The following is a 115,343-nucleotide window of genomic DNA, read 5'->3' as shown; positions in this document are numbered from 1 at the left end:
GGCCTCGACCACCGTGACGTCCAGGCCGAGACCGGACGCGGTGGCGGCGACCTCGGCGCCGATGAAGCCGCCGCCGATCACCACCAGCCGTCCGCCGAGGGCCAGTTCGTCGCGCAGGGCGCGGGCGTCGTCCAGGGTGCGCAGGGTGTGCACCCCGGCGAGGCCCGTACTGCCGGGCAGGGTGCGCGGGGCGGCGCCGGTGGCGATCACGACGCCGTCGGCGCGGACGCTCCGGCCGTCGGAGAGGTGAACCGTGCCACCGGGAAGGGGCGTTGTGTCGAGGTGTGTCGCGCGGACGCCGAGCAGCCACTCCGCCCGCAGGTCCTCGCCGTCCGTCTCCAGCGCGAGTTCCGCCTCACCGAGGGTGCCGGACAGGAACTCCTTGGACAACGGCGGCCGGTCGTAGGGGCGATGGGCCTCCTCGCCGATGACGACGAGCCGTCCGTCGTAGCCCTGCCCGCGCAGCGCGCGTGCCGCGGACAGGCCCGCCAGGGAGGCCCCCACGACGGCGACCGTCCTCACGCGGGGCCTCCGGCGAGCCGGCTCGCGACGCAGGGCGGCAGACGGGGCGCTTCCGCGGAGAGCCGTACATGGATCACGCCGTCCGCGACGACGACCTCGTGCGTGCGGACCGGGTGCTTGGCCGGCGGGGCGTCCACGGCACCGGTGCGCAGGTCGAACTTCGAGGCGTGCAGCGGGCATTCGACCTCGCAGCCCTCCAGCCAGCCGTCGGCGAGCGAGGCGTCCTGATGGGTGCAGGTGTCGTCGATGGCGTACAGCTCGCCGTCATCGGTATGGAACACCGAGACCGGCGGATCGATGTCGAGCCGGAGAGCCTCGCCTCGCGGGAGATCCGCAAGACGGCACGCGGGAATCATCATGACACCTCGGTGCGTATAACGAAACGGATTGCGATAAGCGCAACGTCAGTCTGAGAGTTGCCCTGAACCCTTGTCAAGGAGTTCACAGGCCACGCCCGACCGGAGGAATCAGTTGCGCTTCACGCAATCCGGAGCGTCATGAGAAACATGCCGAGGGAGCCGTGACGGCCGCCGCGGGTCAGTAGCGCTGGGCCTTGGCGACCTCGGCGGTCAGCGGGGGCTCCGGGGGCTTGCGGCTGATGGCGAGCGGGGTGGCCCGGGCGCCGGGCGCGAGGTCCTCCGCGCCGACGAACCGCGTCTCGACGACCTTGCCGTCGGCGTCGCGGAAGTCGACCTGGACGGCATAGGAGGCCGTCTCGTCCGTGCGGTTGGTGATGTTCACGACGACCGCGAGCAGACCGCTCGTCTCGGCGCGCGGCTTTCCGGTGAGGGAGACGTCGGCGGTGGCGTTGCCCTTGCCGTCGACGTCCTTGAGTTCCTGTTCGGCGGCCCGGTTGGCGCGGGCCACCTCCGCGGAGACGGACGCCTCGAACTCCGAGGCCCGTGCCGAGGCGGAGGCGGCCGCGGAGGAGGCGGCCGCGCGGGCGGACTCCTTGACGGACGCGCCGAGCGAGGAGAGGGCGGAGGGCACCGGGCCGCTGAAGGAGGCGGTGTCGGGGGCCGAGGGGGTGACCGAGGCGTCGCCGTCACCGTTGTCGTCGCTGCACGAGACCAGCGCGGTCGCGCCCACGACGGTCATGACCACGCCGACGACGGCGGACGCGGCGCGGGTGCGCAGCAGCTTCGACTTCGCCTCGGACACGCCGTCGCTCATGGGACCGGACCCTTCGTGGAGTTTTCCGTGACATTTCATACCTTTTACCCAGCTCGCTCCATCGTGCCCCGCACGCTTCCCTGGGGCCACCCAGCACGGCGCGGAAGAGTGGTCCCCATCGGCTTGAACCGCTCGGGTCCCACAGACGTACGGAGTACCGGGAGAGTCCGTGCCCGGCACCCGCCGGCCGCGGCTGCGCCCGATCCGACACCACACGTTCGAGGAGTACCGATGACCACTTCGCGCCTCAGCGACGGGCTGACGACGCGCCAGCCCCTCGTGCTGGGTCTGTTCCGCATCGTGCTTGGCCTGCTCTTCACCAGCGAGGGCGCTGCCACGGTCTTCGGGGTGCTGGACCGCAAGGCCAGTCCGGTGGGCGACTGGCCGTTCTGGTACGCCGGGGTCATCGAGCTGGTGTGCGGCGCCCTGGTCCTGCTGGGCCTCGGGACGCGCGGCGCGGCCTTCCTCAGCTCGGGGATCATGGCGTTCGCCTACTTCACCGAGCACCAGAAGGACGGCCTGTTCCCCCTCCAGAACGGCGGTCTCGCCCCCGTCCTGTTCTGCTGGGGCTTCCTGCTCCTGGTGTTCTACGGCCCCGGCGCGCTCGCCCTGTCGAGCCTGTTCCGCCGGGAGAGCGGCGCCCGGTCCGGGGCGCCCGAGACGGCCTGACGCGCCGGCACGCGTCCGGCCCGCCGCCCCCGGTGTACGCGGGGAACGGCGGGCCGGCGCGGTGCGGGACCTAGCTGTCGAAGTCGACGGTGAGGGTCTCGGAGACCGGGAAGGTCTGGCAGGTCAGGACGTAGCCCGCGTCGACCTCGGCGGGTTCGAGGGCGTAGTTGCGGCGCATGTCGGCCTCGCCGTCGACGACCAGGGCGCGGCAGGTGCCGCAGACGCCGCCCTTGCAGGCGAACGGCAGGTCGGGGCGGGTCTTCTGGGCGCCGTCGAGGATGGTCGCGGCCCGGGACAGCGGGCTGGTGGTGGAGCGTCCGTCGAGGGTGAGGGTGACCTGGCTGACCGGGCCCTCGGCGACGGCGTCCTCGTGGCGGACCTCGCGCACCGGTTCGTCGTCGGCGAAGAACAGCTCGCGGTGGACGCGGTCCGCGGGGACCCCGAGACCGGTCAGGACGCGCTGCGCGTCGCGGACCATGCCGTGCGGGCCGCACAGCCACCAGTGGTCGGCCTCGGTCACGTCGACCAGGCCCTCCACGAGGGCGGCGAGCCGGTCGCCGTCGAGCCGCCCGCTGAGCACCTCGGCCTCGCGGGGCTCGCGGGACAGGACATGGGCGAGCTGGAAGCGGGTGGGGTGCAGGTCCTTGAGATCGGCGAGGTCGTCGGCGAACATCACCGAGTCGGTGCGCCGGTTGCCGTAGAAGAGGGTGACGCGGGAGCGGTCGTCGGCGGCGAGGACGGACTCGGCGATGGACAGCATCGGGGTGATGCCGGAGCCGGCCGCGACCAGCACGTGGTGCCCGGGCGCGGTGAGGTCGGGGGTGAAGGCGCCGGTGGGCGCCATGACCTCGATGACGTCACCGGGGCCGACCTCGTGGACCAGCCAGGAGGAGAACAGCCCGCCGGGCACCTCGCGCACCCCGATCCGGGGGCGGGCGCCAGCCGGTGCGCAGATGGAGTACGAGCGCCGTTCGTCACGGCCGTCCACCTCGCGGCGCAGGGTGAGGGACTGGCCGGGGGCGAAGGCGAACTCGCCGGCCAGCTCGTCCGACACGTCGAAGGCCACGGCCACCGCGTCGTCGCACAGCCGCTGGACGTCGGCCACGCGCAGCGGGTGGAAGGCGGGCCGACGGCGGACCGCCCGGGCCGGGGCGGGGGCGGGGCTCAGCAGCTCTGCCATCAGATCTCCTTGACGTACTCGAACGGCTCGCGGCAGGCGAGGCAGCGCCACAGCGCCTTGCAGGAGGTGGCGCCGAACCGGGAGGTCTCCTCGGTGTCCTGCGAGCCGCAGCGCGGACAGGCCACCACGCGGCGCACCGGCGACAGCACCAGCGGCACCGGGCCGGGCGCGGGGCGCGGGGCGGGTCCCGGCGGGGCGATTCCGTGCTCGGCGAGCTTGCGGCGGCCTGCGGGGGTGATCCAGTCGGTGGTCCACGGCGGGTCGAGGACCGTACGGACCTCCACGCGCGGGTAGCCGGCCGCGGTCAGCCGGGCGGCGACCGCGGCGCGCATCTCGGCCATCGCCGGGCAGCCGGAGTAGGTGGGGGTCAGGCTCGCCACGACGGTGCCGTCCGCGCCGACCTCGACCGAGCGCAGGACGCCCAGGTCGGCGAGGGTGAGCATGGGCAGTTCGGGGTCCGGGACGCGCTCGGCGACGTCCCGGGCGCGCCGGACGTCCGGCAGGGTCGTCACCATGTCGCCCCCGGGTGGGCACGGGCCACGGACTGGAGTTCGGCCAGCAGCGGCGCGAGGTGCTCGGTGTGGTCGCCGTCGCGGCCGGATCCGGCGAGCGGCTGCACGGCGGGCAGGGCGAGACCGGTCGCCTCCCCCACCTGGTCCAGGACGGCGAGGACCTCGCCGCGCACGTCGTGGGCCGTGAACAGCTCGGGCAGGTACGGGGCGACGTCCCGCAGGGCGGCCCGCATCCGGCGGTGCGACTCCTCGGTGCCGTCGCCCAGCCGCACCGCCCATTCGGCGGCCCACTGCCGGTGGTACGTCAGCTCCTTGACGCCCTTGACGGCGATCGCGGCGAGCACCGGGTCCGCGGTGCCCGTGAGCCGCTGGAGGTGCGCGAGCCGCCAACTGGAAAGCACCAGCAGCCGTACGACGCTGAACGCGAAGTCGCCGTTGGGCAGTTCGGCCAGCCGGACGTTGCGGAAGGCGGGCGCGTCGCGGTCGTAGGCGTAGGCGTCCTCGTCGCGACCGGTGCCGTCGGCGTGGCCGGTGCGCGCGTACAGCAGACGGGCCTGGCCGAGCAGGTCGAGGCCGATGTTGGCGAGGGCGACCTCCTCCTCCAGCTCGGGGGCGCGGGTGGTCCACTCGGCCAGCCGCTGCGCCGAGACGAGCGCGTCGTCGCCGAGGGCGAGGCAGAGCGCGGCGAGTTCCGCCCGGTCCACGCCCGCCGGGACATCGGTGTCCACGCCGTGCAGCGGGTCCTCGAAGCCGGTGCCGAAGGCCCAGCGGGCGTCGCCGTCGTCGTGTCCCTCGGCGAGGGACAGATAGACGTGGTCCTCACTCATGCCCTGCTCCTGCTCATGCCCTGTGCTCCTGGATGTGTCCTAGATGTGCGGGACGTCGTCGGGGATGTCGTAGAAGGTGGGGTGGCGGTACACCTTGTCGGCGCTGGGGGCGAAGAAGGGGTCCTTCTCGTCGCGGGTGGAGGCCGCGATGTGCTCCGAGCGCACGACCCAGATGCTCACCCCCTCGTTGCGCCGGGTGTACAGGTCCCGGGCGTGGGTGAGGGCCATCCGGTCGTCGGCGGCGTGCAGGGAGCCGACGTGCACGTGGTTGAGGCCGCGCTTGCCGCGGACGAACACCTCGTACAGCGGCCAGTTCGCCCTGGTCTCGCGCTGTCCGGGCTCCCGCTGTCCGGTCGTCCCCTGCTGCCCGGTCTCCTGCGTGTCGCTCATACCGCCGCTCCCTGCTGTGCGCGTGCCGTCTGCTTCGCCGCGTGGGCCGCGGCCGCCTCCCGGACCCAGGCGCCCTCCTCGTGGGCGGTGCGGCGGCGCTCGACGCGCTGCGCGTTGCACGGTCCGTCGCCCTTGATGACCCGCATCAGCTCGTCCCAGTCGGGGGTGCCGAAGTCGTGCCGGCCGCGTTCCTCGTTCCACCGCAGGTCGGGGTCGGGGAGGGTGACGCCGAGCTTCTCCGCCTGCGGCACGGTCATGTCGACGAAGCGCTGGCGCAGTTCGTCGTTGCTGTGGCGCTTGATCTTCCAGGCCATGGAGGCCGCGGAGTTGGGGGAGTTCTCGTCGGGCGGTCCGAACATCATCAGGGACGGCCACCACCAGCGGTTCACCGAGTCCTGCACCATCTGCCGCTGGGCGTCGGTGCCGGACATCATGGTGCGCAGCAGTTCGTAGCCCTGCCGCTGGTGGAAGGACTCCTCCTTGCAGATGCGCACCATGGCCCGCGCGTAGGGGCCGTAGGAGCTGCGGCACAGGGGGACCTGGTTGCAGATGGCCGCGCCGTCCACGAACCAGCCGATCACGCCGACGTCGGCGAAGGTCGGCGTCGGGTAGTTGAAGATCGACGAGTACTTCTGGCGGCCCTCGATCAGCCGCTCGGTGAGGTCGGCGCGGTCGGCGCCGAGGGTCTCGGCGGCGGAGTACAGGTAGAGCCCGTGACCGGCCTCGTCCTGGACCTTCGCGAACAGGATCGCCTTGCGGCGCAGCGACGGCGCGCGCGTGATCCACTCGCCCTCCGGCTGCATGCCGATGATCTCCGAGTGCGCGTGCTGGGCGATCTGCCGGATCAGCGTCCTGCGGTAGCCGTCCGGCATCCAGTCGCGCGGCTCGATGCGCTGGTCGCGCGCGATGGTGGCCTCGAAGTACTCCTCGTACTCCTCGGGCGCCGCGAGGACGGGCGGTCCGTCGTTCATGCCATCTCCCCTACGTCCCCTACCGACCATTCGTTCGGTTCATCATACGACGCCGCCCCCGGGTCCACACAAGGGGTGAGCTTCAGGTCCGGGTGTACGTCAGCTCCGGGTCTACGTCAGCTCCGGGTGTCCGTCAGCTCCAGGTGTAGAAGCCGCGGCCCGTCTTGCGGCCCAGTTCACCGCGGGCGACCTTCTCGCGCAGCAGCCGGGGCGGGGCGAAGCGGTCGCCGAGGGTGGCGTGGAGGTGTTCGGCGATGGCGAGCCGGACGTCGAGGCCGACCAGGTCGGTCAGGCGCAGCGGGCCCATCGGGTGCTTGTAGCCGAGCCGCATCGCGTCGTCGATGGCCTCGGGTTCCGCGACGCCCTCCTCGACCATGCGGATCGCCTCCAGACCGAGGGCGAGACCGAGGCGGCTGCTGGCGAAGCCGGGCGAGTCCTTCACCACGACGTCCTGCTTGCCGAGGCTCCGCGTCCAGTCGAGGGCGGCCCGCCGGGTGCGGTCGTCGGTGTCCGGCGCGAGGACGATCTCGATCAGCTCGGAGGCGGGCACCGGGTTGAAGAAGTGCATGCCGAGGAAGCGTCCCGGCCGGGTGAGCGCGGCGGCCAGCTCGGTGACGGAGAGGGAGCTGGTGTTGCTGGCCAGGACGGTCGTCGCGCTCACGGCGCGCTCGGCGGCGGCCAGGACCGTGGCCTTGAGGGCGGCGTCCTCGGGGACGGCCTCCACGACCAGGTCGGCGTCCGCGGGCAGGTCCTCGACGGTCCGGGCCGTGCGGACGCGGGCGAGGACCCGGTCGGCGGGCTCGGTCAGCCGGTCGCGCGCGGCGGCCCGCTCCAGACCGGCGGCGACCCGGTCCAGGGCGGCGGCGGCCGCCTCGGCGCCGCTCTCGACGACGGTGACCGAGGAGCCGGCGGCGGCGAAGGACTGCGCGATACCGGCGCCCATCCGGCCGCCGCCGATCACACCGACGACCGCGGGGGCCGTGCTCAGGTCTGTGGTCATGTCCGACGTCCCTTCCGTGCTCACACCCGCTCCACCAGCATCGCGACGCCCTGGCCGACACCCACGCACAGGGTGGCGAGGCCCCGGCGGGCGTCCTCGCGCTCCAGCCGGCCCAGCAGGGTGAGCAGGATGCGGGCGCCGGAGCAGCCGAGCGGGTGGCCGAGGGCGATGGCGCCGCCGTCGGCGTTGACCTTGTCCTCGTCCAGCTTGAGACGGCGGATCACGGCGAGGGCCTGCACGGCGAACGCCTCGTTCAGCTCGACCGCGTCGAGGTCGCCGGTGCCCCATCCGGCGCGGGCGAGGGCCTTCTCGGTGGCGGGCACCGGGCCGAGGCCCATCACGTTCGGCTGGACACCGGCCGAGGCGGAGGTGACGATCCGGGCGCGCGGGGTGAGCCCGTGGCGCTCGACGGCCGCCGCGCTCGCCACCACGAGGGCGGCCGCGCCGTCGGACAGCGGTGAGGCGGAGCCCGCCGTCACGACGCCGTCCGCTCGGAAGACCGTACGCAGCGTGCCGAGCTTCTCCAGGGTCGTCGAAGCGCGCGGCCCCTCGTCGCGGGTGACCTCGCCGTCCTTCACCGGGACCGGCACGATCTCCCGGTCGAAGTGCCCGGCCTCCTGGGCCGCGAGGGCCCGCCGGTGGCTGCGCAGGGCGAAGGCGTCGGAGTCGGCGCGGGTGATGCCGTCGAGCGCGGCGACCTCCTCGGCGGTCTCGCCCATCGACAGGGTCGTGCGCACCGCCTCGGGTCCGGCACCGGCGGGCACGGCCCGGTCGGCGGCGGCGAAGCGGGGGTTGGTGAAGCGCCAGCCCAGGGAGGTGTCGTGCACCTCGCCCGGCTTGGCCCACGGGGTGCCGGGCTTGGCCATCACCCAGGGCGCGCGGGTCATGGACTCCACTCCCCCGGCGACGACCAGGTCCGCCTCGCCGGAGCGGATCGCCTGCGCGGCGGAGGCGACGGCGGTCAGACCCGAGGCGCAGAGCCGGTTGACGGTGTAGCCGGGCACGGTGTGCGGGAGCCCGGCCAGCAGTACGGCCATCCGCGCCACGTCCCGGTTGTCCTCACCGGCCTGGTTGGCGGCGCCGAGGATCACCTCGTCCACGGCCTCCGGCGGGATCCCGGCGCGGCGCACGGCCTCGCCGACCACGAGGGCGGCCAGGTCGTCGGGGCGTACGGAGGCCAGAGCGCCGCCGTAGCGGCCCTGCGGGGTGCGGGCGCCGTCGATCAGATAGACCTCGTCGGGCATGTGCAGGCTCCTCTGCGGTGACCGGGCGGGCGCTCCTCGCGCCACGCGTCCACCTCTTGACAGGCGAGGTTCGTCGCTGGGTAAGTTGACCCTGCCGCACGCTAACCGAATGTTCGGTCGGTACACAAGGTGGTGGGAATGGCGACACGAGCCACGGGAACGGCAGCCGGACCGGGCCCCGTCACGACGATGTTCGCCGCGGACGAGGCGTCCCGGCGGCTCGGCATCGAACTGCTCGACCACGGCGACGGAACGGCCGTGGTCCGGATGACCGTGACGGACGCGATGGTCAACGGGCACGGGATCGCCCACGGCGGCTATCTGTTCCTCCTCGCCGACACCGCCTTCGCGTGCGCGTGCAACGGTCACGGCCCCGTGACCGTCGCCGCCGGCGCCGACATCGTGTTCGTCGCCTCCGCCCACGAGGGCGACGTCCTCACGGCCACCGCCGTGGAACGCACCCGGTTCGGCCGCAGCGGCGTCTACGACGTGAGCGTCCTGCGCGGCGACACGGTGATCGCGGAGTTCCGCGGCCGCAGTCGCAGCCTCAGGAGTACGACCCCCAAGGAGCCGCAGCCATGACCAGCGAGCCGGAGACCCCCGCGCAGACCCCCGCCCGCCGGGGCGAGCCCCTGCCCGAGGGGCTGGCCGACGACGCCGAGCGCCTGTCGCGCGCGGACCTGCGCGACCTCCAGCTTCGCCGGCTGCGCGCGACCCTGCGGCACGCCTACGACAACGTCGAGCTGTACCGCAAGAAGTTCGACGCGGCCGGTGTCACCCCCGAGGACTGCCGCGCGCTGGAGGATCTGGCCCGGTTCCCCTTCACCACCAAGGCCGATCTGCGCGACACCTACCCCTTCGGGATGTTCGCGGTCCCGATGGACCAGGTCCGCCGGGTGCACGCCTCCAGCGGCACCACGGGCCGCCCGACCGTGGTCGGCTACACCGAGAACGACCTGTCGATGTGGGCGGACGTGGTCGCCCGCTCGATCCGCGCCGCCGGCGGCCGGCCCGGCCACAAGGTGCACATCTCCTACGGCTACGGCCTGTTCACCGGCGGCCTCGGCGCGCACTACGGCGCCGAACGCGCCGGGTGCACGGTGATCCCCGCCTCGGGCGGCATGACCGCGCGCCAGGTGCAGATCATCCAGGACTTCCGGCCCGAGATCATCATGGTCACCCCCTCCTACATGCTCACCCTGCTGGACGAGTTCGAGCGGCAGGGCGTCGACCCGCGCTCCACCTCCCTGAGGGTGGGCATCTTCGGCGCGGAGCCGTGGACGGAGGCGATGCGCCGGGAGATCGAGGAGCGCATGGACATCCACGCCGTCGACATATACGGCCTGTCGGAGGTGATCGGTCCCGGGGTGGCCCAGGAGTGCGTGGAGACCAAGGACGGCCTGCACGTGTGGGAGGACCACTTCTACCCGGAGGTCGTCGACCCCTTCACGGACGACGTCCTGCCCGAGGGCCAGGAGGGCGAGCTGGTCTTCACCTCCCTCACCAAGGAGGCGCTGCCGATCATCCGCTACCGCACCCGGGATCTGACCCGGCTGCTGCCCGGCACCGCGCGGCCCGCGTTCCGCCGGATCGAGAAGATCACCGGCCGCTGCGACGACATGATCATCCTGCGCGGGGTGAACGTCTTCCCCAGCCAGATCGAGGAGATCGTGCTGCGCACGCCCGGGGTGGCCCCGCACTTCCAGATCGAGCTGACCCGGCGCGAGCGGATGGACCACATGACGGTCCGTGTCGAGTCCCGCCCGGACACGCCCGCCGACGGCCGTGACGCCGCCGCGCGCGCCATCGCCAAGGGTGTCAAGGACGGTGTGGGCGTGAGCGTCGAGGTCACGATCGTCGAACCGGACACCCTGGAGCGCTCCCTGGGCAAGCTGCGCCGGGTGAAGGACCGACGCGAGACGTGATCCCTCGGGCGTGGATCACATGGGTGAGACGGGTGTGAGGCTGCCGTTACGATCGACGGGGAGGGGCCGTCCGCGTTCACCTCCGGTGACCCCACGTTCGGAGCCCCTCAGATGAACCCCCTGGCCGACAGCGCCTTCGCCCTTCCCGACCGGCTCGCCGCGAAGGCCGACCCGGCGCTGATCGCCGACGACGAGCGGCATTTCGCGGCGATCGCGCGGTGCATGGAGCAGTCGATCGCCGAGGTGTCCGAGCGTCTCGACGCCGAGCGCCGAGCGCCCGGCGGTACGGGGCGGCAGGCGATGGACCGGGACACCGAGATCCACCGGCTCACCACCCGGCTGCGCGCGCTGCGCCGCTTCGGCCTCGACCTGTGTCTCGGCCGGATGGTCGGGGAGGACGGCGCCGAGCCCGTCTACGTCGGCCGGCTGGGCCTCACCGACAGCACGGGCCGCCGGCTGCTGCTGGACTGGCGTTCCCCCGCGGCCGCGCCGTTCTTCGGCGCCACCCACGCCGACCCGATGGCGCTGACGAGCCGCCGCCGGTACCGCTGGACGCGGGGCCGGATCAGCGACTACTGGGACGAGGTGTTCACCTCGGACGGGTTCGCCGGGCATGCCGCGCTGGACGACCAGTCCGCGTTCATCGCGAGCCTGGGCGCCGACCGGTCGCCGCGGATGCGGGACGTGCTCGGCACGATCCAGGCCGACCAGGACGCCGTCATCCGCGCGGGGTCGCGCGGTGCGCTGGTGGTCGACGGCGGTCCTGGCACCGGCAAGACGGTCGTCGCCCTGCACCGCTCCGCCTATCTGCTGTACTCCGATCCCCGGCTCGGGCACCGCAGGGGCGGCGTGCTGTTCGTGGGCCCGCACCGGCCGTACCTGGCGTACGTCGCCGACGTCCTGCCGAGTCTGGGCGAGGAGGGCGTGCAGACCTGCACCCTTCGGGACCTGGTCGCCGAGGGCGCCACGGCGACGGTCGAGAGCGATCCGGAGGTGGCCCGTCTGAAGGCGTCCGCGCGGCTGGTGCGGGCGATCGAGACGGGCGTGAGGTTCTACGAGGAGCCGCCCGCCAAGGGCATGACGGTCGCCACCCACTGGTCGGACATCTGGCTGAGCCCCGAGGACTGGGCCACCGCCTTCGAGGCGGCCGAGCCCGGCACCCCGCACAACGAGGCCCGGGAGCAGGTCTGGCAGGAGCTGCTCACCCTCCTGATCGACAAGCACGACGGCGACGCCGCGCCGGAACTGCTGCGCAGGTCCCTGGTGGGCAACCGGGAGCTGCGCGCCGCCTTCAACCGCGCCTGGCCGCTGCTGGAGGCGGCCGACCTGGTCGGGGACCTCTGGTCGGTGCCCGCCTATCTGCGGCTGTGCGCGCCCTGGCTCGACGCGGACGAGGTGCGCCGGCTCCAGCGCGCGGACGCCCACGCCTGGACGGTGTCCGACCTGCCGTTCCTGGACGCGGCACGGCAGCGGCTCGGCGACCCGGAGGAGGCGCTGCGCAAGCGCCGTGACGCCGCCGCGCTGGCCGCGGAACGCGCCCGTATGTCCCGGGTGATCGACAGCCTGCTCGCGGCCGACGACGACGGTGAGGGCGCGGTGACCATGCTGCACGGCCAGGATCTCCAGGACAGCCTGGTCGACGAGGGCGCGCTGACGGTTCCCGAACCGGACCTGCTCGCCGGGCCGTTCGCGCATGTCGTCGTGGACGAGGCCCAGGAACTGACCGACGCGGAGTGGCAGATGCTGCTGCTGCGCTGCCCGTCCCGGAGCTTCACGATCGTCGGGGACCGGGCGCAGGCCCGGCACGGCTTCACCGAGTCGTGGCGGGAGCGGCTGGCGCGGGTCGGCCTCGACCGGATCGAGCTGGCGTCGCTGAGCGTCAACTACCGTACGCCGGAGGAGATCATGGCGGAGGCCGAGCCGGTGATCCGGGCCGTGCTGCCGGACGCCAACGTGCCGGTGTCGGTGCGCAGCGGCGGGGTGCCCGTCCTGCACGGGCCCGCCGCGGATCTGGACGCGGTGCTCGACGGCTGGCTGGCCGAGCACGCGGAGGGCACCGTCTGTGTGATCGGTGCCCCCGCGTTCCGGCCGAGGGACCGGGTCCGCTCCCTGACTCCCGAACTCTGCAAGGGACTCGAGTTCGATCTGGTCGTCCTCGTCGACCCGCAGGACTTCGGCACGGGCGTCGAGGGAGCGGTCGACCACTACGTCGCCATGACCCGGGCGACGCGGCAGCTCGTGGTCCTCACGAGTGGAACTCCCTGATTCTCAGGGGTAGTTCACCAGGTTGGCGACGTTGGTGGCCGAGTTGGAGGGGCCGCCGCGGTCGTTGATGACATGGCGGATGGTGCCGGTGCCGCCGAGGGACACGGTCACCATGTTCTGGAAGCGGACGTTGGGGTTGTTCGGCACCTCGAAGGCGTGCTCGGCGGTGACCGACGGGTTGACGTTGAAGTAGCAGTAGCTGCCGAGTCCGTACGCCTGGTGGCTGGTGACGGAGTCGGCGACCTTGTAGGCGGCGTAGCCCTGGGTGGAGCCGTTCATCCAGGCGGCCTGGTTGGGCGGGTCGTAGGGCATCTCGTTCTGGTAGAAGTACGTCCGCCCGCCGTTGCCGTTCCAGATCGTCTGGTGCTTCTGGTAGTGCTCGACGAACAGGCCGTACATGGTGACCTGGTCGCCGTTGACGACGAGGCCGGTGTCGGCGGTGTTGCTGTTCCAGCCGATGCCGCTGCCGTGGTCGCCGCGCCAGATCCACATGTGGTCGCCGATGACGTGGTCGCTGTTGACGACGAGGCTGGTGGTGGCCCTGCCGACGGCCGCCCCGCCGACCCGGAAGTAGACGTCGTGCAGGGAGGTGGGGTTCGCGGCGTGGCTGGCGGCGGAGCCGGCCGGGCCGATCTCCACCAGCGTCTGGGAGTTGGTGGTCCCGGCGTCGAAGAGGACACCGGCGATCTTCACACCGTCGACGTCGGCGACGGTCATGGCGGTGACGCCGTTGTCGGGGATGAAGGTGGCCAGCCCGAGACCGAGGACGACGGTGTCGGGGCGGGTCACCCGCAGGGTCTGGTTGAGGTGGTACACACCCGGGGTGACCAGGAGGTTCTTGCCTTCGGCGAGCGCCGCGTTGATCTGTGCGGCGGTCGCGCCCGGCTTGACGACGAAGAACTGGTCGATGCCGAGCGAGGTGCCGGGGGCGGTTCCGTTCGCCCAGGTGGTGGCGGTGGAGTTGGTGCGCAGCGCGGGCACGAACACCCGGTAGGCGCCCGCGTTGTCGACGTAGAGGAAGGGCTTCTCGCGGACCGTGGGGGTCTGGTTGACGGTGGTGTAGGGCGGGTTGGGGAAGGTGTTGCCCGGTACGCCCTGGCTGCCGACGAAGACCATGTTCCAGTTGGAGCCGGTCCAACTGCCGAGCTGGGAGTTGCGGGTGAGCCACTGCTGCTGGGTGCCGGAACGCACCTGGCCGTCGATCTTGCTGTCGGCCATGAAGCCGCCGCTGGACCAGCCGCCGTCGCTCAGCTCCAGGTTGCCGCGGACGTGCATGCGCCGGTAGCCGGACGCCTGGGAGACGGCCCAGCGGTCGGTGCCGCCGGTCGGGTTGACGGACAGGTTCTCGGCGCCGCGCCAGAAGTTCTGGGTGGCGTTCTGCGGCGGGAACCAGTCGGCCTCCACGTGGACGGCGCCGTTGATGGTGACCGAGTCGGGCGACTGGCCGAGGCCGAGGACCTGGGTGTAGAAGCCGACGTTGACGTCGTTGCTGTAGGTGCCGGGCTTGAACAGGACGGCGTAGCGCTGGGAGCCGAACTGGTTGGTCTCCTGCTGCTGGAAGATCTGGTTCAGCCGGCTCTGGATCGTCGTGGACGGCATCGACGGGTCGAAGACGACCACGTTGGGGCCGAGGTCGACGTCCCCGGGCGCGGTGTTCACGGGTGTCACCTGGAATCGTTGGGCGGCCGTGCCGTTGCAGGTGTACTGCACGAGCTGGACGCTGTCGGCGGTGGAGGCGGAGGGCACGTCGAGGCATTTGCCGCTGTGCCGGTTGACGAACCGGTAGGCGCCTCCTCCCTCGTCGACGGGCTGCCACTGCTGGTTGTTGCCGCCGCCGTACGTCCACAGGTGCACGGCGGCGTTGTCGGCGGTGGACACATTGCTCACGTCCACGACCTGCTGGGCGTCGTTGCGGTTGCCGATGCGTACGTATCCGTCGCTGGTGGGGGTGAAACTCCACTGCTGGGCGGTGGAGTTGTTGCAGGTGTACTGCTGCACGGCGGTGCCGTTCACGGTCGCCGCCGCCCGGGCGTCCAGGCATTTGCCGCTGCCGGCGTTGACCACCGTCGACCAGCTCGTGGGCAGCGCCGCGGCGGCCTGGCCCGGCTGGACGACGGTGAGCAGCGAGGCGGCCGTCGCGGCGGCTGCGAGCAGACCCGCGGTTCGGGGTGGTGCGAATCGAAGCACGTCTTCTCCAGGAGAGCGGGCGGGTCAGCCGGTGTAGGCGGCGAGGACGCGGGTGAAGTCCCAGGGCTGCTGGGCGACTCCGGAGCAACTGTCGGCGCCGCCGCCGGTGCAGGGCCGGTCGCGGTTGACCGACCAGAAGGTCAGCCGGGCGAGGTGGCGCTGCTGGGCGTAGGCGAGGATCGTGCGGAAGTCGGCGACGGTCACCGTCTCGTTGTTGTCGGTGATGCCGTTCATCGAGGAGATGCCGGTGCGCCGGTACGCCTGGTCGTCCGAGTAGCCGTAGGCGTTCTTGACGGCGGTCTTGAGCCCCTCGGCGGCGCGGACGGTGAGCTGGCCCATGTTCTGGCCGGCGCCGCCGAAGTTGAACGGCATGATCGTCCAACTGTCCACGGTGAGCCCGGAGGCCGCGGCCCTGCCGATCAGGCTGCTGTCCGGCCCGTTCTGGCCGGTGCCGAAGGTGATGTACACCTTGATGCCGGGGTTGTTGGCCTTGACGGTCTTCAGCGCGTCGACCGTGCGCTGCTGCACGGCCGGGCTGTCGTACGCCGCCGCCTCGATGTCGATGTCGATCGCCTTGAGGCCGTAGGCGTTGATGACCTTCTGGTAGGCGGCGGCCAGTTCGCCCGCGCTGCCGCAGGAGCTCTCCAGCTTGTTGCCGCTCCAGCCGCCGAAGGACGGGATGACGTCACCGCCGGCCGCCCGGACGGTCGCGATGGTCTGCTGGTCGACGCCACCGGTGAGCGGGCGGCCGCCGTCCCACTGGGGGTTGCAGTAGCCGTTGCTGAGGACGAAGGCGAGCGTGAACCACTTGACGCCGGTCGCGTTCATCACGGTGGTGGGGTTGGGCGGGCTGCCCCAGCCGTTGTAGAGGTAGGGCGCCACGGCCATGGCTCCGGGTGCGGGCGGCGGGGTGTCGCCGACGGGTGCCGTCCACTTCTGGTTGGCGGCGCCCGTGCAGGTCCAGATCTGGAGGCGGGTGCCGTTCGCGGAGTTGTTGCCGGTGACGTCGAGGCACTTGTTCGCCTGCGGGTTGACGATGTCGCGGGCGGCGGGCAGGGCCCACTGCTGGGCGGCGGTGCCGTTGCAGTCGTAGAGCTGCACGACCGTGCCGTTGGCCGTGCCGCCGGACGCCACGTCAAGGCACTTGCCGAGGGCGCGGATCGTGCCGTCTGCGCCAACGGTCCACTGCTGGGCCGCGCTGCCGTTGCAGTCGTAGAGCTGGACGGCGGTGCCGTTGGCGCTGCTGCCGCCGGCCACGTCGACGCACTTGCCCGCGAGGCCGGTGATGCTGCCGGTGGCGGCCGCCGCGGCGCCGCTCGCGGGGGTGCCGGTCAGGCCGGTGAGGAGGGCGGCGACGGCCGCCGTGCCGAGGAGTCCGCGGACCGCGCGGGTGCGCGCGAGGCCGCGGATCAACGGGTCACCGTCCACTTCTGGTTGGCCGCGCCGGTGCAGGTCCAGATCTGGAGACGGGTGCCGTTCGCGGAGTTGTTGCCCGCCACGTCCAGGCACTTGTTCGCCTGCGGGTTGACGATGTCCCGGGCGGCGGGCACGGCCCACTGCTGGGCGGCGGTGCCGTTGCAGTCGTAGAGCTGCACGGGGGTGCCGTCCGCGGTGCCGCCGGAGGCGACGTCGAGGCACTTGCCGAGCGCGCGGATCGTGCCGTCGGCGCCCACGGTCCAGCGCTGGGCGGCGGTGCCGTTGCAGTCGTAGAGCTGGACGGGGGTGCCGTTGGCGCTGTTGGCGCCCGCCACGTCGACGCACTTGCCCGCGAGGCCGGTGATCGGACCGCCGCCGCCGGGCTGGCCGGTGTCGGTGGTGACACGGACGTAGTCGACCAGGAGCTGCTGCGGGAAGGCCGTGCTGCCGTCGGGGTCGCCGGGCCAGTAGCCGCCGACCGCGAGGTTGAGGATGAGGAAGAACGGCTTGTCGAAGACCCACTGGCGGCCGCCGAGGTCGGCGGGGGTGCGGCGCTGGTAGACGGTGCCGTCCACGGACCAGGTGATCGCGTTCGGGCTCCAGTCGACGGCGAAGGTGTGGAAGGCGTCGGCGAACGCCTGGCCGCCGGGCAGGGTGTACCCGGCGCCGATGCCGCCGGAGCCGGAGTAGCCGGGGCCGTGCAGGGTGCCGTGGACGGTGGACGGTTCGAAGCCCACGTTCTCCATGACGTCGATCTCGCCCGAGTTGGGCCAGCCGACCTGGCCGATGTCGTTGCCGAGCATCCAGAACGCGGGCCACATGCCCTGTCCGCGCGGGACCTTCATCCGGGCCTCGACCCGGCCGTAGGTGGTGGTGAACCGGCCGGAGGTGTTCAGCCGGGCGGAGGTGTACTCGCACCGTCCGTACCAGCACTGGTAGTTGCCCGGGTTCTCGCGGCGGGCGGTGATGACCAGATGGCCCTGGCCGTCGAGGGCGGCGTTGCGGTTTCCGGCCGTGTAGTACTGCCGCTCGTGGTTGTTGACGTTGTCGCCGGTCTCGATCAGCCACTTGCCGCCGTCCACGGCGGCGCCGGCGGGTCCGTCGAACTCGTCGGAGAAGGTGACGGCGGCGGCCGCGGCCTGTGCCTGTGCCTGGGTGACGGTGACCGCGGTGGGGGTCTTCGCCGACGAGGACGCGTCCGGAGAGGCGCCCTGGGCGAGGCCGGTGGACAGCGAGGCGAAGGCGAGCAGCGAGGCGAGCGACAGGAGCAGGCGCCGGGAGGTGCGCGGGGAGTCCATGACTCTCCCTTCATGAAGCAGCACGGCTCGACATTGCAGGTGCATGACAGAGCCGGGCGCGGCGGAGCCCGATCCGAGACCGCGCCAGGTGGGTGGGGGGTGAGGAACAGCCCCTGGGGAGGGCTTAGTTCACTATGTGATTTAAGAAGTGAGCAATGGACGTGTCAAGGGTTTGGTACAGACCTGTACGACCGTGTGGGCCCCCGCACCCGGCTGCGGGACCCACACGGTCCTCGTTCCGGATCCCGTTCAGCGGGGCGCCGGCCGCGACCTCGGCGACGGCGGCGGCGACATCGGCGGCCGCGATCGGCTGGAGGGGCGTGCGCGGCAGCCGTACGGTGTCGCCGTCCGCGGTCCAGGACAGGACCGCGTCCACGAACTCCATGAACTGGGTGGCCAGCACGACCGAGTACGGCAGAGGGCCGGCCCTGAGCAGGTCCTCCTGGAGCACCTTGGCCCGGTAGTAGTCCAGTTCGGGCACCTGGTCCACACCGACGAGGTTGACGACCGTCTCCGCACCGGCGAGCGCCTCGTCCAGTCCGGCCCCCGTGAGCAGGTCCACGCCGGTCGTGGGCGCCGCCGCGCTCACGTCATGCCCCTGCTCCAGGCTGAGGCCCGTGAAGATGTCGGGTGGGGTCGAGTGGGCGCTGCGCTGCTGCGTCGTGCTCACCTCGGTGCGCGAGCCGGTCCCGGCGGCCCGGCCGGCCGCGCTGCACGACATCTCCCCCACCTACCTGGCCAAGCAGCTCCAGGCCCTCTCGCGGGCCGGGCTGATCCGTTCGGTGCAGGGCAAGTCCGGGGGCTACGCGCTCACCCGGGCGCCCGAGCAGATCACCGTGCTGGACGTCGTGGACGCCGTGGACGGCCCCGGGTCCGCCTTCGTCTGCACGGAGATCCGGCAGCGGGGCCCGTTGGCCACCCCGGCCGAGGCGTGCACGACCCCCTGCCCCATCGCGCGGGCCATGGCCGGCGCGATGGGGCAGGGGGTCGGCGCCTGGCTGCGCGGCTGAGCGTCCGCCCCGTTCAGATCCGGAACGGCGGCCGGGCGGCGAAGGCGTTGTCCAGGTACAGGTTCCCCATCTGCCGGGCGCGCTGGCGCATCGCAGAGGTGACGGGCGTACCGGCCGCGAAGTACCACCACAGGTAGAGCGTCTCGTACATCCAGGCGCCCTCGTAGTTCCAGTCCGAGTCCGCGCCGGGCTGACCGGCGCTGAAGACCGACCCCGCCGGGAACTTGTCGTTGTGGTCCTTGCCGCCGATGTGCCGGGCCTCGTGCATGAAGGTGGACGCCCGTTCCGGCACCGCCTGGCCGTACCACATGTCCAGATACAGCTCGACGAGCGTGCCGGTCGCCGCGGCCACCGCCGTGCCGTCGCCGCATCTGGCGCGCAGGTCACGGATGTTCTCCCGGACGTAGCGGCGCCCCCAGTTCAACGCGGTCGCCTCGTAGGCGTCGTTCTCCCAGTCCTCCGCGGAATACGTCAGCAGCCACAGCGAGTTGAAGGTCCGGCCCAGGGGCAGGCTGATGTTCCCCGGGTCCTCCCAGCCGAACCCGTCGTCCCAGTACGCCTTGTTGCCGGCGAACCCGTACGTGGTCCAGAAGTAGTCGACATGGGGCTGGCTGGAGTTCCACAGCGGGCCGTAGAAGGCGTCACCGGAGCCGTTCAGATCCGGGACGGTGGCGGAACAGGTGGCCATGACACTCTCCTGACGGCGTGTCACGGAGGCGGCGGCCGCACATCGGCACCCGCCCCCGGGTAACGGATGTGGTCCACGCGCGTGACCTGCGGAACGTCCCGCACGTCGTAACGGCGGACCTCCAGCAGGTCGGCGTCCTCGGACCGGATCAGCCCGGGCAGGTCGACCGGGGCGGCGAGTTCGCGCAGCGCGAGCACACAGGCCGCCCGGACACCGCGCCGGTCGTCGTCGACATGGCGTACGAGCGTGTCGAGCGCGCCCGTCGAGCCGTCCGCCGCGAGGCGCGCCAGTCCCTCCACGGCGGTGGTCCTGATGACGGTCTCCTGGCCGACCGTGGAGTACCGGTGCGCGCCCTCCGGATACCGCTCCGGCGGGACGGGCGTCGCCACGACCGCCGCGAGGGCGTCGGCGGTACCGGCCAGCCGAAGGTCCGTCAGCACCTGCACCAGCGCCCACCGGTCGAGATACGCCTCCTCGGGCAGCTCCTCCCACCCGCTCCGCGCCAACCGGTCGACATCCTCGGCCGGATACCCGCGTACGACGTCCAGCGCGCGCTGATACTCCGCCTCCGCGGACTCCCCCACCGCACCGGTGGCCCGCAACGCCCCGAGGAACGCCGCGCCCAGCTCACCGAACGCACCCGCGAACCCGAACTCCCGGATCCCGAGCGGGGAGAAGACGTCCTGATCCGGCCCGTCGGGGCCCGGCTGCTGTCCCACACGCGGGATGTCGTCACCGCGGCCGTCGCTGCTCATGAAGGGGGTTCCCGCCGATCACACGACGCCGCCCCGCCCCGACGCCGAATCCGAAGGCTCTCCCTCCCCATGCTCCCCGCCCACCCAGGGGCCCGCAACCGGCGGGGCGGAGGCCGGGGCCGGCCGGGCAACCGGTCGGCACACGGCGGGCGATGAGCATACGGACGTGTCAACTTCCCCCGGACAAGGCGTGGTTGCGAGCCCGGCAGCGCGCCTCAGCGGCGGGTGCGGAAGCGGCTCAGGAAGGTGCGGGCCTGGGCTCGGCGGTGGGGGTCCGAGGCGGCTCGGCGGGCCTGGGCGATGGCGCGGCGGCCCTGCGGGGTCCTGGCGAAGTCCTTGATACGGCGGATGAGGCTGCTCATCGTGGTCCCTCCCTGGTGTCGGGGCGTTCCCGATGCCGTTCACCTACCCAGCGCGGGAACGGACAGGCACCCGGCCCGCCGCCGGGCTGCGGGGCGTACGGGGGCGGTCGACAATGGGAGGAACGCCTCGAGAGGACACCTGCTCATGCGCGCTGAGTCTTCGCGGGCCGAGCGGGCGCAGATCGTGCACCGGTCGCTCCGGGTGACCCTGGCGGCCGCCGCGGGCTTCTACACCTTCCTGTACGGCCTCGACGAACCGCTGCTCGCGCTGTACTCCCTGTTCGCGCCGATCGCCCTCGGCCTGCTGTCGTCCGTCCCGGGTTCGGGGCGGCAGCGGGCCGCGGTGATGTTGAAAGCGCTGCCCGTGGGTCTGGTGCTGGTGACGCTCGGGACCGTGCTGGCGGTGGAGACCTGGGCGGCGGTCCTCGGGATGCTCGTCGTCGGATTCGTCCTCGCCTACGCGGCCGTCGCCGGACCGCGGCCCGCGGGGGCGGCGCCCGGACTCCAGCTCTTCTACATCCTGGCCTGCTTCCCGCCCTACGAACCGGACACCCTGGGCCTGCGTCTGGCCGGGCTCACCACGGGCGTGCTGCTGCTGGCGCTGTGCGAGGTGTTCCTGCTGCCGCAGCCGCCGGGTGAGACGTACCGGCACAGTCTCGCGCGGGCCGTGGCGACCGCCGGTGACGTCCTCGCCGGCCGGACCGTCCTGACGCCCGGGGCCCTGCGCGCGGAGGGCGCGCGGCTGCGGCTGTCGAACGTGCCGCCCGCGGAACGCCCCGCCGGCCCGCGCCGCGCCGACCGCGCGCTCTCCCAGGCGGGCACCGCCGCCCGCCGGCTCCTCGAACAGCTCGCCCATCTCACCGAGACCGGACAACTCCGCGACCTCCTCAGGGCCGCCGACCGAACCGACTCCCCGGCCCGCTGGCTGCTGCCGCGGGTCGCCGGCCGGTGCGGCGAGTGCGCCGAAGGACTGCGGACGGGACAGGCCGTTCCCGGACCGCGCGGCCTGGACGAGGCGATCGGCGCGTTCCAGGACATGCGCGTACGGCAGACCGCGGACCCGGCGGCGGACGAGGTCCCGGTCCCGGTGCTGCGCCGCCAGGCCGGGCTGCTGGCCGCCGCCGAATCGGTGCGCGTCCTGGAGATCTCCGTACGCATCGCCCTCGACGGCCGGCGCACCCCGCCGATCGAGCCGCGCGAGCTGTTCTGGTACACCGAGGCGAGCGCGCCCCGGCTGTGGCTGCGCCGTCTCGTCGGCAACATGACGCCGCGCTCCGTGCAGTTCCACAACGCCGTCCGGATCGCCCTGGCGCTCGGCGCGGCCCGTCTGGTCGCCGGGGCGCTCGACCTGACCCACGGGTTCTGGGTGCTGCTCGCGGTGCTCACCCTGAGCCGGACCACCGTCGGCGAGACCTGGACGGCGATCCGCGCGGCCATGGCCGGGAACCTCGTGGGCGCCGTCGCGGCGGGCGCCCTGCTGATCACCGTCGGACAGCGCACCGACACCGACGCCGTGCTCCTCGCCCCGGGCATGCTGATCGCCTTCGCGCTCGGACCGCTGCTCGGGATCGCCTGGGCGCAAGGACTGTTCACGCTGGTGGTGGCCACCGCGTTCGCCCAGATCGCCCCGGCCTCCTGGCAGCTCGCCGAGGCCCGGATCGTGGACGTGGTGACGGGCAGCGCCATCGGCCTGCTGTGCGGGCTGCTCGCCTGGCCGGCCGGGGCGCGCCGGGAGGTACGGCGGACCATGGCGGGGCTGCTGCGGGCGTGCGGTCCGCTGATCGAGGGCACCGCCACCACGCTGACGGCCGTCCCGCCCGGGTCCGCGCCGCCCGCCCAGACCCTGCCCGCTCTGCACCGGCTGCGCCTCGCCGAGTCCGCCTACGCCCAGTTCCGCAGCGAACCGGCGCCCGAGGGATCGTCCGGCGCCGACTGGCACGCGCTGCTCATCGCGGCCCACCAGATCCTGCTGGGGGCGCAGTGGCTCCCCCGGTTCGACCTGCCCGGCCGCGCGCTGCCGCCGGACGCGGCGGAGTGGGCCAGGGCCGATGCGCGGACGGTGGCGGGGCGGACGTACCGGCTGGCGGAGCTGTGCGTCGAGGGCGACCGGGGCGGGAGTGCCGTGGCAGGAGAGGAGAGCCCTGCAGGCGGAGGCGCGAGTGCCATGGCAGGAGAGGAGAGCCCTGCGGGCGGGGGCGCGAGTGCCGGGAGCCCTGCCCCGGAGCGCCCCGGCCTGTCCCGGCCCCCGCCTCCCCTCCCCCTCCCCACCCTCGTCGACCTCGACTCATGGCTGACCAGCCTCACCCGTCAGCTCTCCCGCGCCGAGGCGGACCTCCGCACGGAACCGCGGGCGCGCTCCGGGCGACCGATCAGTTTCCGGCGGCCGGCCGGTCCTTGAGAGAGGAAGCCCACCAGGGTCCGCACCCCCTCCCCGGAGGCGATCATGTTCGGCACGACCAAGGCGTTCAGCAGTTTCTCGGTGGACGACCTCGACACGGCCAGGAAGTTCTACGGCGAGACGCTGGGCGTCGGCCTGTCCGAGGAGAACGGCATCCTCACCCTGCACCTCGCCGGTGGGCGGGACGTCCTCGTCTATCCCAAGCCCGACCACACCCCGGCGACCTACACGACCCTCAACTTCCTCGTCGACGACATCGAGGCGGCCGTCGGCGAACTGAGCGGAAGGGGTGTGCGTTTCGAGCGGTACGACCACCTCGCCACCGACGACCAGGGGATCCACCGCGACGAGGGCCCGCTGATCGCGTGGTTCACCGACCCCGCGGGCAACGTGCTGTCGGTCATCGAGGAGCCGGGCGGCGACGGTTCCTGACCCGCTGCAAAGGACAGCCCGTCACAGCGGCTGCGCGACCTTCGGCTCCGTGACCGTGTGCCCGCGCAGCACCCCGGCCATGGCCGCGGCGACGACACAGAAGGCCGCCGGCAGGAGGAAGGTGAGGTTGAGCGGGACCAGGTGGGTGAGCCAGCCGATCAGGGCGGGCCCCGCGAGCATGCCGAGGTAGCCGAGGCCGGCGACCCGGGAGACGTTGGCGCCCGCGGCCGCCGGGTCGGCGTGACCCGCCGCGCTGAACAACTGCGGGACGCAGCCCGCCAGCCCGGCGCCGAACAGGGCCCAGCCGACCAGCGCGAGCCAGATCCACGGGGACAGGGCGACCGCGGTCATGCCGACGGCGGCCGTCGCGGAGCCGTGGCGCAGGATCGCGACGGGGCCGAAGCGGGCGGCGATCCGGTCGGCGAGGAGCCGTCCGACGGTCATGGCGGCGGCGAAGGTGCCGTAGGCGAAGGCGGAGACGCTGTCCGAGGCGCCGAGGACGGTCTTCAGGTGCAGCACGCTCCAGTCGTTCGCCGCGCCCTCGCAGAGCGTGACCAGCAGGGCGAGCACGGCCAGGATCCAGATACGGGCGGGTGTCCTGGCGGGGCGCCCGGACGCCTGCTGCGGGGCGTCGGCCGGCCGGTCCTCGGCGGGGAGCAGGCTCGGGGCGACGCCGAGGGCGATCAGCACCGCGAGCGCCCCGGCCGTGCCCAGGGTCGCCGCGGGCCCCCAGCCCAGCCCGGCCGTGGCGGCGCCGGCGAGGGCGGCGAGCACCCCGCCGACGGAGAACGTGGCGTGGAACGCGGACATCACGGGACGTCCGTACGCCTTCTCGACCTGTACCGCGTGGGCGTTCATGCTGACGTCCAGGCAGCCGTTGCCGAACCCGAAGGCGAACAGGGCCACCGCGAGCGCCCACGGGTCGGCCGCGAGGCCGGGCAGCACCAGGGTCGCGGCGCACAGCACGGCGGAGACGGGCACGACCCTGCGGGTGCCGAGGCGGTCGGCGAGCGGTCCCGCCACCTGCATACCGGCGAACGCGCCCAGCCCCAGCAGGACGAGGAAGCCGCCGAGCACGGCGTGCCCGATGCCGGCCCGCTCCTCGATGGGCGGGATCTGCACGACCCACATCCCCAGCAGGGTCCCGTTGAGGACGAAGTAGGTGAAGGTCGCGGCGCGGGCCGCGCGCAGTGATCGTTCCGGTCTCATGGGGACAACATATCGAACATGTATCGTGTTCAGAAGTCGCTGTTTCTCACACACTAATTGTTCGATCGCGGGTGGTGTTGAATCACGCCATGGGTAACGCAGACCGTCTGAGCCGGATCAGGGAGGCCGTGCGCGCGACGGGCAGCGCCACGGTCGGCGAGCTGGCCGCCCTCACCGGCGCCTCGGAGATGACCATTCGCCGCGATCTGGACGCCCTCGCCGCCCAGGGGGTGCTCGAACGCGTCCGCGGCGGTGCCCGCAGCACGGTCCTGCGCGGCGAGGAACCCCCTTTCGCGCTGCGCGCGCACGACGGCGTCGAGAGCAAGGCCCTGATCGCGGCGGAGGCCGCGGGTCTGATCGCCGACGGGGAGACGGTGGTCCTGGACAGCGGCACCACCTGTCTGGAGGTCGCCAAGGTGCTGCGCGGCCGCCGGGTGACGGTGATGCCGTTGTCGCTCCAGGCGGTGCACCTGCTCGGCGAGAACCCTGGGCGGACCACGCTCCTGGTGCCGGGCGGCAGGCCCCGGCCGGGGGAAGGCGCCCTCACCGGGCCCCTCACCCTCGCCTCGCTGGCGGCCCTGCGCTTCGACACCGCCGTCATCGGCTGCTGCGGCCTCGCGGCGGACCAGGGGCTGACGGCGTACGACCTCGACGACGCCGTGGTCAAACAGGCGGCCATCGGCTCGGCCCGGCGGGTCGTCGCGGTGGCGGACGGCAGCAAACTCGCCCACACCGCCCATGCGTTCGTCGCTCCCGTGTCGGCGCTGCACACCCTGGTCACCGACGCGTCCGCCCCGCGCGCGGAACTCGCCGCGATCGAGGCGGCGCGGGTGTCGGTCCTGACGGCGGGACCGGCACCCGGCTGACCGGGCGACGGCACCGGGGGGTCAGCGGTGCGCGAGGTCGGCCGCGATCTCCCGGGCCGCCCGCGCCCCCGACGCCAGGGCGCCCTGCACGGATCCGGTCGCCCGGTGGTCACCGCAGACGTACCGCCCGCCGCCCAGCCGGGTCCGCCTGCTCAGCGGCATGCCCGCCGGCATCGCGGGCAGCGCCTGTTCCACCGTGCGCGCGGTGAGGCGGTCCCAGTCGGCGGTGTCGGTCTCGTAGCAGTCGGCGAGCGCCTCGCGCACCGCCCGTTCCCGCCCGGGGGTGTCTCCGCCCAGCACGGAGGTGGCGACCAGCGCGTGGCCCCGGGGTGCGTGGTGCGGGTGCAGTTCGGTCAGGACGCAGGTGTTCAGGAAGCGGCGGCGGGTGTCCGTCACCAGGGTCGGCTCCCGCAGCGGGGAGCGCGGGGCCACGTGGTGGTAGGTGGTGACCGTCCGGTACGGGGGCAGGGCGAGGCCCGGGAGCAGCCGGGCGGTCGTCGCCGGTCCGGCCGCGACGGCCACGGCCCGCGCCGTGACGGTCCGCTCCCCCTCGACGGTCACGCCGTCGCCGGTGAGGGCGGTGACCGGTTCCTCCAGGGCGACCGTGCCGGGCGGCAGCGCGGCGGCCAGCAGCTCGGGCACCGCGCCGATGCCGTCCGCCGGCAGGCAGATCGTGCCGCGGGCCATGCTCCGCCACACCAGGTGGAAGAAGCGGGCGGAGGTCTCCAGGTCCTCCTCCAGGAACACAGCGGACAGGAAGGGCCGGAAGAACCGCTCGACGAAACCGTCCGTGAACCCCGCCGCGCGCAGCGCCCGCCGTGTCCCGGTGTCCCGCCGCCGGGCCGTCAGCGCGGCCGGTGCCAGGGCGTCCCAGGTGGTCAGCGCGGCCAGTGCGGCCAGGTCACGCGGCCCGGCGAGCCCCTCGGCCACCCCGCGCAGCGCGGCCCCGGGGGCGCGGGTGGGGTCGGCGAACCGCAGCCGCCGGTTCCCGGTGTGCACGAGGAAGCCGGGGGTGAAGGCCCGCAGCCGCAGGTTCCGCAGGCGCAGCCGACGCCGTACCTGCGGATAGGCGGTGTTGAAGACCTGGAACCCCCGGTCCACCACGCACCCGTCGACCCGGTCGGTGCGCATCCGGCCGCCGACCCGGTCCCCGGCCTCCAGCACGCGCACGCTCAGCCCGTCCGCGAGCAGGTCGTGCGCGCAGGCCAGGCCCGCGAGCCCGGCGCCGACGACCACGACGTCCCACTCCGTACGGCCGCGGCGCCCGCCGTTCGCTCCGCTCTGTGCCATGTCCCGTGCCTCCCGCGCGGCGTGCTTGCCTCGTACCTTCTCTTCCGGTCTTCGGCCTCCGGCGGATGCGCGGGAGGCCGCGATCAGGTGGTGAGGGGGACGACGCCCAGGGGCTCGCCGGTGGGCTGCGGTGATCCGCCGGCGGGTTCGACCGTGATGCCCACCGCGGCGGCGCCGGCCGGGGAGCCCTCCATGACCCGGCCGTCGACCTCCCCGGTGCCCGGCATCAGGCCGGCCGGGACCAGCTCGCCGGACTCGGCGGCGTACCAGAGTTCGTAGACCTTGCCGCCGGTGAGGGCGGGCAGGCCCTGGGCGGTGAAGACGGCGCGCTCCTCGGAACGGGAGACGACGACGGCCGCGGTGACCCCCTCGGACAGCTCCGCGGTGTGGAGCGTGGCGTCGGGGGCGGTGAGGACGGCGGCGTACGCGGCGCGCGCCGTGTCGGCCCGTTGCTCGGCCCGGTCGGCGCGGGCGCGCGCGTCGTCGGCCTCGCCGTGCTGCCAGACGGCGATCCCGCCGAGGGCGACGGCCAGGGCGGCGCACGCGGCGAGGACCGGCCGCAGGATCCGCCCGGTCCGGGGGCCGGGGAGGCCGCGGACCAGGTCCTGACGGGTGCCGGCGACGGTGCGCAGGGTGCGCTCGCGGGCGTCGGGCGGCATGGGGACGCTCTCGCGCGCGCCCAGGAGCGCGGCGGTCTCCCTGAGGTCCGCGACCTCCCGGCGGCAGGCGTCGCAGGCCGCGAGATGGTTCTCGAAGGCGGCCTCCTCGGCACGGGAGAGGGCGTGCAGGACATACGCCCCGACGGCCGCGTGAGGCTCCTGTCCGGTCGTCATGGGCCGTCCTCCAGGCAGGCCCGCAACTGCCGGAGCCCGGCGCGCATCCGGGACTTCACGGTGCCCTCCGGGGTGGACAGCGCGTCGGCGACCTCGACGTACGTCAGCCCCCGGTAGTAGGCGAGCACCAGCGGCACCCGCTGCTGGCGGGCCAGCTCGGCGAGGCAGCGGTAGAGGCGGCGCTGTTCGTCACGGTCCTGGACGGCCTCGGCGACCTCGTCGAACTCCCGGTCCGCCTCCAGCACCCCGCTGCGCTGCTCCCGGTCGGCGCTCGCCTGGGCGGAACGGACGCGGTCCACGGCCCGGCGGTGGGCGAGGGTGAGGACCCATGCCTTCGCCGTGCCCCGGTCCGGGTCGTAGCGGCCCGCGGTGCGCCAGACCTCGACCATGACGTCCTGGGTCACCTCCTCCGCCTGGGCCGCGTCCCGCAGGATCCGGCAGGCCAGTCCCATGACGGTCCCGGACAGCGCGTCGTAGATCCCGGAGAACGCGTCCTGGTCCCCGCCGGCCACGCGGGCCAGCAGGTCCTCCACGCGTGCGCTGCGCTCGGGGCTGTGCGGCACGCCGTGCTCCCCTCGTGCCTCGTGCCGCGCTCCACCGGCCCGGCCGCGGCTCCCCCTGTCCGAACTTCGATCGTGGCACCGCCGGACGGGCCCCGCACGACGGCCACGAGGGCACACGCGGGACGGGAGGTGCGCACGGCGGGTCCCGGGGTCCGGCGCCCGCAGGTGACACCGCCCGCCAGGCCCTGCACCACGGCCACGAAGGCACACGCGGGACGGGGGCTGCACACTGCGGGTCCCGGGATCCGGCACCCGCAGATGACACCGCCCGCCAGGCCCTGCACCACGGCCACGAGAGCACACGCGGGACGCGGGGTGCCCACGGCCCGTCCCGGGGTCCGGGACCCACAGGTGACACCGCCCGCCGGACCCTGCACCACGGCCACGCCGGCACGCATGCGACGGGGGCGGCCCACCGCCGGCCCCGACCTCCGGAGCCCCCGCACGGCACCTCCCAGCAGGCCCCGCACCACGGCCGCGACGGCACGCGCGCAACGGGGGCGGCCCACCGCCGGTGCCGGGTTCCGGAGTCCCCGCGCGGCACCGCCCGCCGACCGCTGCACGACAGCCGCGACGGCAGGCGCACAGCGGTGGCTGCTCACCGACGGTCCCAAGGGCCCGGGTCCGCTCATGGCACCACCCGGCAGGCCCTGCACCACGGCCGCGACGAGGCGCGCGCGACAACGGCTCCTCACCGCCGGACCCGGCCTCCGGAGTCCCCGCACGGCACCTCCCAGCGGGCCCCGCACCACGGCCGCACCAGCGCGCGCGGTGCTGACCGGCGGTCCGGGGTCCCGGGGTCCGCGCGTGGCACCGCCTGGCAGGCCCCGCACGTCGGCCGCCCCAGCGCGTGCAGTGGTCACGGTCGGTCCCGGGGGCCAGGGTCCGCGCCGGAGCCGGGTTCGCGGCCGGGGCCCTTGTCCTGGGCCGCGTCGAGGAGGACGTGGACGGTCTTGCCGCCGAGGGCCGGGACCAGCCTGATGCGGCCGCCGAGGCCGCGGATGACGTCCATGCCGAGGCCGCCGCGCTCGTCCCCGCGTGCGTCGTGGAGATCGGGGAGATCCTCGCTGTGGTCGGCGACGGCGATGTCCAGCAGGCCGTCCTCCAGCGTGAGCGTCAGCAGGCAGGGGTCCTGGGTGTGCCGCACCGCGTTGGTGACCAGCTCGGACACGACGAGGACCGCGTCCGCCACACGGTCGTCCGGCACCCGGTCGCCGTGCCCGGGATCGACCGGTTCGGTCTCCGTCAGCCAGTCCTCGCTGGCGTGCCGGGCGATGGACGGGGCCTGCCGGGTGTGCGGCAGCTCGACGGCGTACTGGGCGGTACGGGGTGACGTGGTGGTGGACATGAGCGCTCCCTGGAACAGCTCGTCCGGGACGGCTTCGTTTCACCGGGGATTCGTGGCCGCGGCGGCCGTGGATGCCGTTTTCCGGCGTTTTCTCACCTTTTCTTCATCTTGCCTCATCCGCGCCGTGCCCGGCTCCGAATCCCTCGCGTCCGATGCAGCCGAACTCTTCGAGGGAGATGGGTGCGATGACCGCATCCCTGCGAGCGCGCCGCCTGGTGGCGGGCGCCGCGGCGACGGGACTGCTGGGCGGTGGAGCGGCGCTGGGTCTGTCCGGCACGGCCACCGCGGCTCCGGCACCCGCGTCGACCGTCACCAGTGTGGCGACGGTCGGTCACCACCACGACAAGTGCGAGTGGAAGAAGGGCCACTGGGAGAAGGAGTGGGTCAAGGGCCACTGGGAGAAGAAGCGGGTCGTCCACAAGACCTGGCACAAGGGTCACCACGACAAGCACGGCAACTGGCACAAGGGCCACTGGGAGTACAAGGTCACCTACAAGTGGGTCTACGTGCCCGCCCATTGGGAGAAGGTGTGGGTCAAGGGTCACTGGGACTGCAAGCACCGCTGACCGCGAACGGACGGCACCCGGGTGTGGCGCACCCGGGTGCCGTCCCGTGTCGCCTACGTGCAGGGCTCCTACGCGTAGGTCCCTCACGCGTAGGTCTCGAACTCCGCGACCTTCGGCGTGCCCGAGGAGCCCGTGATCTCGAACGTGATCTTGCCGAGCGTGGTGCGCGGGAAGGTGATCGTCCCGGCACCGCCGCCCGAGGCGAGGACGGTCCCGGTGTCGGCGTTCAGCACCCGCCAGGACCCGATGACACCGACGGATCCCGACGCCTCACGAATGACGATCGAGGAGACGGCGGTGGCGGAACCCCACTTGACCGAGACGGAGCCCGTGGCGCCGGCCGGCGACCAGTACGTGGTCAGGTCGCCGTCACGGACGTTGCCGTAACTGGTGCCGCCGGCCTTGCTGGAGCCGTCCGCGCCGGCACCGAGGCTGAGGTTGGTGCCGGTGGGCAGGGTCGGCGTCGCGGTGGGGGTGGCCGTCGGACTGGCCGGGGCGGTCGGGGCCGCGGTGGGCGACTGGGCCGCGCAGTTGCCGTCCGACACCTGAAGTCCCTTGCCCGCGCCCGCCGTTCGGCTCACCACGTCCGGTACGCACGCGGCCGCGTCGAGCGTGTAGGCGTACGGGATCGCGACCGTGGTGTTGGACTGCGGGTCCGGGCCCGCCGGGTTGTTCTCGGTGCCCCGGGCGGACCAGGTCACGTTGTCGAAGACGTTCCCGGCGACCTGCCAGTAGCCCGCCTGGTCGGTGTAGAACGTGCCGAGGACGTCCTTCGACTCCTCGAAGTAGTTGTTGTCGACGCGGGCCTTGGCGCCGGCCCGGGAGTTGATGCCGGACTCGTTCAGACGCACGTAGTGGTTGTTGTACATATGGGCGGTGCCGCCGCGCAGCAGCGGGGTGCGGGAGTCGATGTTCTCGTAGCGGTTGTGGTGGAAGGTGACGTACCCGTTGGAGAGGTCGCTCTCGCTGGAGCCGATGAGCCCGCCCCGGCCGGAGTTGCGCAGGACGCTGTAGGAGAGCGTGACGTAGCGGGTGTCGGCCTTCATGTCGAACAGGCCGTCGTAGCCTTCCGATTCGCCGCCGGACGCCTCCAGGGTGACATGGTCGACCCAGACGTTGTGGACACCGCTTTCCATGCCGATGGCGTCGCCGCCGTTGGAGGTGGGCGAGCCGGACTTCTTCACGTTCCGGACCGTCACGTTGCGGATGACGATGTTGCTCGCCTCGCGGATGTGGATGCCGAGCTGGTCGAAGACGGCCCCGCCGCCCACGCCGATGATCGTGACGTTGCTGATCTGCTTGAGTTCGACGACCCCGGCGGCGGTGTTGCAGCTACTGCCCGACACCTTCGCCGTGTTGGCGTGGTTCACGGTCCCCTCGACCTCGATGGTGAGCGGGGTGTCGGCGGCGGCGCGGGAGCAGAGTGCCTGGTGGATCGCGGTTCCGGTGGTGGCCCGCACGGTCTGCCCGCCCGCTCCGCCGGTGGTGCCGCCGTTCTGGGTCGCATAGCCGGTGGCGGTGCCGGTGGCCGCCGACGCGGCGGGTCCCGACAGCGTCATCCCGACCGCGGTCGCGAGCGCCAGGGCCCCCGACGCGGCGCACAGGCGCAGCGCGAGTCGTGCTCTCATCGTCGTCTCCTCGTCCGTCGTCCGTCGTTCGTCCGTGAACCGTGGGTCCGGGAAGTGCCCCCTCCGCCGGGGCGGAGGGGCGGTGCGAAGGACGGCCGCCGCGGCGACCCGATCCCCCGGGGCGATGTGTGCGCCACAGTGAGGGAAAGCGCTTTCTCCCCGAGAAGATAGGGTCACCGCGAGGGACTGACAAGAGTCTGACCAAGAGTCAGTGCACGGGTGTTCAGGCCGTGGAGGCCAGGGCCACCGCCGGACGGCGGGCGTGGAGCGCGGCGGAGAAGGTGTCCGTGACCCCGGCCAGGGCCTCGGCGGCGGCCGGCGCCACCGTCGCCGTACCGTCCGCGCCGAGCGTGACGTCCTTGTCGACGGTGAACCAGCCCGGCACGATGTGCGCGGCCCCCATCGAGGTGAGCACCGGACGCAGCGCGTAGTCGATGGCCAGGACATGGGCCGTGCTCCCGCCGGTGGCCAGCGGCAGGACGGTCTTGCCGGTCAGGGCGTACTGCGGGAGCAGGTCGAGCAGCGCCTTCAGCAGCCCCGAGTAGGCGGCCTTGTAGACGGGCGTGCCGATGACGATCCCGTCGGCCCGCTCGAACAGGGCCGCCGCCCGGACGATCGCCGGGTGGGCGAAGTCGGCGCCGAGCAGGGCGTCGGCGGGAAGGGTGCGGACGTCCAGCGTGGTCACCTCGTGCCCCTGGAGCCGGAGGCGGTCGTCGAGGTGGCGCAGCAGGCCGGTGGTGCGGGAGGTGGCGGAAGGGCTTCCGGACACGGACAGGACGGCGGGCATGGGCGGGACCTTCCGGTTGCGGATACGGACGCGGAGCGCGGGCGGGGGCGTGGGACGCGGGGCGCCTGCCGCGCGGGGACGACGGGGTGTCAGACGGCCGGTCGGCCGGTACGGGCGCTCACCACGCGCTCGACTCCACCGCGACCAGGGGCCGCAGTTCATTGCGCAGGGTCTCCAGGAACGTGACGACCTCCGCCGCGACCGACCGGTGCTGGAGGTCGTTGAGGACGTCGTGGTGGGCGCCGCGGACCACCGAGAGCCGGGCCTTGGGCAGCGCCTTGGCGAGCCGGGCGAGCGCGGGGTGGTCGGCGAGCGGATCGGCGTCCCCGGCCAGGAGCAGCACGGGTACGGCGATGTCCCCGCCGTAGGCGGCGTCGAGCAGCGCCCCGGGCACGGGTTCGCCGAGGGAGCCGCGGCGGACCTGCTCGTCCCCGGTGAGCGTGCCGCGGTGCGCGGGGCAGGAGGTGCGGGCGTCGAGTTCGTCGTCCCAACCGCCGCCGGTGAAGGCGGTGTCGGGGCCGGGCAGGCCCGCGAGGACGACGGCGTGCGGCCGCCCGGCGGGGAGGAACCGCTCCTCACGGGCGAGCAGCGCGGCGACGGCCGCGGCACCGGAGTCCGCGCCGACCAGGACGACGGGTTCGGCGACGCCCTCCGCACCGGCGGCGCCCGCCACCGCGTCCGCCACGAGCGCGGCGAACCGGGTCAGGGCGCCCTCCGGATCCGCGGCGTCCGGCCGCGGGGCGTCGACCACCCGCACCCGGTAGGCGTCGGCGGCGAGCCGCCGGCCGAACCGCCCGTAGGTCGCCCGGGTCTCCCCCCGCCCCGGCACCACGACGACCGTGCCCCGGACGAGCAGGCCCTCGGGGCCGTGGTGGTCGGTGTACTCGGTCATCTCATACTCCAGCGGAAGACGGGGCGGGTGCGGGCACGGGTTCATGTGCCGGCTCATGGGTGGTGGGGGCCGTGCCGGGGCCGCCGCCGTGGCCGAGCAGGTGGTCGAGTACGGCCGTGGCGCCGGACTCGGGCAGGCGGGTGCCGCGCCAGGCGACGTGCTGGTCGGGGCGGAGGACGACGTAGGGGCTGCCGTACAGGGCGCGGGCGGCCGGGTCGGTGAGGTGGACGACCGTGAACGGCAGGCCGCGGGCGGCGGCCTCGGCGACGAGCGCGTGCTCGACGGTGCGGTCCTCGGTGAGGACGAGCAGGCCGAAGGAGTGGCCGAGCCGGTCGTACAGGGTGCCGCCGCCGGGGTCCACGGGGCCGTCGGGGGCGCGGTGGCCGGGGCGTGGGTCGTCCTCGTACACGTCGGCGCGCCAGGGCCGTTCGGTCTCCCGCTGGCCGGGCTCGTACCAGATGACGGAGGACGCGTCGTAGCGCTCGTCGAAGGCGACGCCCTCGCCGCCGGAGTGGTCGCGGCGCAGCCGGTCGCCGATCTCGGCGCGCCGCCGGGTGGCGTCGGGGCCGAGGTCGGCGTCGTCGGGGATGCCGCCCGCGCGGATCTCGGCGAGGGTGTCCTGGGCGCGCCGTGAGCGGTCCAGGGCGTGGGCGGCGACGCGCCGGTTGTGGGGGCGGCGTTCCTCGTTGTAGGAGTCGAGCAGGGCGGCCGGGGCCTGGCCCGCGAGGACGGCGGCCAGTTTCCAGCCCAGGTTGACGACGTCGCCGATGCCCTCGCCGAGGTTGCCGCCGGGGGTGCGGACGTGGGCGGCGTCGCCGGCCAGGAGGATCCGGCCGCGGCGGAAGGTCCGGGCGATGCGGGTGGCGTGGTAGAAGGTCGTCGCGGAGACCAGTTCGAGGTCGAGGTCGAATCCGAAGGCGGCCCGTCCGACGTCGAGGAGTTCCTTCTCGTCGGGTTCGTGGTCGAGCGGGTAGGGACCGGCGTAGACGCGCCATTCGCGGGTGCTGACGGCGGCGAGGAAGCCGGACGCCCGCTGGTTGACGACGATGTTGGTGGCGCTGGGGGCGGCGCCCACGCGGGCGGAGATGTCGCCGGTGCGCACGATCAGCCGCAGCCGCTTCTCGGTCGCGTACTCGCCCTCGCGGCCGATGCCGGCCAGCCGGCGGGTGGTGCTGCCGCCGCCGTCGGTGCCCAGGACGTAGGCGGCGCGGACGGTACGGACGGTGCCGGTGGTGACGTCGGTGACCTCGGCGTCGACGCCGTCGGCGTCCTCGTGCAGGGCGGTGAGTTCCTGGCCGCCGTGGACGCCGGTGCCGAGTTCGGCGAGGCGCTCCAGGAAGACCTGCTGGAACACGGTCTGCGGGCGGCGCAGTGCCTCGTCGAGGCTGTGCCGGGTGCCGGTGGGCCGGGCGGTGAACGACGGTGCGGGGGTGGGGAGGAGTTCATGGCCGGCCAGGGAGGTGACCAGCCGGATGCCGCGGTGCCATTCCGGTGGGTAGGTCCAGGCGTCGCGGACCCGCTGGAGGAGCTGCCAGCGGCGCAGGTGTTCGACGACGCGCGGGGTGTGGCCCATCGCGCCGGCGCGGACGAGCGTGGCGGTGCGGGCCCGGTCGATCACGGCGGTGCGTACGCCGCGGAGGGTGAGTTCCACGGCGGCGGCGAGGCCGACCGGCCCGGCGCCGACGATCAGGACGTCGACGGCGGCCGGGGGCGGCCCGTAGGGGAAGCGGACGGTGTGGACGTCGCGGCCGCCCGTCGGGGAGAGCGCCGGGGCGGGCGTCGGTGCGGGTGCTGGAGCGGGTGCGGTCATTGGGGCGGCCCTCAGTCGTCCACGAGCTGCGGCTCGCGGGTGTGGCGGTTGGCGGGCACGGGCAGTCCGAGGTTGCCGCGCAGGGTGTCGGAGGCGTACTCGGTGCGGAACAGGCCGCGCTTCTGGAGGATCGGTACGACGCCGTCCACGAAGTACTCCAGTTCCTCCTCGGTGCGGAAGGCCAGGTTGATGCCGTCGAGGGTGTCCGCGCGGAACCAGCGCTCGATGGTGTCGGCGACGGTGTCCGGCGCGCCGACGAACGGGGACTGCCGGAACTGGTTGACGGCCTCGGCGACTTGACGCAGCGTCATGTTCTCCTTGCGGGCCCGCTCGATGAGCTGCGCGGCGCCGGTGCGGCCGCCCTTCTCGGCGAGGTGGGCGACGTCGGGGAAGGGGGCGTCGAGGTCGTGGACACTGAAGTCGTAGGCGCCGAAGGAGCGGCCGAGGAGGGCGAGGTTGCGGTCGAAGTCGTTGTCCTCGTCGAAGATCTCGCGTTCCCGCAGCCGGGCCTTCTCGTCGGTGGAGGCGACGACGGGGCCGCCGTGGATGAAGATCTTGATGTGCTCGGGGTCGCGGCCGTAGGCGGCGGTGCGGCGCTTGATGTCGGCGTAGTACTCCTGGGCCTGTTCCAGGGTGCCGCCGGGTGCGTAGATGCCCTCGGCGACCTGGGCGGCGAGGTCGCGGCCCTCCTCGGAGACGCCGGCCTGGAAGATGACCGGCTGGCCCTGCGGGGAGCGGGAGAGGTTCAGCGGGCCCGCCACCTTGAAGTGCTCGCCCACGTGGTCGAGGGCGTGCAGCTTGGCCGGGTCGAGGAAGACGCCGCGCGCGACGTCGGCGGGGAAGGCGTCGTCCTCGTAGGAGTCCCACAGGCCGCGGGCGACCTGGACGAACTCCAGGGCGCGGCCGTAGCGGGTGGTGTAGTCGAGGTGTTCGTCGAGCCCGAAGTTCTTCGAGGTGCCGGTGTCGAAGCTGGTCACGACGTTCCAGCCGGCCCGGCCGCCGCTGATGTGGTCGAGCGAGGCGAAGCGGCGGGCGAGGTTGAAGGGCGAGTTGTAGGTCGAACTGGCGGTGCCCACCAGGCCGATGTGCCGGGTGTGGGTGGCCACGGCGGAGAGGAGCGTGAGGGGTTCGAGGCGGTTGAGGTAGTGCGCCGGGTAGGTGGCGTTGATGAACTGGCTGTCGACGATGAACAGGGCGTCGAACAGGGCGTGTTCGGCGGCCTGGGCGAGGCGGATGTAGTAGTCGATGTCGATGCTGGAGTTCTTCGCGACCCGGGGGTCCTTCCACAGACCGTGCTGGCCGGGGCCGCCGACGCCGTAGGGGTGGAGGGCGAGGTGGAGGGTGCGGGGCATGGGTGGTCCTATTCTGTCGTGGCGGGGGGGGTGTGTTGGGCGGGTCAGACGTGCAACAGGGCTCGTAGGGCGTCGCGTTCGGCACGGTCGGAGCGGGTGCCGTGCAGGGTGGGCGCGGAGCTGAGAAGCAGCCGGGTGTAGGGGTGTCGCGGGCGGTTGACGACGTCGGCGGTGGCGCCGTCCTCGACCAGCTCGCCCTGGTAGAGGACGGCGATGCGGTCGGCGATCCCGGCGACGGATCCGAGGTCGTGGGAGATGAAGACCAGGGCCACGCCGTCGGCGCGGAGTTCCTTGAGGATCTCCAGGATCTGGACGCGGTTGGCGGAGTCGAGGGCGCTGACGGGTTCGTCGAGGATGACCAGCCGGGGCTCGGTGACCAGGGCGCGGGCGACGGCGACACGCTGCCGCTGACCGCCGGAGAGTTCACCGGGCAGCCGTTCGAGGAGATCCTCGGTGAGACGGACCCGGGGCAGGAACGCCCGGGCCCGCTCGACCGCCTCGGCATGCGGCACGCCCTGGACGAGCAGGGGTTCGGTGAGCGACTCGACGACGGTGAGATCGGGGTCGAGACTGCGCAGCGGGTCCTGGAAGACGTACTGGAGGACACCCTTGCGGCGCAGCGCCCGCCACTGACGCCTTCGATAGCCGGTGACGTCATGCCCGCCGACGACGACGGACCCGGCCGACACCCCCACCAGACCGAGCGCGGCACGCGCGAGCGTGGACTTGCCGGACCCGGTCTCACCGATGATGCCTACGGTCTCCCCGGGCGCGACGCTGAGGGTGACCCCGCGGAGCGCGGCGCGGCGGCCGTAGTGCACGTCCAGGCCGGTGATTTCCAGTACGGGTGCGGCCGGCGTGGGTGCGGGTGGCGTGGGTGCGGCCGGCGCGGGTGCGGGTGGCGTGGTCACGCCTCCTCCTTGGGGGTGCGGAACTTTTCCAGGCCGTACTGCTCGTGTTCGGCGATCAGGAGGCGGGTGTAGGGGTGGCGCGGGGCGTGGAGGACGGAGCGGGTCGGGCCCTGTTCGACGACCTCGCCCTGGCGCATGACGAGGACCTCGTCGCAAAGCTGGGCGACGACGGCGAGGTCGTGCGAGACGACGACCAGCGCGAGGCCGGTGCGTTCACGGAGGTCGTCGAGGAGGTCGAGGATCTCGGCCTGGACGGTGACGTCGAGCGCGGTGGTGGCCTCGTCGGCGATCAGGATCTGCGGGTCGGCGGCCACGGCGGCGGCGATCAGGACGCGTTGAAGCATGCCGCCGGAGAGTTCGAACGGGTACTGGCCGTAGACGAGTTCGGGTTCGCGCAGATGGACCGCGCGCAGCAGGTCGAGGGCGCGCTGCCGGGCGGGGCGCCGCCCCAGTCCCTTCTTCACGCGGACGACCTCGGCGATCTGCGGGCCGACGCGCAGGGAGGGGTTGAGGTAGGAGGCGGGGTCCTGGAAGACGGCGCTGATGGTGGCGCCGCGCAGCTCGGTCCACTGCCGGGGGGTGAGCGTGTCGATCGGGGTGCCGCCGATCTCGACCGTGCCGGCGCTCACCTCGAAGTGGGGCGGCAGGATGCCCAGGGTGGCGCGGCAGGTGAGGGTCTTGCCGCTGCCGGACTCGCCGACGATGCCGACCGCGCGGCCCGGGGTGAGGTCGAAGCTGACGCCGTGCACGATCTCGCGGCCGCCGGCCCGGTCGGTGATCCGGACGTCGCGTACGGACAGGACGGGGGAGGCCGGGGGCGCGGGCTCCGGAGCGGCTGTGGGCAGCGCGGTCGGGGCCGGGGCTGTTTTCGAGGTCAGGGGGGTCACGCGGCACCTCCGGAGGGGGCGGGGCCTGCCTGGTCGCGGCGCCGGGCGCGGGCCTTGCGGTCGTTGACGAGGGCACGGCCCGCCTCGCCGGAGACGTCGCGGATGGCGTCGGCCAGCAGGTTGGCCGCCCACACCGTGGCCATGATCAGCAGGGCGGGGACGAGCGGGGCCCAGGGGCGGTGGCTGAGGTAGCCGAGGTCGGAGGCGAGGAGTCCGCCCCAGGTGGGGGCGGGGGGTTGGACGCCGATCCCGAGGAAGGTGAGGCTGGAGACGATGACGAAGCCGACGCCGACGGTCTGGGCGAACGCGACGGCGACCGGCGGCAGGACCTTGCCCCAGACGTGGCGGCGGACGATCCAGCCGACGGAGGCGCCGGAGACGAGCGCCGCCTCGACGTACGGGGAGCGGGCGACGGCCAGGGTGGCGGCGCGGGCCACCCGGTAGAACAGCGGTGAGACCAGGACGCCGGTGACCAGCATGGCCTGGGTGAGGCCGTTGCCGAGCAGGGCGATGACGGCGACCGCGAACAGCAGGAACGGCAGGGCGACCAGGGTGTCCGTCAGCCGGAGCGTGATCCATTCGAAGACCCGGCCGAGGTGGACGGAGAGGATGCCGGGGACCGCTCCGACGAGCAGCGCGGTGAGGGCGACCTCCAGCGAGCCGAGGACGCTGACGCGGGAGCCGTCGAGGAGGCGGCTGAGGACGTCACGGCCGAGGTAGTCGGTGCCGAGCCAGTGGGCGCCGGAGAGCGGGGCGAGGGTGGTGTCGCTGGTGGCGAGGGGGTCCTGCGGGGCGAGCAGCGGGCCGAGGAGGGCGAGCAGGGCGATGACGGCGAGGACCGCCACCGCGATCCGCCCGGAGGTGAGGGAGAGGACGCGGCGCACCATGGTTCACACTCCCCGTCGGGCGGCCGGCATGACGCGGGCCAGCACCAGGTTGACGATCAGGTTGAAGGAGACGACCAGCACGATCGAGACGACCAGGACGCCTTGGACGGCGGGGACGTCACCGGCCTGGGCGGCGTCGTTGGCGAACCGTCCGAAGCCCTGGAGGCCGAAGATCCACTCGGTGACGACGGAGGCGCCGACCAGCGCGGGGAACTTCAGTCCGAGGGTGGCGAGGGCGGGGCCGAGGCCGTTGCGCAGCACGTGCCGGAAGAAGATCCGGCGCGGTCCGAGCCCCCGGACGACGGCGCCGGTCACATAGTTCTCGCGGTAGGCGGCGACGAGGCTGGAGCGGAGCTGGCGGGCGACGTCGGCGACGACGTCGAAGCTGAGCGCCACCGCCGGGAGGGTGATGTGGGCGAGCCAGGGGCCGAACCCCTGCTCGGCGGGGACGTATCCGGCCGACGGGAAGAGGCCGAGGCCGACGGCGAACACGGCGACCAGCACGATACCGACCACGAACGCCGGCATCACCGAGATGACGGTGACGAAGCCGGTGATCGCGCGGTCGACCCAGGTGGTGCGGCGCAGGGCGGCGACGGTGCCGAGGACGAAGCCGACGACGACGCCGATGACCAGGGCGAAGGTCGCCACCGACAGGCTGACGCCGAGGCCCAGGCCGATGAGGGTGGAGATGTCGGCGCCGTTGGTCCAGCTCGTGCCGAGCTGTCCGTGCAGGACGCCGGAGAACCAGTCGCCGTACTGGACCAGGAAGGGCCGGTCGAGGCCCCATTCGGCCTCGATCCTGGCGATGGCCTCGGGGGTGGCGTCCTCGCCGAGCTGGATCCTGGCCGGGCTGAGTCCGCTGAGGGAGCGCAGTGCGAACGTCACGAACGTGGCGACCAGAAAGACCGGTATGAAGATCGCAACGGATCGGGCCAGGGTCGCCAGGACGCGGAGCGAGGTGCGCCGCGTCCTGGCCGCCACGACCCCGCGACGTCGGACAGGCGGGGCCTGTGCCTCGGTCGTCGTCATGGGTTGCCCCTTGTCTGTAGTGGAAGGGCCTGTGGTGGGAGGGCCTGTCGTGGGAGCCGGGCGGGTGTCAGTTGCCGCCGGAGATGGTCACTCCGGTCCAGTCGATGTGCGCGGGGTTCTTCGGCAGGTCGGAGATGTTCTTGCTCTTGGCGATGAGGTTGGGCGAGGAGTAGGTGAAGACGAGCGCCTTGCTCTCCAGGCCGGCCCGGGTCGCGGACCGCAGGACCTCGGTGTAGTCCGGGGCGTCGAGCGGGGTCTGACGGACCTTGGCGACGGCGGCCTCGAAACCGGCGGGCTCGTAGGGGGAGCTGAGGTTCAGCGGGCCGTTGGGGCCGAAGTGGGCGGTGAGGGTCTGCACCGCGGAGTCCCGGCCGGTGGTGCCGTAGAGGGAGAAGGTGAGGTTCTTGGCGAAGAACGGCGTCGCCCAGTTCTTGTCGATCTTGATGGTGACGGTGATGCCGACCTTGGCGAGCTGCGACTGCACGATCTCGGCCTGCGGATCCTCCGCGGGGATGACCAGGTCGAGCTTGATGTCGCCGGACTCGTGTCCGGCCTCGGCGAGCAGCTTCTTGGCCTTCTCGGGGTCGTAGGCGTAGGTGTCGGCCGACTTGGGGTCGTAGGCCACGTACCCCTTGGGGAAGGGCTGGTCGGTGGCCTCGCCGTAGCCGAACGTCAGCTTGTCCACGAACTCCTGACGGTTGATCGCGTGGCGTACGGCGTCCACCACCCGGTCGTCGTCGAAGGGCGCCTTGTTGATGTTCAGGCTGAGGTTGGAGGCGTTGAACCCGGGCTGGACGAAGACGTCGAGGCCGGCCTTCTTGGCGGCGTCGGCCTGGCTGGGGTCGATGTCGGCGAAGTTGTAGACGCCGGTCTGGAGTCCGGAGACGACGGTGGAGGCGTCGGGGGCGGAGGTGAGTTCGACGTTGTCGATGTGGATGTTGTCCGCGTCCCAGTAGTCCGGGTTCTTCTTGAGGACCGCCTTGGTGCCCGGCACGAGCTGGGTGACGACGAACGGGCCCGCGCCGACCGGGTTGCGGTCCAGTTCGGTGGGCGACTTCGCCGCCTTGGGGCTGGCGATCTGGAGCACGCGCTGACCGAGGAGCTGGGGTATCTGGTAGTCGACCTGGGTCAGGCTGATCACCGCGTCCAGGCCGTCGGCCGTCACGGACTTGATGGACGTCAGGTCGCCGAAGAGCGCGGAGTTCTTCTGCTTCTGGGCGCGTTCCACGGCCGCCTTGACGGCCTGCGCGTCGACGGGCTCGCCGTCGCTGAACTTCAGGCCGGAGCGGAGGTGGAAGGTGATCTGGTCGCCCTTGTCGTTGTACTCCCAGCTCTCGGCCAGGTCGGGCACGGCGTTGCCCTTCTCGTCGGTGCGGGTCAACGAGGCGTACACCAGGGCGAGTTCACGGAACTGGGCACCGCTGCCGGAGACGACCGGGTCCCAGTGGGAGGGGAAGTAGGACGACGTCCACTTCAGGGTGGAGCCGCCGGCGGAGGCCGAGGCCCCGTCGCCGCAGGCGCTCAGCGCGGCGACCAGCACGGTGGCGAGGCCGGCGCTCAGGGCCGCGGTGCGCAGCCGGCGGGCGCGAGCGGGTCGGACGGTCGGTGCGGCGGGACGGGGCGTGAGGCGTGCGGACATCTCGTTCTCTCTTCGAGGGCTCCGACCCGTGCGGGGCTCGCGGGATCGGCGGCGGGGACGGTCCGTCCGCACGGCGCGCACCGCCGTCCGGCCGCCGCGGGCAGGCCGGGCACGCACACGGGGGTGCGGCGCGGCCCGGTCAGGGCGCGGGACGTCGGAGGGCGCGACGGGAGAGGGACCGTGAAGCGGCGGTGGAACGCGGGGAACGCGTCGGACGGGGCGCGAGCGGCGGGCGCGGCGGGAAGCCTGCGGGCCGGTGCCGGCCGAGGGGCCGGGCGCCCGGAGAGCCGGGGCGGCGGTCGGTCAGCGACAGAGGGCGCTACAGGTGCGCCGCAGATCCACGTAGCGGCACACCACGCCGGGGTGCGTCGTGAGCATGCTGCACATCCTGCGGGCAGCCGTCACCGGCTGTCAATGGACACCAAAAGGTGTCTCATTCGGTGGGACGGCGACTAACGCCAGGTCAGAGCCGGGTCAGGGCGCGGACGGTGGCCGCGAGGGGGCGGCGGGGTGCACCGCGGCCTCCGCCGGGTGCAGCCACAACGGGCCGTTCCCGGTGGGGATCCGCGGGGTGCCGGCCGGGGGCCACGGCCCGTCGGCCAGCAGCCGGGCCTCCGCCTCGGTCAGGGTCCGGTGGCGGGCCAGCGCCTCGGCCGGGGCGAGCGGCGCGGGTGTCACGAGGAGGCCCGGGCACAGGGCGTCGACGGCGGCGGCGTACTCCTCGTACGTCCGCCAGCCGGGCACCGCGCGGTACGCGCCCGGTACCCGCACCAGCAGGGTCGGCAGGGCGTAGCGGTGGCCGTCGTCGGTCTCCTTGGCGGTGCCGGCGTGCGGGGAGCCGCTCTGCGCAGCCAGCACCTCGCGCACCGGCCGCCGCGCCTCGGCCCGGTCGGCGCGCACCCGCTCCCGTACGGCGGGTGACGCGGCGTCGGCCGCCAGCCGTGGCAGGTCCAGGCCGGGCACGCCCCGTACCGCGGCGAGGGCCCGTTCGGGGGTGTCGGCGGGGTCGCCCAGCACGAACACCGTCTCGCGCAGCCGGCGCAGCACCCGGTCGGCCACCTGCGCGCCCTGGTGTTCGGCGGCCTTGGCGACCAGCGAGGCGGGCCAGGAGCTCGCGGCGACCCGGTCCAGCCGGGCCGCGCGCGGCGCCCCGGTGTGCGCGGTGATCTCCTCGACGTACCGGGCGTACCAGGCGGTCTCGGCGGCGGGGTCGGGCGCGGGGTCGTCGTCCTCGTCGAAGAGGATGCAGAACACCCGACGCCATCGCGCCCGTCCGTCCAAGGCCGCCCGCAACCGCCGGAACACGGGCTCCGAACCCCAGGCCCAGGGGCACAACGGGTCGGTGTACTCGACGACTTCGGGCAGCCCGCCGGCCGATGACAGGGCGCCTCGCGGGGCCGTCACGCGGCTCCCTGGCCGGCCAGGGGCTCGATGTCCGCCGGGAGGAGGGAGGCGAGGGTCACTCCGCCGAGGACCGCCGCCGCGTCCGCCTCGACGCGGCGCCAGATGCCCGGGAGGCCGGTCGCGGGGCCCGGGTAGGCGAGGGTGTCCAGCGGTTCGCCGCGCAGGGTGATCAGGTCGCCGTCAACCGCGCGGGCGACATCGAGGAGGGTGATCTCGCCGGCGGGCCGGCCGAGCCAGTACCCGCCCTCGCAGCCGCGCCGGCTGCGGACGAGTCCGGCCCTGCGCAGTTCGCCCACCACGGACTTCAGAAACCGGAACGGAATCTGCTGGGCGGAGGCGATGGCCTCGCAACTGAGCGGGCGGGAGGGTTCGCGGGCGAGCTCCAGAAGGGCCCGCGCGGCGTAGTCCGCCTTCGCGGAGATATGCATGCCCACATCATGCCTGACGGGCGGCCCGGCCGAGGGGTCTCCATGGGTTCTCCCCCAACGTTGCGGGAACATTGCCGCAGGTGAACCGTAATGGACACCTCTTGACATCCTTTTCAGGGGCGACCTAGCGTCCGGGCTCATGAGCGAGCCGTTGACTGCCCCCGGTGAAGGCTTCCACCCCCATCTGCACGACGTGTCCGGGCCGTCGGCGACCCCCCTGCGCGCCCGGCTGCACCACGTCCGCGCCGACGCCCTGGACGGCGACACCGCCCAGACCGGCGGCATGCGCCGGTTCGCCGCCGTCAGCGGACGGACCGTCGGGTCCGAGAAGCTGTGGATGGGCCAGACCCATGTCGCGCCCGCCACCTCGTCCTCCGACCACCACCACGGCGAGTCGGAGACGGCGATCTACATCGTCAGCGGACACCCGGAGTTCGTGTTCCTCGACGACTCCGGCGAGCGCCCGGAGGAGATACGGCTGCGCACCTCCCCCGGCGACTACATCTTCGTCCCGCCGTTCGTCCCGCACCGCGAGGAGAACCCCGACCCGGCCGAGGAGGCCGTCGTGGTCATCGCCCGCAGCACCCAGGAGGCGATCGTGGTCAACCTGCCCGGGCTGTACGCGCTGCCGGCCGAAGAGGCCTGACGGCGGCCCGGTCAGCGGGCGAGCAGTTCCAGCGTGTCGATGACACGGTTGGAGAAGCCCCACTCGTTGTCGTACCAGGCGACCACCTTGACGTGGCGGCCGTCGACGCGGGTCAGCTCCGAGTCGAAGATCGAGGAGGCGGGGTTGCCGGTGATGTCGGACGACACGAGCGCGTCCTCGGAGTACTCCAGGACACCGGCGAGGGGGCCCTCGGCCGCGGTGCGGTAGGCCGCCAGCACGTCCTCGCGGGTCACGTCACGGGCGACGGTCGTGTTCAGCTCGACGATGGAGCCGACCGGCACGGGCACCCGGATCGAGTCGCCGGACAGCTTGCCGTCGAGGTTGGGCAGCACCAGGCCGATCGCCTTGGCGGCGCCGGTCGTGGTCGGCACGATGTTGACGCCGGCGGCGCGGGCGCGGCGCGGGTCGCGGTGCGGGCCGTCCTGGAGGTTCTGCTCCTGGGTGTAGGCGTGCACGGTCGTCATGAAGCCGTGCTCGATGCCGGCGAGGTCGTCGAGGACCTTGGCCAGCGGGGCGAGCGCGTTGGTCGTGCAGGACGCGTTCGAGACGATCGTGTGCAGCTCGGCGTCGTAGGCGTCGGTGTTCACGCCGTACGCGAGGGTGACGTCCGCACCGTCGGAGGGCGCGCTGACGAGCACCTTCTTCGCACCCGCGTCGAGGTGGGCGCGGGCGGCCTTGGCGGAGGTGAAGCGGCCGGTCGCCTCCAGCACCAGGTCGACGCCCAGCTCGGCCCAGGGAAGCTGCGCGGGCTCCCGCTCGGCGAGCACCTTGATCCGGTGGCCGTCGACGACCAGGGCGCCGTCCTCGACGGTGACCGGGCGGCCCAGCCGGCCGGACGTGGAGTCGAAGGCGAGGAGGCGCGCGAGGGCGGCGGGCTCGGTCAGGTCGTTGACGGCGACGACCTCGAGGGTCGTGTCGCGCTCCAGGAGCGCGCGCAGCACGTTGCGTCCGATGCGGCCGAATCCGTTGATGGCGATGCGAGTCATGAATGGTGTCCCTTCCGTTCGCCACCAAGCCTCGCGCGCCGCGCCCGTCCGTGGCCGAGGCGTGAGCGCCATGGTTCGCAAGGATCTCGCCAGGCCGCGCTGCTAGGCACCTTGGGTGAAGGTGCGCCGGTACTCGCTCGGGGTGGTCCCGAGGATCTGCTGGAAGTGCAGCCGCAGATTGGCGCCCGTGCCGAGGCCGACGTCGCCCGCGATCTGCTCCACGCCGCGTTCGGAGCGTTCGAGCAGCTCACGGGCGCGGTCGATGCGGGCGCGCATCACCCACTGCATCGGGGTGTAGCCGGTGTCCTCCACGAACCGGCGGGAGAAGGTGCGCGGGGAGACCGCGGCGTGCCGGGCGAGGGTCTCCAGGGTGAGGGGTTCGTCCAGCCGGTGCAGGGCCCATTCGCGGGTGGCGGCGAACCGTTCGCCGAGCGGTTCGGGCACGCTGCGCGGCACGTACTGGGCCTGCCCGCCGCTGCGGTAGGGGGCGGCGACCAGCCGCCGGGCCGCGTGGTTGGAGGCGGCCACGCCGAGGTCGCCGCGCAGGATGTGCAGACAGAGGTCGATCCCGGAGGCGGCGCCGGCCGAGGTCAGGACGCTGCCCTCGTCCACGAACAGGACGTTCTCGTCGACCTGGACCAGCGGGTGCCGGGCCGCCAGGGCGCGGGCGTAGTGCCAGTGCGTGGTGGCGCGCCGCCCGTCCAGCAGCCCGGTGGCGGCGAGCGCGAAGGCGCCCGTGGAGATGGCGGCGAGCCGGGCGCCCCGGGTGTGCGCGGCGAGCAGCGCGTCGACGACCGGGCGCGGCGGGTCCTCGCGGTCCGGGAAGCGGTAGCCGGGGATGAAGACGACATCGGCCCAGCTCAGCGCGTCCAGCCCGTGCGCCACGTGGTACGAGAGTCCGTCGCCGCCGGTGACCAGGCCGGGCGCGGCGCCGCACACCCGGACCTCGTACGGCATGCTCGCGCGGGTCGTGAACACCTGCGCCGGGATGCCGACGTCGAGGGGTTTCGCGCCTTCCAGCACCAGGACGGCGACGCGCCGCAGCCGGGCGGAGGGAGAAGGGGGCGGGGTCGAGGTCGGCGGCACGGCGACCAGGTTACGGCGGGGCGGGGCGGTCAGCCCGGGGCGCCGCTCGGGTGGCCGTTCTGGGGCCTGGCCATGAGGACCGCGACGTCGTCCTGCGCGGCGTGCGGCAGCATGCGGGCGATGACGCCGTCGCAGAGGGCCGCGAGCGAGGTCTCGGGGGTGCGCAGGGCCTGGGCGAGCTGTCGCAGCCCCTGGTCGAGGTCCCGGTCGCGGGCCTCGATGAGCCCGTCGGTGTAGAGGACCATCAGGCTGCCCGGCGGCAGATGGACCTCCTCGGTGCGGAACTCGTGGCCGCCGGTGCCCAGCGGGGTGCCGGGCGGGCCGTCGAGGAAGACGACCGCGCCGGACGGGGTCAGGACGGCGGGCGGCGGATGCCCGGCCCGGGCGATCCGGCAGGCGCCGGTGGCGGGGTCGAACACGGCGTAGACGCAGGTCGCCATCTCGTCCTCGCCCATGTCGGCCACGACGGCGTCCAGGGAGGCGAGCAGATGGGCGGGGTGCACCTCGTGCCGGGCGAGGGTGCGCACGGCCGCGCGGAGCTGGCCCATGACGGCGGCGGCGTGGATGCCGTGGCCCATGACGTCGCCGATGACGAGTCCGGTGCGGCCGTCGGGCAGCGCGATGACGTCGTACCAGTCGCCGCCGACGTCGTGGGCGCTGGCGGGCAGGTAGCGGCCGGTGAGTTCGAGGCCGGGGACGGTGGGCAGGGCACTGTTGGTCAGACTGCGCTGGAGGGTGAAGGCGGCGGTGCGCTGCCGGGTGTACATCAGGGCGTTGTCGATGTTCAGGGCGGCGCGGGCCGCGAGTTCGTCGATGAGGACGCAGTCCTGCTCGTCGAAGGCTTCCCGGCTGCGCAGCCGGGTCACGAAGACCGCGCCGAGCACCCTGCCGCGGGCGACGAGCGGGATCAGCCGGGCCGAGCCGAGCGTCATCAGGTAGGCGCGGAGCTGGTCGGCGCGGGGGTCGGTGACCAGGGCGGGGACGTCGGAGCGGTACAGGTTGACGGGCCGTCCGCCGGCGATGACCCGCTCGAAGAAGGAGCCGGGCGGGATGTGGGAGGTCATGCCCGGCTGGAGTTTCGCCGTGGGGGCGGCGGGGTCGGGGAAGAGGGCGGCCATCCGGCGCAGCACGCCGCGGGTGGAGGGCGAGGGCTCGTCGGGGTCCATGACCTCTTCGAGCAGTTGGACGTCGGCGGAGTCGGCGAGCTGGGGCACCAGCATCGCCACGATCTCCTCGGAGGTCTGCCGCAGGTCCAGGGTGGTGCCGATGCGGGTGCCGGCCTCGGCGAGCAGGGCGAAGCGGCGCCGGGCGCGTTCGGCCTCGGCCTCGGCCCGCTGGCTCTCGGTGATGTCGATGAGGGAGGCGATCAGGCCGAGGGTGCGGCCGGCGCCGTCGACCAGCGGGGCGTAGGAGCAGGACCAGGTGCGGTCGCGGTGCGGGTCGGAGGCGGTGCGGCCGGTGCGGCGGACGTCGACGACGGCGATGCCCCGGTCGAGCACCTCGCGCATGGTGGCCTCCAGGGCCGTGGCGTTGACGCCGGGCACGACCTCGGTGAGCCGTCTGCCGACGTGGGCGGCGGCGGAGACGCCGTTCATCCGGGCGAGCGCGTCGTTGACCCGCAGGAAGCGCAGATCGGTGCCGAGCGTGGCCAGGCCGATGGGTGACTGGCTGAAGAGGCTCTCCAGGGCCGCCAGGGAGTCCCGCATCCGCAGCACCTGGGAGGTCTCCACGGCGACCAGCAGGGCGCCGGGCCGTCCCCGGGCGTCGGAGGCGGGGACGATCCACATCTCCATGGTGACCTGGTGGCCCTCGCGGTGCCGCACGGAGAGGGTGCCGACGACGGTCTCCCCGGCGTGGACGCGGCGGGTGAGCTGGTCGGCGAGTTCCCGGCGGCCCTCGGGGACCAGCAGGGTGGCGGCGGGCCGGTCGAGGACGTCCTCCGGACGGTGCCCGAGGAGGTCCTGGGCGGCGAGCGACCATTCGACGACGCGTCCGTCCGCGTCCTCCCGCCAGAGCGCGATCGGCAGCAGCTCGCGCAGCACGCCCGCGTAACCGACGGCCGCCAGGGGCTGCTTCGGTTCGTGGTGCGCCGTCCGGTGAGCATTCAACGTACGACCTAACCGCCGGATGATTTCATACGAAAACACCATATACGGCGCGCGGACGCGGGGAGACGCCTCGCGCCGTCGCCACCCGCGGGAGAACGGCCGCCGTGTGCGGGAAGGCGGTCGCCGACCGCCCGCCTTCCCGCACCGACGTAGGACCCGCTTGCCCCCGCGCTCCCCGTTCAGTCCTGCCGCGTGAACACCCGCGCCCGTGGACCCGTATGCCTTCGTGACGGACCAGGGAAAGGCGCGGTGACCACGTGACGCTTCACTCCTCCTCCGGCCGCCCGGGCCATCGCGGGCGCCAGGGCCGGACGCCGTTCATCGCCGCCGTCGCGGCCGGGGTGCTCGGTGTGACGATCGCGGCGCAGGCGGCGATGGCCACGGACGCGCGGTCGACGGCCGGTACGGTGGCGGTCGCGGAGACCCGGCTGACCGGGACACAGCAGGTCAGCGGCGTCTTCGACGGCGGGCAGGCCCGTTTCACGGGGGCGGGCGCGCTGGACGGGCCGGACCGGGCGCCGCTGTTCGAACTCGCCGACGGCGCCGTCCTGAAGAACGTGATCATCGGCGCCCCGGCGGCTGACGGCGTCCACTGTCTGGGCAGTTGCACCCTGGAGAACGTGTTCTGGGAGGACGCCGGGGACGACGCGGCGACCTTCCTCGGCGCGTCCGAGGCCGCCACGTACGTCGTGCGGGGCGGCGGCGCCCCCGAGGCGGCGGACCGGGTGTTCCGGGTGCGGGGCGCGGGCACGCTGACCGTCCGGGACTTCGAGGTGTCGGGGAGTCGATAGAGCGACAAGGCCGCAGAACGACAGAGCCGCGTCGGCGCCCGCTCAGCGCACGATGTCCGCGAGCCGTGGCACCACGCGCGTGAGCCGCAGCACGCCCCACAGGATCAGCAGCGCCCCCGCCGCCTGGGGCAGCAGCCACCAGCCGGTGCGGATGGTCTCCTCGAACAGCACGACGCCGAGCAGCAGGCTGACCGCCGCGTCGCCGATGGTCAGCGCGGGCTGGGAGGCGACCAGGGGGCCGGCCTGGAGCGCGTTCTCCAGCAGGAGCAGCGCGGCGATGCCGGTGAGGGCGAAGCCGTAGGTCTGCCAGGCGGTGAGGAAGGCGGGCAGTCCGCCGTCGGTGAGGTGCCCGGTGGCGGACTTCATGAGGGCGGCGGTCAGGGCGTTGCCGATCGCGGCGCCGGCCGCGAGCACGGCGGCGCGCAGCAGGGGTGAGGTGGAGGAGCGGGTCAGGGCGACGGCCGCCGCCATCGCTCCGAGCGTGCACGCGAGGACGGGGATCCAGCGGTCCATGGCGGCCTGGTCCCGGGTGCCCGCGGGGGCGGCCGCCGCGAGCAGCAGGGCCAGTCCGGCCACCACGGTCGCGATCGCCCACCAGGCGGCGGCCGGCAGGCGGCGCCCCATCAGGGGGACGGCGAGCAGCAGCGCGAAGGGCAGTTCCAGGATGAACAGGGGCTGCACGAACGCCATCGGCCCGTTGACCAGGGCCAGCGCCTGGAACACGGCGGCGCCCGTCACTCCGGCGATCCCGATGGCCCAGGCGGGCCGCCGCACCAGGTCCCGGAGCAGCCGGAGGCCGCCGCCCCGGGGCACGGTGGCGGCGGCCTTGCGCTGGAAGGCCGTGCCCAGCGCGTTGCTGAAGGCTCCCAGGACGGCGAAGAGCAGGGCGAGCGCGATCATGCGTCCACCATGCCCGCCCGGGGCCGTGGGCTCAGCCCGACACCCCCCGGACCCGCCGCGAGCGCACCAGCAGGTAGAGGAAGTACGGGGTGCCGATGACGGCCGTCATCAGTCCCGCGCCCAGTTGGGCGGGGGCGATCACGGTCCGGCCGACGATGTCCGCGGCGCAGACGAGCACCGCGCCGAGCAGCACCGCGACCGGGACGACCCGGACGTGCCGGCGGCCGACGAGGGCACGGGCGGCGTGCGGGGCGACGAGTCCGACGAAGCCGATGGTGCCCGCGGCGGAGACGGCGGTGGCGCTCAGCAGCACGCTCACCACCAGGAAGCCGAGGCGGGCCGGGGGCAGCCGCAGGCCGAGCAGGCCGGGGGTGTCGTCGTCGAGGGAGACGAGGTCGAGTTCGGTGCGGCGCAGCACGGCCACCGCCAGGCCGAGGGCCAGGGCGCCGGCGACGGGCAGGGCGTCGGGCAGGGTCCGTCCGTAGGTGGAGCCGGACAGCCAGGTGAGCGCCTTGGTCGCGTTGAACGGGTCGGTGAGGACGATGAAGAGGCTGATGAGCGCGGTCGTGGCGGCGGACACGCCGACGCCGACCAGCACCAGCCGGTTCTGTCCGTAGCCGCCCCGGGCGGCGAGTCCGAACACGAGGACGGCGGTGACGGCCGCGCCCGCGAACGCGGCGCCCGCGATGGTCCAGGAGCCGGCGGAGTCGACGGTCGTGACGAGCAGGACCGCGCCGAGCGCGGCGCCGCCGGACACGCCGAGGATCCCGGGCTCGGCGAGCGGGTTGCGGGTGACGGCCTGGACGAGGGTGCCGGACAGGGCCAGGGCCGCGCCGGCGAGCAGGGCGGCGAGGACACGGGGCACCCGGGTGTCGAGGACGAAGGAGACGGACTGCACGGCCCGGCCCTGCGCCCAGTTGACGACGTCGCCGAAGAGCAGTTTGGTGTCGCCGAGCAGTACTCCGGCGACGATCGCCCCGATCAGCGCGGCGACGAGGATCGCCACGGTGAGGAGGAATCCGGCGCGGCTCGGGATGCGCAGCCGTTCCGGCGCGGTCGCGGCGGCGGTGTCGCGGACCCGCAGGGCCATGCCGACGAGGAACACCGCGCCGAGGATGCTGGTGACGACGCCGGTGGGCACGGCGACGGCGGTGTCGGCGGGGACGGTCGCGCGCAGCACGACGTCGGCGCCGAGGACGAGTCCGGCGCCGGTCAGTCCGGCCAGTGGCAGGAAGGCGCGGACGCGGACGAAGGGCCGGATCCGGCGGGCGAGCGGGCGGACCAGGGCGGGTGCGCACAGGCCGACGAAGCCGACGGGTCCGGCGAGGGTGACGGCCGCCGCCGAGAGCAGCGAGGCGAGCACGACGACGGTGATCCGGGTGCGCCGGACGGGGACGCCGAGTCCGCGGGCGGCCTCGTCGCCGAGGGCGAGGGCGTCCACGCGGCGGGCGACGAGGAGCAGTCCGGCCACTCCGGCGAGGGCCACCGGCGCCATCTGCGCGATGCCGTCGAAGCCGTTCTGGCTGATGCTGCCCTGGTTCCACTGGTAGAGGCCGTGGGTCTGCTCGGGGAACAGCAGGAGCAGTCCCTCGGTGACGGAGGACAGTCCGAGGGTCAGGGCGCTGCCCGCGAGGACGAGCCGGACGGTACCGGCGCCCAGTCCGGACAGGACCAGGACGACGGCCGCCGCGGCGAGTCCGCCGACGAAGGCGACGCCGGAGGAGGCCAGCAGCGGCAGGGAGACGCCGGTGACGGTGAGCACGCCGAGCGCCAGGTACGAGCCGGCGTTGACGGCGAGGGTGTCGGGGGCGGCGAGGACGTTGCGGCTGACGGCCTGGAGGGCGGCGCCGGCGATGCCGAGGGCGGCGCCGACCAGGAGGCCCGCGGTCATCCGGGGCAGCCGGGAGGCGATCACGACGGAGGCGTCGGCGGGGTCGGCCCGGCCGGTGAGTGCCTTGAGCACCTCGGCCGGGCCGACGGAGGCCGTCCCCTGGGTGATGTCGACGACCGCCAGGGCGGTGACGAGCAGGACGAGTACGGCCGTCACCGCGGCCGCGCCCGTCCGGGAGGCCGTCGCCGTGGGGCCGGTGACGGGAGCCGTTGCGGTGACGGTCATGCGCTCGTCCGTTACTTCGTCAGGGCGCCGACGACGGCGTCGATGTACGCCTCCATCGACTTCGGGCCGCCGAACATCCAGATGCCGTCGGCGAGCTGGTGCACATTGCCCTTCTTGACGAACGGCAGGCCCTTCCAGACGGAGTTCTTGGCGAGGTCGTCCTTGAAGGGGTCGGTGCCCTCGCTCTTGTTGCCGATGTAGGCGAACTCGACGTCGCCGAGCTTGCTGAGGCCCTCGACGTCGGTGGCGCCGAGGCCGTAGTCCTTGTCGCCCTCCAGCGTCCAGGCGTTCTTCAGACCGAGGGCGGTGTTGACGTTCCCGATCAGCGAACCGCCGGTGTAGGGGCGGATGGAGACCTGGTTGGAGACGACGTAGCCGTCGGCGAAGGCGATCTCGCGGCCGGCGAGGCCCGCGTCGGTGAGCGCCTTCTTGCCCTCGGCGACCTTCGCCTCGAAGGCCGTCTTCAGCTCCTTCGCCTTGTCGGTGGTGCCGGTGGCCTCGGCGATGAGGTCGAGGTTGCCCTCCATCCGGGCGATCTGGTCCGCGGAGTCGGCGGAGTCGATCGTCAGCACCGGGGCTATCTCGCGGAGCTGCTTGATGGCGGCGGCCGGCAGATCGGTGTTGGCGACGATCAGGTCCGGGGAGAGCGAGGCGACGGTGTCCATGCTGGGCTCGCCGCGGGTGCCGATGTCCTTGGGGGAGCCGGTCAGCGGGGCGGAGGCGTCCCAGGCCGTGTAGCCCTTGACGTCGGCGACACCGACGGGCTGCACACCGAGGGAGACCAGGTGCTCCACGACGTCCCACTCGGTGCCGACGACCTTCTTCGCGGGCCCGTCGAGCTTCACCTCGGTGCCGTTGGCGTCGGTCAGGGTGATGCCCTTGGCGTCGGCGGACGCGGAGGAGGTGGCGGCGGGCTCGGTGGTGCCGCAGCCGGCCAGCACGACGGCCGCGGCGGAGGCGGCGGCGAGGGTGATGAGGCGTCTGTTCATGGGGTGTTGCTGAGCCTTTCGGTGCGGGCGTGGTGACGGCCGATCGCGCGGGTGCGCAGCCGTCCGGTGGAGGGGTCGGTGTCGACGTCGATACGGATGCCGTACGTGTCGGTGAGGCGGTCCGCGGTCAGGACGTCCTCGGGCGGGCCGTCGGCGACGATCCGGCCCGCGTGCAGCAGGGCGATCCGGTCGGCGACGGCGGCGGCCTGGTCCAGGTCGTGCAGGACGACGCCGACGGCGATGCCGTGGTCGTCCGCCAGGTCCCGGATCAGGTCGAGCAGTTCGACCTGGTAGCGCAGGTCGAGGTAGGTGGTGGGTTCGTCCAGGAGCAGGACGCCGGTCTCCTGGGCGAGGCAGCCGGCCAGCCAGACGCGCTGGAGCTGGCCGCCGGAGAGGTATTCGGCGCCCCGGTCGGCGAGGGCGGTGAGGTCGGTCATGGCCACGGCGCGGGCGACGGCCGCGGCGGCGTCCGGGTCGTCGCGGCCCCAGCGTCCGCGGTAGGGGTAGCGCCCGAACTCGACGACGTCCCGCACGGTCAGACCGCTCGGGGTGGGGCGGCCCTGGGTGAGGAGCGCGACCTGTCGGGCGAAGGCGCGGGCGGTGAGGGCGAGGCCGTCGGCGGTGCCGCCGTCCTCGGTGCCGAGGGTGAGCGTGGCGGTGCGGGCGCGCTGGAGCCGGGCCAGGGTGCGCAGGAGCGTGGACTTGCCGCTGCCGTTGGGTCCGACCAGGGCGGTCACCTCTCCGGGCCGGAGGGCGAGCGCGGCGTCGTGGACGACGTCCGTGCCGTCGTACGACACGGTCACGTCCCGGGCGGTCAGCTCGTGACCGCGCCTGCGGGGCGCTTTGGTTGCTTCTTCACCAGAACTCACGAGCGAAGGTTAGCCTAACCTTATTAGCCCTGAATCCCGGGGCCCTACTTAACTTAGGCTACCCTTCCTCGCATGGCGAAGATCCACCGGCTCATGCCGCAGAACCCCCGCATGTTCCGTGCCGAGGCCGTCCGCTCCGAGCGCCTCTCCCCGTCCCTGCACCGGGTGACCGTCGCGGGCCCCGACCTGGCCTCGTTCACCTGGCTGGGTTACGACCACTGGTTCCGCCTGTTCCTCCAGCTCCCCCATCAACAGCGGCTGCGCCTGCCGGAGTTCACCGGGTCCCGGTGGTGGCAGCCCTACCTCGCCATCCCCGAGGACGAGCGGCCGCACTGCTCGAACTACACCGTGGCCGGGTTCCGGCCCGAGGCGGCGGAGATGGACATCGACTTCGTCGTGCACACCGGGCCGAGCGGTGAGCTGGAGGGCCGCGCCGCGATCTGGGCCTGCGCGGCCCGCCCCGGCGACGCGCTCGCCCTCCTCGACCAGGGCCTGCTGTTCGACTGCCCCGAGGACGCGACCGAGGTGCTCATCGCGGCCGACGAGACGGGCCTGCCCGCCACCACCAACATCCTGCGCTCGCTGCCGCCGGGGACGGTGGGCCGGCTGATCCAGGAGGTGCCGACGGCCGGGGACCGGCGGGTCCTCGCCGCACCGGCCGGGATGAGCGTGACCTGGGTCGTCCGCGAGGACCACACCACGGTCCCCGGGACCGCCGCCCTGGCCGAACTCCGCCGCCTCACCCATGCCGACCCGGCCGGATACGCCTTCGTGGTCGGCGAATCCACCCTCGCCACGGAGGGCCGCCGCCACCTCCACCGAGCGGGCCTCCCGAAGAACCGGATCACGTTCTCGGGCTTCTGGCGCCACGAGGCGTCGGAGGCGGCGTGACGGGCTGCGGCACGGGCGCCGCACGGGGCCGATCGCCCGCCGGGCGCTCGGGGCCGGGTGCGTGTGCGTGTACCAGATCGTCACGACACCGGTAGGCCGGGCGCACCGTACGGCCACCGGGTCGCCAGGGAAGGACGGGGGCTGTGAACGGCGTCGGGTGGCCCCGAACGGCAGACCCACTACCGGCGCCGGACCGCGACGGCGCGAGCCCCTCACGGCGGGGAAACGGCCACCGGGCCGACCGGGAGCGGCGGGGGCTGTGAACGGCGTCGCGTCGACCCCGAACTGCGGGGCCTGTGGCCGGCGTTGAGTCACTTGGGAACGGCGGGGCCGTTGCCGGCGCCGGACCGCGACGGCGCGAGCCCCTCACGGCGGGGGAACGGCCGCCGGGTCGCCCGGGAACGGCGACGGCTGTGAACGGCGTCGCGTCGACCCCGAACTGCGCGGCCTGTGGCCGGAGTTGAGTCGCCCGGAAACGGCGGGGCTGTGAACGGTGTCGGTAGGGCCGTCTGCGCCGACTAGGCGATCTCGACGCTCAGTTGGAAGCCCAGTTCCGCGAAGCCCAGGGAGGCGGCGACCCGTCGGGAGGCGGCGCGTCGTGCCCGCCACTGCGGCAGCAGCCCGGCGGCGAGGGCGTGGGCGACCGCCGCCGAGCCCGTCACCCGCGCCAGCCCTCGCCCCCGCGCCGCGGGCGCGGTCAGGACGCAGACATGAGCCGCCCGGCCGGGCCAGGTCCGGTAACCGGCGGCGGCCACCACCTGCCCGTGCTCACGGATCACGAACGCAGGCGACGTGATGTCGCCCAGCGCCGCCTCACCGGCGTCCTCGTCGCCCGCCGACTCCTCCAGCCTCAGCAACTCCGGGTGACCGCACGGGACTTGCCCCATCGACAGCGCGCCCGGCTCCACCGGAAGGAAACCCTCGCGGGCCACGTACGCCAGCGCCGCCGGGCCGAGCCTCCTCGCGCCGGGCAGTACATCCCCGACGGCGGTGGGATCCGCGACGGCCGCCACCGGGAGTCGCGCCAGCCCCTCATGAACGATCGCCGCGGTGCGCTCGGTCGGCGCGGTCACGATCGCCGATCCGCCCAGGGCCACCACCCCGACCCAGCCGGCCGGGCACAGCCCCGATTCCGGGGAGACCGCCACCTCCGCACCGCCTGCCTGCGGGAACGACACCGGCACCCGGGCCAGGCCCTCCCACAGCCCACGCGCTCTGACCAGCAACGCATCCATCAGCCTGGTCCCCCGATCACTCCCCCGGCCACGACGCGGGGTCCCACAGGGACGCGCGGCGCAGCGACTGCGGGCAGTGCAGGAAGATCTCGTCGATCTCCAGGAGCACCGCGAGCTGCGGGCGGCGGCCGCGGTCGGCGAGGGCGTCGAAGAAGGGGGCGTCCGTCAGGATGCGGGCCCGGCCGTTGACGCGGAGTACTTCCTTGCCGCCGGGGACGAGGTAGAGCAGGCCCGCGTGCGGGTTCTCCAGGATGTTGTGGAGGCTGTCGGCCCTGCGATTGCCCGGCCGGTCCGGCAGGGCGAGCGTCGAGGGGCCGACGACGTGCGTGAAGCCGGGCCCGTCGCCGCGCGGCGAGACGTCGCAGTTGCCGCGGCTGTCGGAGGTCGCGAGGAGACAGAACGGCGAGCGGGCGACGATGTCCCGGTCGGCGTCGGTGAGATGCCGGTGCACCTTGTCGATCACGATGGGGTGCGGCTCCCCCAGCAGTTCGCGCAGTTCCGCCGCCGAGCCCAGTTCGACGTATCCGTTCGCCGGTGACAGCGCCGCCGTATCGATCATCTGGGACAAGCCGACTCCCGGGAGAACTGAAAGGAATACCAGCACACTATCCGATCTTAGGTTCGCCTAACCTAAGCGCGACCGCCGGTGCGACATGGCGGGACCGGACCCCCCCGGCATAGCCTGGGACGACGGCGACGAAGGGGTGAGCGCGGTGAACGCCTCCGACCAGGGCCGGCAGCGGCGGGGACCCCAGGTGGGTCCGACCCCCGCGGGCGAGCCGGACTTCCATCCGTACCACCACCCGGCCGCGGGCTGGGGGGCCGCGAAGAGCGTGAGCAAGGTCCTGGTGCGCGAGCACGCCCTGCTCGACGGCCCCCGCGCGATCATGCGGATGAACCACGAGGGCGACGGCTTCGACTGTCCCGGCTGCGCCTGGCCGGACGACACCAAGGGGCTGCACCTCGACATCTGCGAGAACGGCATCAAACACGTCACGTGGGAGATGACCGGCAAGCGGGTCGACCGGACGTTCTTCGCCGAGCACTCCGTCACGGAGCTGTCCGGCTGGAGCGACTTCGCCCTGGAGGACCAGGGCCGGCTGACCGAACCGATGGTCTACGACCCGGAGTCGGACCACTACGTCCCGACCACCTGGCACGACGCGTTCGAACTGGTCGGCCGCACCCTGCGCTCGCTCGACGACCCGAACCAGGCGTCCTTCTACACCTCGGGCCGCCTCGGCAACGAGGCCACCTTCCTCTACCAGTTGATGGTCCGCGAACTCGGCACGAACAACCTGCCGGACTGCTCCAACATGTGCCACGAGGCGAGCGGCCGCGCTCTCGACGCGTCCCTGGGCACCGGAAAGGGCACCGTCGACCTCAAGGACTGGGAGAGCACGGACGCGTTGTTCATCATGGGCGTCAACGCGGCCTCGAACGCGCCCAGGATGCTCACCGCGCTCGCCGAGGCGTACCACCGGGGCGCCCAGATCGTGCACATCAACCCCCTGGTGGAGGCGGCCGCCACCCGCACGATCGTGCCGCACGACTTCCTGGACATGGCCCTGTTCAAGACGACGAGGACGAGCACGTTCAACATCCAGCCGCGCATCGGCGGCGACATGGCCCTGCTGCGCGGCATGGCCAAGGCAGTCCTCGAACAGGCGAAGACCGATCCGAAGGCGCTGGACCAGGAGTTCATCGAGCGGCACACGGCGTACTTCGACGCCTACCGGACGGTGTGCGAGGACACCTCCTGGGAGGAGATCGAACGGCAGTCCGGCGTCAGCCGGGCGGACATCCTGCACGCGGCGCAGGTGTACCGGGAGGCCGACCGCAGCATCATCAGCTGGTGCCTGGGCGTCAGCCAGCACGAGCACGGCGTCGACACCGTACGCGAGATCGTCAACCTCCTTCTGCTGCGCGGCAATCTGGGCCGCGAGGGCGCGGGACCCTCCCCGGTGCGCGGGCACAGCAACGTCCAGGGCAACCGCACCTGCGGCATCGACCACCGGCCCGGTACGGAGTTCCTGGACCGGCTGGCCGAGGTGTGCGGGATCGACCCGCCGCGCAAGCACGGCCTCGACACCGTCAACACCATCCAGGCGATGCACCGCGGCGACGTGAAGGTGTTCGTCGGCATGGGCGGCAACTTCGCGCTCGCCGCGCCCGACACCCCGTACACCTATGAGGCGCTGCGCTCCTGCGAGTTGACCGCGCAGGTCAGCACCACGCTGAACCGCAGCCATCTGGTCCACGGCCGGCAGGCGGTCATCCTGCCGTGTCTGGGCCGGACCGAGAAGGACCACCAACGCGGCGGCATCCAGGCCACCTCGGTCGAGGACTCGATGAGCATGGTCCATCTGTCGGTGGGCATGAAGCGCCCCGCCTCCAAGCATCTGCTCTCCGAGCCCGCCATCATCGCCGGCATGGCCCGCGCCGCCCTCCCGGACAGCGGCACGCCCTGGGACTGGTACGTCGAGGACTACGACCGTATCCGCGACACCATGGCCCAGGTCCTGGACGGCTTCGAGGACTGCAACCGCCGGGTGCGGCTGCCGCTCGGCTTCCGTATCAAGCAGCCGGCGCGCGAACTGGTCTTCCGCACGCCGTCGGGCCTCGCCGAGTTCTCCGCGGCCCCGCTGCCCGACGTCGTCCCCGAACCCGGCACCCTCGCCCTGGGCACGATGCGCTCCCACGACCAGTGGAACACCACGATCTACTCCGACAACGACCGCTATCGGGGCGTCAAGAACCTCCGCACGCTCGTCTTCATGAACAAGGACGACATGCGGGACCGCGCCATCGCCGAGTTCGACCCGGTCGACATCGTCAGCACCGCCAAGGACGGCAGCGAACGCCGCCTCGACGGCTACCTGGCCATCCCGTACGACATCCCGCGGGGCTGCGCGGCCGGTTACATGCCGGAGATGAACGTGCTGTGCGCGATCAGCGACTACAGCGAGCAGAGCGACCAGCCGCTGATGAAGCACCTGAAGGTGACGATCACCCGGTCCTGACGGCCGGCCTGCTCTCAGGTCAGCGCGTCCGCCACCAGTGCGGCGGCCCGGGCAACGAGTTGATTGTCCGTGGGACCCTCGGGGGCGTACTTGGTCGACAGCACGGACAGCACGATCGGCGGCCGACCGGGGGGCCATACGACCCCCACGTCGTTGGCGACGCCGTACGCCGCGCCTCCCCCGGTCTTGTCCGCGAGCGTCCAGTCGGCGGGCAGACCGGCCCTGAAGCGGGCGGTGTTGGTGGTGTTGGCGACCAGCCAGCCCGTCAGCAGCTCACGGTCCGCGCGCGGCAGGACCCCGCCGAGCAGGAGCCGTGCGTAGGTCCTGCCGATGGCGCGGGGGCTGGTGATGTCGGTCCGGCGCCACGGTTCCGCCGTGTTCAGCTCGGGCTCCCACCGGTCGAGCCGGGTCGTCGGGTCGCCGAGCGAGCGGGCGAACCGGGTGATCGCGGTCGGTCCGCCCAGCTCGCGCAGGAGCAGATTGCCCGCGCCGTTGTCGCTGTGCGAGACGGTGGCGGCGCACAGTTCGGCGACGGTCATCCCGGCGGCCACGTTCTCGTCGGTGCCCGTGATCGGCGCGTACCCGGAGGCGGTGACGTACTCCTCGGTGTAGCGGATCCGGCGGGCGAGGTACTCCCCGTCGCGGTCGAGATCCCTTAACACGGCTGCCGCGGCGAGGGTCTTGAACACCGAGCACAGCGGGAACCGCTCGTTCGCGCGGTACGCCAGCGTCCGTCCGGTGGCCGTGTCGTGGGCGTAGACGCCGAGGCGGGCCGCGTACCGGCGTTCGAGGGCGTGGAAGCGCCGGCCGAGGCGTGTTCCGGCGGTCGTCGAGGCGTGCGCGGCGGTCGTGTCGGTCGTGTCGGTCGTGGAGGCTTGTGCGGAACCCGGCAGGGCGGTGGCGAGGGCCGCTCCGGCGCCGAGGGTGAGTGCCGCGCGGCGGCCGTGGCGTGCCATCGGGGCCGCCTGGGCCGCCGGGATCGGGTCGTTCCGGTCCATGGTGTCCGTCCTCGTGTCGTCGTGATCTTCCTGTCGTCGGGAGGGACGCCCGGGGCGGGTGGGTCGGTTTCGTCCGGTCGGGGGCACGCGGCGGCCGGGGGTTTCACGCGGACGACGGCACCGCGTAGGGTGGCCCGCGTAGCTGGTTCGCCCCGTCCGCCAGGCGGGAGCGTCGTAAGAGGGAACCCGGTGGGAATCCGGGACTGCCCCGCAGCGGTGAGTGGGAACGACCGCCGTCATACGCACTGGGCCCGACGAACAGGGTCTGGGAAGCGACGGCCAGTAGGTGACCTCCGACGGCCGGAGGACGCGCCCACGAGTCCGAAGACCTGCCAACTGCCCGTGCGTGAAGCACTCACGCGCGGACATCCCGGTGACCTCGAGGGCGGGTCGGCGCACACATCGTACGGACGGCCGTGGGCCGCTGCCGTACGGTCTGTCACCCCTTCGCGCTCTCGTCCCGTCGCCGGGATCTCAGGGATCAGTCTCGCGAAGGAGATCTCCGTGACCACCAAGCCCGCAGCCGCGGCAGCACGGGCCACCGTGTACGGCTACCCCCGTCAGGGGCAGAGCCGGGAACTGAAGAAGGCGATCGAGGGCCACTGGAAGGGCCGCGTCACCGCCGACTTCCTCCGGGAGACCGCCGCCGGACTCCGCCGGAGCAACTGGCGGCAGCTCGCCGCCGCCGGCGTCGACGAGGTCCCGACGGGGGACTTCTCGTACTACGACCACGTCCTCGACACGACCGTGATGGTGGGCGCGATCCCCGAACGGCACCGCGCCGCCGTCGAAGCGGACGCGCTGGGCGGCTACTTCGCGATGGCCCGCGGCACCCAGGACGTGGCGCCGCTGGAGATGACCAAGTGGTTCGACACCAACTACCACTATCTGGTGCCCGAGTTGGGCCCGGACACGGTCTTCACGGCCGACTCCGCCAAGCAGGTCGCCGAGTTGGAGGAGGCCCATGCCCTCGGGCTCACGGCCAGGCCGGTTCTCGTCGGTCCCGTCACCTATCTGCTGCTGTCGAAGCCCGCACCCGGTGTGCCGGCGGACTTCGACCCGCTGACCCTCCTGGACCGGCTGCTGCCCGTGTACGCCGAGGTCCTCGCCGATCTGCGTGCCGCCGGGGCCGGTTGGGTGCAGCTCGACGAACCGGCCCTGGTGCAGGACCGCACCCCGGCCGAACTCAACGCCGCGGCCCGCGCCTACCGCGACCTCGGCGCCCTCACCGACCGTCCGAAACTGCTCGTGGCCTCCTACTTCGACCGGCTCGGCGAGGCCCTGCCCGTGCTGGCCAAGGCCCCGGTGGAGGGGCTGGCGCTGGACTTCACCGAGCGGGCGGCCGCCAACCTGGACGCACTGGCCGCCGTCGGCGGGCTGCCCGGGAAGCGGCTGGTCGCCGGTGTGGTGAACGGCCGCAACATCTGGGTCAACGACCTCTCCGCGTCGCTCACCACGCTGGGTACGTTGCTCGGTCTGGCCGACCGGGTCGACGTGGCCGCGTCCTGCTCCCTGCTCCATGTGCCGCTCGACGCCGCCGCCGAGCGGGACATCGACCCGCAGATCCTGCGCTGGCTGGCCTTCGCCCGTCAGAAGACCGCGGAGGTCGTCACCCTCGCCAAGGGCCTCACCCGCGGCACCGGCGCCATCGCGGCCCAACTCGCCGCCAACAAGGTCGACTTGGCCTCCCGCGCAAACTCCCCGATCACCCGTGACCCGGCGGTCCGGGCCCGCGCCGAGGCCGTCACCGACGCGGACACCCGCCGCGCCCAGCCCTACCCCGAACGCGCCACGGCCCAACGCGCCCACCTGGGCCTGCCGTTGCTGCCGACCACCACCATCGGCTCCTTCCCGCAGACCGCCGAACTGCGCACCGCACGCGCCGATCTGCGCGCCGGACGCATCGACACGGGGGCCTACGAGGAGCGCATCAGGACGGAGATCCAGGAGGTGCTGGCCTTCCAGGAGAAGGCCGGTCTCGACGTCCTCGTGCACGGCGAGCCCGAACGCAACGACATGGTCCAGTACTTCGCCGAACAGCTCACCGGCTATCTGGCCACGCAGCACGGCTGGGTCCAGTCCTACGGCACCCGTTACGTCCGTCCGCCGATCCTCGCCGGGGACATTTCCCGCCCCGAGCCGATGACCGTGCGCTGGACGGCCTACGCCCAGTCCCTCGCCTCACGCCCCGTCAAGGGCATGCTCACCGGGCCGGTCACCATGCTCGCCTGGTCCTTCGTCCGCGACGACCAGCCCCTCGGCGATACCGCCCGGCAGGTCGCCCTCGCGCTGCGCGACGAGGTCAACGACCTCGAGACGGCCGGGACTTCGGTCATCCAGGTCGACGAGCCCGCCCTGCGCGAGACGCTGCCCCTGCGGGCGGCCGACCACACGGCGTACCTGGCCTGGGCCACCGAGGCGTTCCGTCTCACCACGGCCGGGGTGCGCCCGGACACCCAGATCCACACCCACATGTGCTACGCCGAGTTCGGCGACATCGTCCAGGCCATCGACGACCTCGACGCGGACGTCATCAGCCTCGAAGCGGCCCGCTCCCATATGCAGGTCGCCCGCGAACTCGCCGCCCACGGCTATCCGCGCGAGGCGGGCCCGGGTGTCTACGACATCCACTCCCCGCGGGTGCCGAGCGCGGAGGAGGCGGCAGATCTGCTGCGCACGGGGTTGCGGGCCATCCCCGCCGAACGTCTCTGGGTCAACCCCGACTGCGGCCTCAAGACCCGCGCCTGGCCGGAAACCCGCACGTCCCTGGAGAACCTGGTCACGGCGGCCCGCACGGTCCGCGCGGAACTGAACGGTTCCTGATCCTCACGGCCGATTGACGGGGCCGGCCGGGGGCAGGCGTGCGACGCGCCTCGCCTCCGGCCGGTCAGGGGCAGGACTCGCCGAACTTCACGGCCGTGAACTCCACGGGCTGCCCGTTCAGTTCGGCACCGGCCTTCGGGCTCTGGGTGCAGACCTGCCAGTTCGACTCCAGGAACACGAACCGGTCGTCGGCGGACGCGTCCTCCACGGTGATCGAGGTGCCGGAGTCGAGCGCCGCGCGGGCGACCTTCACGGACTTGCCCTTGAAGTCGGGCATCGTCCCGTCGGCCTTCGCGGGAGCGGTCCGGTCCTTGGCGGGGCAGGTCTCGTCCAGCTTGACCGCGCCGAAGTCGAGTTCGGTGTCCGTCGCCACGGTCCGGCCGGCGGCGACGCTCTGCGAGCAGACCTTCCAGTTCCGGTCGAACGCCTGCATCCGGCCGCGGCCGAGGGCGTCGTGCGAGGTCAGACTGTAGAAGCCGACCTCCTGAGCGGCGTCCTGGGCGGACTGGAGCCCCATACCGACGAACCGCGGAACGGCGTGCTTCTCGACATCGCCCTTGCCGTCAGGACCGGCGCTGGCCGGGGACGTGGCGGTACGCGAAGCACTGGGAGTCGCCGAACCGACGGCGTCGCCGCCCTTGCCGCTCTCCTTGTCGTCCAGGGCCGACCCGATACCGCCGATGACGAGGACTCCCGCCACGATTCCGCCGATGACCTTCCAGTTGGCCATGTCCGCCCCTCTTGGTGATGCTGCGCAAACTGCGATGGTCCCACGAACACGTCCGAAGGTGGCCCGGTGCGTCGCGCCGATGTGGGGTGCGTGCAGGATGGGTCCATGAGCGTAGTCAAGATCAACGTACTGACCGTCCCGGCGGAACAGCGGGAGACCCTGGAGAAGCGGTTCGCCGCACGCGCCCACGCCGTCGAGAACTCGGACGGCTTCGAGTGGTTCGAGCTGCTCCGCCCGGTCGAGGGCACGGACACCTACCTCGTCTACACACGCTGGCGCGACGAGGAGTCGTTCCAGGCGTGGTTGGAGGGCCCGATGAAGGCGGCCCACCGCGGCGGCGGCGCGTCAGACGGCGAACGCCCACAGCCGGCGGCCTCGGCCTCCACCCTGTGGTCCTTCGAGGTCGTCCAACAGGCGGCCCCGAAGCCCGCCGAGCAGTAGCCCGGCCCCGGCCGGCGGCGGCGCTCTCCGGACTGCCGCCGCCCGGCCACGGCTCAGCTCCGCCAACGGGCCCGCACCACACCGTCGCCGTCGGGCAGAACGGCGGTGAGAAGGGGGACGCGTTCGTCGGCGTAAACGGACAGAAGCGTCGCGGCGGTGGCGGCGGACATCCGCACGGCCAGCTCGGCGAACCCGCTCTCGTCGACGACCGCGTTCCTGATCCGCCCGTCCGGCTCCTGCCAGACACCTTCCACGAGACCGTCGGCGGGAAGGCCGGCGAGGACAGCGGTGACATCGGTGGACAGGTCGGGCCAGAGGGCCAGACACGCGCGGGGAACGAGCCCGGCCCGCACCGCGTCGACGGTTTCGGGGGTCAGCCGGTGCCAGCGTTCGGCACCCGCGACGAACGTCTCCTCCAACAGCCCGGCCTCGCCGTCGGCGACCGCCCGGTGTACGCGGGCCCAGAACTCGTCGTCCGCAGGAACCTGGACGCGTCCGTCCTCCTCCTCTTCCACGGCGTACGGGGATGCCGCGCACCGTTCCGCGAACAGTCCGAGCGCGGCGGTGCGCGTCACCGCCTCCTCGCAGGGCCGGTCGCTGCCGACGTAGAGGTACTGGTCCCAGCCGACGTGCACCGCGAACACGTCCGCCACCTCCAGGCGGCACCAGACCCCCGCGTCGCGCAGCATGAACCGGACCATCTCCAGGCCGGTTCCGAGCGGCACTTCGGCGCCGTCGTGGAGGCTGGTGAGGCCGTCCGGGAAGAGGGCGTCGAGGCCGAAGCCGGGCAGCGCCGGTTCTCCGCCGAAGTGTGCGAGTGACGGCACCTGCGGCTCGCGCACGGCGAGGCGGCCGACGCCCGTCTCCGCGGCGAACGCCTCGACCGCCCGGAGGTAGGCCGCCTCGACGGCGCCATGGTCGCTCGCCGTGCTCTCGGTGCCGGTGTAGTGCCCGTGTTCGTCACGGTCGGCGGGGTCGTACTTCGTGACGCGGTAGACGTGGGGAAGGTGCACGGCCGTCATCCTCCTCGGTGGGGCCGGGCGGCGCACCCCTGAATGTGCTTGTTCGGGCTTGCGAGCGCGCTCTGGCGTGCCGGTGTGGATCTCGAGGATCGGAGGAGATCGCCGGGGTCGTGTTCCCCGCGTCGTACACCGCGGCCGTTCTGCACACCGGACACGACCTGCAAGAACTCACCGGCGGAGCCTATGTGGGCACCCACCCCGCCTGGGACCTGTTGCGCGGCATCGGCGTCATCGACTCCAAGGACACGGACACCTCAAGGACGCACTGCGACACGGCCGGCGGCCCACCGCGGAACTGTCGGGTTGCTCGAAATAGCGGGCAACAATCGCGGCGCCAGCGAGCATGGGGCGTGTCGCGCCGCCAACTCCGGTCGGTCTGGTCGCCCTTCAACGGGCGTCCGGAGACGGGGGAGAATGCAGCACATGGATGACGCGTTCACACTCCTTCGGCAGGCCGCCGATCTGCTGCCGCAGGACGCGGCGGCAGAGAACGGACAGACGGTCGGGGATGTGCGCGAGGACATCGTGCGCCAGGAGTGGGAGATGGTGCTCGGCGTTCTCATCGAGATCGGGGATGTCCACCCCGTGTCCGCTGATTTCTGGGAACTCCTCGCCGAGGCCGCTCGCCAGATGATGCTCGACCGCAGCCTGCGTTGGTGCGAGTGGCGGGGCTGGGAAGTTCGACACGGCACCGTCCGGGCCACCCTGAGCCTGGTGGGTGCGGAGGAGGGCCGACGCCGGACTGCCTTTGCCGCGGACGGGCGGCTCCGGCCTATGTGGGACATCGGCAACCGCACCGCTGGCGAGGAGCGAGAACTGCACATCGCCCGGTTGTGGGTGGAGTATGCGCAGGAGCTCGGCCCGGGAGAGACCGCCGACGTTCGGCTGGCTCCTCTGAGCCCCGAGCTGTGGAGGCACCTGAAGTGCGGCGATGTGATCACCATGTACGAAGCCCGACCTGTTGCCGGAACGGCCACCGTGATCGAGGTCCTGCCACCGCGCGGCTGAGCTCATCTCGCGTCAGGCGGCTCCGCCTGCAGCCGGGTGGTCTTCGAAAACTGTTCGAGCTCAGATGGCGGGACCAGTACTGTCCCGGCGTGATGAGACCGGATGGGATGAAGTTGGGGATCGAAGCAGCGCGCCTTCTCGCCGTTGCGGACTGCTGCGAGATAGCTCCGGGGCTGAGCGAGATCGAGCTCCAGCGTATTGAGCAGGAATACGGCTTTGAATTTGCCGACGACCACCGGGCTTTCCTGGCATCGGGCTTGCCGGTCAGTCAGCCGCCCGAAGAGGGGGACACGTGGGAGAAGCCGTGGCCGGACTGGCGGAACGGCGACCCCAAAGAACTTCGAAAGCGGCTTGAGTGGCCGGTGGAGGGCGTTGTCCTGTCGGTCCGACACGGCTACTGGCATCCGAGCTGGGGGGAACGGCCGGAGAATACCGACGAGGCCCTTCAGCAAGCTCAGGCACTGCTTGCTCAGGTCCCCAAGCTCGTTCCCATCTACGCGCATCGGTTTCTGCCCGCCGGCCATGGCTCCCATAGTCACCCGGTTCTCTCAGTGTGGGGCACCGACATCATGTGTTACGGCACTGACCTGATCGACTACGTCAACCACGAGTTCGACGATTTCGACGCCCACACCCCCGACGACTGGCGCCCGCAGGCGACCGTCCCGTTCTGGCGGGATTTCCTGCACTGAAGCAGACCGGTCCCGCCCGGGGCGGGGCCGGTCTCGCTACCGTGGTCACGTGGTCGAGCCCAGCTACCTTTCAGGTCCGCTGCCCAGGACCGGGCACTGCCGGTCGGCCGCATCGATCGCATCGCCCGCCATGTCACTGAGGTGGAAGCAGTTGCGGGCGAGTGAGTGACAACGACGCAGGTCCGCCCCGGCAGGAGCCGGTGGGCATCTGCCCACGCAGTGCTTCACCGTCGTTCCCGACCAGCAGCCGTTCTCCTTGCGGGTCAAAGCAGATCAGCCCGTACTCGCGCGCCAGCGCGGCGGCGTACTCGGAGACTTCTTCGGCCCTGCCGTAGGACATGAGCAGGTACACGATCGGTCCCGAGGCTTCGTCGATCACCGGAGGAGATGCCCATGGACTGTCACGGCCATCCTCCGGATAGCGCTCGATCAAGGCGTTCACATAGGCATCGATGCGCGGGGAGGGCGGCACAGCCACATCCTCCGATTCGAGGTAGCGCTCGTACAACTCATCGAAGGCCGAGCCCGCCGCATCGTCATCGAGCGGGTGCTCACCGTCCCACACAGCAAGGTCGTAACTCACCACCACATGATCGCAGGGGCGGTGATGGGGCGAGTCGTCACCTCGGGTGCCGGGCTGGCACCGCCCACGCGCGACGGCTTCAACGCCCTGGCCCGAGCGCACAAACCTTGATCGTTTCTTAGTCCGTCGTCGGGTGACGTTGTAGGCCGGTCGGTGGGGTTCGGCGCGTCCGTTCGGGTGGCAATGCGGCGTCGGTGAAGCGGCCGGGACCCGGTCGGCGTTGGGCAGGGCCCATTCCCCACGGACGGAAGGACCTTCCATGCAGCGTGCCACGGTGTTCGCGATCTGTGCCCTCATCACCGCCGCGGCGACCGGTTTCCTCGCCACCACCGCGATCCGGAGCCGCTGAGCAACCGGCCCCGGCGGTCTCATCGTTCAGCGGCCTCGTCCTGGAGGTCCGCCAAGCGCCGCAGAATATCCCGGGCTTCGGTGCGTTCGGTGGCCGTGAGGTCGACGGTCAGTGCGCGGTCGAGCATCGCCCTCATCGTCGTATCGTCCCCGAGACGGGCCGCCATGTCCGCGCGCAGAGTGAGGAGTTGGAGGAGTTGCACGGGCGTCGGCCGCTCGTCCGTGAGGGACAGCACCCGGTCGACGACCTTCGCGGCGGCGGCCGGGTCCTCCTTCGAGTCGGCGAGCAGCGACGCGTGGTGGAGGGCGCGGGCGAAGGTCTCCTCGGGTGCGGGCCGGTGCCGCTGGTCCTCGCTCGTCGGGCGGCCCACCCGGATGCAGTTGCCCCCGGGGTCGGTCATCAGGAACTGCCGCATCCCGTAGGAGGTGTCCTTCAGCGGGCCGATGCGCGGCAGGCCCCGGGTCGGGATCCTCCCGTAGGCGGTCTTGAGGCCGGCGCGGAAGGCGTCGTAGAGGCCGTCCACGTCATCGGTGACGATGTAGCAGGTGCTCATCGACGTCGAGGGGTCGAAGCTCTTCAGGCCGAAGAACTGAAGCTGGACGGCGCCGCGTTGGACCACCGCGTAGGGGTTGGGGCTGCGCTGGCTGAAGGTCACCTCGAAGCCGAGGGCGGTGTAGAAGTCGAGCACCGGCGGAAGCGTGCGGCACGGCAGGATCGGAATCGTCTGCTCTCCCATCCCCCCACTCTAGTCAACTTTGACTAAAGCGACAGGCGCATCAGCGTCAGATCGAGCCACCGACCGAACTTCGTACCGACCTCGGGGATCACCCCTACGACCCGGAAGCCGAACCGTTCGTGCAGCCGGACGGACGCCTCGTTCCCGGACTCGATGCCCGCGATCATGACGTGATGACCGGCCGCGCGCGCCGCGTCGACCAGCACGGCCATCAGCGCCGAGCCGACACCGAGCCCGTGCCGGCCCTCGCGGACGTAGACCGAGTTCTCGACGGTGTGGCGATAGCCGTCGTACTGCCGCCACGGGCCGTACACCGCGAATCCGACGACCTCGCCGCCCGCCTCGGCCACGAACGCGGAGCCGCGCTCCAGATGAGCGGCGAGCCACAGCACGCCCTCGGCGGGAGTCTGCGGGGTCTCCGTCCACAGGGCCGTCGAGTGCTCGATCGCGTGGTTGCGGATGGCGAGGATCGCCGCCCCGTCGTCGGCGCGAGCCGGGCGTACCGCCACCGTCGCCTTCACCGTCCCCGCCTTCCGGCCGTCCCGCGACCTCTCGTATATTGGATTCATGTCCAACATAGTAGATCCCCTGGTCGGGCAGATCGCCGCGCGGGTCCGGACGGAGCGGGAGCGGCGGCGGTGGACCCTGGCGCGGCTGGCGGAGATCTCCGGGGTCTCGCAGGCCATGATCAGCCGGATCGAGCGCGGGGAGAGCAGCCCCACCGCCGTCGTGCTCGGCAAGCTGTCCGCCGCGTTCCAGCTCAGCGTCTCCTCACTGATGGCCCTCGCCGAGGGCACGCCGAGCGGGCAGGCGGAGACCGGGGTGCGCCGCCGCGCCGACACGGCCGAGTGGCGCGACCCCGCCACCGGTTACCGGCGGCGCCAGATCACCGGCCCGCGTTTCCCCGCCGAGATCGCCGAGGTGCTGCTGCCGCCGGGCGCCCGGGTGCCGTACCCGGCGGCCGCCTTCGCCTTCGTACGGCAGACCGTGTGGGTGCTCGACGGACACCTCACCTTCCACGAGGGCGACACGGTCCACACCCTCGGCGCCGGGGACACCATCGAGCTGGGCGAACCGGTGCCGTGCACCTTCGTCAACGACAGCGACACCGACTGCCGTTACGCCGTCGTCCTCGTCCGGGGCGAGCGGCCGTGACCCGGGAGGCGGCGGACCGGGGCCGTACGCTGCTGCTGGCGGCCGTCGCCGGTACGGCCATCGCGAACAACTACGCCGTCCAGCCCGCGCTCACCGATGTCGCCGACCAGCTCGGCGTGCCGTCCTCCGTGATCGGGCTCGTGCCCACCGCCGCGCTCGTCGGCTGCACCGCCGGCTTCGCCCTGCTGCTGCCGCTCGTCGACCGGGTCGCGCCCCGACGCCTGATCGCGGGGCAACTGGCCGTGCTGGCAGCGGCGTTGGTGCTGGCCGCGTCGGCTCCCGGGGCGGGCGTGCTCCTGGCCGCCTATCTGGTCATCGGCGCGACGGCCGGGGTCGCGGCCCAGGCGGGCGGCATCGCGGGCCGCCACGCCCCACCCGGTCGCCGCGCCACCGCCGTGGCCACGGTCGCCGCCGGCATGTCCGCCGGAATCCTGCTCAGCCGGCTCGTCGGCGGCGCCCTCGCGGACGCCCTCGGCTGGCGGCGGATGCTGCTCGTCTTCGCCACGCTCGCCCTGCTGGGCGCGGTCGCCACCGTACGGCTCCTGCCCGCGCGGCGGCCGTCCGCCGACCGCGGCTACCTCGCCACGCTCGGATCGCTCCCGCTCCTGCTGCGCCAACACCCTTTGCTGCGGCGGGCGGTGGTCTGCGGCGGCCTGTGGTATTTCGCGTTCAACCTCGTCTGGGTCTCGCTCGCCCTCGCGCTCGGCCGGCCGCCCCACGCGCTGAGCGCCACCGCCATCGGGCTGTACAGCCTGGCCGGGCTCCTGGGGTTCGCCGTGCTTCCGCTGACCGGTCGGCTCACCGACCGCCACGCGCCCGGCACCGTCATCGCGGCGAGCATGCTGGCCGCGGCCGCGGGCACGGTACTGCTGGCCACGGGCCTCGGCACCCCGGCGGTCACCGCCCTGGGGCTCGCGCTCTTCGACGCCGGCTGCTTCGCCGCGCAGGCGGCCAACCAGAGCCGTGTCCTCGCCCTCGATCCAGCGCGCGGCGGCAGCCTCAGCAGCGTCTATCTGGTGCTGTACTTCGTCGTCGGCGCCCTGGGTACGGCGCTCGCCGCGCCCCTGCTCGACGCGGTCGGCTGGCGGGGCACGACGGCCGTGGCGCTGGCCGCGCTGGTGGCCGCCGCGGCCGTGGGGCGGCGGGTCCACGACCGCCGGGAGCGGAACCGCGCTCCGGTCGCGGCGGTGAGGTGACGCTCAGTGGGCCCGTTCCACGCTCCACCACGGCAGCCGTTCGAAGAACTCCACCGCCTCGGCCCGCCGGCGGGGACGCCAGGCCGCGGCCTCCTCGGACGCCTGTTCCGCGTGGCGGCGCATATCGGAGACCAGCCGGTCCGCCACCCCGCGCGCGAGCCCGATCTCCCGTACCGCGGCGACGGTCTCCGCCGTGCAGGCGGGGTCGCCGAGCGCCGACTCGACCAGGGCGCGCTCCGCCCCGGTGACGGCCGACAGCAGGGCGGAGACGGCGTAACTCCGTTTCCCGTCCCGGATGTCGGTGCCGGTCGGCTTGCCCGTCACGGCCTCGTCCCCGAAGAGGTCGAGGTAGTCGTCCCTCAACTGGCCGCAGATGCCGACCAGTCGGGCGTACCGGCGCAGTGCCGGGGCGTGACGGTCCGGCTGTTCACCGGCGGCCAGCAGGCCGAGCTGGAGGGGTGCGAGCAGTGAGTAGCGGGCGGACTTGTAGTCGGAGACGGCGTGCAGGACGTCCTCCGTCGGCGCCTCGGGGGTCACGTCGCGTTCCAGGTCGATGATCTGGCCGACGAAGGTGTCCGTCGCGGCGCGGGTCTGCACCTCGGCCATCGCCTGGCGCACGCCGAGGGGCGCCTCGGAGTCGAGCAGCACGCGCAGGGAAAGGGCCAGCGCGAGGTCACCGGCGAGGACGGTGAGGCCGAGCGCCGTCCGGGGGCGTTCGGGGAACCTGTCCCGGTAGGCGTAGTAGGTGGAAGGACCGCCGCGCCGACGGGGGCTGTCGTCGATGAGGTCGTCGTGGATCAGGCCGTGTGTCTGGAGCAGTTCGACGCTCAGCGCCGCGTCGTCCAGCCCCGCCACCGGCTCGTCGGTGACCAGACGCGCCGCCTCGTGGACGAGCACGACCCGGATCCGCTTGCCGCCGCGCAGCGACAACTCCCTCACCAGGTCCAGGCATTCGGGGGCGAAGGTGCTGAACTCCGGTGCGTCGAAGGTGGATCGCAGGGTGTCGAAGTACGCCTCGAAGAGCGCGTTGAAACGGCGCTCGTGCCCGGCGAGCCGCTCTCTCATGTCTCCCGCCAGATCGTCATGTCCGCCGTGATGAAGCTGATCCCGGGGGTGTCCCACAGGGCCGTCGACTTCACCTGGATCACGAGCAGCGCGATGGCGCCGGAGGGGTGCTTGACGCAGATCTCGCTGCCGGCCGCCACCGCGGCCAGCGGGAGGGACCCCGGGTCGGGGTTCTTCCCGGTCAGGGCGACGCGGCAGGTGTCGAGGCCGGCGCCGGGCTTGTCGGTGTAGAGCAGGCGGATCTCGCTGGTGTCGCTCTCCAGCGCGCAGCCGACCTGTTTGCAGTGGAAGCGGATGTCTCCCTTGCGGTTCTCGCGTCGGAGAGGCTCCTCGAAGGACAGGGAGGTCTTCTCGTCCAGCCACTGCTGAACGTGCGCCTCCGGCCGTGGTGTCCCGGCGGCCGCCGAGGGAGAGTCCGGCTCGTCCCCGGACCCGCCTTCGGCACCGGCACCCTCGGAGCCGGTCTCGGAATCCGCCCCCGCCCCCGCCCCCGCCCCCGCCGCCGATGCCGACGGCCCTCCGGAACTCTTGGGTCCCGGCGTCGAGGACCCGGACGCGGCGGCCTCCCGTTCGCGGATCCGGTCCGCCGCCTCCAGGACGGTCCACGTCAGACCGCCGAGCACCAGCGCGCCCGTGGTCACCAGGGCCGTGACCAGCGCGGCCCGCCGTCTGCGGGACCGGCGCACGTCGTCCGCGGCAGGCTGCGGCCGTGCCACCTGCAAGGGCCCCGGCTGAGGCGGCCCCGCGAGGAGCGGCGGCGTGTGCACCGGCGTGGGGGCCGGGACCGGCGCCGGAACCGGCACCTCGGGTCCGGTGATCTCGCGCCAGACGGCCGGTCCGCCGCCCGCGTCGGCGTCCCGGCCGAGCCGTTGCCGACACCAGTCGACGACCTCCGCGAGGTCGGCGCGTTCGGCGGGGTCCCGGGCCAGGCATCGCGCGATCAGCGGGCGGAGCTGCTCGGGCAGCAGGGCCAGATCGGGTTCCGAGTGCACGATCCGGTACAGGACGCCGACCGAGGGGCCGTCCCCGTACAGCGGCTCCCCCAGCGCCGCGAACGCCGCCGTCTGGCCGAGCGCGAAGACGTCGGTGGCCGTGGTGACCGCGCCCGCGGTGGCCTGCTCGGGGGCCATGAACTGCGGGGTGCCGACGGCGGTGCCGGTGGCCGTGTGGGCGGTGAGGCCGGCGGCCAGCGAGATGCCGAAGTCGATCACGCGCGGGCCGTCGGAGGCCAGCAGGACGTTGGACGGCTTGAGGTCCCGGTGGACGATCCCCTCGGCGTGGACGGCCTGGAGCGCCTCGGCCACCCCCGCCACCAGCCACAGCACCGCGGGCACGGGCAGCGGGCCGCGCCGTCCGACGGCCTCCGCGAGGGAGGGGCCGGGGACGTAGACCGTGGCCAGCCAGGGCGGTACGGCGTCCGGATCGGCGTCGAGGAGTTCGGCGGTGTAGGCGCCCCGGACCCGTCGGGCGGCCTTGATCTCCCGGCCGAAACGGCGCCGGAAGTCCGGGTCGTCGGCCAGTTCGGGCCGGACCACCTTGAGGGCCACGGGGCGGCCGCCCGGTGTGTGCGAAAGGTAGACGCGTCCCATGCCGCCCGCGCCGAGCCGGGCGGCCAGCCGGTAGCCGGCCACCTCGTGCGGATCGTCCGCCTGGAGTGGCTGGAACACCTCCGTCGCGTTGTTCATCTGCCCCCGTCCCCGTGAACCTCATGATCCGATGAAGTGATCACCACCAGAAGCCTAAAGGGTCTCGGGCGTACGCCCGTCAGGGGCAGAGCCGACGCAGGTCGTAGCCGTAGGTCTCGCCGAGGTGGGCGCGCAGTGTCTCCACGAAACCCGGGCCGTCGTCGTTCCTCAGCCGGGTCACCAGGTCCTCATGCTCGGCGATGACGGCGTCGCTGCGGGCGAGGAGCGTGTTGCCGTAGGCGAAGAGCAGGAAGCGCTGACGGTCGGCGAGCCGGTCGTGGAGCTCGAGCATCACCAGGTTGTCGCCGGCCTCGACGAAGGAGCGGTGGAAGGCGACGGTGAGTTCGGCGAACCGCCGCAGGTCGCCGTCGGCGAGGGCCTGCTTCTGGCGGTCGATGTCGGCGGCCAGCCGGTCGGCGACGGCGAGCCTGCGCCGGGGTGTCGCCCGCTGGACGCCCGTGCCCTCCAGGATCAGCCGGGCGTCGGCGAGGTCGGCGACGGCCTTCTCGCTCATGCCGCGCACCAGCGCGCCCCGCTTGGGATACACCGTGATCCAGCCTTCGTCCTGGAGCCGGGCGAGCGCGGCCCGGACCGGGGTGCGGCTGACGCCGAGGCGGGCGGCGAGACCGGCTTCGCCGAGCATGGTGTCCGCTGCGTGGGTGCCGTTCAGGATGCCCTCGCGGATGGCCGCGTACGCCCGCTCGGAAGCGCTCTCGCTGGTTGACATGCGACCCATCTTCGCCCGTCCGGGGGGCCGCCGTCCCCTGGCTCGAAGCGATCCCTCGGACGGGCGGCGCCATGGGCCCGCGACGGACGGCCGCCTAGGATACAAGTTGCACTCCAGTGGAGTACCAGCGGTGACGGGCGCCCTGCGGCCCCCGAACGACCGTTTCGCGCACACCACATGACGAGGAGTCACACCATGTCCTCCCGCTCCGGCTCCGCCTCACTCGTCCGGCGCCATCGGGTCGTCATCGTCGGCGGCGGCAGCGCCGGTGTCGGCGTCGCCGCCCGATTACGCCGTGCCGGGGTCGAGGACATCGCCCTCGTGGAACCCTCCGGCACCCACTGGTACCAGCCGCTGTGGACCCTGGTGGGCGGCGGCCAGGCCCCGTTGGCCGGCTCGCGGCGCCCGCAGGCGTCGGTCGTGCCGCGCGGGGTGCGCTGGATCCGCCGGGCCGCGACGGCCGTCGACCCCGACGCCCGCACGGTCGCCCTGGAGGACGGCGGGCAACTCGCCTACGACTACCTGGTGTTGGCCGCCGGTCTTCAGCTCGACTGGGACGCGGTGCCCGGTCTCGCCGAGGCGGTCGGGCGGGACCGGGTGAGCAGCAACTACGCGGCCGCCCACGCCCCGCGCACCTGGGAGCTGATCAGGGAACTGCGGTCGGGCACCGCCGTGTTCACCCAGCCGGCCACCCCCGTCAAGTGCGGCGGGGCGCCGCAGAAGATCATGTATCTGGCCGCCGACCACTGGCGGCGGCGCGGGGTCCTGGCCGCGATCCGGGTCGTCTTCGTGCTCCCCGAGAGCGAGTTGTTCCGGGTGAGCCCCTACCGGGAGATCCTGGAGCGGGTGGCCTCCCGCTACGGCGTCGAGGTGCGGTTCCGGTCGGAGATGACGGCCGTGGACGGCGACCGGCGCACGCTCACCGTCACCGACCACCCGCACGGCACGACGGAGGACCTCCCCTACGACCTGCTGCACGCCGTTCCGCCGCAGAGCGCGCCCGACTGGATCAAGGCGGGGCCGCTCGCCGACCCGGCGAGCCCGCAGGGGTTCGTCGCCGCCGACCGGCACACCCTCCGACACCCGGTGTACGACAACGTGTTCGCGCTCGGCGACATCGCGCATCTGCCCACCTCCAAGACCGGCGCGGCCGTGCGCGCGCAGGCGCCGGTGGTCGCGGCGAACCTGGTCGCGGTGATGAACGGCCGTTCCCCGCACCGGCGTTACGACGGATACACGTCCTGCCCGCTGGTCACGGCCCGCGACCGCATGCTGCTCGCCGAGTTCGACTACGAGTTGCGGCCCCGGCCGTCGTTCCCACTGATCGACACCTTCAAGGAACGCCGTGACATGTGGGTGTTCAAGCGGTACGTGCTGCCGCCGCTGTACTGGCACGGCATGCTCACCGGCCGGCTGTGACGTGCCCGGTGGGTTCTCTGTCGGCTCCCTCTGAGTCAGGAGTGCGCGCGTGTTCTTCATCGACACCGTCGAGACGGCGGGACTCGGCAACCGGGGCTATCTGGCCGGGGGTTCACGGAACGCCGTCGTCGTCGACCCGCCGCGTGACATCGACCGGGTGATCGCGGCGGCGGCCCGGTCCGGGGTGCGGATCTCCCATGTCGTGGAGACGCATCTGCACAACGACCACGTGTCCGGCGGTCTGCATCTGGCCCAGGTGACCGGCGCCGCCTATCTGGTGCCGTCCGGCGCGCGCGTGTCCTTCGCCCGGACCCCGGTGGACGACGGGGACACCTTCGTCGTGGACGGGGCGTCCGGGCTGACCCTGAGGGCGCTCGCCACGCCCGGCCACACCCCGCACCACACCGCGTACGTGCTGGAGGAACGGGGCGTGCCGGTCGCGGTGTTCACCGGCGGATCCCTGCTGCTCGGCACCGTGGGGCGGCCCGACCTGGTCGAACCGCGACTGACTGGCCAACTGGCCCGCGCCCAGCACGCCTCCGCCCGTCGGCTGGCCGGCACGCTCCCCGACGACACGGCCGTGCTGCCCACCCATGGGTTCGGCAGCTTCTGCGCCTCCGCACCGGCGACCCCCGGCGCCGCGACGATCGGCGGACAGAAGACGGCCAACGCGGCGTTGACCCGCGAGGTGGACGTGTTCGTCGCGGATCTCCTGGCCGGTCTGGACGACGTGCCCGCCTACTACACGCACATGGGTCCCTCCAACGCGGCCGGGCCCGCGCCGGTCGACCTGACCCCGGCGGGGGCGGCCGACGCCGACGAGATCGCCGAACGGCTGGCGGCGGGCGAGTGGGTGGTCGATCTGCGGCATCGCGTCGCGTTCGCGGCGGGGCATGTGGCGGGGACGGTCAACTTCGAGACGGACGGGCAGTTCGCCACCTGGCTCGCCTGGCTGGTCCCCTGGGGCCGGCCGGTCACACTGCTCGGCGACTCGGACGAGCAAGTCGCTTACGCCCAGCGTGAGTTGGCGCGGGTCGGCATCGACCGGCCGGCGGCCGCGGCGACCGGCGGTCCCGCCGCCTGGCTGACCGCGGGCGAGAAGCCCGTCTCCTTCCCGCGGGCCCGCTTCGACGATCTGGCCGCCGTGCACCCGCGTGAGGGGCTCGTCGTGCTCGACGTCCGGCGGACCGCCGAGCGGGCGGGGGGATTCGTGCCCGGCTCGGTGCATCTGCCGCTGCACCACCTGCCCCGGGGCCTCGGCGACCTGCCGGACGGTCAGGTGTGGGTGCACTGCGCGGGCGGCGCGCGGGCGGCCGTCGCCGCCTCGCTGCTGGACGCCGCGGGCCGCGCGGTGGTCGCCGTGGACGACACGTTCGAGCCGGACCGGCCCTGGTGAACCGGTGTCCCCGCCCGCGCGCGCCGTCGTGACCGCCCTGGTCCTCGCGCTGGCGGCCGGCGCCCTCGTGGGGCTGGCGCTCGGCGCCCTCGGCGCGGGCGGCGGCCTGCTGACGGTCCCGGCGCTCGTCGGGCTCGGCGTGCCCCCGGTCGCGGCCGGTACCGCCGCGCTGGTCGTCGTGGCGGTCACCGCGGCCACCGCGCTCGCCCGGCACGCGCGGCAGGGCCTGGTCCGCTGGCGCACGGGGCTGCTGTTCACGGCGGCCGGTGTGCCGACCGCGCTGGCGGGCGGCGCCCTGGCGGCCCGGCTGCCGGACGCCGTCCTGACGGGCGCCTTCGCGGTGATCGCGGCGGCGGCCGCCCCGCGCATGCTGCTCCCGGGACCGACCGCCGGGGACGTCGTACGGCCGCCCCGGCCCCTGCATGCGCTGGCGGCCGGTGCCGGGCTCGGCGCGACCACCGGAGTCCTCGGCGTCGGCGGCGGATTCCTCGCCGTGCCCGCGCTGACCGCGGCCGTCGGACTGCGGATCCGGGAGGCGGCGGGAACGAGCCTGCTGGTGATCACGCTCAACTCCCTTGCCGCGCTGGCGGTCCGCGCCGGGCCCGCCGACGGGCTCGACCCGGCCGTCCTCGCGCCGTTCGCGGGCGCCGCCGTACTGGGCGCGTGGGACGGCGGGCGGCTCGCGGCGAAGGTCTCCGGGGCGGTGCTGCGGCGCGTGTTCGCCGGGGTGCTCCTGGCGGCCGCGGCCCTGATGGCCGTAGAGACGGTGGCCCTCGCAATCACATCGTGACCCGCGATCACAGGATCTCGACTCGGCGCCTGGCACCCGGATGCGATAGAAGTTAGCCTTACCTAAGTCAGTGGGTAGCTTCTCAAGTGCCGTGAGCCATCGGTCCGGAGGGAAACGTGAGCAAGGCGGACCCGCCCGGCCGGAAGGTCCTGCGGCGTGCCGTGCGCGAACAGCGTCGTGATGTGACGCTGGGCGCCGTACTGGGCATGGGACATCAGACGGGCGAGGCCCTCGTGCCGGTGCTCATCGGTCTGGCGATCGACGAGGGCGTGGTCGACGGCGACGTGCCCGGACTCCTGCTGTGGCTGGGGGTCCTGGCCGTGGTCTACGTCGGGCTGTCGTTCAGCTTCCGGTGGAGTGCCCGCGCGGGTGAACGCGCCGCCCTGACCACCGCGCACCGCCTCAGGACCGAGGTGATCGGCCGCGTCCTCGCACCCGAAGGCGGCGCGGAGGAGGGCCGGTTGCCCGGCGAGCTGGCCAACATCGCGACGGAGGACGCCAAACGGGTCGGCGCCGTGATGATGGCGCTGATCGTCGGCATCGCGGCGGCGACCGGCCTCGCGGTCGGCGCGGTCGTGCTGCTGCGGGTGTCCCTGCCGCTCGGGCTGCTCGTCCTGCTCGGAACTCCCCTGCTGCTGTGGCTCGTTCATCTGCTGAGCAAGCCCCTGGAGGCGCGCAGCGAGCACGAGCAGGAGCAGGCCGCGCGCGCCTCCGGTGTGGCGGCGGACCTGGTCGCCGGGCTGCGGGTGCTCAAGGGCATCGGCATCGAGCCGACGGCCGTCTCCCGCTACCGGCGCATCAGCCGGCAGTCCCTCACCGCCACCCTGCGCGCGGCCCGCGCCGAGGCCTGGCAGAACGCGATGATGACCGTGCTCACCGGCGCGTTCCTGGCCGTCGTCGCGCTCGTCGGCGGACGGCTCGCGGCCTCCGGGGACATCGGGATCGGCGAACTCGTCTCGTCCGTCGCGCTGGCCCTGTTCCTCATCGGGCCGCTCTCCGAGTTCTCCTGGGTCAACGCCGAGTTGGCGCAGGGCCGCGCCTCGGCCGGCCGGATCGCCGAGGTGCTGGACGCGCCGCGCGCGGTGTCCCCCGTGGCGGAGTCCGCGCGGGCGGCCGTACCGGCGGGCACCGAGACCCGGCCGGGTCTGCCGGTGGCGCTGCGCGGGGTGTCGTACGGGCCGCTGCGCGCGCTGGATCTGGACGTCGCCGCCGGTGAGACGGTCGGTGTCGTCACCGCCGACCCCGCCGACGCAGCCGCGCTGCTGCGCCTGCTCGGCCGCCGCGCCGACCCGGACGAAGGGGCCGTGGAACTGGACGGGACGGCGCTCACCGCGCTGGATCTCACCGGGCTGCGGGCCGCGTTGCTCGTCGCCGAGCACGACGCCGACCTGTTCGAGGGGACCCTGTTGGACAACGTCACCGCGGCGGTCCCGGCGGCCGTCGGAGGGGCGCGGGTCTCCGCGGTCCTCACCGCGTCCGCGACCGACGAGGTCGTCCGCACGCTGCCCGACGGCCGCGACACCGCCGTCACCGCGCGCGGGCACTCGCTCTCCGGCGGCCAGCGGCAGCGGGTGGCGCTGGCCCGGGCGCTCGCCGCCGACGCGCCCGTCCTCGTGCTGCACGAGCCCACGACCGCCGTGGACGCCGTCACCGAGGTCCGGATCGCCGCCGGGATCAGGGAGATACGCGCCGGCCGCACCACCGTGCTGGTCACCAACAGCCCCGCCCTGCTCGGGATCACGGACCGGGTCGTCCTCCTCGACGGCGGCCGCGTGGCCGCGAGCGGCGGTCACGAACAGCTCGTCCACGAGTGCGCCCCCTACCGGACGGCGGTCCTCTCATGAGCGAGCGCCCCACGGACAACGACGAGCGCCCCACCGAGAAGCGCGAGACCCCCACGCTCCTCCCCGTGGCCACCCCCGCCCGCACCCGGGCCGCCGTCGCCGAACTGGTGCGTCCGCAGCGGCGTCTGGCGCTGGGCGCGCTGACGGTGATGGTCGCCTCCACCGCCGTAGGACTGCTGGTGCAGCCGCTGCTGGGCCGGATCGTCGACCTGGCCGCCGACCGCGGCTCGGCGGCCGCCGACGCCATCACGACCACCGCCCTGCTGCTGGTCGCCGTCGCCGTCGCGCAGGGTGTCTCGACCGGGTTCGGGCTGTCGCTGATCTCCCGGCTCGGCGAGACGACGCTCGCCCGGCTGCGGGAGCGGTTCGTCGAACGCGCCCTGGGACTGCCCCTGGAGCGGGTGGAGAAGGCGGGCGCCGGAGACCTCACCGCCCGGGTGACCGCCGACGTGTCGCTGATCGCGGACGCCGTGCGCAGCGCCCTGCCGGAGTTCGCCCGGTCGCTGCTGACCATCGTGCTCACCTTCGGCGCGCTGGCCGTCCTGGACTGGCGGTTCCTGCTCGCCGCGCTGGTCGCCGTGCCGATCCAGGTCGTCACCGCCCGCTGGTACGTGGCCCGCGCGGTGCCGCTGTACGCGCGGCAGCGGGTGGCGGGCAGCGCCCAGCAGCAGCAGTTGCTCGACACGGTCGGCGGCGGTTCCACCGTGCGGTCGTTCCGGCTGGAGCGGGAGCACACCGAGCGGGTCACGGAGCGTTCCGGGTCGCTGGTGGCGCTGATGATGCAGGGTGTGCGGCTCGTGCTCGGCTTCTACAGCCGGCTGCACGTCGCCGAGTACCTCGGGCTCGCGGCGATCCTGGCCACCGGCTGCTGGATGGTCGACGCGGGCCTCGCGTCGATCGGTACGGCGACGGCGGCGGCCCTGTACTTCCACAGTCTGTTCGCGCCGGTCAACGCCGCCCTGGTGCTGCTGGACGACGCCCAGTCGGCCACCGCCGGTCTGGCGCGGCTCGTCGGCGTCACCGATCTGCCGCCGGCGCAGGCTCCGGCCCGCCCGGCGGCGACCGGCGAGGTGGACGTCATCGTGCGGGGCGTCGGCCACTCCTACCGGCCCGGCCATCCCGTGCTCAGCGGCGTGGACCTGACGGTCCGGGCGGGCGAGCGGGTGGCGCTGGTCGGGGCGAGCGGCGCCGGAAAGACGACGCTGGCCCGGCTGGTGGCGGGCATCCAGCAGCCGGCCGAGGGCACCGTCCTGGTGGGCGGGGTCCCGCCGGCCGAACTGGGCGCGGCGGGCGCGGGCCGGACGATCGCCCTGCTCACCCAGGAGACCCATGTGTTCGCCGGTCCGCTCGCCGACGATCTGCGGCTGGCGCGCGCCGACGCCACCGACGACGAACTGCGCTCCGCGCTCCAGCAGGTCGACGCCCTCGACTGGGCGGAGGCGCTGCCCGAGGGGCTGCGCACCGTGGTCGGCGACGGCGGCCACCGGCTGGACGGCGCGCAGACCCAGGCGCTCGCCCTGGCCCGGCTGGTCCTCGCCGATCCGCCGCTGGTGATCCTGGACGAGGCCACCGCCGAGGCGGGCAGCGCCGGTGCCCGTGCCCTGGAGAAGGCCGTGGCCCGTGCCGTGGACGGCCGTACCGCGCTGATCGTCGCCCACCGGCTGAGCCAGGCCGCGACCGCCGACCGGATCGTGGTGATGGACACAGGCCGGATCGTCGAGACGGGCACGCACGACGAACTCAAGGCCGCCCGGGGGCCGTACGCGGCCCTGTGGGACGCCTGGTCCGACACCCGCTCCCCCGGCGCCTCCTAGACCCCACACCCCCACGCCCCAGCGCCCTCACATCCCCTCCCCCACACCACCGCCCAGCACCACAGGAACCTACCGAAGGAACCACCGATGCCCCGCTTCCGCAGAGCGTCACGTACGGCCGCAGCGCTGGCCTCCGCCCTCGTCGTCCTCGCCACGGCCGCCGGCTGCGGCGGGGACGACTCGGACACCGGCTCCTCCTCAGCCGGTTCGAAGGCCACGGCCTCCGGGAAGTCCCAGTTCCCGGTCACCATCACGCACAAGTTCGGCAGTACGACGATCAAGTCCGAGCCGAAGCGGATCGTCACCGTCGGCCTCACCGACCAGGACGCGGTGCTCGCCCTCGGCACGGTGCCGGTGGGCACCACCGAATGGATCGGCGGCTACAAGGGGGCCGTCGGCCCGTGGGCGTCCGACAAGCTCGGCGGGGAGGCGGCCCCGACCGTCCTGAAGGACACCGGCACCGGCCCGCAGGTGGAGAAGATCGCCGCGCTCAAGCCGGACCTGATCCTCAGCGTCTACGGCGGCATCACCAAGGAGCAGTACGAGTCGCTGTCGAAGTTCGCTCCCGTGGTCGCGCAGCCGAAGGAGTACAACGACTACGGCGTGCCGTGGCAGGAGCAGACCGAGACGATCGGCAAGGCGCTCGGCAAGCCGGACGAGGCGGCCGCGGCCGTCAAGGAGACCGAGGCGAAGATCGACGCGGTCAAGGCGGAGCACCCCGAGTTCCAGGGGAAGACCGCGCTGATGGCGACGCCGTACGAGGGCATCTTCGTGTTCGGCAGCCAGGACCCGCGCTCGCGGCTGCTGACGAACCTCGGCTTCACGCTGCCCGCGGACCTGGACAAGGTGATCGGGGACCAGTTCGGCGCGAACATCAGCAAGGAGCGCACCGACCTGCTGGACCAGAACGCGATCGTGTGGATCGTCGGTGACGTCGCCAAGGACTCCGCGAAGCTGCACAAGGACGCCACCTACAAGGACCTCAAGGTCGTCACCGAGGGCCGTGAGGTGTACGTCAACGAGTCCAGCGACTACGGCAACGCCGTGTCCTTCGGTACGGTGCTGAGCCTGCCGTACGAACTGGAGCGTCTGGTGCCGCAGTTGACGGCGGCGGTCGACGGCAAGCCGGCCACGAAGGTGGAGCAGCCCGCCTCCTGATCCGGCGGATGTGAGCATGACTGAGGGGGCCGACGGTGTCGGCCCCCTCAGTCATGTCCCGGCGTTTTCCGCCCTGTTGCTCAGCCGTCCATCGACTCGGCCAGGCTGCGCGGCCGCATGTCGGTCCAGTGGGTCTCGACGTGCTCCAGGCACTCCTGGCGGGAGGCGGGCCCGTGGACGGTCCGCCAGCCGGCCGGGACGTCCACGAAGTCGGGCCACAGGCTGTGCTGGTTCTCGTCGTTGACGAGCACCAGGTAGACGCCCTCGGGGTCCTCGAACGGGTTGCTCATGCCGATCCTCTCCATGCCCTCGCGGTCCTCACCGCTGCTGCTTCCTCTCCGCACATGCGACGAGGCCCTCCAGTGCCCTGAACCACGTGCCCGCGAGATCCTCGACGGTCTCGCGCGCCAGCAGTCCTTCCAGATAGGACCAGTGGGCGGCCAGTACCGGCCCGTCCGCCCGGTCCTCGGTCACGACGTTGATGCTCAGGGCGTGGCCCTCGCGCATCGCCGCCTCCGGGCCGATGTCGGCCGCGTCCTCCTCGGGCGCGTACGACCAGTCGGTCTCCTCGGGGATCCCGAACCGGCCCAGGTAGTTGAACTCCACGCGCGCCTGCTCCCGGCCCGCGAGCACGTCGCGGGTGCGCGGGTTGAGGTGGCGCAGCAGACCGTAGCCGACGCCGTTCGCGGGCAGTGACGCGAGGTGCTCGCGCACCCTGCGCACGGCCTCCTCGGCGGCCGTGCCGCCGTCGAACGCCTCGGCCGGGTCGACCGGTCCGGCGTCGAGCCGTACCGGGAAGACGCTGGTGAACCAGCCGACCGTACGGGACAGGTCGACGTCGTCACCGGCGAGTTCCTCCTCGCGGCCGTGGCCTTCCAGGTCGACCAGGAGCGTGCGGTCGGCGCCGCCCGTGCGCCGGCGCCAGTCGGCGACGGCGAGGGCGAGTCCGGCGAGGAGGACGTCGTTGACGGCCGCGCCGAACACGGCGGGCACGGCGGACAGCAACGGACCCGTGCGGTCGGCGGGCAGCCGCAGCACGACCTCGCGCTGGGTGGCGGTGGTGTCGCGGTCCGGGTCGGGCTCGCGCAGCAGCGGCAGCGGTTCGGTGCCGCCGTCCAGGACCTCGGTCCAGACGGGGAGTTCCGCCTCCCGCTCGGGTGCCTGGGCGAGCGTGGTGAGCAGCCGGGACCAGCGGGCGAACGAGGTCTCCACGGGCGGGACTTCGGCCGGGCGGCCGGCGCGCACCCGCTGCCAGGCCGTGGCGAGGTCAGGCAGCAGGACGCGCCAGGACACACCGTCGACGACGAGGTGGTGGGCCATCAGCAGCAGCCGTCCCGGCCGGTCCCCCGCGTCGAACCAGACGGCGCGGACCATGGCGCCGGTGTCCGGGTCGAGCAGGGCCCGTGCCGCCTCGGTGTGCCGGCGGACCGTGTCGCCCAGCTCCCGTGCGTCCAGGCCGGTGACGTCGACCCGGTCGAGCCAGCCGGCGGCGTCGACCGCGCCGGTGGGCGGCACGTGGAGCGACCAGTCCTCGGTGTCCTCCCGGGTGGGCCGGACGAGGGTGGCGCGGAGCAGGTCGTGGCGGTCGGCGAGCGACTGGAGGACGGCGGTGAGGCCGGGCAGGTCCAGTTCGGCCGGCGTGCGGACCAGGGCCGCCTGGTGGTAGGTGGCGAAGGGGCCGCCCAGTTCGCGCAGCCAGTGCATGACCGGGGTCAGCGGCACGCTGCCGGTGCCGTCGTCCACGGGGCGCGGCGCGGCGGTGTCGGCGGTCTCGGCGACGGCGCCGAGGGCGGCGACGGTGCGGTGGCGGAACACCAGCCGGGGGCTGATGCGCAGCCCGGCCGCGCGGGCCCGGCCGACGAGCTGCATGGCGACGATGCTGTCTCCGCCGAGGGCGAAGAAGTCGTCGTCCACGCCGACCCGTTCGAGGCCGAGCACCTCCGCGAACACCGTGCAGAGCAGTTCCTCCACGGGCCCTCGGGGGGCGCGCCCCGAGGACAGGGCGGTGAAGTCGGGCGCGGGCAGCGCGGCCCGGTCCAGCTTGCCGTTGGCGAGCTGCGGGAACCGCTCCAGGACCACGACGGCAGCCGGGACCATGTGGTCGGGCAGGCGGGCGGCGACATGGCCGCGCAGCAGGGCAGGGTCGGGTGCAGTGTCCTGGGCCGGGACGACGTAGGCCACGAGCAGCTTGCGCGGCCCGTCTTGACGGACCGTCACCAACGCCTGGCCGACGGCCGGGTGGGTGGTGAGCGCGGCCTCGATCTCGGCGGGTTCGATACGGAAGCCGCGGATCTTGACCTGGTCGTCGGCGCGGCCGAGGTAGTCGAGGCGGCCGTCGGCGGTCCAGCGGGCCAGGTCGCCGGTGCGGTACAGCCGGGATCCGGGCGGCCCGAACGGGTCGGCGACGAACCGCTCGGCGGTCAGGCCGGGGCTGCCGAGGTAGCCGCGGGCCAGTCCGCCGCCCGCGAGGTACAGCTCGCCGGGCACGCCGGGCGGCAGCGGCTGGAGCAGGTCGTCCAGGACGTAGGCGCGGGTGCCGGTCACCGGGCGTCCCACCAGCGGGCGTTCGCTGTCGCGGACGCGGGCCACCAGGGCGTCGACGGTGGACTCGGTGGGCCCGTAGAGGTTGAACGCCTCGGTGCCGCGCAGTGCGGCGAGCCGCTGCCACAGGGCGACCGGGACGGCCTCGCCGCCCACGCCGACGACGGCGAGCGGGCAGTCGTCGCCGCTCAGCAGGCCGCTGTCGGCCATCTGCGCGAAGAACGACGGGGTGACCTCCAGGAAGTCGAGCCGGTGGTGCAGCACGGCCCGGGTGACCAGCTCGGGGTCGCGGCGCACCTCCTCGGACAGGACGTGGACGCAGTGGCCGTCCAGCAGCCAGAGCTGGGGCTGCCAGGAGGCGTCGAAGAAGAACGACCAGGCGTGCCCGACCCGCAGGTGGGCGCGTCCGGCGGCCTCGACGGCCGGGCCGTACAGCGTCTCGCGGTGGCTGTGGAAGAGGTTGCCGAGGGTCTCGTGGGTGACGACCACGCCCTTGGGGCGGCCGGTGGAGCCCGAGGTGTAGATGACGTACGCCGGGTGGCGCGGGGTCAGCGGGGCCGTGCGGTCGGCGTCGGTGAGGTCGGCCGGGTCGTGGGCGGCGATCCGTGCGCGGATCGCGGGGTCGTCCAGGAGCAGTGGCGCGGTGCCGTCCGGGAGGTTCGCGGCGAGGTCGGCGGTGCTGAGGGTGAGGACTGGTCCGGCGTCGGCGAGGACGTCGGCGGTGCGCTCGGCGGGGGCGTCGGGGTCGAGGGGCAGGTATCCGGCGCCCGCCTTGTGGACGGCGAGGACGGCGGTGAGGAAGTGGGCGGTGCGGGGCAGGGCGAGGGCCACGAACCGCTCGGGTCCGGCGCCCGCCTCGACCAGGAGCCGGGCCAGCCGGTTGGCGTCGGCGTTGAGCCGGGCGAAGGTCAGCTCGACGCCGTCGGACGCGGCGGCGGGCCGCTCGCCGTGGCGGCGGGCCTGGGCCTCGAACAGGGCGGGCACGGTGGTCGGCGGGCTCGCGAGGGGCGTGCCGTGCCAGCCGCCGGTGAGGCGGGTCCGCTCGTCCGGGTCGAGGATGTCGATCCGGCCGAGGGTGCGGTCCGGGTCGGCGGTGACGGCCTTCAGCAGACGCCGCAGCCGGTCGGCGAAGGACTGGGCGGTGGCGGGGTCGAACAGGTCGGCGCTGTATTCGAGGACACCGTCGACGCCGGTGCCGTCGGCGCGTTCCACGAAGTCGAAGGAGAGGTCGAACTTGGCGGTGGTGCCCTCCACGTCGTCGCGGCGGGCGAGCAGTCCGGGCAGGCCGGTCTCGTCGTCGCCGGACGCCAGGTGGACGACCATCACCTGGAACAGCGGATGCCGGGCGAGGGAGCGGGCCGGGTTGAGGGCGTCGACCAGCCGCTCGAACGGCACGTCCTGGTGGTCGAAGGCGGCCAGGTCGGACGCCCGGACGCGGGCGAGGAGTTCGCGGAAGGTGGGGTCGCCCGAGGTGTCGGTGCGCAGGACCAGGGTGTTGAGGAAGAAGCCGACGAGCTCGTCCAGGGCGGCGTCGGTGCGGCCGGAGATCGGGCTGCCGACCGGGATGTCGGTGCCGGCTCCGAGCCGGGTGAGCAGGGTGGCGACGGCGGCCTGGAGGACCATGAACACGCTGACGCCGTTGTCGCGGGCCAACGCGTGCAGGGCGGCGCCGAGTTCGTGGTCCAGGGACAGGTCGGCCGCGCCGCCGCGGTAGCTGGACTCCAGGGGGCGGGGCCGGTCGAAGGGCAGCGCCAGTTCCTCGGGCAGCCCGGCCAGGGTCTGCTTCCAGTAGGCGATCTGACGGGCCGACAGGCTCTCGGGGTCCTGTTCGTCGCCGAGGACCTCGCGCTGCCAGAGCGTGTAGTCGGCGTACCGGACGGGCAGCGGCTCCCACTCGGGGGCGTGTCCGGCGGTGCGGGCGGCGTAGGCGAGGGCCAGGTCGCGGTTGAGGGGTCCCTCGGACCACTCGTCGCCCGCGATGTGGTGCAGGAGCAGCAGCAGCGTCCAGTCCTGGTCGCCGGTGCGGAACACCTGGACGCGCAGCGGGGGTTCGCGGTCCAGCTCGAAGCCGTACGCGCCGGCCTCCGCGAGGAGTTCGGGCAGCAGGTCCTCGTCGGTGTCGGTCACCTCGAAGGGGATCCGGGCCTCCTCGGGCGGCAGCACGTGCTGCCGGGCGCGGCCCTGGTCGTCGGGGAAGACCGTGCGCAGTGTCTCGTGCCGTTCGACGAGGTCGTGCACGGCCGCGCGCAGCGCGTCGACGTCCAGGTCCCCGGTCAGCCGCCAGGCCGAGGGGATGTTGTACGTCGCGCTGGGGCCCTCCACCTGGTAGAGCACCCACAGGCGCTGCTGGGCGGAGGACAGCGGCAGCGGGCCGGTGTGCTCGCGGGCGGTGAGCGCCGGGCGGGTCGGGGCGGCCGCGTCGGTGAGGTGCCGGGCGAGCCGGGCCGGGGTCGGGGCGTCGAAGACGGTGCGCAGCGACACCTCGGCGCCGAGCGCGGCGCGGATCCGCGCGGTCAGCCGCATGGCGAGCAGCGAGTGGCCGCCCAGGGCGAAGAAGTCGTCGTCGACGCCCGCCTCGGGCACGCCGAGGACCGCCGCGAACGCCTCGCACAGCAGGTCCTCGCGGGGCGTTCGGGGCCGGCGTCCGGAGGTGAGGGCGCCGAGGTCGGGGGCGGGCAGGGCGCGCACGTCGAGCTTGCCGGCGACGGTGCGGGGCAGGGCGGGCACGGTGACAAAGGCGGCCGGGACCATGTGCGCGGGCAGGGCGGCGGCGCTGCGGGCGCGCAGCTCCGCCGGGTCCGGGTCGCGGTCGGCGGCCGGGAGGACGTACGCCACCAGCCGGGGTACGCCCGGGGTGTCCTCGCGGACGACGACGGCGGCCGTGGCCACGCCGGGCAGGCCGGCGAGGAACGCCTCGATCTCGCCGGTCTCGATGCGGAAGCCGCGCAGCTTGACCTGGCCGTCGGCGCGGCCCTGGAACTCCAGGGAGCCGTCGCGGCGGCGGCGCACGAGGTCGCCGGTGCGGTACATCCGGGTGCCGGCCGGGCCGTAGGGGTCCGCGGTGAAGCGCTCGGCGGTGAGGTCCGGGCGGCCCAGGTAGCCCCGGGCGAGGCCCTCGCCCGCGAGGTACAGCTCGCCCGTCACGCCGACGGGCACCGGGCGCAGCGCGGCGTCCAGGACGTGGGCGCGGATGTTGTCGAGCGGGGCGGCGTGCCGGCCGGCGGTGTCGCTGTGCCAGCCGTAGGCGTCGACGGCGCTCTCGGTGGGGCCGTACAGGTCGTGGACCTGGACGCCGGGCAGGGCGCACAGCCGCTCCCACAGCGGGGCCGGGGTCGCCTCGCCGCCGACGGCGATGACGCCGGGCAGCGGGGCGCCGGGCTCCAGGAAGCCGTGGTGGAGGAGTTCGCGCAGATAGGTCGGGGTGACGTCGAGGAAGTCGATGTCCTCCCGGCCGAGGAGGGCGAGGAGCGCGGCCGGGTCGGCCAGGGTGGCCTCGTCGGTGACGTGCAGTTCGTGTCCGGCGAGCAGCCAGATCAGCGGCTCCCAGGAGCCGTCGAAGCTGAACGACGCGGCGTGCGCGGCCCGCAGGGCGGTGCGGCCGAGGGCCTGTTCGGCGGGCCGGATCAGGTCGTCGTGGTGGGCGCCGAAGAAGTTGCTCAGACCGCGGTGGGTGCCGACGACGCCCTTGGGGGTGCCGGTGGAGCCGGAGGTGAAGATGACGTACGCGGCCGCCGAGGGGGCGGGGGCCGGCGTGTCGGCCGACGTCCCCTCGTACGCCGCCGCTTCGTCGTACAGGACGACCGACGGTCCCTCGGGGAGCTTCGGTGCCAGCTCCGCGGTGGTCAGGACGCACAGCGGGGCGGTGTCGCGGAGCATGAACTCCAGGCGGTCCGCCGGGTATTCGGGGTCGAGCGGCAGATAGGCGGCGCCGGACTTCAGGACGCCGAGGAGGGCCGGGACCATCAGGTGCCGGGGCAGGGCGAGGCCGACGACGCGTTCGGCGCCGGCGCCGCGCTCCCGCAGCAGGCGCGCCACGGCGTCCACCTGGGCGCCCAGTTCGCGGAAGGTGAGCCGGGAGTGGGCGGTGGCCAGGGCGGGGGCGTCGGGCCGGGCGCGGACGACGTCGTCGAGGATCTCCGGGACGGAACGGGTCTCCAGCGGGCGGTCCGTGGCGTTCCACAGGGTCGCCGCGGCCGTCTCCTCCGCGGCGGTGAGCACGCGCAGCGTGTCCACCGGGCGGGCGGGGTCCCGGGCGACCTGCGCCAGCAGGTCCACGAACCGGTCGGCGAGGCCCGCCGCGGTCTCCGGGTCGGTGAGGTCGGTGGCGTACTCCAGCAGGAGGGCCATGTCGCGGCCGGGGCCGTGGTCGACGACGGTGAAGTCCAGGTCGAACTTGGCCATCCCGTTGTCCATGTCGAACCACTCGGTGTCCAGGCCGAAGAGGTCCGGGTCGCCGTCGGGGCGGTGGTGGTAGCCGAGCATCACCTGGAACAGCGGGTTGCGGTCGGCGGCGCGGACCGGGTTGACGGCCTCCACGACCCGGTCGAAGGGCACGTCCTGGTGCTCGAAGGCGGCCAGCGCGGATTCCCTCACCCGGTCGAGGAGTTCGCCGAAGGTCGGGTTGCCGGACAGGTCGGTGCGCAGCACGAGCGTGTTGACGAAGAAGCCGACGAGGTCGTCCACCGCGCTGTCGGTGCGGCCCGCGATGGGGGCGCCGAGCGGGATGTCGTCACCGGCGCCGAGCCGGTGCAGCAGCGCGGCGGTGGCCGCCTGGAACAGCATGAACATGCTGACCTGGTGGGTGGCGGCCAGGTCGCGCAGGGCGGCGCCGGTGCCGTCCGGGAGGGTGGCGCGGACCACGGCGCCGTGGCCGGTGGCGCGGGCGGCGCCCGGCCGGTCCAGGGGCAGCGGGATCTCCTCGGGCAGCCCGCCGAGCGCGTCCGTCCAGTAGGCGAGCTGGCGCTCCCCCAGGTCGGCCAGGAGGCGTTCCTGCCAGAGGGTGTAGTCGGCGTACTGCACCGGCAGCGGCGCCCACGCGGGGGCGTGCCCGGCGGTGCGGGCGGTGTAGGCGTGGTTCAGGTCGGCCAGGAAGGGCCGGTCGGACCATTCGTCGGTGGTGATGTGGTGCAGGACGACGGCCACCACGTGGTCGTCGGCGGCCAGGCGCAGGACCCCGGCGCGCACCGGGAGGTCGCGGGCGAGGTCGAACGGGCGCCGCCGGGCGTCCTCGATCCACGCGGCGAGACCGGCCTCGGTGCCCTCGGTGACCAGGAACTCGGGCTCGGCCTCGCCGGGCGCGGCGATCCACTGGCAGGGCTCCCCGTCGGCCTCCAGGAACCGTGTGCACAGAGCCTCATGACGGTCCGTCACGTCATGGAGGGCGGTGCGCAGGGCGTCGGTGTCCAGGGCGCCGCGGAGCCGGAACACGAGCGGGAAGTTGTAGGCGACGCCGTCCCCGGCGATCCGCTCCACCAGCCACAGGCGGCGCTGGGCGGCCGACAGCGGGATGCGCGCGGGCCGGTCGGTGACCGGCGTCAGGACCGGGCGGGCGGGGTGTCCGACCTCGGCGCGCAGCGCCAGCGTCTCGGGGGTGGGCGCCTCGAACAGGTCACGGATGGCGAGTTCGGCGCCGAGTTCGGTGCGGGCGCGGCTGATCAGCCGGGTGGCCAGCAGGGAGTGGCCGCCGAGGTCGAAGAAGTTGTCCTCGGCGCCGGTCCTGGGCAGGCCGAGCACCTCGGCGAACAGCCGGCACAGCACCTCCTCGACGGGGGTGCGCGGGCCGCGCCCGGCCGACAGGGCGACGGCGGGCTCGGGGTCCGGCAGGGCGCGGGCGTCGAGCTTGCCGTTGTCGTTCATCGGCAGTCCGGGCAGCACCACGAACGCGGCGGGCACCATGTAGCCGGGCAGCCGCTGTCCGAGGTCGTCGCGGAGCCTGCGGACGAGCGCGGTGTGACCGCGGCCCGCCGCCGGGGTGTTGGCGTACGGGGCGTCCTCGCGGTCGGCGCGGGCCCGGTACAGGCCGGAGGTGCGCGGGGTGGCGGTGCCGGGCACGAACACGGCGTCGTAGCGGCCGGGTTCGCCGGACCAGGTGGTGAGCAGCCGGTGGCCGGTCTCGTGCGCGAGGTCGCGCAGGTCCTCCGGTTCCACGCCGGTGGCGTCGAGGCCGGTGGGTCGTCCGGTGTCCAGGGCGCGCAGGGTGGCGAGGTCGCCTGCGGTGCGGGCGTCGGGGATGCCGGTCACCCGCAGCGGTCCGGTGCCGTCGAGCCGGGCGCGCAGCGCGTCGGGGCCGGTCCAGTCGACGGCGGGGGCGTCGGCCACGGGGAGCGCGTCGCCCTCGTACAGCACGACGTCGTACCGGTAGCGGGTGAGTTCGTTGTGGTGGCGGCCGGCCTTGGTGCGCAGGTCGACACCGACGCCGAGGGTGGTGAACCAGTCCGGGTCGACGAGGAGTTCCTTCTCCAGGGCGAGGCCGCGTTCGACGGCCCGGCGCAGCGCGTCCGGCGCGGTGTCCGGTTCGGCGCGGGCGGCCTGGATGCCGGCCTGGAACACCCGGGCCTGGCGCAGGTCGCGGACGTCGCCGAGGAAGAGGGCGCCGCCGGGGGCGAGCAGGCCGAGCGCGCCGCGGATCACCTGGTGGAGGTGGTCCAGGCTCGGGAAGTACTGGAGGACGGAGTTGATGACGACCGTGTCGAAGTAGCCGGTGGGCAGGCCCTCGGTGTCCTCGGCGGGCTGGCAGCGCAGTTCGACCTTGGCGGCCAGCTCGGGGACGGTGCGCACGCCCTCGGTGAGCTTGCGGATGACGGGGGCGGCGAAGTCGGTCGCCCAGTACGCCTCGGCGTCCGGCGCGAGCCGGGACAGCAGCAGGCCGGAGCCGACACCGATCTCCAGGATGCGGCGGGGCTTCAGCTCACGGATGCGGGCGACGGTGGCCTCGCGCCACTCGCGCATGTGCTCGACGGGGATGGGGGTGCCGTCGTAGGAGCTGTCCCAGCCGGCGAAGTCCTCGGTGAACAGGGCGGTGCCGATCTCGGTGTACTCGGCGGAGTAGATCTCCTGCCACTCACCGATCTGCTCGCGTTCGGCCGACTCCCGTGCCTCGGCGTCGGGTTCGGCCGGGACGACGTACGCCACCAGCCGCTTCGTGCCGGGCGCGGCGGTGTCGTCGCGGGCCAGGACGGCGGCGCGGGAGACCTCCGGGAGCTGCGCCAACGCCGTCTCGATCTCGCCGAGTTCGACGCGGTGGCCGCGGATCTTGACCTGGTCGTCGGTGCGGCCGAGGAAGTCGAGGTTGCCGTCGGCGCGGCGGCGCACCAGGTCGCCGGTGCGGTACATGCGCTCGCCGGGCAGCCCGTAGGGGTCGGCGACGAACCGCTCGGCGGTCAGGCCGGCCCGGTCCAGGTAGCCGCGGGCCAGGCCCACGCCGGCGATGTACAGCTCGCCCGCCACCCCCTCGGGGACGGGGCGCAGCCAGGTGTCCAGGATCCGGGCGCGGGTGGCGCGGATGGGCTTGCCGACGGTCGGGGTGGCGCTGTCGTGGGTGCCGCCGCCGAGGGTGTTGATGGTGTACTCGGTGGGCCCGTACAGGTTGTAGCCGTAGGTGCCCTCGGTGTCGCGCAGGGTGTTCCACACGGTCTCGGTGACGGCCTCGCCGCCGAGCAGCACCAGCGGCGGCCGGTGCCCCTCCAACAGACCCTCCTCCAGCAGGAGATGGGCATAGGTGGGGGTCACGTTGACGACGTCGACGCGGTGTTCCTCGCAGTACGCCACCAGGGCGATGGCGTCGCGGCGCAACTCCTCGTCGCAGATGTGCACTTCGTGTCCCTCGACGAGCCACAGCAGCTCTTCCCAGGACATGTCGAAGGCGAAGGACACGGTGTGCGCGATGCGCAGCCGCCGCCCGCCGGCCGAGGCGATGGCCGGGGCGAAGATCTCCTTCTGGTGGTTGAGCTGCATGTTGGTCAGACCGAGGTACGGCGTGACGACGCCCTTGGGCCGGCCGGTGGAGCCGGAGGTGTAGATGATGTACGCCGGGTGGTCCAGGCTGAAGGACACGGTGACGGGGCCGGCGGACTGCGCGGCGAGTTCGGCGGCCGTGCCGGGGTCGTCGAGCAGCAGGCGCGGGGTGTCGCCGGTGAGGGTCGCCGAGACCGCCCGGTTCGACAGCAGGAGCAGCGGGCGGGCGTCGGCCAGCATCAGGGAGAGCCGCTCGGCCGGGTGGTCCAGCTCCAGCGGCAGATAGGCGGCGCCGGTGCGCAGGACGGCGAACAGGGCGACGACGGTGTCGATGGAGCGGGGCAGGCCGAGGGCGACGACCCGCTCGGGTCCGGCGCCGTGGGCGATCAGCAGCCGGGCCATGCGGTTGCAGCGTGCGTCGAGTTCGGCGTAGGTGAGGGTGGCGGAGCCGAAGACGAGGGCCGTGTCGTGCGGGGTGCGCAGGGCCTGGGCGGCCAGCATGTCGGCGATCGTCTCGTGCGGTACGGGCTCGCGCCGCTCGGCGTCCTCGCGGGCCAGCAGGGCGGTCTCGGCGGGCAGCAGCCCGTCCAGTGAGCCGACCGGGGCGGCCGGGTCGGCGACCAGCCGGCCGACGAGGAGCACGAAGCGCTCCAGGAGGGCGCGGGCGTAGCCGTCGTCCAGCAGGTCGGGCCGGTAGGCGAGGGTGACGCGGACGCGTTCGCCGGGGGTGACGACCAGGTTGGCCGGGTAGTGGGTGGCGTCCACGTTGGCCACGGCCGTCGCGCCGTGCCGGTCGCGGAGTTCGGCGAGCCGCTCCTCGGTGTCGGCGTTGCGCAGCACGAACAGCGTGTCGAACAGCCGCCGGTGGCCGGTCTCGGCCTGGAGGACACCGAGGCCCAGGTACTCGTACGGCATCAGCGCGAGGCGTTCGCCCTGGATCCGGCGGAGCAGGTCGAGGACGGGTTCGCGCGGGTCGAAGGCGATGCGGGCAGGCACGGTGTTGAGGAACATGCCGATGACGTTCTCGACGTCGGGCACCTCGCTGGGGCGGCCGGCGACGGTGGTGCCGAAGGCGATGTCGGTCCGGCCGGTCACGGCGGCCAGCGCCAGGCCCCAGGCCGCGTTGAGCACGGTGTTCAGGGTGAGGCCGTGGCGGCGGGCGGTCTCGCGCAGCCGCTCGCCCACCTCGGGGTCGAGGAGGGCGTCGAGCTGCTCGGGGATGACGGGTTCCAGGCCGCGGTCGGAGACGGCGGGCGCGAGCAGGGTCGGCTCCTCGAAGCCGGCCAGGGCGGTGCGCCAGGCGCCGGTGGCCCGGGTGTCGTCCTGGCGCTCCAGCCAGGTCAGGTAGTCGCGGTAGGAGCCGGGCTCGGCGAGGCCGGCCGGGTCGCCCGCGGTCTCGTACAGGGCGAAGAGCTGGTCCAGGAAGAGCCAGGCGGACCAGCCGTCCCACAGGATCAGGTGGCGGCCGATCACGAGCCGGTCGCCGCGGCCCTCGCCGAGCCGCACGAGCAGCATGCGGAACAGCAGCGGGCGGCCGAGGTCGAAGCGGCGGGAGCGCTCCTCGTCCATCAACTCCCGCAGCCGTACGTCCTGTTCGTCGCGGGTGAGCGCGGACAGGTCGACCTCGGTGACGGGGATCTCGGCGTCGCGGACGATGAACTGCACCGGCTGGCGCAGCCCGTCGCTGGTGAACCCGGCGCGCAGGCTGGGGTTGCGGGCGAGCAGGGTCCGGGTGGCGGCCGTCAGACGTGCGGTGTCGACGCGCTCGGCGAAGTCGAAGGACTCGTGGACGGTGTAGACGTCGAGGGTGCCGTCGTCGTAGGTGGAGTGGAAGAACAGGCCCTCCTGGAGGGGGGCGAGCGGCCAGACGTCCTCGACCCGGCCGGGGGCGAGGCGTTCGACGCGCGCGTGCTCCTCCTCGGTGAGCGTGAAGGCGGGGGCGGGCTCGGCGGTCCCGGCCTCGTCCAGGGTCGCGGCGGCGGCGAGCGCGGCCGGGGTGCGGTGCTCGAAGACGTCGCGCGGGTCGAGGACCAGACCGGCGCGGCGGGCCCGGCTGGAGACGGCGATGGAGGTGATGCTGTCGCCGCCGAGCAGGAAGAAGTCGTCGTCCACACCGGCGTCGGGGAGCTTCAGCACGGCGGCGAAGATCTCGGTGAGGAGCTGTTCGCGCGGGGTGCGCGGGGCGCGGGCCTCGGCGCGGACGGCCCGCGGGGCGGGCAGCGCGTTCCGGTCCAGCTTGCCGCTGGGGGTGAGCGGCAGGGCGTCGAGGACCACCCAGGCGCCGGGCAGCAGGGCGGCGGGCAGGACACCCGCGAGCGCGTCGCGCAGGGCGGTGACGTCCGCGGTGGCACCCGCGGACGGGACCGGGACGACGTAGGCGACGAGCGCGTTGTCGCGGACCGTGACGGCGGACTGGGCGACCTCGGGCAGCGCGGTCAACGCGGCCTCGATCTCGCCGAGTTCGATGCGGTTGCCGCGCAGCTTGACCTGGCGGTCGGTGCGGCCGAGGTACTCGATCACGCCGTCGGCGCGGCGGCGCACCAGGTCGCCGGTGCGGTACATGCGGGTGCCGGGCGGGCCGTAGGGGTCGGCGGTGAAGCGCTCGGCGGTCAGTCCGGGCCGGGCGTGGTAGCCGCGGGCGAGCTGGACGCCGGTCAGGTACAGCTCGCCGGGCACGTCGTCGGGGACCGGGCGCAGGCAGGTGTCCAGCACGCGCAGGCCGGTGTTCCACACCGGCCGTCCGATGGGCACGGAGGGGCCGTCGTCGGTGCCGTCGTAGCGGTGGTGGGTGACGTCGACGGCGGCCTCGGTGGGACCGTAGAGGTTGTGCAGCGGGACGCCGGTCAGGGCGTGCCAGCGGGCGGCCGCGCCGGCCGGCAGGGCCTCGCCGCTGCTCAGGACGCGGCGCAGCGAGGCGACCCAGGCGGGGTCCTCGGTGACCTGATCGTGCTGGAGGAACGCCTCCAGCATGGACGGCACGAAGTGCATCGTGGTGACGCGCTCGGCGCGCACGAGGGCGGCCAGGTAGGCCGGGTCGCGGTGGCCGTCGGGGCGGGCCAGGACCACGGCGGCGCCTTCGAGGAGCGGCCAGAAGAACTCCCAGACCGACACGTCGAAGCTGGACGGGGTCTTCTGGAGGACCCGGTCGTCGGCGGTCAGGCCGTAGGCGCCCTGCATCCAGGCGAGCCGGTTGACGATGGCGCGGTGGGTGACGACGACGCCCTTGGGGCGGCCGGTGGAGCCGGAGGTGTAGATCAGGTAGGCGGGGTCGTCGGGGCGGGCCGGGACGGGGGCGGCCGTGCTCGGCTCGTCGGTGTCGAGGAGGAGGACGCGGGTGCCGTCGGTGTCCGGGAGGCGGTCGGCCGTGGCGGCGAGCGTGATCACCGTGCCGGCGCCGGAGTCGGTGAGCATGTGCGCCACACGGTCCACGGGGTAGTCCAGGTCGAGCGGCAGATAGGCGGCGCCGGACTTCAGGACGCCGAGGAGGGCCACCATCAGCTCGACCGAGCGGGGCACGGCGACGGCGACGAACTCGCCGGGGCGGGCGCCGCGTTCGGCGAGCCGGGCGGCGAGTGCGGTGGCGCGGGCGTCGAGTTCGGCGTAGGTGAGGCGTTCGGTGCCGAAGACGACGGCCGTGGCGTCCGGGGTGCGGCGCACCTGGTCGGTGAAGGCTGCGGCGAGCGTGGTCGCGGGGACCTCGTGCTCCTCGCCGTGCGGGTGGGCGCGCAGGGCCTCGTCGGCGGTGAGCGGGTCGAGCGAGGCCGCGGTCCGCGCCGGGTCCTCGGCGATCGCCTCCAGGAGGCGGGTCAGCCGGTCGCCGAGGACGCGGACGCGGTCGGCGTCGAGGCGCTCGGCGTGGTGCTTGAGGCGCAGGTCGAGGCGGCGGCCGGGCTTGACGATGAGGGCCAGCGGGTAGTGGACGGCGTCGTTGAAGGCGTCGGCGGTGATGCGCACGGTGCCGGTCGCGTCGTGCAGGTCGGCCTCGGCGGGATAGTTCTCGAACACCACCAGGGTGTCGAAGAGTTCACCCTCGCCGGCGTGGCCGGCGAGCCGCTGGATCTCCGCGAGGCCGAGGTGCTGGTGGTCGAGGAGACGCGCCTGCTCGTCCTGGAGCCGGGTGAGGAGGTCCGCGAGGGTGGCGCGCGGGGCCCAGCGGAAGCGGGTGGGCAGGGTGTTGATGAACAGGCCGACCATGGAGGCGATGCCGTCGACCTCGCCGTCACGGCCGGAGACGGTGGTGCCGAACACCACGTCGTCGCGGCCGGTGAGGGTGCCGAGGAGCAGGCCCCAGGCGGCCTGGACGACCGTGCCGAGGGTGACGCCGTGCTCGCGCGCGCGGTCGGTGAGCAGGGCGGTGGTCCGCTCGGTCAGCTCCACCCGCACGTGCGCGGGCCGTACGGCACCGGCGACGGCCGGGGCGGTGACGAGCCGGGTCGGCTCCTCCAGGCCCGCGAGGGCGGTGCGCCAGGTGTCGCGCGCCGCGTCCCGGTCCTGCTCGGCGAGGCGGCGCAGGAAGCCGCGGTAGGGGGCGACTTCGGGCAGTCCGGGCTCGTCGGTGCCGTAGAACGCCATGAGTTCACGGTGCAGGACGGGCAACGACCAGCCGTCGGCGACGATGTGATGGAACGTCAGCACCAGGCGGCTGCGCCGGTCGCCGAGGCGGATCAGGGCGCAGCGCAGCAGCGGCGGGGCGGCCAGGTCGAAGCCGGCGGCGCGCTCGTCCTCGGCGACGGCCGCGCCGAGGCTCTCGCGGACCGTGGCGTCCTGGGCGGTGAGGTCGACCTCGCGCCAGGGCAGGACGGCGTCCCGGGTGATGATCTGCACGGGGGTGCCGTCGGGGCGCTGGCGGAATCCGGCGCGCAGGGGCGCGTGCCGGTCCAGGAGGCGCTGGGCGGCGCGGCGCAGGGTGGGTCCGTCGACGGGTCCGGTGAGGTCGAGGACCTGCTGGACCACATAGGTGTCGCCGTCGGCGCCGCCGGTCAGGGCGTGGAAGAAGAAGCCCTGCTGGAGCGGGGTCAGCGGCAGGAGTTCCTCGACGGCGAGCGGGTTCGTGCCCTGGATCTCGGCCAGTTCGGCGACGTCCGCCTCGACGAGGGGCGCGTCGGGGGTGCCGGTGCGCTCGTCGGTGCGGGCGACGGCGGCCTGTGCGAGGGCCTCGACGGTGCGGTGCCGGAACACCTCGCGGGTGGTGAGCCGCAGCCCCGACTCGCGGGCGCGGACGAGGAGTTGGATGGCGGTGATGCTGTCGCCGCCGAGGGCCAGGAAGTCGTCCTCGGCGGTCACCGAGTCCAGGCCCAGCACCTCGGCGTACAGGGCGCACAGGAGCTTCTCGCGCGGGGTGCGCGGCGGGCGTCCGGAGCTCATCGCCGCGTAGTCCGGGGCGGGCAGGGCGCGGGCGTCGATCTTGCCGCTGGGGGTGACCGGCAGGGCGTGCACGGGCACGAAGGCGGCGGGGACCATGTAGTCGGGCAGCCGGTCGGCGGCGTGGCCGCGCAGGGTGCGCATCAGCGCCGTGACGTCCCGGAAGGGGGCGGGGCGGTTGGCGTGCGGGTAGCCGCCGGCGGTGCGGTACAGGCCGGCGAGGGGGCCGTCGCCGTCGTCGACGGTGAGCACGGCGTCGAACGCGCCGTCGTCGGAGGCGCCGTTCCAGGTGAGCGCGGCGCGGTAGCCGTGGGCGGCGGCGAGGGCGTGCAGGTCCTCGGGGTCGGTGCCGGCGGCGGCCTCGCGGCTGCTGCCGTCCAGGGCGCGCAGGGCGGCGAGGTCGTCGGTGAGACGGGCGTTGGGCACGCCGGTGATCCGCAGCCGGGCCGGGCGCTCGGCGAGCAGGGCGGTGAGCCCGGCGGGGCCGCCGGTCTCGCCCCAGGGGACCTCCCGCTCGTCGGGCACGGCGATCGCGGTGTCGGCGGCGCGGAGGACGACGTCGTAGCGGTAGCGGCTGAGTTCGTTGTGGTGACCGGCCCGCTTGAGGCGGATGTCGGCGTCGAAGCCGTCCAGGGCGGCGAAGAAGTCGGGGTCGAGGAGGAGTTCGCCCTCCCAGCGCACCGAGCGTTCGACGGCCTCGCGCAGCGCGGTCTTGTCCTCGGGGTCGGGGCCGCCGGCGGCGCGCAGGGTCTCCACGGCGGCGCGCAGGGTGCGCAGCAGCCGCAGGTTGCGGACGTCGCCGACGAGGATCCGGCCGCCGGGCGCGAGCAGGGTGGCGGCGCGGCGCAGCACGTCGGCGAGGTAGTCGGCGCTCGGGAAGTACTGGGCGACGGAGTTGATGACGACGGTGTCGAAGTGTCCGGCGGGCAGCCCGTCGGTGTCGTGGGCGGGCCGGGCGCTCAGCTCGACCTTGGCGGCCAGCTCCGGGAACGCGGCCAACTGGCCGCGCAGGGCGGCGATCGCCTCGGCCGACAGGTCGGTGCCCCAGTAGGACTCGCAGTCGGGGGCGATCGCGGACAGGATCAGACCGGAGCCGACGCCGATCTCCAGGACCCTGCGGACGTCACCGAGGCCGCGGATCGCGGCGACGGTCGCCGCGCGCCACTCGCGCATCTCCTCGACGGGGATGGGCCGGCCGTCGTACATGCTGTTCCAGCCCGCGAAGTTCTCGCGGAGGCCGTCGGTGTGCGCGGGCGCGCCCTCGGAACCGGCCGCGCGGTAGAGCAGTTCGTGCAGTTCGCGCCACTCCTCGACACCGGCGTCCGGGTCGTCGTCGCGCGGGGTGTCGAGGGCGGGCACGACGTACGCGGCGAGCCGCCGGTCGCCGGGGCGGTCCTCGCGGGCGACGACGGTGACCTGGTCGACGGCCGGGTGGGAGCGCAGCACGGACTCGATCTCGCCGGGTTCGATGCGGAAGCCGCGGATCTTGATCTGGGCGTCGGCGCGGCCGAGGAACTCCAGCCGTCCGTCGGGGCGCCAGCGCACCAGGTCGCCGGTGCGGTAGAGGCGTTCGCCGGGGGCGCCGAAGGGGTCGGCGACGAACCGTTCGGCGGTCAGGGCGGCGCGGCCGAGGTAGCCGCGGGCGAGCCCGGCGCCGCCGAGGTACAGCTCACCCGTGACACCGGGGGCGACCGGCCGGAGCGCGGCGTCGAGGACGTAGGCGCGGGTGCCGGGGTCGGGGACGCCGATCGGGACGATGGAGCCGGCCGGGATGTCCGGATCGCACAGGCCGAGCGTGGAGTTGGTGGTGGCCTCGGTGGGGCCGTAGGCGTTGAACATCATCCGGCCGCGGGCGTACCGGCCCACGAGTTCCGGGGAGACGCGCTCGGTGCCGGCCAGCAGGGTGGCGGTGGGCGGCAGTTCGACGTCGTCGGGCATCGCCGCGAGCAGGGCGGGCGGCAGGATCATGAAGGTGATGCCGTGCCGGTGCGCGTAGTCGGCCAACGGGGCGCCGGGCATCCGGAGTTCGGCGGGGACGACGACGAGGCGGCCGCCGGAGAGCAGGCCGAGGCACAGGTCCCAGAACGCCACGTCGAAGCTGGGCGAGGCGAACTGGAGGACGCGGCTGTGCGGGCCGATGCCGAACCGTTCGCTCTGGGTGGCGACGAGCTTGGCGACACCGGTGTGCGCCAGGACGACACCCTTGGGGCGGCCGGTGGAGCCCGAGGTGTAGATCACATAGGCCGCGCCGAGGACCGTGAGGGGCGCGCCGCGGTCGGCGTCGGTGGGGTCGTGGGCGGGGCGTCCCGCCAACTCGGCGACGGTGTCCGGGGCGTCGAGCGCCAGCGTGCGGGTGCCGTCCCGGCCGGGGAGGTCGCGGGCGGTCTCCCGGTCGGTGACGAGGCAGACGGGCGCGGCGTCGTCGAGCATGTAGGCGACGCGGTCGGCGGGGTAGTCGTGGTCGATCGGCAGATAGGCCGCGCCCGACTTGAGGATCGCCACCTCGGTGACGAACAGGTCGACGGAGCGGGGCAGCGCCAGCGCGACGATGCGCTCGGGGCCCGCGCCCCGGGCGATCAGGGCGTGCGCCAGGCGGTTGGCGCGCTCGTCGAGTTCGGCGTAGGTGAGGTGCTCGTCGCCGAGGACGAGGGCGGTCTCGTCGGGGCGGGCGCGGACCTGCTCGGCGAACATCTCGGGCCAGGTGCGGGCCGGGACGGTGTGCTCGGTGGCGTTCCAGTCGAGGACGACCTGCCGGTACTCGTCCGCGTCCATCAGGGCGAGCCGGGATATGGGCGCGTCGGGGCGCTCCAGGGCGTCGGCCAGCAGGGTCCGGTAGTGGCCGAGGAGCCGGTCCACGGTCGCGGCGTCGAAGAGGGCCGGGTCGTAGGTCGCGCGCACCTCGCCGTCGCCGGTCTCCAGCAACAGGTCGACGGGGCCGGGCAGTTCACCGGCCGGGCGGTCGGCCGTGCCGAAGGCGGCGTTGAGGAGGAGCCCCCCGCCGCGGGTGGGCCGGGGCGACACTTCGTCCACGAGGAGCGAGACGGGCACCCGGTGGGTGACGGCCTCGTCGTAGGACTCGCGCACGCGCCGCACCAGTTCACGGAAGGCGGGTTCGTGGTCGGCGGAGACCCGCACCGGGAGTCCGTCGTGGCCCACCGTCAGGTCGAGCGCGGAGCTGTGGCGGTGCAGCAGGGCGACGAAGGCGGCGAGCGCCTCGGTGTCGGAGGCGGCGGGCAGTCCGGTCAGGACACGGCTCTCCCGGGAACCGGCGTCCGGCTCCGGACCGTAGGGGCGGTCGACGGGCAGTGAGATCTCCGCCGGAAGCGGAGTGAGCGTACGACGCCAAAAGGTCAGAACTTCTTCGGACCCGCACACGACAGTGCCTCCCCAGGCTACGTCCCGGCCTCGAGCCGGAGGATCGCCGCCATAGTAAGGTAAGGGTTACCTAATTTCACAGCCCTCCCACAGGGCGAGGTCGAGGGGAGTGCGACGAGCGGGAACTCCCCCTACAGTTAAGGTAAGCCTGACCAAAGGAAGTTGAACGTGGGGACCTCGACGGTCCGGGCGGCCACGGGCCCCCGCGCTGTACTGCTGCTCTCGTTGTCGTGCGCGGCGCTGCTGGCACTGTGCGCCCTGTCCATGGCGTACGGCGCGCTCGACGTGCCGCTGCGCCAGGTCTGGGACACCCTCCTCGGCGACGCCCCCAACTCCCGCGTGGACAACGTCATCTGGTCGGTCCGGCTGCCCCGCACCGCGCTCGCCCTCGCCACCGGTGCCGCGCTCGGCCTGTCCGGCGCGCTGATGCAGGCGCTCACACGCAACCCGCTCGCGGATCCCGGCATCCTCGGGGTCAGCGCGGGCGCGGCCTTCGCGGTCGTCCTGTCGGTCGGCGTGCTCGGCATCGGCTCGGTGTACGGCTACATCTGGTTCGCGTTCGCCGGCGCGATGGCCGCGAGCGTGCTGGTCTACTTCCTCGGCGGGGTCGGCCGGTCCGGCTCCACCCCGGTCAAACTCGCCCTGTCCGGCGTGGCGGTGACCTCCGTGCTGTTCTCGCTGACCAGCGCGATCGCCCTCACCGACCCGGACGCGCTGAACCGCTACCGCTTCTGGTCGGCGGGCTCGCTGGCCAACCAGGACACCGAGGTCCTGCTGCGGGTGCTGCCCTTCCTCGCCGTCGGCGCGGTGCTCGCCCTGCTGTGCGCGCCCTCCCTCAACAGCCTCGCGCTCGGCGACGACGTCGCGAAGTCGCTGGGGCTGCGGCTCGGCGCGGTGCGGATCCAGGGGGTGGTGGCCGTCACCCTGCTGACCGGCGGGGCCGTCGCCGTCATCGGACCGGTCGTCTTCGTCGGCCTGGTCGTGCCCCATATCGCCCGTGTCCTCGCCCAGTACGCCGGACTCGGCCCCGACCACCGCTGGCTGCTGCCGCTGTCGGCGGTCCTCGCGCCCTGTCTGCTGCTGGCCGCCGACGTCACGGGCCGGCTCATCGACCGCCCCATCGAGATCCAGGCCGGTGTCCTGGTGGCCTTCATCGGCGGGCCGTTCTTCATCGCCCTGGTGCGGCGCCGCCGGCTCGCGGAGCTGTGAGCAATGGGACGGGCCGGGGGGAGGCGGACACGGTGACGGTGACGGAACGACACGTCCGAGGCCCCTCACCCGACTCGCGCGACCGCGGACATCCACACAGCCGACCCACCTCCCGACCGAACCAGTGGAGCCGTACGCCATGACCACCGAGCTTTCGCCGCCGGCGGGCCGGCCCGGGCCCCGGGAGACGAAGGGGCCCGCGCGCAAGACGGACCCCGCGGACCGCATACCCGCCCGGCGCACCGGCGGCCGCGTCACCTTCCGGCTCGCCGTGCCGCCCGTGTCCGGGCTGCTGCGGCCCCGGCTGCTGGCCGTGTCGCTGGTGCTCCTGGCCGCCGCGTTCCTCGCCTTCTGCGCGGAGACGGCGGTCGGCGACATCCCCCTGTCCCTCGCCGACGTCTCCCGGGCCCTGCTGGGCGGCGGCGACCCCGGCACCCGGCTCATCGTGCAGGAGCTGCGGCTGCCGCGCTCCCTGGCGGGCCTGCTGGTCGGCGTCGCGTTCGGGGTGTCGGGCGCGCTGCTCCAGGCGATGACCCGCAACCCGCTGGCCAGCCCCGACATGATGGGCATCACCCAGGGCGCCGGTGTCGCCGTGGTGGCCGGGATCGTCCTCGGCCGGGACGGCGGGCCGAGCACCCAGGTCCTCGGTCTGTTCGGCGCGCTGGCGGCGGCGTTCGTCGTCTACACCCTGGCCTGGAAGCGGGGCACCACCGGCTACCGGATCGTGCTGGTCGGCGTCGGCGTCTCGTGGATCTGCACCAGCGCCACCGACTACCTCATGGCCCGCGGCGAGCGCTTCCAGGCGCAGGCCGCGCTCGGCTGGCTGGTCGGCAACCTCAACGGCCGGAGCTGGGACCAGATCACGCCCCTCGCCGTGGCACTGGCCGTGCTGCTGCCGACGGCGCTGCTGCTCGGCCGGCTGATGCGGACCCTGGAACTCGGCGACGACGTCGCCCGCGGCCTGGGCACCCGCGTGCAGACGGTACGGGTGGCGGTACTGCTCGTCTCGGTCGGCCTGGTGGCCTTCGGCACGGCGACCGCGGGCCCGGTCGCCTTCGTCGCGCTCGCCGCCCCGCAGGTCGCCCAGCGCCTCGCGGGCACCGCGTTCCCGCCGCCGTTCGCCTCGGGCCTGACCGGCGCCGTCATGGTGCTGGGGTCCGACCTCGTCGCCCGAAAGATCGTCCCGGACACCGAACTGCCGGTCGGGATCGTGACGGGCGTGCTCGGCGCGCCCGTCCTGCTGTGGCTGCTCATCCGCGCCAACCGCGCCGGTTCAGGAGGCTGAAGACGTGTCATCGACCACCGACGTGGTGTCGGCCATCGAAGGGCCCGCCGACGGCCCCGACCTGCGGGCGCACGGGCTGCGGCTCGCCTACGACGACCGGATCGTCGTCGACGATCTGGACCTGGCGGTCCCCACCGGGCGGATCACGGCGATCGTCGGCGCCAACGCCTGCGGCAAGTCGACCCTGTTGCGCGCGCTGGCCCGGCTGCTCACCCCGAAGGCCGGTGCCGTCCACCTCGACGGCCACGCCGTGCACACGATCCCCACCCGGGCGCTGGCCCAGCGGCTGGGCATCCTGCCGCAGACGCCGGTCGCGCCGGAGGGGCTCACCGTCGTCGACCTGGTCGGACGCGGTCGCGCGCCGCACCAGACCTGGTGGCGGCAGTGGTCCTCGGGCGACGAGGACGCCGTCCACGAGGCGCTGCGGGCCACCGCGATGAGCGACCTCGCGCACCGCGCCGTGGACGAACTCTCCGGCGGCCAGCGGCAGCGCGCCTGGATCGCGATGGCGGTCGCCCAGGGCACCCCGGTGATGCTGCTGGACGAGCCGACCACGTATCTCGACCTGGCGCACCAGATCGACGTCCTCGACCTGATCACCGACCTCAACCGGCACCAGGGCCGCACGGTCGTGATGGTGCTGCACGACCTCAACCAGGCGTGCCGCTACGCGGACCACATCGTCGCCATGAAGTCCGGCCGGATCGTGGCCGAGGGCACCCCGTCCGAGGTGATCACCGCCAAGGTCGTGGAGAACGTCTTCGGACTGCGGTGCGTGGTCGGCGAGGACCCGGTCAGCAGGACGCCGATGGTGATCCCGATGGGGCGTCACCACGACGGCGAGGCGCCCGAGCCGGAGACCGAGAAGGCGGGAGTCGCCGGAGCGTAGCGGAAGGCGGCCTCAGTCCCGCATCGGTACGCACAGCACCGGGATCGGGGACAGATGGAGGAGCTTGTGCGGGGTCGAGCCGAGGAGCGCCCCGCGGACCGGGCTCTCGCCCCAGCTCCCCACCACGATGAAGCGGGCCCCGTGCCGGGACGCGGCGTCCAGGAGGGCCTGGTCGGGCTTCTCGTCGAGGACCTCGACCGTGGTGGGGACGCCGGCCTCGTCGGCGGCCGCGACGGCGTGTTCCAGGGCGGTGCGGCCGGCCTCGCGCACGGCCTGCTGGTGGGTGCGGTACTCCTCCCCCATGCCGCCCGGCGGCGCCGCGCCGAAGACCAGCACGAGGGGCTCGCCGAACGCGGTCGCCACCTCCAGCGCGACCCGCAGCGCGTGGACCGCGCCCGGGGACTCGTCGTAACCGAGCACCACCGACATCTCAGGACTCCTTTCCGTGCACGAGGTCGGGGTCGGCGACGCCCGGGCGTTCCGACCAGAAGGCGGGCGCCGTGAACCGCCACACGACCATGAGGATCACGCCGGCGAGGGTGATCCCGATGCCGATGACCAGCGGCGGCCCGAGCCCGAACCAGGAGACCCCGCTGTAGGAGTTGGCCGGGTCGGCCATGTCGGAGACCGACTCCACCAGCAGCCAGGAGAGCAGCCCCGCCCCGACCACCGGGCCGACGCCGATGAGGAAGAAGTTGCGCACGCTCTCCGTCAGATGGCGGCGGTAGTAGACGGCGCAGGCGACGCCGGTGAGCGCGTAGTAGAAGGCGATCAGCAGCGAGAGCGCGGTGAGGGAGTCGAACAGGGCGTTCTCGCTGAGCTGGTTGAGGATCAGGTACCAGGCGATGGCGATGCCCGCGACCCACCAGGTGCTGGCGTCCGGGGTGCGGAACCGCGGGTGGATGTGGGCGAAGTGGTGGGGCAGCGCGTGCCGGCGGGCCATGGACAGGGCGGTGCGGGACGCGGGGATGATCGTCGTCTGGGTCGAGGCGATCGCCGAGGTGGAGACGGCGAGCAGGACGACCCAGTCCCAGCCGCCCATCGCCTCGTTGGCGAGCAGGGCGAAGATGAACTCCTCTTCGTCCGCGTTCTCGGCGAGGAAGGTCGTACCGGCGTAGGCGACGACCGCGTAGGCGACGGACACGTAGGTGACCAGCAGGATGACGGTGGACCAGACGCCCGCCTTGCCGGGGGCGGTGGCGGAGTGCTCGGTCTCCTCGGTGAGGTTGACCGCCGACTCCCAGCCCCAGTAGATGAACACGCCGAGGAGCAGGGCGGCGGTCAGTTCCGCGCCGCCGGCGCCGAAGGGGTTCAGCCAGGTGAACGAGGGGTCGACGGAGTCGAAGGTGCCGGTGCCGGCGTAGACCCGGTACAGCGCCACGATCGCGAAGGCGAGCAGACAGGCCACCTGGGCCAGGATGAGCGCGTTCTGCACCTTGGCGGACACCTCGGTGCCGACGACGCACAGCGCGGTCATCACGATGATCAGCAGGACCGCGAGCGTCTGGCGTACGACGGTGTTGTCGGCCCAGCCGTCGAGGCCGAAGGCGAGCAGGGCGAAGGTGACCGCGACGTCCGCGAGCGATCCGACGACGAGGACGCCGGTCATCGCGATGGCCCAGCCGCCGAGCCAGCCGGTCCACGGGCCCATGGCGCGGGTGACCCAGGAGAAGGTGGTGCCGCAGTCCTGGTCGACGCGGTTGAGGTAGTAGAACGCCGACGCGATGAGCAGCATCGGGATGAAGGACGCCACCATGACCCCGGGTGCGTAGACGCCCACGAGCACCACGATCGGGCCGATGACCGCGGCCAGCGAGTAGGCGGGGGAGGTGGCGTTGAGCCCGATGACGAGGGCGTCCACGAACCCGATCGCGTCGGCCTTCAGCCCCTCCTCCGCCGGTGGTCGTGCGTCCGCGCTGCTCTCGGCCATCCGCCCTCATTTCGCTCGTGCCTGGGGTCATCCAACAGGCAGGGGCGCGGATTCCCGTGGCACGGACACCGGCGGGGGCCACATTCACTCGGCTGCGCGGCACGACGCGGGGTCGCGGCACGAACCCGCCGACCGGACTTAGGGTTACCTTACTTGGCGGGGAGGGCGGTCGGCGGGCGCCGCACCGGCTCGCCGCCCGGGCCCGGACAGGTGACCATGGAGGACGGGAACCGGTTCGGGGGACCCGACGCAGGGAGGCACGCGTGGCGCACACCCGGACGACCGACGTACTGATCGTGGGCGCCGGCCCGGTCGGCCTGAGCGCCGCCGCCGAGCTGGGCCGGCACGGGGTGCCGTGCCGGATCGTGGACCGGCTCTCGGCCCGGCTGCCGTACGCGAAGGCCGTCGGCATCCAGCCGCGCACCCTGGAGATCTGGGACCGGATGGGGCTGGCCCGCACGATGCTGGAGGCGGCCGCGCTGATCCGCGGGCAGCTCATCTACGTCAACGGCCGGGAGCAGGCGCGGATCGACCTCGCGCTGCCGCCCGAAGTGCCGTACCGGTTCGCCGCGCTCCCCCAGTACGAGACCGAGCGCCTCCTGGAGGAGTACGTCGCGGGGCAGGGCACGGTCGTCGAGCGCGGCACCGAGCTGCTGTCGTTCGTACAGGACCCAGAGGGGGTCACCGCCGTGCTGCGCACCCCTTCCGGCGCCGAGGAGGAGGTGCGCGCCGGGTACCTGGTCGGCTGCGACGGGGCGCACAGCACCGTCCGCAAGACGCTGGGGCTGAGCTTCGAGGGCGGGGCGTTCGGCGAGGAGTACATGCTGGGCGACGTCGAGGCCGACTGGGACATGCCGCACGGCTACGGCATCCGGTCCATGCACCTCGCCGACGACGGCACCAGCGACGACCTGCTGGTCTGCATCCCGCTGCCCGGCACCGGCCGCTACCGGATGTCGATGCTGGTCCCGCCCGAGCTGTCCACCGGGACGGGCGGACCGCAGGACGGGGTGGCGCACGGGCTGGAGGGCGACCGCACCCCGGAACTGGAGCACATCCAGGCCGTCGTCGACCGGCTCGGCCCCCGCCCCGCCGTGCTGTCCCGGATGCGCTGGTCCTCCGTCTTCCGCATCAGCCACCGCATCGTCGACCGCTACGGCGAGGGCCGCGTCTTCGTCGCGGGCGACGCCGCCCACATCCATCCGCCGACCGGCGCCCAGGGCATGAACACCGGGGTGCAGGACGCCTGCAACCTGGCGTGGAAGCTCGCCATGGTGCTGCGCGACGAGGCGGGCCCGGCCCTGCTGGAGAGCTACGACGCCGAGCGCCGCCCGGTCGGCGAGGAGGTCATCGGCCGCACCGTGCGGCACGCCACGCAGGGCGTCCACAGCGACCCCGACGACCCGGGCACGGTCATGCTGCGCGAGGCCCAGCTCCTCGTCGGCTACCGCGAAGGCCCGCTGGCGGGCGCCCCGTACGGGTCCCTGGAGGCACCGCAGCCCGGCGACCGCGCCCCGGACTGCGACGGACTGACCGCCCCGGCGGCCGCCTACCATCTGCGGCTGCTCGACGTGCTGCGCGGCCGTGTGGGCCATGTGGCGCTGCTGTACGCCGCCGACGTCACCGACCTGGCGAGGGCGGCCGCCGAGGCGACCGTGGCGGTCGCGCCGCTCGACGCGGGACCCGGCGTCGGCCTCCAGGTCGTCGCGATCCTCTCCCGGGAGGCCGCGCCGGGCGCCGCCGACCGGCTGCCCGTCCCCGCCTACCGGGACGCCGCCGGGCAGTTCGCCCGGCTCTACCGGCCCGACGGCCCGACCGGTTTCGTCGTCCGCCCGGACGGCCACCTCGGCACCCGCTTCCCGCTCGACGGCACGGCGGCGGGGCTGGCCGAGTACGTCGCGGCGCTCTCCGGCCGGACGACGCGCAGGCGGAGCGCCGGGGCCGCGCGCGCGGGGTAGGCGTCACGGCGTGTGCCCTTCTGCGCCGGGTGTCAGCGTGGGATCCACAGCCAGGCGGGCCGCTCGAAGTCCTTCACCCGGACCATGTGCCGCTCGAACTGCTCGGCGCGCAGCCCCGGATAGCCCTCGCCGACGACGTACTCGTACAACTGGTCGGCGACCAGGGCAACGAGATCGACCTCCGGACGGTCGGCGAGCGCACCGCGCAGCACGGCGCTGTCCAGCAGCCGGCTGACCTCCACGATCGTGGACCCGGAGAACCCGAGCGCGGCGAGCCCCACCGGACCCACCCCGGCGGACAGGCGCAGCCGCATCCGGTCGCGGAAGCGCTCGTTGTCGGCCGCGAGCCGGTCCCGCCAGGACAACAGCAGTGCGGGCAGCGCCCGGTGGAGTTCGACGTCGGCCGGGAGGAAGACGTTGATGCCGTCGCCGGTGCCCTGGTGGTCGGTCTCGTCCATACGGTGGCCGAGGTCGTCGAGAACCTCCTCCGCCAGCGCGGCGATCCGCTGCTGCACGCCCAGTTTCTGGGGTGAGGTACGGCTGCTGTAGCGCTCGACGTCGACGGCGAAACCCACCCGCAGCCGGACCCGTTCACGGTCACGGTCGCGCTCGTCACGGCTTTCGGCAGGCAGCGCTGTCGCCTCCTGGGCGAACGGGCCGGGTGACCGGTCCGCCGCGCTCTGCTGGACCAACCGGCCGATCTCCTGGGCCAGTTCGCGGGCCGCCTCCACGTACTCGGTGTCGTCGTCCAGTTGGCCGACGAGCCATTCGGCGAGCCGCCGGTCACCGGGCCACGGCTCGGCGACCGCGGCGCTCATGTTGTGCGCGGCGATCTCCACGGTGCGTCGTATCGCGCGGATGTCCCGCACGGCGGAGGCCAGATCGGCCTCGTCCAGCCGCAGCCGGCCGAGGGCGGCGGGGTCGTCCGTCTCCCGCTCCAACGCGTCCCGTACCTGGGCGACATGCTCGTTCACCCGCCCGATGAGCCGCCTGAGCCGCGGCTCGCCCTCGCCCCGCACCCGGGCCTGGTAGCGGAGTTTGGCCGCGTGCATCAGATAGCGGGCCAGCGGCGGCATGTCCGGCTCGCCCTGGCTCCACGTCCAGGCGCTCAGCTCGGCCTCCCGGCCCTCGGGGGCGAGGACGACGATCCGCCGCCCCGCCCGCTCGTCGTCCGGTGTCACCTCCCACACGGCGAACCCCTCCGCCGTGGTGCTGCCGCGCCGCCACCGGTCGGGGGCCCGGCCGGGGCCGGTCAGCACCGAACGGGCCTCGTGCGCCAGCCCGTCGAGCGAGGGGGCCGATCCCGCGGCGTACGTCGCCTGGCAGACCTGGACGACCCCGAGCAGGGCGTCCGTGCCGTCGGCGGCCAACTCGCCCCACCAGCGGTCGAACTCGACCCAGCCGGGCGGCGACGCGGAGCCGATCCGCAACCGGCGGGACGCCGTGTCCTGGGGCGCGGCGAACACCAACGACAGGTTCACCACGTCGTGTTCGCGGCGTACGACGGCCTGGTGGTCGGCCGCCCGGTCCTCGATCGCCGCCACGGGCCCGCCCTGTGTCATCGCGTCGGGGCCTGAGGGCAGCACGGCCGGCAGTCCGGTGGCGGCGATCTCCCGGACCATGCCCAGCCGGTCCCGGCAGCGGTCCCAGATGCCCTGGAGCTGCCGGTGGGCGGCCTTGGCGTGCGGGCCGTCGGTCGGGGCGTAGACGTGGACGACGAGTTCCTGGTCAAGGAGCGGGAGTCGGGGATCCGTCACCGTCACCTCCCGAGGGCTGCGGCTCGCCGTCGCCCCGTCCCGGCCGGGGCGGCTGCCCGAGCGAGTGCACCAGATGGTTGGCGCGGTCCCTGGTGCGCTCCGGGACCGGGACGGGCCCGGGCGACTGGGCGCCGATGCGGGTGATCCGGATGGGCCCGGACACCTCCAGTTCGGCGGTGGCCTCCCGCAGCGCGTCGCCGTCCCCGCGGTCGAGGGCGTCGGCGAGCGCGTCCACGATCACCTCGACCCGCGCCCAGCGCTCCGGCACCAACTGCCATACGAGGAGGTCCCGCAGGACGTCCACGGCGTCCTCGCGCGCCTCGTCGTCGATCGGACTCCCTGTGGACATGCGCACCCCTTCCGCCCGCACCCGCACCCCTGCGCCCGGGCCTTCACCCACTGTAGGCAGCGGGTGACCTTGTGTCCGTGTCATCGCAACTCCCCCCGCTCCTGGGGAAGACGGCTTCTCCCGCGCCCACGAGCACGAACGCGGCCCAGGTCCACGGGGCGGCGTAAGGCGCGCATCACCCACCCGGTGCGCGGCCGGCAGATCCGGTCCTCCCCGGAGCCCAGTCGGGTCGCGGTGTCGAATGCGGAGTGGGGGTCGTGCGGTGGGGTGCGGTCCACGCGGTCGCCCTTCGTGCCTGTCAGCGCATCGTCTCGGCCGCGCTCAGCGCCGCCGACACCGCCAGGGCCGCCAGTGCGACCAGCAGCAGGGCGATACTGCGGCCCACCCACCGGTACTTGGTGCGTGTCACATGTGCGGTGGCCCAGATCTGTTCGGCCAGGGTGGTCACCAACGCCTCCTCGTCCCGCAGCAGGGCGCGCAGCCGGTCGCGGTAGTCGGCGTGACGCGTGGCGAACTCCCGGCCGATGTGCTCGTAGAACAGCAGGCTGGTGGGGAGCGTGTCCTCGGCGATCCGCTGGCGCGGCCAGAGCACCAGGCCGGCGGTGAGGCCGGCCGCCACCGTGCAGACGGCGGTGACCGCCACGGCGACGACGAACCACGGCGAGTCGGCGTCGCCCGTGGTGACCAGGCTGTACAGGACGCCGGCCAGCACGCCGGACGCCGCGAGCGTCGTACCGGCCTTCGCCTCGGCGTGTTTGGACAGGTCCCGGACGGTGTCCAGGATCCGCCAGGCGTCCTCCGCCCCCGCCGGCCTCACCGTCGGCGGGCTCTCCTGCTCTTCCGCCATCCCTCGGCTCCCCTCCTCGGTGCGGCGCGTCACACACGCGGTCCGATCCCCCGGTACCGGTCGTGTGCCCCCGTATCGTCCCCAGACCCCAGCCGCTTCACTCCCTCGCCTGCGGGGCTCGGCCGATCAGGTGGAGGAGGGAGGGGTCAGGCGCTCGACCTCGCGGGCGGCGGACTGCGCGTGCTCCTCCGCCTCGCTCACGGCATCGGCGGCGGCGCGCTGCCGTTCCTCCGCCGTGCGCCGCTCCTCCTCGGCGAGCCGTAGCCTCGACCGGGCCTGGTCCAGGCGTCGTTCGGCCTCGGACACCTCTGCGGCGGCGCGGTCGTGGTCCGCGCGCGCTCGCGTCAACTCCTCGTCGGACACGGCCTGTTCGGTACGCCGGTCACGCAGACGCCGGTCCGCCGCCGCGGCCTCCCGCCGGGCCTCCTCCAGCCGGTGCCGCTGCTCGGCCTCCCGCCGTCGGCGCCGGTCGGCGAGTTCGCCCCGCGCGTGGGACCCGGCAGATGGCGCCCCCGTCTCCTCGCCGAACTCCGTCGGCGGCGTGAGGGGATGTTCGAGGCGCCCGGTCGCCCACCGCTCCGCCGCTTCCCGGTCGGCGAGCACGGCACGCAGCGTGGACTCGACGTCCTGCCGTGCGCTGTCCGACAGCCGCTGCCCGGCCTGCTCGGCGAGGGCGACGGCCTGCCGGGTGAGCGCGGCGACGACACTCCGGCGCCGGTCGGACAGGTCTTTGACCTCGTTCGCGTCGAGAGTCCGGAACGCCTCCCGCAGCGCCTCGCCCAGTTCCAGGAACCGTCGGCTCTCCTCCGGGGCGGCGCGCAGCAGCAGGTTGGCCGCCCAGGCGGCGAGCGTGGGGCGGCGGGCGGCGCGGATCCGCCGGGCGTCCGCCGCGTTCCCGGCGCTCCCGGCCGTCAGGGCCAGCTCCGCGCGGCGGGTGACGAACCCGGGCGGCGGGGTCGTGTAGAGGTCGTCGAGGAGCCGCTCCACGTCCTGTGCTCCGCCGTCCCCGGCGCGCTCGCGCCCCATGCCCCTCAGGTTCCACCGCGCCGCGCCGGCCCGCACGCCGGAACCCCGTCGCATTCCACCGCGCCGCGCCGACCCGCACGCCCGCCGGGATCCCGTCACGGAAAGCGATCGGCCGTTGACCACAGGGCAGCGTGCGGCCGTCCCGCGTGGTCGGGTGCCGCCGGTGGTGCGACGCTGGAGGGACATGCGTCCGGAAGCGACGAGCCGGGCGGGCCGACGGTACGGGAGGGCAGATGGGACGCGATGTCCCGGCGCTGGTCTTCACCCGCGAGGACCGCCGCCGGTACCGGATCAAGATGCAGGAGTGCCTCGAGGTGTTCGCGCAGATGCTGCGCGAGTCACGGTTCGAGGCCGAGCGGCCCCAGGTGGGTCTGGAGATCGAGCTGAACCTGGTCGACGACCGCGCCGAGCCGGCGATGCGCAACACCGAGGTGCTGGAGGCGATCGCGGACCCCGCCTGGGACACCGAGCTGGGCCGGTTCAACCTGGAGATCAACGTGCCGCCGCGACGGCTGACGGAGGGCGGTCCTGACGCCTGGGAGTCGGCGATCCGCGCCTCGCTCAACCACGCCGACGAACGCGCCCGCTCGGTCGGCGCGCATCTGATCATGGTCGGCATCCTGCCCACGCTGCGGCAGGAGCACGTCGGTGAGTCGGCGCTGTCGGAGAACGCGCGCTACCGGCTGCTCAACGACCAGGTGTTCGCGGCGCGGGGCGAGGATCTGCGGCTCGACATCGACGGCCCCGACCGGCTGCGGACGTACGCCGACACGATCACGCCCGAGGCCGCGTGCACCAGTACGCAGTTCCATCTCCAGGTCTCCCCGCAGGAGTTCCCGCGCTACTGGAACGCGGCGCAGGCGATCGCGGGAGTCCAGGTGGCGCTGGCGGCCAACTCGCCCTTCCTGTTCGGCAAGGAGCTGTGGCACGAGACCCGGATCCCGCTGTTCGAGCAGGCCACCGACACCCGCCCGCAGGAGATCAAGGTGCAGGGCGTACGGCCCCGGGTGTGGTTCGGGGAACGGTGGATCAACAGCGTGTTCGACCTCTTCGAGGAGAACCTGCGCTACTTCCCCGCCCTGCTGCCGCTCTGCGACGAGGAGGACCCGGTCCGGACGCTGGAGCGCGGCGACATCCCCGAGCTGGGCGAACTCACCCTGCACAACGGCACGATCTACCGCTGGAACCGGCCCGTCTACGCCGTCGCGAACGGCACTCCGCACGTCCGGGTGGAGAACCGCTGCCTCCCGGCCGGCCCGACGGTCGCCGACACGCTCGCCAACGGCGCCTTCTACTACGGCCTCACCCGCGCCCTGGTGGACGAGGAGCGGCCGGTGTGGTCGCGGATGTCCTTCCAGGCCGCCGAGGACAATCTGCACACCGCCGCCCGCAACGGCATCGACGCCGAGCTGTACTGGCCGGGCATGGGCGAGGTGCCGGTGCCCGAACTCGTCCTGCGCCGGCTGCTTCCCCTCGCGCACCGGGGACTTGAGCTGACCGGGATGGACGACGCCTGGCGCGAGCCGCTCCTCGGTGTCATCGAGCAGCGCTGTGTCACCGCCCGCAACGGCGCGGTCTGGCAGAAGGAGATCTTCCACCGGCTCACCGAGAGCCACGCGGATCCGCACGAGGCGCTGCGCCGGATGACCGAGCTGTACGTCGACTACATGCACCTCAACGCCCCGGCGCACACCTGGCCCACGGACTGAGCCGAGGCACGGCGGGCGTGCGTCGCGGTCAGGACGGTACGGCGAACTGGCTGCCGGTCTTGCGGCCGTTGTCGGTCTCGGCCGCCGCCACACAGCGGTAGACGCGCAGGCCCTTGTCCCATTCGGAAGCGGTGGGCGGGATGACGTCGACGTCCCATGTACGGGCGAGAGTACGGCCGTCGGCGCTCAGGGAGTCGGCCATGACGGTCTGGGAGCAGAGCGTCTTGACGTCCGGGTGCTTGACGAGGTCCCGTGCGTTGTTCGTCTGGCCGTCCTTGGGGAGCGGCGCGATGGCGAAGGTCTCCC

General features: G+C 73.4%; 89 protein-coding genes, 2 pseudogenes and 1 riboswitch (2 of these 92 running past the window's edge). Of the genes and pseudogenes, 30 read left to right on the top strand and 61 right to left on the bottom strand.

Going from position 1 to position 115,343, the window contains the following annotated elements; translation table 11 throughout:
- The 3 genes from AFM16_RS35265 to AFM16_RS35255 all read right to left on the bottom strand — a co-directional run.
- Positions 1-522 carry the start of an NAD(P)/FAD-dependent oxidoreductase gene (locus AFM16_RS35265; protein ID WP_078636399.1) on the bottom strand. It extends 639 nt beyond the left edge of the window, so 522 of the gene's 1,161 nt are visible here — the first part of the coding sequence; it begins with the start codon at positions 520-522; its stop codon lies beyond the left edge, outside the window.
- Positions 519-881 carry a bifunctional 3-phenylpropionate/cinnamic acid dioxygenase ferredoxin subunit gene (locus tag AFM16_RS35260; RefSeq protein ID WP_030782863.1) on the bottom strand — a complete coding sequence of 121 codons (363 nt, stop codon included), beginning with the start codon at positions 879-881 and terminating at the stop codon, positions 519-521. Before AFM16_RS35260 ends, AFM16_RS35265 begins: the two co-directional genes overlap by 4 nt.
- A gap of 178 nt (positions 882-1,059) precedes the next feature.
- Positions 1,060-1,695: a hypothetical protein gene (locus tag AFM16_RS35255; RefSeq protein ID WP_030782865.1), complete on the bottom strand. Its 636-nt coding sequence runs from the start codon at positions 1,693-1,695 to the stop codon at positions 1,060-1,062.
- Between the two features lie 231 nt (positions 1,696-1,926).
- Here AFM16_RS35255 and AFM16_RS35250 point away from each other — a divergent pair, with 231 nt between their 5' ends.
- The gene (locus AFM16_RS35250) at positions 1,927-2,364 is read left to right on the top strand and encodes a DoxX family protein (protein WP_078636398.1); all 438 of its coding nucleotides are present in this window, start codon (positions 1,927-1,929) and stop codon (positions 2,362-2,364) included.
- A gap of 70 nt (positions 2,365-2,434) precedes the next feature.
- Here AFM16_RS35250 and paaE read toward each other — a convergent pair whose 3' ends face one another.
- The 7 genes from paaE to AFM16_RS35215 all read right to left on the bottom strand — a co-directional run bounded on the left by paaE (position 2,435) and on the right by AFM16_RS35215 (position 8,488).
- A complete protein-coding gene (gene paaE / locus AFM16_RS35245; RefSeq protein ID WP_179123345.1) occupies positions 2,435-3,544 on the bottom strand; it encodes a 1,2-phenylacetyl-CoA epoxidase subunit PaaE in 1,110 nt (369 codons plus the stop codon).
- On the bottom strand, positions 3,544-4,059 hold the full coding sequence (paaD, locus tag AFM16_RS35240; RefSeq protein WP_078636397.1) for a 1,2-phenylacetyl-CoA epoxidase subunit PaaD: 516 nt from the start codon (positions 4,057-4,059) through the stop codon (positions 3,544-3,546). Before paaD ends, paaE begins: the two co-directional genes overlap by 1 nt.
- The gene (gene paaC / locus AFM16_RS35235; protein WP_078636396.1) at positions 4,053-4,883 is read right to left on the bottom strand and encodes a 1,2-phenylacetyl-CoA epoxidase subunit PaaC; all 831 of its coding nucleotides are present in this window, start codon (positions 4,881-4,883) and stop codon (positions 4,053-4,055) included. The genes paaD and paaC overlap by 7 nt, the downstream gene beginning before the upstream one ends.
- A 39-nt stretch (positions 4,884-4,922) precedes the next feature.
- Positions 4,923-5,273, bottom strand: coding sequence for a 1,2-phenylacetyl-CoA epoxidase subunit PaaB (gene paaB, locus AFM16_RS35230; protein WP_078636395.1), 351 nt, complete (start codon positions 5,271-5,273; stop codon positions 4,923-4,925).
- Positions 5,270-6,244, bottom strand: a complete 975-nt coding sequence (gene paaA, locus AFM16_RS35225; protein WP_030782884.1) for a 1,2-phenylacetyl-CoA epoxidase subunit PaaA — start codon at positions 6,242-6,244, stop codon at positions 5,270-5,272. The genes paaB and paaA overlap by 4 nt, the downstream gene beginning before the upstream one ends.
- A gap of 133 nt (positions 6,245-6,377) precedes the next feature.
- Positions 6,378-7,244: a 3-hydroxyacyl-CoA dehydrogenase family protein gene (locus AFM16_RS35220; protein ID WP_051780223.1), complete on the bottom strand. Its 867-nt coding sequence runs from the start codon at positions 7,242-7,244 to the stop codon at positions 6,378-6,380.
- Between the two features lie 20 nt (positions 7,245-7,264).
- Positions 7,265-8,488, bottom strand: a complete 1,224-nt coding sequence (locus AFM16_RS35215) for a thiolase family protein (RefSeq protein WP_078636394.1) — start codon at positions 8,486-8,488, stop codon at positions 7,265-7,267.
- A gap of 138 nt (positions 8,489-8,626) precedes the next feature.
- On the opposite strand from AFM16_RS35215, the gene paaI reads away from it, so the two are divergent.
- The 3 genes from paaI to helR all read left to right on the top strand — a co-directional run bounded on the left by paaI (position 8,627) and on the right by helR (position 12,678).
- Complete coding sequence (gene paaI, locus AFM16_RS35210; RefSeq protein ID WP_030782892.1) at positions 8,627-9,070, top strand: hydroxyphenylacetyl-CoA thioesterase PaaI; 444 nt, start codon at positions 8,627-8,629, stop codon at positions 9,068-9,070.
- On the top strand, positions 9,067-10,413 hold the full coding sequence (paaK, locus tag AFM16_RS35205; RefSeq protein WP_078636393.1) for a phenylacetate--CoA ligase PaaK: 1,347 nt from the start codon (positions 9,067-9,069) through the stop codon (positions 10,411-10,413). Before paaI ends, paaK begins: the two co-directional genes overlap by 4 nt.
- 111 nt (positions 10,414-10,524) lie before the next feature.
- Positions 10,525-12,678: an RNA polymerase recycling motor ATPase HelR gene (helR, locus tag AFM16_RS35200; protein WP_030782897.1), complete on the top strand. Its 2,154-nt coding sequence runs from the start codon at positions 10,525-10,527 to the stop codon at positions 12,676-12,678.
- A 3-nt stretch (positions 12,679-12,681) separates the two neighbouring features.
- Here the strand turns inward: helR and AFM16_RS35195 are convergent, their stop codons facing one another.
- The 4 genes and pseudogenes from AFM16_RS35195 to AFM16_RS35180 all read right to left on the bottom strand — a co-directional run.
- The gene (locus AFM16_RS35195) at positions 12,682-14,865 is read right to left on the bottom strand and encodes an RICIN domain-containing protein (RefSeq protein WP_078636392.1); all 2,184 of its coding nucleotides are present in this window, start codon (positions 14,863-14,865) and stop codon (positions 12,682-12,684) included.
- A 24-nt stretch (positions 14,866-14,889) separates the two neighbouring features.
- Positions 14,890-16,293: a chitinase gene (locus tag AFM16_RS35190; protein WP_078637197.1), complete on the bottom strand. Its 1,404-nt coding sequence runs from the start codon at positions 16,291-16,293 to the stop codon at positions 14,890-14,892.
- Positions 16,275-17,579 (bottom strand): glycoside hydrolase family 16 protein, encoded by a 1,305-nt coding sequence (locus AFM16_RS35185; protein ID WP_078636391.1) that lies wholly within the window; start codon positions 17,577-17,579, stop codon positions 16,275-16,277. Before AFM16_RS35185 ends, AFM16_RS35190 begins: the two co-directional genes overlap by 19 nt.
- Before the next feature lie 235 nt (positions 17,580-17,814).
- Positions 17,815-18,177 (bottom strand): annotated as a pseudogene (locus AFM16_RS35180) (SDR family oxidoreductase); the annotation flags it as partial.
- Positions 18,178-18,202: 25 nt separating this feature from the next.
- Between AFM16_RS35180 and AFM16_RS35175 the strand changes: the two are divergent.
- Positions 18,203-18,553 (top strand): annotated as a pseudogene (locus AFM16_RS35175) (RrF2 family transcriptional regulator); the annotation flags it as partial.
- 49 nt (positions 18,554-18,602) lie between these two features.
- Here AFM16_RS35175 and AFM16_RS35170 read toward each other — a convergent pair.
- From AFM16_RS35170 to AFM16_RS39605, 3 genes are all read right to left on the bottom strand, one after another.
- On the bottom strand, positions 18,603-19,277 hold the full coding sequence (locus tag AFM16_RS35170) for a hypothetical protein (RefSeq protein WP_078636390.1): 675 nt from the start codon (positions 19,275-19,277) through the stop codon (positions 18,603-18,605).
- A gap of 20 nt (positions 19,278-19,297) precedes the next feature.
- The gene (locus tag AFM16_RS35165) at positions 19,298-20,032 is read right to left on the bottom strand and encodes a HEAT repeat domain-containing protein (RefSeq protein WP_078636389.1); all 735 of its coding nucleotides are present in this window, start codon (positions 20,030-20,032) and stop codon (positions 19,298-19,300) included.
- Positions 20,033-20,247: 215 nt separating this feature from the next.
- Positions 20,248-20,394, bottom strand: a complete 147-nt coding sequence (locus tag AFM16_RS39605) for a hypothetical protein (protein ID WP_167797309.1) — start codon at positions 20,392-20,394, stop codon at positions 20,248-20,250.
- Positions 20,395-20,539: 145 nt separating this feature from the next.
- Between AFM16_RS39605 and AFM16_RS35160 the strand changes: the two genes are divergently transcribed.
- The gene (locus AFM16_RS35160) at positions 20,540-22,792 is read left to right on the top strand and encodes an FUSC family protein (RefSeq protein WP_078636388.1); all 2,253 of its coding nucleotides are present in this window, start codon (positions 20,540-20,542) and stop codon (positions 22,790-22,792) included.
- Between the two features lie 45 nt (positions 22,793-22,837).
- Positions 22,838-23,224 carry a VOC family protein gene (locus AFM16_RS35155; protein WP_078636387.1) on the top strand — a complete coding sequence of 129 codons (387 nt, stop codon included), beginning with the start codon at positions 22,838-22,840 and terminating at the stop codon, positions 23,222-23,224.
- A gap of 21 nt (positions 23,225-23,245) precedes the next feature.
- On the opposite strand, the gene AFM16_RS35150 is transcribed toward AFM16_RS35155, so the two are convergent.
- On the bottom strand, positions 23,246-24,433 hold the full coding sequence (locus AFM16_RS35150) for an MFS transporter (protein WP_078636386.1): 1,188 nt from the start codon (positions 24,431-24,433) through the stop codon (positions 23,246-23,248).
- An 89-nt stretch (positions 24,434-24,522) separates the two neighbouring features.
- On the opposite strand from AFM16_RS35150, the gene AFM16_RS35145 reads away from it, so the two are divergent.
- Entirely contained in the window at positions 24,523-25,299 is a 777-nt protein-coding gene (locus tag AFM16_RS35145) for a DeoR/GlpR family DNA-binding transcription regulator (protein ID WP_078636385.1), read from the top strand.
- Positions 25,300-25,320: 21 nt separating this feature from the next.
- Here the strand turns inward: AFM16_RS35145 and AFM16_RS35140 are convergent, their stop codons facing one another.
- The 4 genes from AFM16_RS35140 to AFM16_RS35125 all read right to left on the bottom strand — a co-directional run bounded on the left by AFM16_RS35140 (position 25,321) and on the right by AFM16_RS35125 (position 29,333).
- Positions 25,321-26,589 carry an NAD(P)/FAD-dependent oxidoreductase gene (locus tag AFM16_RS35140; RefSeq protein ID WP_078636384.1) on the bottom strand — a complete coding sequence of 423 codons (1,269 nt, stop codon included), beginning with the start codon at positions 26,587-26,589 and terminating at the stop codon, positions 25,321-25,323.
- A gap of 83 nt (positions 26,590-26,672) precedes the next feature.
- Positions 26,673-27,422 (bottom strand): anti-sigma factor, encoded by a 750-nt coding sequence (locus tag AFM16_RS35135; protein ID WP_078636383.1) that lies wholly within the window; start codon positions 27,420-27,422, stop codon positions 26,673-26,675.
- Complete coding sequence (gene sigK / locus AFM16_RS35130) at positions 27,419-27,985, bottom strand: ECF RNA polymerase sigma factor SigK (protein WP_078636382.1); 567 nt, start codon at positions 27,983-27,985, stop codon at positions 27,419-27,421. Before sigK ends, AFM16_RS35135 begins: the two co-directional genes overlap by 4 nt.
- Before the next feature lie 859 nt (positions 27,986-28,844).
- Positions 28,845-29,333, bottom strand: a complete 489-nt coding sequence (locus AFM16_RS35125; protein ID WP_051780229.1) for an ATP-binding protein — start codon at positions 29,331-29,333, stop codon at positions 28,845-28,847.
- Between the two features lie 185 nt (positions 29,334-29,518).
- Here AFM16_RS35125 and AFM16_RS35120 point away from each other — a divergent pair, with 185 nt between their 5' ends.
- Positions 29,519-29,899 (top strand): hypothetical protein, encoded by a 381-nt coding sequence (locus AFM16_RS35120; RefSeq protein WP_030782945.1) that lies wholly within the window; start codon positions 29,519-29,521, stop codon positions 29,897-29,899.
- A gap of 83 nt (positions 29,900-29,982) precedes the next feature.
- Here AFM16_RS35120 and AFM16_RS35115 read toward each other — a convergent pair whose 3' ends face one another.
- From AFM16_RS35115 to AFM16_RS35060, 12 genes are all read right to left on the bottom strand, one after another.
- Positions 29,983-31,527: a pectate lyase family protein gene (locus AFM16_RS35115; protein ID WP_078636381.1), complete on the bottom strand. Its 1,545-nt coding sequence runs from the start codon at positions 31,525-31,527 to the stop codon at positions 29,983-29,985.
- A 223-nt stretch (positions 31,528-31,750) separates the two neighbouring features.
- The gene (gene ssuE, locus AFM16_RS35110; RefSeq protein ID WP_030782951.1) at positions 31,751-32,314 is read right to left on the bottom strand and encodes an NADPH-dependent FMN reductase; all 564 of its coding nucleotides are present in this window, start codon (positions 32,312-32,314) and stop codon (positions 31,751-31,753) included.
- A gap of 118 nt (positions 32,315-32,432) precedes the next feature.
- Positions 32,433-33,206: an alpha/beta hydrolase gene (locus AFM16_RS35105; protein ID WP_078636380.1), complete on the bottom strand. Its 774-nt coding sequence runs from the start codon at positions 33,204-33,206 to the stop codon at positions 32,433-32,435.
- A 1-nt stretch (position 33,207) separates the two neighbouring features.
- Positions 33,208-35,016 carry an FAD-dependent oxidoreductase gene (locus AFM16_RS35100; RefSeq protein ID WP_078636379.1) on the bottom strand — a complete coding sequence of 603 codons (1,809 nt, stop codon included), beginning with the start codon at positions 35,014-35,016 and terminating at the stop codon, positions 33,208-33,210.
- An 11-nt stretch (positions 35,017-35,027) separates the two neighbouring features.
- Positions 35,028-36,368, bottom strand: a complete 1,341-nt coding sequence (locus AFM16_RS35095; protein WP_078636378.1) for an LLM class flavin-dependent oxidoreductase — start codon at positions 36,366-36,368, stop codon at positions 35,028-35,030.
- Positions 36,369-36,412: 44 nt separating this feature from the next.
- Positions 36,413-37,279, bottom strand: coding sequence for an ATP-binding cassette domain-containing protein (locus AFM16_RS35090; protein ID WP_078636377.1), 867 nt, complete (start codon positions 37,277-37,279; stop codon positions 36,413-36,415).
- Positions 37,276-38,166: an ABC transporter ATP-binding protein gene (locus tag AFM16_RS35085; RefSeq protein WP_078636376.1), complete on the bottom strand. Its 891-nt coding sequence runs from the start codon at positions 38,164-38,166 to the stop codon at positions 37,276-37,278. The genes AFM16_RS35090 and AFM16_RS35085 overlap by 4 nt, the downstream gene beginning before the upstream one ends.
- Positions 38,163-39,053, bottom strand: coding sequence for an ABC transporter permease (locus AFM16_RS35080; protein ID WP_030782968.1), 891 nt, complete (start codon positions 39,051-39,053; stop codon positions 38,163-38,165). Before AFM16_RS35080 ends, AFM16_RS35085 begins: the two co-directional genes overlap by 4 nt.
- 3 nt (positions 39,054-39,056) lie before the next feature.
- Positions 39,057-40,085, bottom strand: a complete 1,029-nt coding sequence (locus tag AFM16_RS35075) for an ABC transporter permease (protein ID WP_030782971.1) — start codon at positions 40,083-40,085, stop codon at positions 39,057-39,059.
- 67 nt (positions 40,086-40,152) lie between these two features.
- A complete protein-coding gene (locus AFM16_RS35070) occupies positions 40,153-41,724 on the bottom strand; it encodes an ABC transporter substrate-binding protein (protein WP_078636375.1) in 1,572 nt (523 codons plus the stop codon).
- 474 nt (positions 41,725-42,198) lie between these two features.
- Positions 42,199-43,128, bottom strand: a complete 930-nt coding sequence (locus tag AFM16_RS35065) for a DsbA family oxidoreductase (RefSeq protein ID WP_245177878.1) — start codon at positions 43,126-43,128, stop codon at positions 42,199-42,201.
- A complete protein-coding gene (locus tag AFM16_RS35060; protein WP_030782980.1) occupies positions 43,125-43,556 on the bottom strand; it encodes an RrF2 family transcriptional regulator in 432 nt (143 codons plus the stop codon). The genes AFM16_RS35065 and AFM16_RS35060 overlap by 4 nt, the downstream gene beginning before the upstream one ends.
- Positions 43,557-43,695: 139 nt before the next feature.
- On the opposite strand from AFM16_RS35060, the gene AFM16_RS35055 reads away from it, so the two are divergent.
- Positions 43,696-44,202: a cupin domain-containing protein gene (locus tag AFM16_RS35055; RefSeq protein WP_030782983.1), complete on the top strand. Its 507-nt coding sequence runs from the start codon at positions 43,696-43,698 to the stop codon at positions 44,200-44,202.
- A gap of 11 nt (positions 44,203-44,213) precedes the next feature.
- Here the strand turns inward: AFM16_RS35055 and gap are convergent, their stop codons facing one another.
- The 3 genes from gap to AFM16_RS35040 form a co-directional block, all read right to left on the bottom strand.
- Positions 44,214-45,209 (bottom strand): type I glyceraldehyde-3-phosphate dehydrogenase, encoded by a 996-nt coding sequence (gene gap, locus AFM16_RS35050; protein WP_078636374.1) that lies wholly within the window; start codon positions 45,207-45,209, stop codon positions 44,214-44,216.
- A gap of 102 nt (positions 45,210-45,311) precedes the next feature.
- Entirely contained in the window at positions 45,312-46,295 is a 984-nt protein-coding gene (locus AFM16_RS35045) for a GlxA family transcriptional regulator (RefSeq protein ID WP_078636373.1), read from the bottom strand.
- A 29-nt stretch (positions 46,296-46,324) separates the two neighbouring features.
- A complete protein-coding gene (locus tag AFM16_RS35040) occupies positions 46,325-48,337 on the bottom strand; it encodes a SpoIIE family protein phosphatase (RefSeq protein ID WP_370628152.1) in 2,013 nt (670 codons plus the stop codon).
- Positions 48,338-48,660: 323 nt separating this feature from the next.
- On the opposite strand from AFM16_RS35040, the gene AFM16_RS35035 reads away from it, so the two are divergent.
- Positions 48,661-49,194 carry a pectate lyase gene (locus AFM16_RS35035; RefSeq protein ID WP_051780233.1) on the top strand — a complete coding sequence of 178 codons (534 nt, stop codon included), beginning with the start codon at positions 48,661-48,663 and terminating at the stop codon, positions 49,192-49,194.
- Positions 49,195-49,236: 42 nt separating this feature from the next.
- On the opposite strand, the gene AFM16_RS35030 is transcribed toward AFM16_RS35035, so the two are convergent.
- The 4 genes from AFM16_RS35030 to AFM16_RS35015 are packed head-to-tail and all read right to left on the bottom strand — an operon-like array spanning position 49,237 to position 54,068.
- On the bottom strand, positions 49,237-50,094 hold the full coding sequence (locus tag AFM16_RS35030) for a DMT family transporter (protein ID WP_030782999.1): 858 nt from the start codon (positions 50,092-50,094) through the stop codon (positions 49,237-49,239).
- Between the two features lie 31 nt (positions 50,095-50,125).
- Positions 50,126-52,210 (bottom strand): iron ABC transporter permease, encoded by a 2,085-nt coding sequence (locus AFM16_RS35025; RefSeq protein ID WP_078636371.1) that lies wholly within the window; start codon positions 52,208-52,210, stop codon positions 50,126-50,128.
- 11 nt (positions 52,211-52,221) lie between these two features.
- Positions 52,222-53,199, bottom strand: a complete 978-nt coding sequence (locus AFM16_RS35020) for an ABC transporter substrate-binding protein (RefSeq protein WP_078636370.1) — start codon at positions 53,197-53,199, stop codon at positions 52,222-52,224.
- Complete coding sequence (locus tag AFM16_RS35015) at positions 53,196-54,068, bottom strand: ABC transporter ATP-binding protein (RefSeq protein ID WP_078636369.1); 873 nt, start codon at positions 54,066-54,068, stop codon at positions 53,196-53,198. The genes AFM16_RS35020 and AFM16_RS35015 overlap by 4 nt, the downstream gene beginning before the upstream one ends.
- Before the next feature lie 72 nt (positions 54,069-54,140).
- On the opposite strand from AFM16_RS35015, the gene AFM16_RS35010 reads away from it, so the two are divergent.
- Positions 54,141-54,959 carry a siderophore-interacting protein gene (locus AFM16_RS35010; RefSeq protein ID WP_078636368.1) on the top strand — a complete coding sequence of 273 codons (819 nt, stop codon included), beginning with the start codon at positions 54,141-54,143 and terminating at the stop codon, positions 54,957-54,959.
- A gap of 518 nt (positions 54,960-55,477) precedes the next feature.
- On the opposite strand, the gene AFM16_RS35005 is transcribed toward AFM16_RS35010, so the two are convergent.
- A complete protein-coding gene (locus AFM16_RS35005; protein ID WP_078636367.1) occupies positions 55,478-56,194 on the bottom strand; it encodes a GNAT family N-acetyltransferase in 717 nt (238 codons plus the stop codon).
- A 16-nt stretch (positions 56,195-56,210) separates the two neighbouring features.
- Entirely contained in the window at positions 56,211-56,753 is a 543-nt protein-coding gene (locus tag AFM16_RS35000) for an MSMEG_1061 family FMN-dependent PPOX-type flavoprotein (RefSeq protein ID WP_030783017.1), read from the bottom strand.
- A 94-nt stretch (positions 56,754-56,847) separates the two neighbouring features.
- Here AFM16_RS35000 and AFM16_RS34995 point away from each other — a divergent pair, with 94 nt between their 5' ends.
- Positions 56,848-59,217 (top strand): FdhF/YdeP family oxidoreductase, encoded by a 2,370-nt coding sequence (locus tag AFM16_RS34995; protein ID WP_078636366.1) that lies wholly within the window; start codon positions 56,848-56,850, stop codon positions 59,215-59,217.
- A 14-nt stretch (positions 59,218-59,231) separates the two neighbouring features.
- Here AFM16_RS34995 and bla read toward each other — a convergent pair whose 3' ends face one another.
- Positions 59,232-60,215, bottom strand: a complete 984-nt coding sequence (bla, locus tag AFM16_RS34990; RefSeq protein WP_245177877.1) for a class A beta-lactamase — start codon at positions 60,213-60,215, stop codon at positions 59,232-59,234.
- A 126-nt stretch (positions 60,216-60,341) separates the two neighbouring features.
- Positions 60,342-60,566: riboswitch (cobalamin riboswitch) on the top strand.
- Positions 60,567-60,719: 153 nt separating this feature from the next.
- Between bla and metE the strand changes: the two genes are divergently transcribed.
- Positions 60,720-63,038, top strand: a complete 2,319-nt coding sequence (metE, locus tag AFM16_RS34985; protein ID WP_078636365.1) for a 5-methyltetrahydropteroyltriglutamate--homocysteine S-methyltransferase — start codon at positions 60,720-60,722, stop codon at positions 63,036-63,038.
- 64 nt (positions 63,039-63,102) lie between these two features.
- Here the strand turns inward: metE and AFM16_RS34980 are convergent, their stop codons facing one another.
- Entirely contained in the window at positions 63,103-63,768 is a 666-nt protein-coding gene (locus AFM16_RS34980) for a PASTA domain-containing protein (protein ID WP_245177876.1), read from the bottom strand.
- A 105-nt stretch (positions 63,769-63,873) separates the two neighbouring features.
- On the opposite strand from AFM16_RS34980, the gene AFM16_RS34975 reads away from it, so the two are divergent.
- Positions 63,874-64,209 (top strand): antibiotic biosynthesis monooxygenase family protein, encoded by a 336-nt coding sequence (locus AFM16_RS34975; RefSeq protein ID WP_078636364.1) that lies wholly within the window; start codon positions 63,874-63,876, stop codon positions 64,207-64,209.
- Positions 64,210-64,262: 53 nt separating this feature from the next.
- Here the strand turns inward: AFM16_RS34975 and AFM16_RS34970 are convergent, their stop codons facing one another.
- Positions 64,263-65,222, bottom strand: a complete 960-nt coding sequence (locus tag AFM16_RS34970) for an RNA-binding protein (RefSeq protein WP_245177875.1) — start codon at positions 65,220-65,222, stop codon at positions 64,263-64,265.
- 423 nt (positions 65,223-65,645) lie between these two features.
- Here AFM16_RS34970 and AFM16_RS34965 point away from each other — a divergent pair, with 423 nt between their 5' ends.
- Positions 65,646-66,239: a hypothetical protein gene (locus AFM16_RS34965; RefSeq protein WP_078636362.1), complete on the top strand. Its 594-nt coding sequence runs from the start codon at positions 65,646-65,648 to the stop codon at positions 66,237-66,239.
- A 107-nt stretch (positions 66,240-66,346) separates the two neighbouring features.
- Positions 66,347-66,931: a hypothetical protein gene (locus tag AFM16_RS34960; protein WP_245177874.1), complete on the top strand. Its 585-nt coding sequence runs from the start codon at positions 66,347-66,349 to the stop codon at positions 66,929-66,931.
- A gap of 133 nt (positions 66,932-67,064) precedes the next feature.
- Here the strand turns inward: AFM16_RS34960 and AFM16_RS34955 are convergent, their stop codons facing one another.
- The 3 genes from AFM16_RS34955 to AFM16_RS34945 all read right to left on the bottom strand — a co-directional run bounded on the left by AFM16_RS34955 (position 67,065) and on the right by AFM16_RS34945 (position 69,168).
- Complete coding sequence (locus AFM16_RS34955; RefSeq protein ID WP_370628121.1) at positions 67,065-67,514, bottom strand: hypothetical protein; 450 nt, start codon at positions 67,512-67,514, stop codon at positions 67,065-67,067.
- Positions 67,515-67,882: 368 nt separating this feature from the next.
- Positions 67,883-68,599, bottom strand: coding sequence for a bleomycin resistance protein (locus AFM16_RS34950; RefSeq protein WP_078636361.1), 717 nt, complete (start codon positions 68,597-68,599; stop codon positions 67,883-67,885).
- A 23-nt stretch (positions 68,600-68,622) separates the two neighbouring features.
- Complete coding sequence (locus tag AFM16_RS34945) at positions 68,623-69,168, bottom strand: GNAT family N-acetyltransferase (RefSeq protein WP_078636360.1); 546 nt, start codon at positions 69,166-69,168, stop codon at positions 68,623-68,625.
- Between AFM16_RS34945 and AFM16_RS34940 the strand changes: the two genes are divergently transcribed.
- On the top strand, positions 69,167-69,754 hold the full coding sequence (locus tag AFM16_RS34940) for a helix-turn-helix domain-containing protein (RefSeq protein WP_078636359.1): 588 nt from the start codon (positions 69,167-69,169) through the stop codon (positions 69,752-69,754). The two genes, AFM16_RS34945 and AFM16_RS34940, sit on opposite strands and share 2 nt — an antisense overlap.
- Positions 69,751-70,950, top strand: coding sequence for an MFS transporter (locus AFM16_RS34935; protein ID WP_078636358.1), 1,200 nt, complete (start codon positions 69,751-69,753; stop codon positions 70,948-70,950). Before AFM16_RS34940 ends, AFM16_RS34935 begins: the two co-directional genes overlap by 4 nt.
- Before the next feature lie 3 nt (positions 70,951-70,953).
- Here the strand turns inward: AFM16_RS34935 and AFM16_RS34930 are convergent, their stop codons facing one another.
- The 3 genes from AFM16_RS34930 to AFM16_RS34920 all read right to left on the bottom strand — a co-directional run bounded on the left by AFM16_RS34930 (position 70,954) and on the right by AFM16_RS34920 (position 74,427).
- Positions 70,954-72,015, bottom strand: a complete 1,062-nt coding sequence (locus tag AFM16_RS34930; protein ID WP_078636357.1) for a polyprenyl synthetase family protein — start codon at positions 72,013-72,015, stop codon at positions 70,954-70,956.
- Entirely contained in the window at positions 72,012-73,700 is a 1,689-nt protein-coding gene (locus AFM16_RS34925; RefSeq protein WP_078636356.1) for a serine/threonine-protein kinase, read from the bottom strand. The genes AFM16_RS34930 and AFM16_RS34925 overlap by 4 nt, the downstream gene beginning before the upstream one ends.
- 79 nt (positions 73,701-73,779) lie before the next feature.
- Entirely contained in the window at positions 73,780-74,427 is a 648-nt protein-coding gene (locus AFM16_RS34920) for a GntR family transcriptional regulator (RefSeq protein ID WP_078636355.1), read from the bottom strand.
- Positions 74,428-74,622: 195 nt separating this feature from the next.
- On the opposite strand from AFM16_RS34920, the gene AFM16_RS34915 reads away from it, so the two are divergent.
- The 6 genes from AFM16_RS34915 to AFM16_RS34890 all read left to right on the top strand — a co-directional run bounded on the left by AFM16_RS34915 (position 74,623) and on the right by AFM16_RS34890 (position 82,848).
- Positions 74,623-75,846, top strand: a complete 1,224-nt coding sequence (locus AFM16_RS34915; protein WP_078636354.1) for an NAD(P)/FAD-dependent oxidoreductase — start codon at positions 74,623-74,625, stop codon at positions 75,844-75,846.
- 49 nt (positions 75,847-75,895) lie between these two features.
- A complete protein-coding gene (locus tag AFM16_RS34910; protein ID WP_078636353.1) occupies positions 75,896-77,242 on the top strand; it encodes an MBL fold metallo-hydrolase in 1,347 nt (448 codons plus the stop codon).
- Between the two features lie 28 nt (positions 77,243-77,270).
- Positions 77,271-78,032: a sulfite exporter TauE/SafE family protein gene (locus AFM16_RS34905; RefSeq protein WP_078637192.1), complete on the top strand. Its 762-nt coding sequence runs from the start codon at positions 77,271-77,273 to the stop codon at positions 78,030-78,032.
- A gap of 116 nt (positions 78,033-78,148) precedes the next feature.
- Positions 78,149-79,876: an ABC transporter ATP-binding protein gene (locus tag AFM16_RS34900; protein ID WP_078636352.1), complete on the top strand. Its 1,728-nt coding sequence runs from the start codon at positions 78,149-78,151 to the stop codon at positions 79,874-79,876.
- The gene (locus tag AFM16_RS34895) at positions 79,873-81,690 is read left to right on the top strand and encodes an ABC transporter ATP-binding protein (RefSeq protein WP_078636351.1); all 1,818 of its coding nucleotides are present in this window, start codon (positions 79,873-79,875) and stop codon (positions 81,688-81,690) included. Before AFM16_RS34900 ends, AFM16_RS34895 begins: the two co-directional genes overlap by 4 nt.
- A gap of 87 nt (positions 81,691-81,777) precedes the next feature.
- Positions 81,778-82,848 carry an iron-siderophore ABC transporter substrate-binding protein gene (locus AFM16_RS34890; protein ID WP_030783070.1) on the top strand — a complete coding sequence of 357 codons (1,071 nt, stop codon included), beginning with the start codon at positions 81,778-81,780 and terminating at the stop codon, positions 82,846-82,848.
- A gap of 80 nt (positions 82,849-82,928) precedes the next feature.
- On the opposite strand, the gene AFM16_RS34885 is transcribed toward AFM16_RS34890, so the two are convergent.
- Entirely contained in the window at positions 82,929-83,138 is a 210-nt protein-coding gene (locus AFM16_RS34885; protein ID WP_030783072.1) for an MbtH family protein, read from the bottom strand.
- Positions 83,139-83,166: 28 nt separating this feature from the next.
- On the bottom strand, positions 83,167-102,078 hold the full coding sequence (locus AFM16_RS34880; protein WP_078636350.1) for a non-ribosomal peptide synthetase: 18,912 nt from the start codon (positions 102,076-102,078) through the stop codon (positions 83,167-83,169).
- Between the two features lie 168 nt (positions 102,079-102,246).
- On the opposite strand from AFM16_RS34880, the gene AFM16_RS34875 reads away from it, so the two are divergent.
- The 3 genes from AFM16_RS34875 (at position 102,247) to AFM16_RS34865 (ending at position 105,461) form a co-directional block, all read left to right on the top strand.
- Positions 102,247-103,287 carry a FecCD family ABC transporter permease gene (locus AFM16_RS34875; protein WP_030783077.1) on the top strand — a complete coding sequence of 347 codons (1,041 nt, stop codon included), beginning with the start codon at positions 102,247-102,249 and terminating at the stop codon, positions 103,285-103,287.
- Positions 103,288-103,426: 139 nt separating this feature from the next.
- Positions 103,427-104,572 carry a FecCD family ABC transporter permease gene (locus AFM16_RS34870; RefSeq protein WP_078636349.1) on the top strand — a complete coding sequence of 382 codons (1,146 nt, stop codon included), beginning with the start codon at positions 103,427-103,429 and terminating at the stop codon, positions 104,570-104,572.
- A gap of 4 nt (positions 104,573-104,576) precedes the next feature.
- Positions 104,577-105,461, top strand: coding sequence for an ABC transporter ATP-binding protein (locus tag AFM16_RS34865; RefSeq protein ID WP_078636348.1), 885 nt, complete (start codon positions 104,577-104,579; stop codon positions 105,459-105,461).
- Between the two features lie 12 nt (positions 105,462-105,473).
- Here the strand turns inward: AFM16_RS34865 and AFM16_RS34860 are convergent, their stop codons facing one another.
- Together AFM16_RS34860 and AFM16_RS34855 are read right to left on the bottom strand one after the other, a co-directional pair.
- Positions 105,474-105,890: a universal stress protein gene (locus tag AFM16_RS34860; RefSeq protein ID WP_078636347.1), complete on the bottom strand. Its 417-nt coding sequence runs from the start codon at positions 105,888-105,890 to the stop codon at positions 105,474-105,476.
- Between the two features lies 1 nt (position 105,891).
- On the bottom strand, positions 105,892-107,391 hold the full coding sequence (locus AFM16_RS34855; protein WP_078636346.1) for an APC family permease: 1,500 nt from the start codon (positions 107,389-107,391) through the stop codon (positions 105,892-105,894).
- A 263-nt stretch (positions 107,392-107,654) separates the two neighbouring features.
- On the opposite strand from AFM16_RS34855, the gene AFM16_RS34850 reads away from it, so the two are divergent.
- Positions 107,655-109,349, top strand: a complete 1,695-nt coding sequence (locus AFM16_RS34850) for an FAD-dependent monooxygenase (protein WP_078636345.1) — start codon at positions 107,655-107,657, stop codon at positions 109,347-109,349.
- Positions 109,350-109,381: 32 nt separating this feature from the next.
- Here AFM16_RS34850 and AFM16_RS34845 read toward each other — a convergent pair whose 3' ends face one another.
- The 4 genes from AFM16_RS34845 to AFM16_RS34830 form a co-directional block, all read right to left on the bottom strand.
- Entirely contained in the window at positions 109,382-111,106 is a 1,725-nt protein-coding gene (locus AFM16_RS34845; protein WP_078636344.1) for a CATRA conflict system CASPASE/TPR repeat-associated protein, read from the bottom strand.
- Positions 111,078-111,455 (bottom strand): CATRA system-associated protein, encoded by a 378-nt coding sequence (locus tag AFM16_RS34840; RefSeq protein WP_078636343.1) that lies wholly within the window; start codon positions 111,453-111,455, stop codon positions 111,078-111,080. Before AFM16_RS34840 ends, AFM16_RS34845 begins: the two co-directional genes overlap by 29 nt.
- A gap of 298 nt (positions 111,456-111,753) precedes the next feature.
- On the bottom strand, positions 111,754-112,302 hold the full coding sequence (locus AFM16_RS34835; protein WP_030783104.1) for a Pycsar system effector family protein: 549 nt from the start codon (positions 112,300-112,302) through the stop codon (positions 111,754-111,756).
- A gap of 126 nt (positions 112,303-112,428) precedes the next feature.
- Positions 112,429-113,328: a hypothetical protein gene (locus AFM16_RS34830; protein ID WP_078636342.1), complete on the bottom strand. Its 900-nt coding sequence runs from the start codon at positions 113,326-113,328 to the stop codon at positions 112,429-112,431.
- 233 nt (positions 113,329-113,561) lie between these two features.
- Here AFM16_RS34830 and AFM16_RS34825 point away from each other — a divergent pair, with 233 nt between their 5' ends.
- On the top strand, positions 113,562-115,037 hold the full coding sequence (locus AFM16_RS34825) for a glutamate-cysteine ligase family protein (protein WP_078636341.1): 1,476 nt from the start codon (positions 113,562-113,564) through the stop codon (positions 115,035-115,037).
- 28 nt (positions 115,038-115,065) lie between these two features.
- Here the strand turns inward: AFM16_RS34825 and AFM16_RS34820 are convergent, their stop codons facing one another.
- Positions 115,066-115,343 carry the end of a serine/threonine-protein kinase gene (locus AFM16_RS34820; RefSeq protein ID WP_078636340.1) on the bottom strand. It continues 1,309 nt past the right edge of the window, so only the last 278 of its 1,587 coding nucleotides appear in the window; the start codon falls outside the window, past its right edge; it ends in the stop codon at positions 115,066-115,068.

The sequence above is a fragment of the Streptomyces antibioticus genome (genome assembly GCF_002019855.1).
GTDB classification, from domain to species: domain Bacteria; phylum Actinomycetota; class Actinomycetes; order Streptomycetales; family Streptomycetaceae; genus Streptomyces; species Streptomyces antibioticus_B.
This window is presented reverse-complemented; position numbering and strand designations above follow the sequence as displayed.

Excerpts from the sequence above, each read along its gene's own strand:
- AFM16_RS35095 (WP_078636378.1), bottom strand. The coding sequence starts at position 36,368 with ATGCCCCGCACCCTCCACCTCGCCCTCCACCCCTACGGCGTCGGCGGC.
- AFM16_RS34870 (WP_078636349.1), top strand. The coding sequence starts at position 103,427 with ATGACCACCGAGCTTTCGCCGCCGGCGGGCCGGCCCGGGCCCCGGGAG.
- AFM16_RS35100 (WP_078636379.1), bottom strand. The coding sequence starts at position 35,016 with ATGACCGCACCCGCTCCAGCACCCGCACCGACGCCCGCCCCGGCGCTC.
- AFM16_RS35020 (WP_078636370.1), bottom strand. The coding sequence starts at position 53,199 with ATGAACAGACGCCTCATCACCCTCGCCGCCGCCTCCGCCGCGGCCGTC.
- AFM16_RS35155 (WP_078636387.1), top strand. The coding sequence starts at position 22,838 with ATGTTCGGCACGACCAAGGCGTTCAGCAGTTTCTCGGTGGACGACCTC.
- AFM16_RS35260 (WP_030782863.1), bottom strand. The coding sequence starts at position 881 with ATGATGATTCCCGCGTGCCGTCTTGCGGATCTCCCGCGAGGCGAGGCT.
- AFM16_RS35105 (WP_078636380.1), bottom strand. The coding sequence starts at position 33,206 with ATGACCGAGTACACCGACCACCACGGCCCCGAGGGCCTGCTCGTCCGG.
- paaI (WP_030782892.1), top strand. The coding sequence starts at position 8,627 with ATGGCGACACGAGCCACGGGAACGGCAGCCGGACCGGGCCCCGTCACG.
- AFM16_RS34915 (WP_078636354.1), top strand. The coding sequence starts at position 74,623 with ATGTCCTCCCGCTCCGGCTCCGCCTCACTCGTCCGGCGCCATCGGGTC.
- AFM16_RS35140 (WP_078636384.1), bottom strand. The coding sequence starts at position 26,589 with ATGGCACAGAGCGGAGCGAACGGCGGGCGCCGCGGCCGTACGGAGTGG.
- AFM16_RS35255 (WP_030782865.1), bottom strand. The coding sequence starts at position 1,695 with ATGAGCGACGGCGTGTCCGAGGCGAAGTCGAAGCTGCTGCGCACCCGC.
- ssuE (WP_030782951.1), bottom strand. The coding sequence starts at position 32,314 with ATGCCCGCCGTCCTGTCCGTGTCCGGAAGCCCTTCCGCCACCTCCCGC.
- AFM16_RS35055 (WP_030782983.1), top strand. The coding sequence starts at position 43,696 with ATGAGCGAGCCGTTGACTGCCCCCGGTGAAGGCTTCCACCCCCATCTG.
- AFM16_RS35165 (WP_078636389.1), bottom strand. The coding sequence starts at position 20,032 with ATGAGCAGCGACGGCCGCGGTGACGACATCCCGCGTGTGGGACAGCAG.
- gap (WP_078636374.1), bottom strand. The coding sequence starts at position 45,209 with ATGACTCGCATCGCCATCAACGGATTCGGCCGCATCGGACGCAACGTG.
- paaA (WP_030782884.1), bottom strand. The coding sequence starts at position 6,244 with ATGAACGACGGACCGCCCGTCCTCGCGGCGCCCGAGGAGTACGAGGAG.
- paaB (WP_078636395.1), bottom strand. The coding sequence starts at position 5,273 with ATGAGCGACACGCAGGAGACCGGGCAGCAGGGGACGACCGGACAGCGG.
- AFM16_RS34965 (WP_078636362.1), top strand. The coding sequence starts at position 65,646 with ATGCAGCACATGGATGACGCGTTCACACTCCTTCGGCAGGCCGCCGAT.
- AFM16_RS35115 (WP_078636381.1), bottom strand. The coding sequence starts at position 31,527 with ATGAGAGCACGACTCGCGCTGCGCCTGTGCGCCGCGTCGGGGGCCCTG.
- AFM16_RS35220 (WP_051780223.1), bottom strand. The coding sequence starts at position 7,244 with ATGACCACAGACCTGAGCACGGCCCCCGCGGTCGTCGGTGTGATCGGC.
- paaK (WP_078636393.1), top strand. The coding sequence starts at position 9,067 with ATGACCAGCGAGCCGGAGACCCCCGCGCAGACCCCCGCCCGCCGGGGC.
- AFM16_RS34885 (WP_030783072.1), bottom strand. The coding sequence starts at position 83,138 with ATGAGCAACCCGTTCGAGGACCCCGAGGGCGTCTACCTGGTGCTCGTC.
- AFM16_RS35145 (WP_078636385.1), top strand. The coding sequence starts at position 24,523 with ATGGGTAACGCAGACCGTCTGAGCCGGATCAGGGAGGCCGTGCGCGCG.
- AFM16_RS34980 (WP_245177876.1), bottom strand. The coding sequence starts at position 63,768 with ATGGCCAACTGGAAGGTCATCGGCGGAATCGTGGCGGGAGTCCTCGTC.
- AFM16_RS34950 (WP_078636361.1), bottom strand. The coding sequence starts at position 68,599 with ATGGGAGAGCAGACGATTCCGATCCTGCCGTGCCGCACGCTTCCGCCG.
- AFM16_RS34825 (WP_078636341.1), top strand. The coding sequence starts at position 113,562 with ATGGGACGCGATGTCCCGGCGCTGGTCTTCACCCGCGAGGACCGCCGC.
- AFM16_RS34835 (WP_030783104.1), bottom strand. The coding sequence starts at position 112,302 with ATGGCGGAAGAGCAGGAGAGCCCGCCGACGGTGAGGCCGGCGGGGGCG.
- AFM16_RS34920 (WP_078636355.1), bottom strand. The coding sequence starts at position 74,427 with ATGTCAACCAGCGAGAGCGCTTCCGAGCGGGCGTACGCGGCCATCCGC.
- AFM16_RS34860 (WP_078636347.1), bottom strand. The coding sequence starts at position 105,890 with ATGTCGGTGGTGCTCGGTTACGACGAGTCCCCGGGCGCGGTCCACGCG.
- AFM16_RS34855 (WP_078636346.1), bottom strand. The coding sequence starts at position 107,391 with ATGGCCGAGAGCAGCGCGGACGCACGACCACCGGCGGAGGAGGGGCTG.
- AFM16_RS35000 (WP_030783017.1), bottom strand. The coding sequence starts at position 56,753 with ATGATCGATACGGCGGCGCTGTCACCGGCGAACGGATACGTCGAACTG.
- AFM16_RS34945 (WP_078636360.1), bottom strand. The coding sequence starts at position 69,168 with ATGAATCCAATATACGAGAGGTCGCGGGACGGCCGGAAGGCGGGGACG.
- AFM16_RS34930 (WP_078636357.1), bottom strand. The coding sequence starts at position 72,015 with ATGAGAGAGCGGCTCGCCGGGCACGAGCGCCGTTTCAACGCGCTCTTC.
- paaE (WP_179123345.1), bottom strand. The coding sequence starts at position 3,544 with ATGGCAGAGCTGCTGAGCCCCGCCCCCGCCCCGGCCCGGGCGGTCCGC.
- AFM16_RS35150 (WP_078636386.1), bottom strand. The coding sequence starts at position 24,433 with ATGAGACCGGAACGATCACTGCGCGCGGCCCGCGCCGCGACCTTCACC.
- AFM16_RS35120 (WP_030782945.1), top strand. The coding sequence starts at position 29,519 with ATGACCGCATCCCTGCGAGCGCGCCGCCTGGTGGCGGGCGCCGCGGCG.
- helR (WP_030782897.1), top strand. The coding sequence starts at position 10,525 with ATGAACCCCCTGGCCGACAGCGCCTTCGCCCTTCCCGACCGGCTCGCC.
- AFM16_RS34975 (WP_078636364.1), top strand. The coding sequence starts at position 63,874 with ATGAGCGTAGTCAAGATCAACGTACTGACCGTCCCGGCGGAACAGCGG.
- AFM16_RS35060 (WP_030782980.1), bottom strand. The coding sequence starts at position 43,556 with ATGCATATCTCCGCGAAGGCGGACTACGCCGCGCGGGCCCTTCTGGAG.
- AFM16_RS39605 (WP_167797309.1), bottom strand. The coding sequence starts at position 20,394 with ATGAGCAGCCTCATCCGCCGTATCAAGGACTTCGCCAGGACCCCGCAG.
- AFM16_RS34940 (WP_078636359.1), top strand. The coding sequence starts at position 69,167 with ATGTCCAACATAGTAGATCCCCTGGTCGGGCAGATCGCCGCGCGGGTC.
- AFM16_RS35030 (WP_030782999.1), bottom strand. The coding sequence starts at position 50,094 with ATGATCGCGCTCGCCCTGCTCTTCGCCGTCCTGGGAGCCTTCAGCAAC.
- AFM16_RS35080 (WP_030782968.1), bottom strand. The coding sequence starts at position 39,053 with ATGGTGCGCCGCGTCCTCTCCCTCACCTCCGGGCGGATCGCGGTGGCG.
- paaD (WP_078636397.1), bottom strand. The coding sequence starts at position 4,059 with ATGGTGACGACCCTGCCGGACGTCCGGCGCGCCCGGGACGTCGCCGAG.
- AFM16_RS35160 (WP_078636388.1), top strand. The coding sequence starts at position 20,540 with ATGCGCGCTGAGTCTTCGCGGGCCGAGCGGGCGCAGATCGTGCACCGG.
- AFM16_RS35135 (WP_078636383.1), bottom strand. The coding sequence starts at position 27,422 with ATGACGACCGGACAGGAGCCTCACGCGGCCGTCGGGGCGTATGTCCTG.
- AFM16_RS35215 (WP_078636394.1), bottom strand. The coding sequence starts at position 8,488 with ATGCCCGACGAGGTCTATCTGATCGACGGCGCCCGCACCCCGCAGGGC.
- AFM16_RS34960 (WP_245177874.1), top strand. The coding sequence starts at position 66,347 with ATGAAGTTGGGGATCGAAGCAGCGCGCCTTCTCGCCGTTGCGGACTGC.
- paaC (WP_078636396.1), bottom strand. The coding sequence starts at position 4,883 with ATGAGTGAGGACCACGTCTATCTGTCCCTCGCCGAGGGACACGACGAC.
- AFM16_RS35025 (WP_078636371.1), bottom strand. The coding sequence starts at position 52,210 with ATGACCGTCACCGCAACGGCTCCCGTCACCGGCCCCACGGCGACGGCC.
- AFM16_RS34895 (WP_078636351.1), top strand. The coding sequence starts at position 79,873 with ATGAGCGAGCGCCCCACGGACAACGACGAGCGCCCCACCGAGAAGCGC.
- AFM16_RS34890 (WP_030783070.1), top strand. The coding sequence starts at position 81,778 with ATGCCCCGCTTCCGCAGAGCGTCACGTACGGCCGCAGCGCTGGCCTCC.
- bla (WP_245177877.1), bottom strand. The coding sequence starts at position 60,215 with ATGGACCGGAACGACCCGATCCCGGCGGCCCAGGCGGCCCCGATGGCA.
- AFM16_RS35250 (WP_078636398.1), top strand. The coding sequence starts at position 1,927 with ATGACCACTTCGCGCCTCAGCGACGGGCTGACGACGCGCCAGCCCCTC.
- AFM16_RS35125 (WP_051780229.1), bottom strand. The coding sequence starts at position 29,333 with ATGTCCACCACCACGTCACCCCGTACCGCCCAGTACGCCGTCGAGCTG.
- AFM16_RS34925 (WP_078636356.1), bottom strand. The coding sequence starts at position 73,700 with ATGAACAACGCGACGGAGGTGTTCCAGCCACTCCAGGCGGACGATCCG.
- AFM16_RS35185 (WP_078636391.1), bottom strand. The coding sequence starts at position 17,579 with ATGGACTCCCCGCGCACCTCCCGGCGCCTGCTCCTGTCGCTCGCCTCG.
- AFM16_RS35005 (WP_078636367.1), bottom strand. The coding sequence starts at position 56,194 with ATGGATGCGTTGCTGGTCAGAGCGCGTGGGCTGTGGGAGGGCCTGGCC.
- AFM16_RS35070 (WP_078636375.1), bottom strand. The coding sequence starts at position 41,724 with ATGTCCGCACGCCTCACGCCCCGTCCCGCCGCACCGACCGTCCGACCC.
- AFM16_RS34830 (WP_078636342.1), bottom strand. The coding sequence starts at position 113,328 with ATGGGGCGCGAGCGCGCCGGGGACGGCGGAGCACAGGACGTGGAGCGG.
- AFM16_RS35170 (WP_078636390.1), bottom strand. The coding sequence starts at position 19,277 with ATGGCCACCTGTTCCGCCACCGTCCCGGATCTGAACGGCTCCGGTGAC.
- AFM16_RS34995 (WP_078636366.1), top strand. The coding sequence starts at position 56,848 with ATGGCGGGACCGGACCCCCCCGGCATAGCCTGGGACGACGGCGACGAA.
- AFM16_RS35010 (WP_078636368.1), top strand. The coding sequence starts at position 54,141 with ATGGCGAAGATCCACCGGCTCATGCCGCAGAACCCCCGCATGTTCCGT.
- AFM16_RS35075 (WP_030782971.1), bottom strand. The coding sequence starts at position 40,085 with ATGACGACGACCGAGGCACAGGCCCCGCCTGTCCGACGTCGCGGGGTC.
- AFM16_RS34840 (WP_078636343.1), bottom strand. The coding sequence starts at position 111,455 with ATGTCCACAGGGAGTCCGATCGACGACGAGGCGCGCGAGGACGCCGTG.